Here is a 115,343-nt window from a genome sequence, read left to right on the forward strand (position 1 = left end):
GAGGCAATTACCTTGCGATACCACTCGAACGATCTTTTCTTGCTGCGCCGACGTGTGCCGTGTCCTTCGTCATCGAGGTCGACATAAATGAAACCGTAGCGCTTGCGCATCTGGCCCGTTGCGACCGAAACCAGATCGATCGGTCCCCAGCACGTGTAGCCCAGGAGGTCCACCCCGTCGATTTCGACGGCGTCCTTCATAGCCTGGATGTGCTCGCGCAGGTAATCGATACGGTATCCATCATCCACAAAGCCGTTCTGATCCGGCTCATCCGGGGCTCCGAGACCGTTCTCCACGATAAAGAGCGGCTTTTCGTACCGGTCGTATATGTCGTTCATGGTGATGCGCAGCCCTGCGGGATCGATGAATCTGCCCCATGGCTCCATCTTGAGGTAAGGGTTGGGGGCACTCTTGAGTAGATTGGAGTCGAACTGCCCCTCGGTGTTTGCCTGCGCCACGCGCGTCGAGTAGTAAGAGAAGCCCACGAAGTCCACCGGATTCTGCGCAAGGACCTCCTCATCGCCCTCCGCCCAAGGAATCGCGAACCCTTGACGCTCATACTCCGTGAGCATGTAGCACGGATAGTGGCCGCGCACCTGCACGTCGGTGAACATGTAGTGCTTGCGATTCTCGTCCTGAGCCGTTTTAACGTCGGCAGGGTTGCAGGTAGCAGGATAGAAAATACCCGCATTGAGCATGCAGCCGATTTGCGCACCAGGGATGATCTCATGGCAGGCGCGCACCGCGCAAGCACTCGCCACGAGCACGTGATGCACCGCGTTATGAACGGAGACGTAGCGGTCCTCCCCCTCATCAAACACGATGCCTGCCGCCATGAAGCACGCAGAGGTCATGATGTTGATCTCGTTGAACGTGAGCCAAGAGCGCACTTGATTGCGGTAACGTGCGAACACAGTGCGAGCGAAGCGCTCAAACATGCCCACGAGAGCGCGGTTGCGCCAACCGCCGTATGCCGTAACAAGATGCATGGGCACGTCATAGTGGTTGAGCGTCACCACCGGCTCGATGCCCTGTTCGAGGCAGGTGCGAAACACATCCTCATAGAACGCGAGGCCCTGCTCGTTGGGTTCGGAGTCATCCCCGTTGGGGAATATACGGCTCCATGCGATGGAGAGGCGCAGAGCCTTGAAGCCCATCTCGCCGAAGAGCGCGATGTCCTCGCGGTAATGATGATAGAAATCGATGGCCTGTTGGGCCGGGTAGTAATGGTCGGACAGCGGCTCGAGCGGAACGTCGTCACCCCTGATGACGGCGAGACGGTCCCGCCCGTACGGCAGAAGATCCGCGTTGGCGAGCCCCCGCCCGCCCTCGTCCCAGGCACCCTCACACTGGTTGGCGGAAAGCGCGCCGCCCCAGAGGAAATCAGAACGCAATGGCATGGGAGTCCTCCTTATCTTGCTTTTAGTGCGAACGGGCACCACCATGCAGCGGTGCCCGTCCGGGTTCATGGGGCCCCAGTTCCGAGAAGAGACTCGTTGCGCTAAGGCACCCTTCTAGATGCAGCGCTTAAGCCTCAAGGGCCTCCTCGGCTTCCTTCTCGCCCGATTCGCGATTGTCGAAGCCAAAGACCATGCAGAGGGCGAATGTCACCGCAAAGCCAATCGCGCAGCTGATGGCGCCCGGAATGATGTCCTGGCTGAACTTGATGACGTTCATCCACGGGAAGCCGACTCCCGAGAAGACGAAGATGCGCGCGTTGAGCAGACCGCATGCAAGGCCGCCGGCCGCGCCGCCGATCATCGACCAAGCGAGCGCCTTCTTATCGCGCAAGAGGATGCCGTAAATGATGGGCTCGGATACGCGGCCGAGCGCATAGGTAGCGAAGGTAGTCCAACCGAGCTGACGGTTAGCCTTGCCCTTTGCACGGATGCCGTAGGCGAGCGCGACCGCAAGCGTCACGTAAACAACCACCGTCGTACCCGGAGTGCACACGGCGTCATAGCCCACCTCAAGCCAGCCGGGCATCATAGCGGTGAGAATCGGCACATGCATGCCGGTAGCGATCACGAGGTTCCACGTCGCACCGACCACCAGACCGCACAGCGGACCGGCGTTCGCGCCGAGCCAGATGATGATATCGGCGATGATGCCCATAATGAAGGAGACGGCGGGGCCGAAGACGCAGAGTGCAAGCGGCAGCATGATGAGCATGGTCCCCACTGGAATCACGAGGATGCGCAGCATGTCAGGGCAATGCTTCTTGATAAGCCCCTCTACGTAGGACTGAATCCACACGATGAGGATGATGGGAAGCACCGACTGTGTGTAATTCACCAGCGTCATGGGGATGCCGTAGACGTCGAACGGAGCGCCCTCCTCGACGATAGCGAGCATGCTCGGATGAATCATAATAGCAGCCGTCATGAGCGCGAGCACAGGACTCGTCTGGAACTTCTTGGCCGCCGCATAGGCACCGAAGATCGGCAGGAAGTAATATGCCGCGTCTCCCACCAAGGTGAAGAGCCGGTACATGCTGCCCTCCGCGGCTAGAAGGCCCGCGCCTTCCGGACCAAGCAAAATGGTGAACATGCGGAAGATACCCGCGATGCAGAACACGGGCAGAATGGGAGCGATAGAGCCGCTCACCGCATCGAGAATCAGATTGCCGATGCGCTTCGGAGCGAACCGCTCCTTCCAGGGAAGCCTCTCTGCTGCGTCCAGATCTTCATCAATCGCCGTCTGGACTTCAAAGCCGCCTTCCCTGCATACCGCGTCGTAGACCTTGTCGACGGTCGGCCCGATTACGAGCTGCACCTGGCCGCCAGCGTGCACCACGCTAATCACTTCGGGAATCGCATTGAGCTTGGCGTCATCTGCAAGCCCCTCGTCCTTAAGAACGAGGCGCAGACGCGTCATGCAATGCGTCGCGCTTGAAACATTCGCCTTGCCGCCCACCTCTTCGATGATTCTTTGGGCGAGTTTTTGATAGTTAGTCATCATTCCTCCTTTTACGCCACGAATCGTCGTGGCACGAGATGGTTCTCGTACTTTCGGAGGTCATGCCCTGCCCTAACACAGGTTACAATCCTTCTGGCCTGGGTTGTCAGCGTCCGGCTGTGCCGGATTCCGCCTTCGTACAGATACGGTTGACATGGAGCATGAAGTAAAGCTTCTCCTCGTCGGTGAGCTCCGTATGCCATTCCCGCTTCATATAGGTACAGATGTGGTCGATGCATTGCGCAAGCTCGGGAAACTCCTCGCGCGAATTCGCATAAAGCGGCAAATTGGCGCTGCTGAGGCTATCGTTACCCTTGATACGCTTGAACAGATACTGCACGTGTGTCGCAAACCGTGAGAACTCAAAAGACTCCCGATCGATGATGGTACGGAAATCGTACTCGACGATATCAGTGACATCGTTGAGCAGGCGCTCAAACGATTGGGCGCGATCGCTTGCCACAGTAACCTCTGCCCCAGTCTTTGCATTGACCAAATTCATGGCGATGCTTGCCACCTCTTCGCGCGGCAGCTCGACGCCCAACTCCTGCCGCACGCGCGCGGTAATGTAGCGGCCGATTTTGTATTCCAGCGGATAAAGCTGCTGCACATCATAGGTAAGGGGCATATCAAAACGAATGCCCTTCCTCTGCCGCGCAATCGCAAAGGCGATATGGTCGGCCATGATGAGCACGGCGTTGGGACTGAGTTCGTAAGGCAGCTCGTTCTCTACAATATCCATGATCTTTGCCGTAAACAGCACCACATCGGCAGGAAGATCCTGCATGATACGCTGCCCCTCGGCATCGATGCTATAGAACGTGCGCTCGATATGGTCCATCGCGAGCTCCCGGGGGAAGTCACCACCGAAGCCGACACCCTTGCCGAGCGCCACGACCTCGCGACCGCGACTATCTCGACAAATCACGGCGTTATTGTTGAGCTTTCTGATCGCCAGCATATCGATGCACCTCCTCTCTTGATGATAGGGCACTCATTCGGAGCTGAACAAAAAGGGCATGACCTCGGCAGAAAGCAGCACCCTACTTGCCTACGGTCATGCCCTAAAGTGACACCCGAATATATGTGCAATTGAATAACGAACGGAATCCGGATGGCCATGCTCCCCAAAGGGATAACAACCCATCACATGTATTTATAGGCCCACCCGAGATGAACGTCAAGTGTAAATTTGCGTAATCCGCACCCTTGATTGGCAACTTCATCCGCGTAATCCGCACCCCCGACTGATTCTGAGTTGCGGTGAAATAGTTCCTGATGGAGCCAGCTGGGCCGTAAAACAGGAACTATTTCACCGCAAGTTATGGGGAGACTGGGCGTGCGGACGGCCCTGGTGAGCTAGAGGTTGTAGGTGATCACCTGGGACTCGGCGGGGTTGGAGGGATCGGACTGCTCCACGCGGACGAACTTGACCGTCACCGTCTTAAAGCCCGCCTTGTGCAGAACATCCGAATAGACGCGCGCCTGCAGGGCGTGCTTCTCGAACAGCTGGTCGGGTGTCTCATCCGGCGTGCCACCCGTCTTGTAGTCGATGGCCAGTGCGCGTGACGGATCGGCCGGGTCGGTCGCCAGTGCATCGATGGCGCCCTCGGCATATGCACCGTAGCGGGCAATGTCCTTGTCCTCGCAGCCCAGCGAAAAGAACGGCACCTCGGCGCGAACGCACGGCCAGGCAAGCAGCTCGGCACGGACCGCCGACTTGAGCCAGCGGTCCAGGGCAACGTCGAAGCGCTCGCGCTGCTCCGGCGTCAGGCGCCACAGACGCGCCAGCGCATCGGCACGCGCGGCGGGCAGCTCATCGGCACCCATCTCGATCAGCCACTGGCAGGCGGCATGGAACGCCGAGCCCAGCGCCATGGGGTTGCCGGCGGGCTCGACAGCAGCCACGTCCGCATCCGTCATCTCGGAACCATCCGACTCCGCATCATCGCCGGCCTCGTCCATGGGCACGTGTGCCTCGGCGGCACGGTCCTCGGACTCGGCATGCAGCGCCGCGGCAATTGACGAGTAGCTGTACGAATCGCGCGCCGGATACGGGCAGGTGCCCATGCGCACGCCCACCGCCTGGGGATACACGAGCTCAAACGCATCGGGCTCGGGGTCGGCAGGACCGGGAACGGCGGCGCGGGCATCCGCACCGGCACCCTCCGGCTCCGCATCGCCGCGGACAAGCCTGCCTTCGGCATCAAGCGAAGCATTGGCCTCAAACGACTGCTCGCCAAAAGCAAAGTCAGCCAGCGAGATGAGCTCGTAGTCGCCCGGCTGGGAGTTGTCGAACACCAAACGGTCGGCATCGAGCTGCGGCATGTCCAGGCCGTCCGTCGGCAGAATACGACGCAGCACGTCGTAGGTCAGATCGGTCTCGACATCGAAGGTCGGCGCGCACAGCTTGCCGCGGCTCACGCCGGCATCCATCGCCAGAATGACCAGCTCGCGCGCTCGCGTCATGGCGACATAAAGCAGACGAGCCCGCTCCTCGAGCGAAAGCTGCAGGTCGTCGTTGCGCAAGTGAGCAAATGCCTCGGCGGGAGAACCCGTCGCGCAGACATCCTCCATGAGCTCTGGCGGCAGCCACAGCGACGTGCCCTTGCCCTTAAACGCGCGCTCAAACTGCTTTTTGACGTCATCGCCCTTTACGAACGTGCCGTCCGCGAGTTTAACGCCGTCGAAGCGTGCAGGCAGTGCCACGACCTGCGCTCCGCCCTCGACGCGACCCATCTGTGCCGCACCGGACGATTTGCGCACGCCAAAGCACTCCGCAACCGCCACGACCGGATACTCCAGGCCCTTGGACGCATGCACGGTCATGATTCGTACCGCGCCGTCACCCTCCTCGTTGAGCGCGCCCGGGGCTTCCTTGCCCGCCAGGAAGCGGTCAAAGGCCAGCGCAATGGAGCGCGGCGAGTTACCGAACTCGGCCTCGGCCTCAACCACAGCATCGAGCGCCTTGAGCACGTTGGCGGCAATGGCCTTGCCCTCGGGACCACGCTGTGCCAGACGCACAAACCAGCCCGAAGCGTTGACCACGTCGCGCGCGATCGCCGCGAACGAATCGCGGCCCACACGACGAAGCGCATAGCATAGCACCTCGCGGGCGCGCGTCACGAGCGGCAGGCTCTGCAAGCCCGGCACATCGGAATCGCTCATGATGCCCGCGTCGATGTTGCGGCGCGAGGTCTCCCCCGTCTGGTCGTCCAGCTTGGTCGCCAGCGCCAGGAACTCCTGGGCGCCGAGCGCAAACATCGGCGAGGCCAGCAGCGGCATAAGGCCCTGCGCCGTATCGGCCGGATTGGCGAGCGCGCAGACTAGGGCGCGCACCGTCTGCACCTCGGCTGCCTGGGCAAAGACCGAGCCACCCGCGATCACGCAGTCGAGTCCTTGGTCGCGGAAAGCCTGGGCATAGACGTCGGCGTTGGTCATGCGGCCCAGCAGCAGCACCATGCCGCCCTGGGGCTGACCGGCATCGGCAAGCGCGCGGAACCGCTCTGCGATCGCGCGGGCCTTGGCCTGTGTGCGCTCCTGCGTACTGCCGCCGGCAACAAAGAGGGCCTGACGACGCGAGGCGTCTGCCACCAGCGTGTCCTTGCGGCCGTCGCTCGCCTCAAGATCCAAAAAGCCCTGCATCAGGCCGCCGTCGTCGCCGTCGAAGACGCGAGCCACATAGCGTAGCACCTCGTCGTGGCTGCGGAAGTTGCGCACGAGCTTAACGAGCTCGCCAGCAGGGGCGTCGGCCGCGGCAGTCGCCTCGGGCGCGGCAGACGAGCCCACCTTGCGCTCCTGGCGACGGAACACCTCGACCTCCGCCCCGCGGAAGCGGTAGATCGACTGCTGTGCATCGCCTACGGTACACAACGCGCGCTCCCCCGCACCCGTCAGGTAACGGATCAGGTCGACCTGCATCTGATCGGTATCCTGGAACTCATCGATCATGACCATCTTAAAGCGACCCTCGTATGCCGCTCGGATGGCCGGGTAATCGCGCAGGGCCTCGTAGGCCATGCGCAGCAGATCGTTGTTGTCGAGGGCAGACTGGCCGGCCTTGAGCGCGCGGTACTCAGCCTCTACAGCACGGGCAAGCCCCACCAGCGCCTCGAGCGCGGGACCGCCGCAGGCCAGCACGATATTGATAAACGCATCGGCGGCCTCTGCCTTGAGTAGCTCCACCTGCTCCTTAGGGAATGCCTTGCTCGCGCGCGGCATGGTGCACGACATCATGAGTCGCGCCGCATCGGCCATGGTCTTGCCGCTCGCCTCGAACGCGTCGATGGCATCGAGCGCCGTCTGCGCTTTTTCGGTCGCGGCCTTGCTTGCGCCCAACGCCGATCGATAGGCATCGGCAAGGGCCGAGGTGTCGGCCTGGCCGCGCGCCACGCGCACGTCGTCCATACCGCCCGGCAGCTGGCTCGAGAGCTCCAGCAGGTCGCGCACCAGACCCTTGATGGTCGTGCCGGCGCCAAAGGGACCGCCCTCGCCCGCCATGGGATACCAGGCGTAGAGGGCCTTGAGCGATGCCGCGAGCTCGGGGGCGGCATCGGGCGCCGTCGCGCGGGCCAGCACATGCTCAACAGCCTGGTCCATAAGCTCGTCGGTATCGGTGAGCACCGTGAACTCGGGATCGATACCCAGCTCCAACGCGTGTGCGCGCAGGATACGCGAGCACATGCCGTGAATGGTCGAAATCCACGCATCGTCGACGGTCAGGGCTTCCTCGTCCATACCCTCGTCGATGAGCGCGCGGCGCACGCGGTCACGGATCTCGGCCGCGGCATCTTTGGTAAAGGTAATGGCGAGCACCTGGTCCAGATGCTCGACAAACGGACCGGATTCGGGCGAGAGCGCATAGACAATGCGGCGCGTGAGGGTAAAGGTCTTGCCCGAGCCGGCACCCGCCGAGACAAACAGCGGGCGGTCGAGCGTTTTGACGACTTGCAGCTGTTGCGGCATCAAAGTCGAAAGATCCATGGTCTACACGTCCCTCCTTACAAACGTTCCTTCGTGGTTATACGAGCAGCGCGCATGCGCGGCCTGCGCCGATGTCGGATCGACAGCGGCGACGTCGCCCGCCTCGAGCTCGCGCAGGCGCTCGGCAATGCCGGTCTCCACGCGGTCGAGCAGCGCATCGAAGTCCATGTTGCCGCCCTCGCCGGGAAAGCCCTTCTTAAGGCCCGGGATGCGACCGTCGCCGCGCTCTTCCTCGAGCAGCTCGGCACTTGCGGCGCCGCGCAGCGCGGGCTTGCCGCCCTTGGTGGAAAAGTAGAGCGCTGCGCGGGTATCTAGGCCCAGCGCCCGACGCACGGCCTGCGCGTAGATGAGTGTCTGGGTATGGGGCGGCAGCCAGCGCGGGTCGTCGATGGGAGCCTCGCCCGACTCCTCGTCGCGCACCGTGGGGTCGGCGAGCTTAAACTCCTCGACACCCGAACGATGCTTGTAGTCGATTACCACGGCGCGATTCTCGGCATCCACATCCACGCGGTCGATGCGCCCGCCGAGCGGCCAACCGGCATACTCGACCTGGAGCTCGTTGAACGCAAACTCCAGATAGCGCGGCGCGAAGGGCGCGAGCGCCTCGGACTCGTAGGCGAGCACGCCTTCCAACTGCGGCAGAATCTCGGCCACCTGACGCTCCTCCACCGGGGAGAGCGGCACCAGCGGGCCCTCGGTACCGCGCTTGCCGGCGTGCTCGGCCAGGGTCTCGGCAAAGACCTCGTGCAGCAGCTCCTTCGCGCGCGGCAGATTCATGGGCGTCACGCGCTCCATGCCCTCCTGCGGAAGACGCGCATGCAAGTGCTCCAGCACGTCATGGACAAAGTTGCCCTTCTCCATGTTGCCAAAGCCCGCATCGATGGACTGGGGCTTGACGCGATACGACACGAACCAGCACAGCGGGCAGGTGGAATAGGCCTCGATCTGCGAGGCGGACGTCAGACGCGGCACGAGCGGCGCGTCCTCGTCCTCGCCGTCACGACGGCGCAGGACCAAATACGGCACGGCCTCGGCACTCAGATGCTGAGGGGCTTCACAGGTCACGCGCTCGCGCTTGAGACCTTCGCCTGCCGCGGGATCGAAGTCCCTTACGATATCGCCCTCACCCACGCACTTCGCCTTGTCGGCGTCAGCGGCCTTAGCGTCGTCAGCGGCCTTGGCATCGTCAGCGGTCTTGTCGGCGTCAGCGGCCTTGTCGGCGTCAGCGGCCTTAGCAGCGTCAGCGGCCTCGGCGTGCGCCCGCAGCTCGGTCCACACGGCGGCTGGATAGCACTCGCGTGCCTGGCGATCGTGCGTCACGCGGGCAAGCGCAACCGGACCGCGTGCCGTCTGCATCGCGTGGCCAAAGCGCACGCGCAGCAAAGCCGCGGGCTCAAGCGTCACGCCCTCGCGACCAAGGCTCGCCGTCAGCGTGGCCAGCGGCCCCTCCTCGTGTGAGAGCGGATAGCTGTCCAGATCGACATCGGCAAACAGCACGGCATCGTAGCTGCCGGGGCGCAGGGCCGCCGCATCGGCAAGCGAAGTAAAGCGAACCTGGGCACGTGGCGCACGGTCAACCTCGTAGGTCTCGTAATCGTAGGCGGTGCTACGCTTGTCCACCTTGGTGCGAATGCCATCGAGCACGGGCACGGTCGCGGCCTGCGACACGTCGAGCGCGCGAGCATCGTTCATAAGGATGTCGATCGCGTGGCGCAGCAGGGCCACCTCCGCCTGGCGACGGGCCTGACCGTCGAGACCACCAAGCGCGCGATCGGGCAGTGCCTCGGCAACGGCAAGCATGGCCTTGAGCGCCGCCACGGGCTTGTCGCGCCACAGCGCCTGGAACACGTCCGAGACCACGCACGGCACGTTCTTAAACCAGTTCTCGTCGCTCGCCGCTTTACGCGCGCCCCTCACCTGGCCCTGCACGCTCTGCAGCAGGCTCTTGACGCCCGCAGTGGTCTTGCTGCGCGACAGTCGCATGTTCTTATCGAAGGTTCGCGCGCTGGCGGCATCGGCGCCTGAAAGCGGACTGTAGATCCAGTCAGTAAGCTCCGGGGCGGGCCACCACTCGGTCTTGGAGGCGGTGCCCTCGTCGGCGGCCTTCATGCGCTCGATCAGATTGGCGAGCGCCGTGAACTGCCTGCCCGCAATGGATTGGGAAAACGCCGTGAACTCGGCCGTCTCGGCAGCAACGTGGCGCGCCGCCAAACGAGCGGCAAGCTCGCCGAACAGCTGGGGTGCCCGGGCGGACACCACGAGTACGCGCACGGGATCGACGGGTGCGGAGGCGGCATCGTTGACCTTGGACTCCTTGCGCGCTTTCACCATCTTATCGATGACGTCCGCATAGACACGGGCACGGGCATGGGGCCCGGCGACTTCCACAAAGGCAGGACGTACGACGGACTTTGGAGCAATCGCGGGAGCGCCGGCATCCTCGTCCAGCGGTGCAACCTCAAACAGCACGCCGCGGGCATCAAAGGCGGCAGCCAGGTCCTCGCGCATCGCCGCTTGCTCGCAAGCGAGCAGCACGACAACCTCTCCCCCGTTGCTTGCCACGGCAGACAGCAACTCGAGCAGGCCGTGCGTAAACGACGTGATACCGCGCACGCATACGGCGCGGGTGCACGCCGGCAGGTTGTCGGCCAAAGCGCCGGCCATAATGTCAGCCGCCTCGCAGGGCTCGACCATATCTCGACGGTCCAAACCGCGCGCATAGGCGCACAAAAGTTCAAACACGCGAGCCTCGGCGTCGCTTCTGGGCTTGGGCTTGCAAACGTTGTCGCAGCAACGCTCGGCACCTGTCCCTGCCACACCCGGCAGCACATCGCGAGCCATACGCGCGAGCATACGCACCGTGCCCTGGCTGCGCGAAAGCGGCTGCAGGTCGGCGTCGTCGAGACGCGCTACCATGTCCGAAAACAGCATCTGGCGCTGCAGGTTGTCGACGAAACCGCGCCCGTCGCCCAAAAGCTCCCAAAGCGAGCGAAGCCACGACGAAGGGGTCTTGTAATCGATACCCAGTGAAACCCCAACTTCCGCCGCATCATGACGGCACAGATCGAGCTCGGCAAACGTAGGCGCCAGCAAAACGGCACGCCCGTGGCGGGCAACCAGGTCGGCGAGCAGCGCCGCCTCGGCATCGCTCAAATCCGCGCCGGCGTTGGTGGTATAGATTCGAACAGGCATGGTCCTCCACTCAAACCGTTCGCAATAATCAGTGCTTCCATCCTACCCGCCCGCGCGGACACATTTGCCCCACGCCAACAGATTTCCTCCGTCCCCAAGGGATCAAAAAACCGCCCCCGAAGGGACGGTTCTGCGCAATTCGTTTTTGTCGCTGGCCTACTCGCCATCCTCCAGCTTGATGAGGATCTTGCGATAGCCGCCGTACTCGCCGTTGAGTGCCTTGGACACGCGGCTCACCGTAGTGGACGAAGCGCCGGTGCGGGCCTGAACCTCAACATAAGGCTCGCCCTCATCCAGATAACGCGCAACCTGCAGACGTTGCGAAAGATCGCAGATCTCGCGCGGCGTGCAGATATCGGTCAAAAACGCCTGGATATCCTTCTCGTCATCCAAAAGACTAAATGCGTGGACCAGCTGCTTGACATCAGGCTTGTCAAACATGTTCTCGATATTCATCGATCACCGCCAAACCCGCCATAAGGCATCGAAGTTGATACTGACATCGGGCATCGTTCGCCCGTTCTATGCAATAGGGCAACGCCTGTGGCTTTTGCCCGTAGCAGTGTAGCACACCACCAAACTAAAGCGACAAGACTCTCTGCCAGCGGCGCGTTTTTCAGGACGAACGCCGTTTTGAAACCGAATGCGCACGTAAGCTCCACGAATATCTGAGACAATGGGCGGCCGAACAAGGCGGCACACCCGAGCGGCCGTCCAAGCCGCCGCAGCAAACCGCTTCACGCGACACCGACGCACCCTGCGCAAGAAAGGATTCACACCATGCGCTTTATGCTTAACTGGCTCTTTACCTCGATCGCCATCGCGATTGCCACGTTCCTCGTCCCCGGCATCCAGCCCTTCGGTTTTGCCGAGGCCTGGGTCTGTTTCGCCTTCGTGGGACTGTTCCTGAACATCGTCGATTCGCTCGTCAAGCCGTTTCTGACGGTTATCTCGCTGCCGCTCACGATCATTACGCTGGGTATTTTTCAGCTCGTAGTCAACAGCTTTATGCTCGAGCTGGCCAGCTATCTGTCGGTCAATCTGCTGGGCGCGGGTATCTCCATCGCCAGCTTTGGATCGGCCTTTATGGGCAGCATCCTGGTGTCCATCATGCGCAGCATCCTCGACAGCATCGCCGAGGGCTAAAACGGCCATTCCGGCCGCGCCCGTCTCAACAGCCCAAAACGAAGGCCGCCCATCACAAAAATGGGCGGCCTTCTTATTTGCCAAGTCTCAAAGGGCGAGAGAATCTGCCATTTCCACCCCGTCCCCAAATGGCAGGTGTGGGTTAGATGACGTAATCGTAGCCTTCGTTGGGAGCGACAAGTTGATCGAGCGTCACGCCATCGAGGTAGTCGTTGATGAGCTTGTCCAGGTTCTTCCACACATCGAGTGTGGGACACTCATCCGAACGCGAACAGCCCTTGCAGTCGCCGTCCAGGCATGCGACCGGTGCCAGACTACCCTCGGTCAGGCGCAGAATCTCGCCCACCGTGTACTGCTCGGGCGGGCGCGTGAGCACATAGCCGCCGCCCTTGCCGCGCATGCCCGAGAGCATATTGGCGCGCACGAGCGTAGCCAGAATATTCTCGAGGTACTTCTCCGAAATACCCTGACGCGCCGCAATCTCTTTAAGCGGGATACGGCCTGTCGCCTGGTGCTCGGCCAGGTCGACCATAACGCGCAGGGCGTACCTGCCCTTAGTAGAAACCAACATATATAGTGCTGCCTTTCGGTCTTTTAGTCCGTTGAAATTCTAGCCGAAAAATTGACTTTGAAAATACCCGTTCCGGTCAAGATGGTTAATCAACTTGCAATAATCTCCTATTTCCTATTGCATTACTAGGCTTTAGTGTCTACTATGCTTCCCAACAGCTAAACGAACAACCTATAAGGTTTGTGGGTTTCGCTGCTAGAAACACCGTAAAACCACACGGTATCCAGTCATTTGAACACTTTGGAGGTTCACCATGAGCAATGTTTACACGTCCATCGATCAGCTTATCGGCCACACCCCGCTTCTGGAGCTCACCCACTTTGAGGCCGACGAGGACCTCAGGGCCCGCGTGCTCGTCAAACTGGAATACTTCAACCCCGCCGGGTCCGTTAAAGACCGCGTCGCCAAGAACATGATTGACGAGGCCGAGAAGGCCGGCAAGCTCGTGCGTGGCGGCGACTACACCATCATCGAGCCCACGAGCGGCAACACCGGCGTCGGCATCGCCTCGGTGGCGGCGGCCCGCGGCTACAAGGTGATCATCACCATGCCCGAGACCATGTCCGTCGAGCGCCGCAAGCTGATGCAGGCATACGGTGCGCAGCTCGTGCTCACCGACGGCTCCAAGGGCATGAAGGGCGCTATCGCCAAGGCGGAGGAGCTGCAGAAGGAGACTCCCAACAGCATCATCGCCGGCCAGTTTGTGAACCCCGCGAACCCGGCCATTCACAAGGCCACGACTGGCCCCGAGATCTGGGACGACACCGACGGCAAGGTCGACATCTTCGTCGCCGGCGTTGGCACCGGCGGCACCGTGACCGGCGTGGGCGAGTTCCTCAAGGAGCAGAACCCCGAGATTAAGGTCGTCGCCGTCGAGCCCGCCACCTCCCCGGTGCTCTCCAAGGGCCAGGCAGGCCCGCACAAGATCCAGGGTATCGGCGCCGGCTTTGTGCCCGACGTCCTCGACACCCAGGTCTACGACGAGATCATCCCCGTCGAGAACGAGGACGCCTTTGCCACCGGCCGCGCCGTGGGCCACAAGGAGGGCGTGCTCGTGGGCATTTCGTCCGGTGCCGCCGTGTGGGCCGCACTGCAGCTGGCCAAGCGCCCCGAGAACGAGGGCAAGACCATCGTGGCGCTGCTCGCCGACACCGGCGAGCGCTACCTGTCCACGGCGCTCTTCCAGGACTAAGGGCCCGTCACTTGTCGATAGGCCCAAGGCACGCCGTTCTTCCCTCTCTTCTGGCAGCCTGAGCCCATCTCGTTAGGGTGTCCCACACGACGCCCGAACTTGCTACAATGTCTGCGGCGCGGAACCAGCCTCCCGCGCCGCTTTTCTTTTTTGGCCACATGCCACCAAGGAGAACCTCCCCATGCACAATAAGCGCGTGCTCGTCGCCATGAGCGGCGGCGTCGATTCCAGCGTGACCGCGTATCTGCTCAAAAGTCAGGGTTACGAATGTGTCGGTGCCACCATGCGCCTCACCTGCCCCGCACCCGATCCCGTCACGGGCATGAGTAAGGTCGACCGCGACATCGCCGACGCGAAGGCCGTCGCCGAGCGCCTAGGCATTCCGCACCATGCGCTCGACCTGCAGCAGACCTTCGACCACAGCGTTATCGAGCTCTTTGTGAACGCCTACCAGGAAGGGCTGACGCCCAATCCGTGCATTATCTGCAACCGCCACATTAAGTTTGGCGCGCTGCTCGATGCGGCGCTGGACATGGGCTGCGACTACATCGCAACGGGACATTACGCCAAAACAAGCCAGGCGGCAGACGGCACCTGGCAGCTACATCGCGGCGAAGATCCCAAAAAGGACCAGAGTTACTTTTTGTATTCGCTCACGCAAGAGCGTCTGGCACGCACGATCTTTCCGCTGGCAGGCTTGGACAAAGAGCGCGACGTTCGCCGCATTGCCGCCGAGCAGGGCTTTATCAACGCCCAGAAAGCCGAGAGCGAGGATATCTGCTTTATCGCGGACGGCGACTACGCGGGCTATATCGAGCGCCGCTGCGGACATGCCGCCGAGCCGGGCGATATTGTATGGCGTGACGGCAGCGTGGTCGGACGTCACAGCGGCGCACTGCGCTATACCATCGGCCAGCGCAAGGGCCTGGGCGTCGCGATGGCGCACCCCGTGTACGTAACGGGCGTCGATGCCGCCAACAACATTGTGCATCTGGGCGAGGCCGAGGACCTGACGGCCACAGCGCTCACGGCCAACGACTGGATCTGGAGCGCCCCTGCCGACCGCATGGAGGCAGAGCTGGACGCCGACGGCATTCGCGTGGGCGCCAAATACCGCTACCGTCAAAAGGACCAGGCAGCGACCCTTGCACGTGGCGAAGACGGGCAAATGCTGCTAACTTTTGACGAGCCGCAGCGAGCCATCGCCCCCGGCCAGGCAGTCGTTGCCTACCGCGGCGACGTCGTCTTGGGCGGCGGCACCGTCACGGCAGCCATCAGGTAGCCCCATCCCCTTCATAAGTTGCGGTGAAATAGGGACTGTTTAAGCGTTTAAAACCGCCAAACAGTCCCTATTTCACCGCAACTTAGAGAGGACGGCCTCGGTCGGTACTGCTGTGTCAGCCGAGGCCGCTGCATCGTTAGCGCTGCACGTAGGCGCGGACGAGCTCGTAGGTGTTAAGCACGCCGTCCATGTGGCTGCGCTCGTAGTTGTGGCTCGCGTACACGCCGGGGCCGATCAGGCCATGGCGAATGTCGTAGCCGGCCGAGAGCGTGGCCTCGACGTCGGAGCCGTAGTGCGGGTACACATCGATGGCGTAATCGAGCTCCAGCTCGCGCGCGATGTTGGACAGCGTGGTTACCAAGTCGTAGTTGTACGGACCACCCGAATCCTTGGCGCAAATCGACACCATGCGCTCGGTGCAGCCCAGGTCGTCGCCCACGCAGCCCATGTCCACGCTGATCATCTCGCGCGTGTCGGCCGGCACGAAAGCGCCGCCGTGGCCGACCTCCTCGTACACAGTAAAGAGCAGGGACACCTTGCGCGAGAGCGTCACCTCGCCAGCGGCGACGGCACGCGCCAAGCCCAGCAAAATGGAGGCCGACAGCTTGTCGTCCAAGAAGCGACTCTTGATGTAGCCGCTCTCCGTCACCGTGGTACGCGGATCCATAGCGATGATGTCGCCCGTCTGAATGCCCAGCTCAAGCACGTCATCCTTGCTGTCGACATTCTCGTCGAGCAGGATTTCCATGTTCTTCTCGATGGTCTTGACCGGCTCGTCGGCCACGTGCGCCGAAGGCTCGGTGTTGAGAACCACACCCGTGTACACATTGCCGTCACGCGTGTAGACGGTGCAGTTCTCGCCATCGGCCGTAGACCACTGGTGCCCACCAAGCGTCGTGGGACGCAGGCGGCCATTGTCCTTAATGGAGCGTACCATGGCGCCCAGGGTGTCGACATGGCTCGCCAAAACAAGCGGCTCGCCCTCGCCGCCAAGCTCAACCAGCACGTTGCCCTTATTGGAACGCTCAGGGCCAAAGCCCATATCACGCAGGGTCTCCTTTAGATAATCAGTCGCCGCACGGGTATAGCCCGTAGGCGAAGCAATAGAAGTCAGCGTCTTAAGCTGTCCCGCGATATAGGAGAGCGTCTCCTCTAGAGAAGCATCGATATTGGAACCCATATGCATCCTTCCAAATAAAACTAAGACCGAATCCCGATTTTAACCGTTCTACACGTGCAATGCCCTAGAAGCCGAGCCACCTCCAGACGTCCTCGCGCCGATTTTGCGCACGCGCACGGTTTAAAATCCGAATCTTGCATAAAGCTTTTCGATTTCTGCATAAAAATGAGGCATCTTCTTGCTTCGTCTCAGGGTACCCCACTTTGGACCGTGCAAAAAACGGAGTATTCAGCACCGTGGGCCCCAACGGCCCCATCACAAACGACAAAACGATGCGGTTACAGCAGTATTGCGGGTCGTCGCAAAGCAGAAACTCAGTAACAACCCCCTCCACTCATCGATAGCCCACCCACAATGGCTGTCGATGGGCGTCTGCGGGCCACTACGGGCCATTCAAAACGTTATGCATTTTTAAGAGCTTGCTGAATACTCCCAAAAATGCACGCTGGGAAGTGCGCCACCTATCCGCAGCGGGCGGTATGCCTTGGCTTTACCCATCTCGGGGCATCGACACGGCACAAAAAGCCCCGCCGCGCGTAGCGCGGCGGGGCCAGCGGCAAGTCAAAAGACTATATGCCTACGGGCGAAGGACCACCAAACGAGACTAGGCAGCCGGGCAGATCTTCTTGAAGAGCTCGATGACATCGTCGAGCGTCGCCTCGCGCGGGTTACCCGGGAAGCAGGCGTCGGCCATAGCGTCCTTGGCCAGAACCTCGATCTCGTCAGCCTTCATGGCCTCGCAGACGTGCGGGATGTTCACGTCGGCAGAGAGCTGCTTGACGGCGGCGATGGCGGCATCGGCGGCCTCGTCGGTGCTCATGCCCGTGGTGTCAACGCCCATGGCGACGGCGACCTTGGCCAGGCGCTCGGTGCAAACCGGCTTGTTGAACTCCATGGCGATCGGCAGCAGCATGGCGCAGGCGACACCGTGCGGGGTATCGTAGTGAGCGGACAGGGTGTGAGCCATGGCGTGGTCGATGCCCAGGCCGACATTGGAGAAGCCCATGCCGGCGACATACTGGCCAAGAGCCATGCCCTCGCGGCCAGAGCCGGGCTGGCCGGACTTGGCCTCGGCAACGGAGTCGCGCAGGTTCTCGCTGATCAGCTTAATAGCCTCAAAGTGGAACATGTCGGAGAGCTCCCAAGCGCCCTTGGTGGTGTAGCCCTCGATGGCGTGGGTCAGAGCGTCCATGCCAGTGGAAGCGGTCAGGCCGGCGGGCATGGAAGCCATCATGTCGGGGTCGACGACGGCGACCTCGGGGGCGTCGTTAGTGTCGACGCACACGAACTTGCGGACCTTCTCGGGGTCGGTGATGACGTAGTTGATGGTCACCTCGGCAGCGGTACCGGCGGTCGTCGGCACAGCGATGGTGAACACGGCGTGGTTCTTAGTGGGAGCAACGCCCTCGAGGCTGCGGACATCGGCGAACTCAGGGTTGTTGATGATGATGCCGATAGCCTTGGCGGTGTCCATGGAGGAGCCACCACCAATGGTCACGATAGCGTCAGCCTCGGCGGCCTTGAAGGCCTCGACGCCGTCCTTGACGTTCTGGATGGTGGGGTTGGGCTTAATCTCGGAGTAGAGGCTCCAAGCGATGCCGGCGGCGTCGAGCTCGTCGGTCACCTTAGCGGTAACGCCAAACTTGACCAGATCGGGGTCGGAGCAGACGAAGATCTTCTTGTAGCCACGACGCTGGAGCTCGCCGGGGATCTCCTTGATGGCGCCGGAACCATGGTAAGAAATGGTGTTGAGAACGAAACGATTAGCCATTGATAGCCTCCTATCGTGCGCGGGGCACCCGTTACGCCCCGCACTATAAGTCCCATCCTAACGCTTTTGAAACAAAAAACACGTGAGAACGTCAAATAGTTTAAAGCGCTTCAACATACTAACGGGGCCTTAGCCCTTCCCTCCCGACAGCAGCGAAGGCTAGATTATAGGAGCAATCGCCCAAAGAATACGACCAACTCAGTCTATAAATTGTTTCTGTTTTAGCAATATATGTTTGACAATACGTTTATAAAAGGATACTTTATAGTAAATAAAATGCATGCAGCAAATAGCGTCATTCATTTTGTTAGAAATTGCCCATGCGGTTATTGCAGCTGCATGTACCGCAACGTACAGCGCAATTCTCCGCACGAAGTAGAAGACGGTTCCAATTCGATCGAGGCGATGACGCGTGATGGCTACTGGTCCTAAATCGAGCAAGACGGCTACAAACGAATATCGAATCTCAATTGAAGGTAATCCTTATCCGCATACTCTGGCTCTCATCAACCCAGCGGGAGACAACCTCAACATCAAAAGACATGGGTTCACGGGTCCACTAGGACAGCTATCGAGTCTTAAATATACCGTTTATGACGATGCGAATGAAAAACTCTTCACTGTCGTCGACGGTGGCTTTAGCAACATGCCCAGGGTTGCGCTCATCATCGAACACAAGGAAGTTGCGGTGTTCGATTATGGTCTAAACAGACTTGAGATGAAGTGCGTAACGAACATACCGAATTACGCAATAAAAGGTAACTTCCTATTTGGAGATTACGATATATTCAGCCAACAGGAAGTGAAGCTATCTTCAGTTATCGTCCTTCAATGTGATAAACAATCGTGCTTTAGCATACAGGTTTTGGATAAAGCCGAATTAGCCGCCGCAATTGGAATACCTACAGCCATTGCCCTTCTTAGGGCTCGGATTGAAGAGCATCTCGAATAAATCGCAAAAAGCAGTTCGTAACAACATTCAGGAGCTAGATAGTTTTTCTGGCTCCTGAATGTTGTTACGAACATGCACCTTAGCGCTTAAGACTCGTGGTCTGCCAGTCAGCTACGATGCGGGCCCATTTCCTGTGCAAGTCGCGTTCGCGATCGATAAACATGATGGCAAACGCGATAAACAGCAGCATGCTCGCCACCGCAATGGCGTGCAGCCCCATGCGCTCGATGCACCAGTTGCCCAGCACGGCGCCAAACACAAAGGTGAAGATCACGCCAAAGTACAGCAGGCCGTTTTCCAAAAAGCCGCGCTTGTGGGTGATGATGTAATCGTCCACGTTTTGCAGTGCGTTGCGCAAGTTGCCGATGCACATGGTCGTGGCGATGCCGTGACCGTGGATCTTGCGGAAGCTCTCGACCTGCATGCCGCAGGCAAACGAAGTGAAGCAGTTGGCGAGCAGGTTGAAATCGCCACCGGGAATAAAACTCACGCCCAGCAAGATGACGGCTTCAAAGAACACCGTCACCTGGCGCCAGTGAATCACACTGCCAAACCGCTCGTGAACCAGGTCGGCAAGCATAATGCCCACGGCAAACGACACCACGGGGAAGAAATAGCGTCCCGCCAGCGCCCAGTTGCCCTCCGAGATGCTTACACCCACGAGCAGGATGTTGCCCGTCTGAGCGTTTGCGAAAACATGGTCGCGCCCTATGTACGAATAGACGTCCATAAAGCCACCGGCGAGCGCCAAGATGATGCCCAGCTCAATAGACTCCGATATCTGTTTGGCACGCTGCATCGTCGTGCATCCTCCTTGTTGACGACCCTCTCGTGCGTTGGCGGAAACATAGCCGCCGTTCATACTGTAACCCATTGACAACATGGCGCGCCCACGAGACGGGTCTCCCAATGCGCAGATACACAGTCTGGAAACAAACCGTGAGCGCGGCGCCACACCCGATGCCCGACGCCTCGTGTACTCCACCAGTCTTTTTAGCCCCGTCCCAAAAAGACTGGTTACAATTACGTGCAGCATACAAACACCGGGAGGGATCGTGGCAAAAAAGCCTCAGCACGCTCAGAATAACCAGCGCAGTCAGCAGGGCAAACAGGGCCAGCAGCAAAAGCGCAGCGGCAAGGCCCAGGGCGGCCACGCCGCTCATACCCCGGCAGCGCCCGCCCGTCCCTGGCGCCCGGGCCGCGATAAGTTCCTCCCCGTCAGCCGCGCCGATATGGACGCGCGCGGTTGGGACCAGTGTGACTTCGTCTACATCTGCGGCGACGCCTACGTGGACCACCCCAGCTTTGGTATGGCCATCATCAGCCGCGTACTCGACGCGCACGGCTACAAAGTGGGCATCATCTGTCAGCCCGACTGGACCGACCCCGCCAGCATCACGGTGCTCGGCGAGCCTCGCCTGGGCTTTCTCGTCAGTGCCGGTAACATGGACTCCATGGTCAACCACTATTCGGTGACCAAGCACCGCCGCCACACCGACGCCTATACCCCCGGTGGCGAGGAGGGGCACCGCCCCAATCGTGCCGTCACGGTCTACGGCAACCTCATCCGCCAGACGTTCAAGGACGCTCCCATCATCATCGGCGGCATCGAGGCAAGCCTGCGCCGCCTGGCCCACTACGACTACTGGCAGGACAAGCTCAAGCGCTCGGTACTGCTCGACTCGGGCGCCGACATCCTCATCTACGGCATGGGCGAGCACGCGATCGTCGAGATCGCTGACGCGCTCGACGCCGGACTGCCCGTCGATCAGATCACCTATATCAACGGCACCGTCTACCGCACCAGCTCGCTCGACGAGGTCTATGACTACGACCTGCTTCCCAGCTGGGACGACCTTGCCGCCGACAAGCTCAACTACGCGCGCAGCTTTAACGTGCAGCAGCAGAATATGGACCCCATCACCGGACATCGCCTGGTAGAGCCCTACCCCAACAGCGTCTATGTGGTACAGAACCCGCCGTCGGCAACACTCACCACCGATGAGATGGACGAGATGGCCGAGCTCCCCTACGCACGCGATTGGCATCCCGACTACGACGCGGCGGGCGGCGTGCCGGCCTTTGCCGAGATCAAGTTTTCCATTAGCTCCAACCGCGGCTGTTTTGGCGAGTGCTCGTTTTGCGCCCTCACCTTCCACCAGGGCCGCGTGCTGCAGATGCGCAGCCACGACTCGATCATGCGCGAGGCCGAGCTGCTCACACACGATCCCGAGTTTAAGGGCTACATCAACGACGTGGGCGGACCGACGGCAAACTTTAGCCGTCCCGCCTGCGACAAGCAGCTCAAGCACGGCGTATGCAAGAACAAGCGCTGCCTGTGGCCAAGCGTGTGCAAGAACATGGTGGTCGACGAGAGCGGCTACACGCAGCTGCTGCGCGACCTGCGCCAGCTGCCGGGCGTCAAGAAGGTCTTTGTCCGCAGCGGCATCCGCTTTGACTACACCATGGCCGATGCCTCGGACGAGTTTTTGCGCGAGCTTTTGGAGCACCATGTCTCGGGCCAGCTGCGCGTAGCGCCCGAGCACGTGAGCGATGCAGTGCTGTCCGTGATGGGCAAGCCGAGCCGCGCCGTCTACGATGCGTTCTGCCGTAAGTTTGAACGTCTGAACCGCGAATACGGACTCAAGCAGTACGTGGTGCCATATCTGATCTCGAGCCACCCGGGCTCAACCATGAAGGAAGCTGTGGACCTTGCCGAGGCCGTGCGCGACATGGGCTACATGCCCGAGCAGGTGCAGGACTTCTACCCCACCCCGTCCACCATGTCGACCTGCATGTACTACACCGGCGTGGACCCGCGCACCATGGAGCCGATCTATGTAGCGCGCGACCCGCACGAGAAGGCCATGCAGCGCGCGCTCATCCAGTACCGCAAGCCCGAGAACTACAAGCTCGTGCGCGAGGCACTGGAAAAGGCTGGCCGTCGCGATCTGATCGGCTACACCAAGCATTGCCTGATTCGCCCCGTGCCGCCGCGCCCGGGCGAGACGTCTGCTGGCGGTGGGCATGGCACCGGCAAGAAGGGCGGCAAGCCGCACGGTGACGCCGCCGGCAAGGGACCCAAGGGCAGCAAGGGTCACGGCGGCATGTCGCGCGCGCAGAACACCGCAGGCCGCAACCGCGCAGCTCAGGGGCGTCAGGGTGCCAACGGAGGCGGTCGCCGCAACTAGCGAAATGGTGCTCTCGCTGCGTCCATCCCACACGCTTGGCGCAGCGAGCGCATTGCCTCCACCAGGATCACGCCGGCGATTGCGACCGTGATTATCACGTCGAACGGCGTGTTCACAAACCAGAGCAACGTCATGAGATACGAGCCGGCATTAAAGGCAAAGTGCAACAGGATCGTGTAGCGGAGCTTTCCGGTCGTCACGAGCACCCAGCCAAAAATGAGGCCGGCAGCGCCCGCATAGCAGCCCTGTACCCAATTCATGTGCATAAAGCCGAAGATTGCCGCCTGCAGTACGATTGCCGCGGCGATACCCCACGTGCTCGGGGCCGCCCAAGGCACCATGGCGCCGTCCTGCGCACCCGCACGACGCCGGCGCTTCCAGAGCGGACGGCACTGCGGGTTAAATGCTCGGAGCGAAAACTCAAAAATGATGCCGCGCACCAGCAACTCCTCGCAAAACGGAGCGCCGAGCACCGTGGTCAGGACGGCCAGGTAGCTCGTGTCGCCCATGCCTGTTTCCTCGACAAGTTCACTGTAGTCGGCCGCGACCTCGGGCAACAGCGACAGCACGGCGTCGGTCACGTAGCCAACGACCACCTGCAGGGCAAGGCCGATCACGATAACGCAGGCGATGCGCCTCCATGCTTTGCCTGCTCCCCCGCCAAGCGGGCGCTCGCCCTGCCAGCGCGTCATAAACGAGCGCGGCCACAGATAACGCCACCACAGCAGCGCCATCAAAAACGACGCCATCTGCGCGGCAGCCTGAAGCAATTGAATATCGAGGTCGTCAATCGAAAAGCCCATGAAAACCGATGCGACGCCCAGAGCGGAGAACAAAACCACGCTCAGAGCGATATCGGCAGCGACGACGCCAAAACAGGCAAGCGCCCAAACCAGCGCATTGAGCATGCCAACCTCCTCCCGACGGGTAGTCATATAAGAACGTCCCCAACGACTAGTCATTGGGGACGTTCTTCAACGACCAGCCGTTGGGGACAGTCTTTGCCAAAGGCCCCGTTGGGCGAGATGTCGAACGGGAAGGTGCCGCAGCGATTGAACGCGGCGATAAACATGCGGATGGCGTTGGACGGCGTGGTGCCCACGAGCTGGGTTGCCGCCGCGAAGGCCGCCTTTTCCTCGGGCAAGACCTTCGCGACAACCGGGGTCATGTGTTCTGCCATGGCGCTTCCTTTTTGAAACGACGGTGGTGCGGATAGATGCGGGCCACGCGGCTGGGCGACGGGCTGTGAAGGCAACCCGATTGGCCCGCATCCGGAGTTTGTTTCTGCGGCGTTGGTATTACTTGGTATTCCTAAGTATTACCCCGCAGATAGAATACCACACCCGACCCCATGGGGACGGAGAAAAACGGATCATTTTGTTGCTAAGTTAGTATTTAGAGCGTGATGATGTCCGAGATATTGAGGGCCCGAGCGTCAGCGGCATCGTGTGTGGCGAGTAGGAGCATGCGACCGTCGAGCAGATCGAGCACGACCTCGGCCGTCGCATCGCGCGCGACGACATCCAGGCCGGTAAAGGGCTCGTCCAGAATCACCGCGCCGCCCGGGCACAGCAGTGCTCGGGCAATCTCGACGCGACGACGCTGCCCACCCGAGAGCTCGGCCACGCGAGCATGCAAATCGACCCCCGGCACCAACAGGCGCAGCAGGGCCGCGGCACCCGAGGCGTCCACGCGCGCGTCGGCGCACACCAGCACGTTTTCCAAAGCCGAAACGTCCTCAACCAAGCGCGCGTCCTGAAACACCATGGAGCACGGCGCGCACTCCCCCGCAGCCAGCGCAAGCAACGTCGACTTGCCCACACCCGAGGTGCCCATCACGCAGGCGCGCCCACCGGCGGGCACGCAGAGTGTCAGTCCGTCGAGCGCCGGAGCCCAGGGCGCCCGCTCGCCCACGGCGAGCGCAAGCTCCGCCGCAGCGCCGCCCCCGGCAGCCCCCGCACGCCCGCGAGCGCCGCGTCCATGCGCCCGCACGGCCACGCGCCACGCCACGGGTCCCGAAACCCGCAGCAGCCACACCAGCACGCGCTCACACGCCCACGAGGCGGCAACGACCAGCACGGTCCACGCCAGCAGATCAGCCGTCTCAATCAAAAGCTTCGCCTGATAGATGCGCTCACCCACGGTGCCCACCGCCATGCCGATGAGCTCGGCTGCCACGCCGGCCTTCCAGCTCATGCCGATCACCGACTGCGCGCACGAAAGCACAAACGGTAGAACTTCGCGCCAGGTATGGGCGCAAAACAGGCGCCAGCCCCGTACGCCATGCAGGCGAAACATCTGCTCCAGCGGTTTGTTCACTTGCGCCAAGCCCTCGGCCAGCGAGAAATACACGCCCGGCAGCGCCATCAAAAAAACAGCGGCGATGCTCACGCGCGCCGATCCCAGCCAAATGAGCAGCAGGACTACCACGCAGGCGACCGGTGTCGCCTTTACAAACGACAGCGCCGGAGCCACCAGGCGCGCAAACGCCCGCGACCGTGACGAAATCCCGGCAAGCACGCCACCACACACCGCGGCAAGCGCCAGCCCGCCCAGTATCCGCGCGCCCGAGCCCGCCAAAATCGCCCAGGTACCGCCATCGCACACCAGGCGCAGCAGCGCCAAGGCAACCGCGCCCGGCCCCGGTAAAATCAACGGCTGCGCCACCAGCGCCGCCGCAAAGATCCACACGGCAAGCCAAAAGGCGGCGACGGCACCTACTGCCGCCACCGCCTTCGCACGCTCAGTCATTTGTCGAGCAAACGCACGCACGAGCTACTCCATGTAGTAGAAATCGTCAGCCGGAAGCTTACCGCCCACGGCGCTCGCGTCCGCATCGGCCAGCACCTGTAGGTACCCACCGAGCGCCGCCTTCATATCTTTCCCCGTCTGGCACACGAGCATGCACCCGGGAATCGCCTTTTCGGCAATCGTGGCGTTATCGACGATACCCGCATCGACCACGGCCTGCGCCCAGTCTGACGGCGCCGCATTGACAGCCTTCACGCTCGCCTCGTGGCAGCTCAGGAATTCCGCCACGGCCTCGGGATGTTCCTCGGCAAACGCGCGGCGCACCACGGTCACACCCGTCAGCAAGCGCGAGCCCGTGTCTCCTGCCAGCTCGTCCCACACATCGGTCAGGCTCACCGGTGCCGACAGCTTGCCCTCGCTCTTGGCGATAGCAGCGGTCTTGAACGGCTCCGGCAGCACGCCCACGGCAGACGGATCGGCAAGCAACGCCGACAGCACCTCGGTGGGCTCGCTCTTAAACTCGAGCGTCACCTGGCCGGTCAGGCCCGCGCGCTCCAGCAGGTAGTTCATGACGTACTCCGGCGTCGTGCCCTTGCCCGTCATGTAGGCGGTGCGACCCGCCAGGTCGCCAAACGAGGCCACACTCGCATCGCCCGTCACAACGTTCAGCACGCCCAGCGTGTTGATGTCGATGACCTGCACCGCGCCCTCGGTCTTGTTGTAGAGCGCGCTCGCCACGTTGGCTGGCACCAGGGCAATGTCGATATCGCCCTGAATGACCTTGGGCACGATCTCGTCGGCGGCGGTGTTGATCGCAAAGTCGAACTCGTTGTCCGTCTCGCCGTTTGCGGCCTGGTCCATAAACTGCACCAGGCCAATCGAGGTCGGCCCCTTGAGCGAGGCGACATGCACCTCGACCGACTCTGCAGCAGCACCGGCGCCGTCCGTGGCAGCCGAGCCCGCGGCGGACCCGGCACCGGCAGCCCCGCCGCCACAGCCCGCGAGCGCAAGCGACAACGCGCCCGCGGCAAGCGCTGAGGCAAACCCTCGGCGCGACATCTCAACATTACATGCGCGCATCGTTAGCACGTCCCCTCATTAGGCATCGACCAGGCGTGGTGGTCAGTGTGCAGCAGCTCCTCGGCCAGCGGCGAGAGCGGCTCACCTAAGAACTCGCGGTAGCACGCTTGGACATCGGGATTCTCGTGCGAGAAGCGAATGTCCGCAGCGGCATCCAGGCCCCACAGCACCTGGCCGCGCTCGGCTGCCAGCTCGCAGCCGTCGTGGATGGGCTGACCGCCGCCACCGACGCAGCCGCCCGGGCACGCCATGACCTCAACGAAGTCATAGCTCACACGGCCGTCGCGAATCGCATCGAGCAGGCGGGCGGCGTTGCCCAGCCCGTGCGCCACGGCGACGCGAACCTTGGTGCCATCGATATCGGCAACGGCTTCCTTCCAGCCGTCGAGTCCACGCACGTCGGTAAAGAAATCCGCATCGGGGTTCTTGCCCGTCACCAGGTAATAGGCCGAGCGCACGGCAGCCTCCATCACGCCTCCCGTGGCGCCAAAGATCACGCCCGCGCCCGTGCCGAAGCCCAGCGGCGTATCGAGCGGCTCCTCGACCAGCGTGTCAACGCTCACGTGGCTCGCGCGGATCATGCGCACCATCTCGCGCACCGTCAGCGCAACGTCCACATCGGGCACGCCGCCCTCGCCCACCATGCTCGGCAGCGCACACTCGGCCTTCTTGGCCGTGCACGGCATCACGGACACCACGAACAGGCGCTCGGGCTCCACGCCCAACACCTTGGCGTAGTACGTCTTGGCAATGGCGCCGAACATCTGCTGCGGCGACTTGGACGTGGACAGGCTGTCGACAAACTCCGGATAGCGCGCCTTCACAAAGCGCACCCAGCCCGGGCAGCAGCTCGTGAACATGGGCCAGCCGCGGCTGTCGCCCTCGCCCTTGGCGGCCTTACCCAGGCGCTCGAGCAACTCGGAGCCCTCCTCCATAATGGTGAGGTCGGCCGAGAAATCGGTATCGAACACGTACTCAAAGCCCACGCGGCGCAGCGCGCACGCCAGGCGCTCGACGGTGGCCTCCTCGCGCGGGATGCCGAGCTCCTCGCCCCAAGCGCTACGCACAGCCGGCGCGATCTGCACCAGCACGATCTTGTCGGGATCGGCGAGAGCGTCGAACACGGTCTCGGTGTCGTCACGCTCGCGCAGCGCGCCCGTCGGGCAATGCGTGATGCACTGGCCGCATGCGACGCAATCGGTCTTGCCAATCGGCGCGCGCCCGCGGGCACCCACGGCGGTGTGCGTGGCGCGATTGGTCAGGTCCCAAATCCCCAGCCCCTGCACGTTTTCGCACACCTTGATGCAACGCATGCACTTGATGCACTTGTCGTTGTCGCGAATGATGGGAAAATCGAAGTCCCAGCCCTCGCGCGCCAAGTGCTTTTGATACGGCAGGTAGAAAATGCCCAGGTCGTTGGCGATGGTCTGCAGGTTGCAGTTACCGCTGCGCACGCAGCTCGCGCACTGCGCATCGTGCTGCGACAGCAGCAGCTGCACGTTGGTGCGACGAGCCTCGCGAGCCTTGGGGCTGTTGGTGTGGACCACCATGCCGTCGAGCACGTAGTTGTTGCAGGCGGCAACCAGCTGGTCGCAGCCCTCGACCTCGACCACGCACACGCGGCAGCCGCCGATCTCGTTTAGATCGCGCAGATAGCACAGGGTGGGAATCTGGATGCCGACGGACTTGGCTGCATCCAGGATCGTGGTGTGCTCGGACACCACGACCTCGCAATTATCGATCGTGAGCTTGACCATGTTATGCGCTCCGTTTTCGGTGTTGTCGCTGACGGTGGGGTTGTTGAGCTCTACCATTCCAGGTTCCTCCCTCCGCGGAACGCACCAAAGCCAAAGTGGTCGCAGCGCAGGCAGCGGCTCGCCTCCTGGCGCGCCTCCTGCTCGGTAAGACCTTGCTCGACCAGATTCCAATCGTGAATACGCTCGCCGGCCTCGCGCTCGCCCAGCTCGCAGCGACCGCACTCGTGCTTGCCCTTAAACTGGACGGTCGGCAGCTCGACCTCGAGTTTAATCTTGTGATCAAAGCCCAGGTAGCGGTCAATGTTTGCCGAGGCCACACGGCCAGCGTTGATGGCGCGGATGACGGTGGCGGGGCCGGTCTGGCAGTCGCCGCCGCTAAAGAGGCCGTCGAAGTTGGGCACGGCGCCGTCCGAGTCGGTGACGACGCAGCCCCACTTGCAGGCAATGCCCATCTCCTCAAACGGCTTGGAATCGATGTCCTGGCCAATGGCCACAAACACGCGCTCGCAGGGGATGACACGCTCGGGCGTAGCGGCGGCACGCGGGGCCGGGCGACCACGGCGGGGCTCGCCGATAATCTGCGGTTGTACGCGCAGGCCGCACACGCGACCGTCCTCGCCGGTCTCGATGGCGAGCGGGGCCGTCAGCTCCAGCACCTCGCAGCCCTCGGCCTGGGCGCCGGCGATCTCGGCGTCCTGGGCCGTCATGTCGCAGATGCGGCGGCGGTAGACGATGCTTACCTTTTCGGCGCCGCAGCGCACGGCAGAGCGGGCAACGTCCATGGCAACATTGCCGCCACCGATGACGCACACGCGCTGGCCGCTCAGATCGGGCAGCTCGTCGTCACCGATGGCGCGCAGCATCTTGACGGCCGACTCCACGCCGGGCGCCTCTTCGCCCGGAAGGCCGAGCTTCTTGTCGTTGTGGGCACCGATGGCCAGGTAGACGGCATCGTACTCGTCACGCAGACGGGCGAGCTCCTCGCCGCGCACAGAGTGGTCGAGCTCCACGTCGATGCCGGCGCTCAAGATCCAGTCGATCTCGGCCTGCAGGCGCTCACGCGGCAGACGATAACTGGGGATACCGTAGCGTAGCATGCCACCCAGGTGGTGACGCTGCTCAAAAATCGTCACCTTATGGCCCATCACGGCCAGATAATAGGCGCAGGAGAGACCAGCCGGGCCGCCGCCGACCACAGCGACACGCTTGCCGGTATTGTCCACGACATGCGGCTTGTGGTCGTTGAGGTCACTATGCTCGACGGCAAAACGCTTGAGGACGAGGATGTTCATGGGGTCGTCGACCATACCACGGCGGCAGTGCATCTCGCAGGGATGCTCGCACACCAAGCCGCAGACGAGCGGCAGCGGGTTGTTTTTGCGGATGACTTTGACGGCGTCGGCATAACGGCCGGCCTCGACCAGCGAGATGTACCCGGGAATGTCGACGTGCGCCGGGCAGCCCGATACGCACGGAACGCGCGCCTCACGGTCAAAGCCGCAGGAGTGCTCGCGAATGTGGTGTTCAAAATCGTCGCGGAAGCCGCGAATGGCGGTGAGCGCCATGGCACCAGCCTCGTAGCCGATGGCGCAATCGCTCGAAAGATAGATGGTGCGGGCCGTACGCTCGATGAGGTTGAGCGTGGAATCGTCGGCGCGTCCTTCGAGCACGTCGGCGAGCAGGTCGCTCAGCGCGCTCAGGCCCACACGGCAAGGTGTGCACTTGCCGCAGCTCTGGGTGGAGCACAGGTTGACGAGCGCTGCCGTAAACTCAACGGGACACGGGGCGAGCGAACTCACCGCCAGACGACGTCCGAGCGCATCGTGCAGATCGTCCATGACGGCCTGAGCGTGGCTGCGTTCCATTACGTGCAGTCGTGCCATAAAGATCCCCTCTCACATGGCAGCCCGGAGGCGAGGCCGGGCGAAATTGCTACACGCACAACACTGACCTAAAAAGTTGTTAGGTCTCCACGCAGTTCGGCAGGCGGCATGAAATGTCACCCTCAGCGGTGAAATAGAACATTACCGCAGATAAATGCCATATTTGATAAAACGCGTTACCAAATGACAATGCCCCGTCCACGCAATCACGTGGACGGGGCATTGCTCTAGGTATGCGGCCAGCGACCCTGTTGCCTTTACTTAAGCTCGGGCCAGAAGTCCTTGTTGGCCTCGATCATGTCGTCGAGAACCTCCTTGGCGACCTTCATCGACGGCACGGTCTTGTTGAGTGTGAAGGCCTTGAGCGCCTTCTCGTACGAACCCTCGATCGTAGCCTCGACCACGAGCTTCTCGGAGTTCAACTGCTGCATCATAAGACCTTGCTGGAACAGAGGAATGTTGTCGCGGCTGATGACCTCGGGGCCGTTCTTGCCAATGTAGGCAGGCAGCTCGACCATAGCGTCGTAGGGCATGTTGGGGATAGCGCCCTTGTTCTCGCAAATGACCAGGAAGCGCTGCTTGGTGTCGTTCTTCAGAGCGATAGCCAGGTCGGCAATCCAGTCGCCGTGGCTGCCCGCATAGAACGTGCTCTCGTCGATCTCGCCCGTCTTCTCGTAGTGATCGATACCATCAAAGAGGTTCTTCTCACGCGTCTCCTCAACCTCGTTAGCACGGGTGCGCTCGGGGTTGGAATGCTCGACGAACTCCTTCTGCTGCAGGTAGTAGTTCAGGTACGTGTTGGGCAGGTACTCCGGGAAGCACTCCATGATCTCGTACTCGCCCTTCCAGACGTAGTACCAGCTGCCCTTGGTGTGGCGGTTCTGCTCGGGGTGCTCGTCAGTGGCCTCCTCGGGCTTCTTGGACATCAGCGAGCCCATGCCCTTGAGGTACGAATCGGGCAGCAGAATCTCGTGCTCCTTGATGTACTCGCGCAGCTGCGGGAGCACCTCCTCGCCCTTGTGGCGGATCGAGGTGAACCAACCAAAGTGGTTGAGACCAAAGTAATCGTACTCGACATCCTTCTTGTCGATATCGAGCGCGGCGCAAACCACGTCGATAATCGCGATCGGCATGTCGCAGATGTTGATGATGCGAGCGTTGGGGCGCAGGACGCGGCAGCCCTCGGAGACGATGGCGGCAGGGTTGGAGTAGTTAAGAATCCAGTAGTCCTTCTTGGCATACTTCTCAACGTCGTCAATCAGCTCGACCATGGGGAAGATGGTGCGCATGCCGTAGGCAAGGCCGCCGCAACCGCAGGTCTCCTGGCCCACGCAGCCGTGACGCAGCGGAATCTTCTCGTCCTGCTCGCGCATGGCATAGCCGCCCACGCGCATCTGGGCAAACACGAAGCTCGCGTCCGTAAAGGCAGTCTCCTTGTCAGTGGTCACCGTGAGCTTGATGTCCAGGCCAAGGTCCTCGTGCAAAATCCAGTCCACGAGCACGCCGATCTTGCGCTGGCGCTCCTCGTTGATGTCGTACAGACGAATCTCGTCAACGTCGAGCTCGTCCTTGCGCAGAGCGATGGACTTGACGATGCCGGGGGTAAAGGTGGATCCGCCACCACACAGAGTAATGATCATTGTTTACTGCTCCTTCTCAATTGCGTTTTCGACCTTGTCGCGCATCTCGGCGACCTTCATGCCAAAGATGATCTGGATATTATTGCCGTTGCGGTTGATGCCGCTGTTGGGCACGTGGTTGATGAGGTCCTCATTGATGAGGTCCGGGTTCTTAACGTTCACGCGGAGACGCGTAAAGCAGTTCTCGAGCTCCTCGATGTTGTCCTTGCCACCAAGACCTGCGACCAGGTCGGCAATACCTGCATCGACGCCCTCTGCGGGGGCCGCGGCAACAGCGCCCTGCTTCACCGCGACAGACGCGGCGGCCTCGCCCTCGGCAACGGACTCGGCGAGCTCGGACTCCTCCTCGCGGCCAGGCGTGTGGAGGTTGAGCTTCTTAATCAGGAAGGTGAAGAGGAAGAAGTACAGAGCGGCGTTGACGACTCCGAGCACGAGCATCATCGGCCAGTTGGTCTTATCGACACCAAGGACCAGGTTGGAAACCACGATGTTGATGATGCCGCCTGCAGTCGAAGCGGGCACGGAGAGGACCTTGAGCAGGACCAGGAAGATACCGGAAAGAACCGAGTGAACAACAAAGAGCACGGGAGCGGCAAAGACAAAGAGGAAGTCCATGGGCTCGGTGACACAGGAGAGCACGGCGGTGATGATCAGCGGGATGATAACGGCCTTGGTCTTATCCTTGTTCCCCTTGTAAGCGGTGAAGATAAAGGCGAGACCGATACCGATGTAGGGCCACAGGTTGTTGAAGGTGTAGCTGTTGAAGTAGGTGCTATCGGAGAAGGGCTGGCCCGTCATTGCCATCTCGGCGACACGGATGGGATAGGCGCCGGCGATAACCTGATCGCCAAGCGTCAGGGTGCCGCCCACATCGGAGAACTGGAACGGGGTGTAGATGAGGTGGTGCAGACCGGTGGGAACGAGCAGCTTGTTGAGCATGCCGTAAATAAAGAGGCCGATGTTGCCGGATTCCTTAATAATGCCGGCGACGGAGGAGATGGCACCCTGAACCGGAGGCCAAACGATGCAGAAGCCCGCGCCCATGATCCAGGAGATGATGATCATGATCAGGAACGGGAAGCGAACGCCCGAGAACATCGAAAGGGCAATGGGGAACTGCTTGTTCGAGTACTTGTTGAACACGGCACCGGTGATGCAACCAAGAATGATGCCGCCAAACACGCCGGTGTCGAGCACCTGAATGCCCATAACGGTGCTCTGGCCGGTTCCGGTAAGGCCGAGCATGCCGCTCGCATCGGCAAGAGAGCCGGTGGCGTTGAGCACGATGTTGTTAGCCTGCAGGAACAGGAAGAACGACATCAGGGCGATCAGCGAAGCATGGCCCTTGTTCTTCTTTGCCATGGCGCCGGCGATGCCCACGCAGAACAGAATCGAGAGGTTGTTGATGATAAACATCAGCGACTGATAGACAACGGCGCCCACAAGCTGGAACGGACCGGAGCCCAGTACGGGGACCAAAGCGCAGATGGTCTTGTTGGTCAGAATGATGCCCACGATGAGCAGGATGCCGGCAACCGAGAGATACATCATCGGCTGGACGATCGACTTCGCGAACACCTCCAACGGCGCTTTGAAATTGAACTTCTTTTTTGCGGTCATAGCGGTACTCCCCTTCCTTTTCCGCAAATTAAGACAGATGTGCCCTGGACAAGGCCGTGAGCCCTGCCTTATATCAATCGATGTGTGGGCACGTTATGCCTAGAGACCGGGTTCTCCAAGCAGGTTAACAATGTGATATGCGAGATAACTCTTCTCGGCATCGGTAACGACAACGTTATAGGTAGACGACAAGTGGGCGGCTATGGCGTCCGCGCACGAGAACGCGCACGGATACTTAGTTTCATCGATTCGGAACAGTGCATCGTCATTGATCTGCCCGGCCGCGGGGTCAAGCGCCCGCTGTGCGAAAAACTGCAGGTGGCGGACGAAACGCTCATAGGGCAGCGAGGTGTCATCGAGGGTCGTGGCATAGCGCTCGGAAACAATCGCGAGCACGTCGCGAACAAGCTGGACCGAGATGATGAGACGGTCGGAGCGTTGCGGCATGGTGGCGTTGACGATATGCAGCGTAATAAAACCCTGCTCTTCTTCGCTCATCTGGATGCCCATATACTCCTTGACAATCTGCAGCGCACGGCCCGCAAGCGCGTACTCCTTGCGATAGAACTGCTGGATCTCGAGCAGCAACGGGTTCTCGCAGGGAACGCCCTTGCGCTCACGCTCCAAAGCAAGGCTGATATGGTCTGCGAGAGCGATGAGGATCTTGTCGTTGATATCGACATTGAGCTCTCGACGAAGCATCTGAACGATGTCCTCGGAAATCACGAGGTTGACGGTGGGGATGGACTCCAAAAGATGTGCCAAGCGGTCAATCGTACGCGAATCCTGAGAAGTGCCCTCCTGCAGCGCATAGGTCTTTTCGACCGATGCTTCATCGATAGCGTCGCCGGCATGACGGCCAAAGCAGAGGCCTCGACCGATGACAATGAGCTCGGAGCCATCGTCCGAAGTGACCATTGCGACGTTATTGTTGAAAACTCGCTTGATAACCACGGTACCCACCAAAAGAATTTACTCGGAAAGCCAGACGACAGGCTCTTTAACAGCAACAGGGCCGGAAGCGTGCTCACGAAGAGTCGAGTTCTCCGAACGCTCGCACACGATAACGAAGACCGTGGGATCGAAGCCGGCGGCGCGGACCGCGTCAAAATCGACCTCAACGAGGGGCTGGCCCGCGTCGACATGGTCACCCTGAGCAACAAGCGCATGGAAGCCCTTGCCCTCAAGTTTAACAGTGTCGATTCCGATATGCAGCATCACCTGAGCAGAGCTGTCGTCGGACATGATGCCCAGCGCGTGCTCAGTCGGAAACAGCGCCGCGACGGTGCCGGAAACAGGAGCGCACACCGTTCCCTCTTGGGGAACCACGGCAACGCCATCGCCCACGGCACGGCTGCTAAAAGCGGGGTCATTGGTATTTTCTAGATGAACAAGCTCGCCGGAAACGGGAGCGAGGATTTCGAACTCGGAAGCTGCAGTCTTCTGCTCATCCGAACCGCCCATCAGGCGAGAAAAGAAACCCATGGTGGCATGTCCCTTCATAAATATAGCCCAACCAAAATCAAGCGAATGCATCCATAGAGACACACCCGTTCAAAGACTTTGGTTAGGCCCACGTCCGAGGGACTCGGTAACCTTCCGCATTTCTTTTTACGGGAGTTATTGTAGACAAGCCCAAAGCCAGAACAATCATTATGACCGGTGAGCGGTATTTTTTCTTCGATAAACGGTATTTAGGCGGCACTTAGGGACGTTCCTTTCCCGCCGGCACCCAGGGACACTCCTCACTCTGGTGCGTTGTGGACAGGTTTGTTTGCACCAATCATGAGTTGCGGTGAAATAGGGACTGAAAAGCCGCTCAAAAGGCCAAAACAGTCCGTATTCCACCGCAACTTCATGACGTTGGTGCAGATTAACCTGACCTCTTTGCACCAAAAAGGGCCCCGAGCATAGTCTGCTCGGGGCCCAAACTCATCTCGCCTTATCGCGCGACGCGTATGTTACTTGCGCTTGCCGCCGCCGTCGCCGGGGCGACGGGAGCTGCCACCGTGCTTGCCGCCACGGCTGTTGCCATAGCTGCCACGGTTATCGCGACCGCCGGCACGGCCGCCACGGGAACCGGCCTGGTTGCCGCCGCGACCACCACGGTAGCCGCCGCGACGCTCCTCGCGGGTGTCGTCGTAGTTGCGCCAGTCATCGCGACGATCGCGGCTGGCACGCGGGTCGCGACGATCGCGCGACTCATTCGAACGACCGGCGCCGCTGCGGCCACCGTTGCCACGAGCGCCCTCGCGACGCTCACCACCGCGGCCGCCCTCGCGGCCTCCGCGCTCGTCAAAGCGCTTGCCGCCGCGGGACTCGCCGCCGCGGGTACCACGCTCGTCACGCGAACCACGGCCTTCGCCGCCGCGACGCCCATCACGGCCACCGCGCTCGTCATCACGACCGGAACGACGGCGGTCGCCCGCACCGCGCTTGCCACCGCGCGAACCGCGGCCCTCGTCCTCGCGCTCGACACGACGACGGCCACCGCGATCCTCATCCTCTCGACGGCGGCGATGCGCCTCGCCCTGGAACTGCTTGGCACGACGCTCGGCACGGTTACCGCGCGCAGGCTGCTCAGCGGCACCAGCACCAGCGCGCTCCTCGGCAGCCACCTCGCGGGCCACGCTCTCCACAGCCTCGTCCACGCAAGCCTGAACGCCCTCGCGCACGCGGGTCTTGCCGCCACGCTTGGGACGACTCGGGCGCTCGCCGTCGCTGCGGCGCTCGTCGCGACCGCGGTTGGAACGACCGGCCACATCGCCGTAATCGTCGCCGTTGCGCTTGCCGTCGCGACGCGCCTGCTCAAGCTTCTTCTTGCTCTTGGACTTGCCACGCTTGGTCTTCTTCTTCACCTTAAAGGCCGCAGGGTCGCGCTCGGGATCAACCGCGGGCGGATTGGGACCCACATTCAGACCGCCGGCCTCGTAGATGTCGGCGGTCTTGTCCATGAGCTTCTCGATCTCGTAGAACTCGTCCACGTCCTGCTCGGTCACAAACGTAATGGCCCAGCCCAGCTCGCCGGCGCGGCCCGTACGGCCAATACGGTGGATGTAGTCGGTCGGCTCGGCCGGCACGTCAAAGTTCACGACGTAGCGCACATCGCTAATGTCGATGCCGCGGGCGAGCACGTCGGTTGCCACCAACACGTCGACGGTACCGTCGCGGAAGGCCGAAAGGGCACGCTCGCGCTGGGCCTGGCTGCGGTTGCCGTGAATCGCGGCGGCCTTAATGCCCTTGCGCTCCAGACGACGGCAGCAGCTGTCGGCGCGGTGCTTGGTGCGCATAAAGACGATAGTGCGCTCCGGGCCCTCCTTTTTGAGGAACTCGGGCAGCAGGTTGTTCTTTGCCTCGATGGACACCGGGAACACAAACTGGTCGACGGTATCGGCGGTCGACGTGGCCGGCGCGATCTCCACGCGGGCCGGGTCGCTCACCAGATCGGTGATCTCACCCACGGCCTCCTCGTCGAGGGTCGCCGAGAACAGCAGCGTCTGGCGCTCGGCCGGCGTCTCGCGCACAATGCGGCGGACGGCGGGCAAAAAGCCCATGTCAAGCATGCGGTCGGCCTCGTCGAGCACCAGCACCTTGACCTCGTCCAGGTGGCAGGCGCCCTGCTCGATCAGGTCGACCAAACGACCCGGCGTGGCGACCAGGATGTCACAGCCATACTTGAGGGCCGCAGTCTGCGGCTTGTAGCTCACGCCGCCCACGACGGTAACGGCGACATGGCCGGTGACGTCGGCAATCTTGCTCGCAACCTCGTCGATCTGCTGGGCAAGCTCGCGCGTGGGGGTGATGACGAGCATCACGGGACCGCGACCGTTGCCCTCGGGCTTTTTAGCACCGCGACGACGGTTGCGACCGCCGCGCTCACGCACGGGCTTGGGCGGAGCGATGTGCTCCAGATTGTTCATGGTCGGCAGCAAAAAGGCGGCCGTCTTGCCGGTGCCGGTCTGGGCGGCGGCAAGCAGGTCGCGACCCTCGAGCACCACGGGGATGGAGCCGGCCTGAACGGGCGTGGGCGCCGTGTAGCCCAGATTCTCGATAGCACGAAGCATCTCGTCGGAAAGTCCCAGCTCGTCAAAGGCGGGCAGGCTCTCGGTAGCGGACTCGACGGCCTGGGCAGCATTGGCCTCATCGGCGGCATCGAAGGCAGCCTGGGTCATGGCCTCGCGGGTCTCGTCCAGAATCTCGGCGTCCGTGACGTCAGATACAGAATTACGCATATGTTGTTGTTCCTTATCTGCACGCGTTATGGGCACGGCATGCAGCCGCGCGGGGCGTGCTTGGTAGTGCGCTAATACATACAAAACAGGTGCGCACAGAGAGGACGTTGCTCAGCACGCTGGCGATCGCTTTGGCAGCCCTATCACGCGCCGTCCAGACGCAGCGGCCCTAAGCGATGGAGCAGATTCGCCGCCGGTTAGTATACCCGCGCTTCGCATGCCCCCACGTAAACCACAGATGACGGGGCGGGTCTGGGCCGATTGTCTCAATCTGTAACAGTTACGAGACAAAACCGGGTCTACACGTTACAGATTGAGACGAACTCAAACATCGCAAAACATAATCTCGATCTGTAACAGTTAGAGGTCATTTTCCCCGCTAGATGTTACAGATCGAGATGTTTGACATGAGCTGCCAACGATTGAGCAGCCACCCGCATCTGTAGCGAAATGTCATACATTCTCATCTCCACTGGACACCCCCAGGGGGTATGGGTGTATAGTATCGGCAGGTTAACAATTCAAACACTACGCCACAGAAAGGAGAAGCCATGGCTCAAGATAAGTTCGATGTGGGCGGCATGACATGCGCCGCCTGTCAGGCGCACGTGGACCGTGCCGTGAGCAAGCTCGACGGCGTCCAAAGCGTCGCGGTCAACCTACTCGCCGGTTCCATGATGGTCGACTACGACCCCGCGCAGGTCTCCCCCGACGATATCTGCACCGCTGTCGACCGCGCAGGCTACTCGGCCTCGCCCGTCGATGCGGGCACCGGTGCCGCCGGCTCAAACGGCAGCACGCAAGCCAGATCCGGCGCCACCCATATGGAATCGCCCACCAAAAAGCTAGAGGCCACTGCCTCCGCCATGCGCACCCGTCTCATCATCTCAATCATCTTTCTCATTCCGCTGTTCTACATAGGCATGGGACACATGCTCGGCTGGCCGCTGCCCAGCATCTTCACCGACCACATCCACAGCATGACGCTCGCCCTCACCGAGCTTGTCCTGCTCATCCCCATCGTCTACGTCAACGACGCATACTTTATCAACGGCTTCAAATCACTCGTGCACGGCGCGCCCACCATGGACGCTCTCATCGCCGTCGGCGCCACCGCCTCCATCGCTTGGTCGCTCTATGCCATGTTTATCATGGCCGACCAGCTGGCCACAGGTCAGGTGCACGAGGCCATGATGACGGGCATGGACAACCTGTATTTTGAGAGTGCGGGCACGATCCTGTCGCTCGTCACCGTGGGCAAATACCTTGAGACGCGCAGCAAGTCCAAAACCGGCGGCGCCATCGAGGCGCTGATCGACCTGGCGCCCAAGACCGCGACCGTCGTTGCCGACGACGGTACCGAAACCACCGTCGACGTCGACAGCATCCTTCCCGGCCAGGTCCTGCGCGTGCGCCCCGGCGAGTCCATCCCCGTCGATGGCGTGGTGCTCGAGGGCAGCTCGGCCGTGGACGAGAGTGCGCTCACCGGCGAGTCCATCCCCGTGGAAAAGGTCGCCGGCAACACCGTCAACGCCGCCACGGTCAACCGCACCGGATCGTTTACCTTCCGTGCCACGCGCGTGGGCGCCGACACGTCGCTCGCCAAAATCATCCAGCTCGTCGAGGACGCCAACGCCACCAAGGCGCCCATCGCCCGCATGGCCGATAAGGTCGCCGGCGTGTTTGTGCCCGTGGTGTTCGTGATTTCGGCCGTGACCTTTGCGGCGTGGATGGCACTGACCGGCAGCATCAACGAGGCGCTCACCTCCGCCGTGGCCGTGCTGGTGATCAGCTGTCCGTGCGCACTGGGTCTGGCCACGCCCGTCGCCATTATGGTGGGCACCGGCAAGGGCGCCGAGATGGGCATTCTGTTTAAGAGCGCCGAGGCGCTGGAGAATCTGCGCAGCGTGGGCACCGTGGTGCTCGATAAGACGGGCACGGTCACCCGCGGCAAGCCGGCCGTGACCGACATTGTGGTGGCCACGCGCGTTGACGGCTCGCCCGCCATGAGCGAAAAGGCGCTGCTCAAGCTGGCCGCCGCGTTGGAGCGCTCGAGCGAGCACCCGCTGGCCGAGGCGATTATGGCCGAGTGCGAGTCGCGCGGAATCGTCGCGCGCATGGTCGAGGACTTTGCCGCCGTGCCTGGACGAGGCGTTACGGCGCGCGAGGGACAAAACGCCATTGCAGCCGGCAACGTACGCCTGATGGACGAGTTGGGCGTTACCGTGCCCGCGGGTCTTGCCGAGCAATTTGCCGCCGAGGGCAAAACACCGCTGTTCTTTGCCAAGAACGGCGAGCTTATCGGCACCATCGCCGTGGCTGACGAGGTCAAAGAGACGAGCGCCGGGGCCATCGCCGCGCTGCGCAAGCTCGGCGTCGACGTGCGCATGCTCACCGGCGACAACCGCGTGACGGCCGAGGCCATCGCCCGCCGCGTGGGGCTGAGCAGCGAACAGGTCATCGCCGACGTCCTCCCCGCCGACAAGGAACGCCACGTGCGCGAGCTGCAGGATGCGGGCGGCAAGGTCGCCATGGTGGGCGACGGCATCAACGACTCCCCCGCCCTGGCGCGCGCCGACGTGGGCCTTGCGATCGGCACCGGCGCCGACATCGCCAAAGAAGGGGCAGATGTGGTGCTCATGCGCAGCGACCTCATGGATGCTGCGCGCGCCATCGAGCTGTCACGTGCCACAATCCGCAACATCAAGCAGGACCTGTTCTGGGCGCTGTTCTACAACGGCATCGGCATTCCGCTGGCGGCGGGCGTGTTCTTCCCCCTCACCGGTTGGCAGCTCTCGCCGATGTTCGGCGCCGCGGCCATGAGCCTATCGAGTGTCTGCGTCGTAAGCAATGCGCTGCGCCTGAAATCCTTTAAGCCTAAAGTGGCAAAATAGGCTCACCATTAAGTCCATTTAGAACGGGTTTTCCAGGTGCCCGAGATTGACCTGAAAGAGGAGCGACGCGTACTTTGGTACGCGAGCGACGGCTTGAAGGTCAAGGTCGGGTGCTTGGGAAAGCCGACACAACAGAGAGGAATACCAATGCGTTACACGATTAAGACTTCGGGCCTTATGTGCGGTCACTGCGACGCTACTGTCGAGACGGCACTGCTCAACGTGGCCGGCGTGACCGACGCCGACGCCGATCACGAGACCCAGACCGTCCAGGTGGAGTGCGCCGACACCGTGACCGCCGAGCAGCTCGCCGCCGCCGTCGAGGGCGCCGGCGAGAAGTTCCACGCCCTGTCCGTAACCGCCGCGTAACGACCCACGCGTACCCCGACCAGAAACGAGGACCCGCCATGATGGCAGACCATAAATCGGTGACCCGCATGCTCAAGACGGCACGCGGTCAGATCGACGGCATCCTGCGGATGGTCGAGGAGGACCGCTACTGCGTCGATATTTCCACGCAGCTCATGGCCACACAGGCGCTCATTGCGCGCATCAACGCCGACGTGCTCAAGGCGCATATCGAGGGCTGCGTGACTTCGGCAATCGAATCGGGCGACGAAGACCTCAAAGCCGCCAAGCTCGCCGAGATCGAACGCGTCGTCGACAAGCTCTCCAAGTAATTGGGGCATTGGGGACAGACTTCTTTGCACCATCTTGGTGTATCGGGGACGGGTATGTTTTGCACCACCTTGGTGTAGATTAACCTGTCCCCCTTGCTCTAAATCGGGTATAAAGGCGTGCAGCATATCGAACGAAAGGCAATTTGCATGAATGACTTTATGAAGGGTCGCAATGGTGCTGACGAGCTCACCATCGTGATGGGCTTTGCTGGAATCGTCATCGCGATGATCGGTTCGATGGCTCGTATCCAGTGGCTCAGCTGGATCGCCATCGCCGTGATCGTGCTCGGCGTGCTGCGTGGCCTGTCCAAGAATATCGACGCACGTCGCAAGGAGAACGCGGCCTTTGTCGCCGCGACCGCGAACGTCCCCGGCTTGGGCAAATTCGTCGCCAGTTTGGGCGGCGGCGCTGCGGCGTCCAACGCCTCGCGCGCAGCCGGAACGAGCAAGGAAGACTTTGAGCGCGCCAAACGCACGGCCAAGAAGATGTGGAAGGGCCGTAAGACCACGGCATACCTCAAGTGCCCCAACTGTGGCCAGATGCTCTCCGTCCCCAAGGGCAAAGGCAAGATCCGCGTCACCTGCCCCAAGTGCCACGCCAAGATGGAAACCCGCTCCTAGCGCCCGCACACGGGACAAATTAATCAGGTTTGTTTGTCCCAAATCTTAAGTATTTGTTCGATAAAAAAGCCGAGGCCTCGTGTTGAGACCTCGGCTTTTTGTATGCGGCAACGGAGCTGTCCCTTTGACTCGTCTACGCCACACCGTCGCGGGCAAGCTCCTCGGCCAACGCCTCGGCAGGCATGGCCATAATCGCGTCGAGCTCGGCGTCCACCTCGGGAATACGCTTCACCTTGAGTTTGCGCACCAGATCACCACGGCACATCACGTACGTCGGCTCACGCAGTGCGCACAGATCATCGAGCGGGTTCTTGCGCGTTACCAAGATATCGGCAGCCTTGCCGCACTCGATCGTACCGGTCTCGCCGCCCAGCCCCAGCAGCTCGGCATTGACCTGCGTGGCCGTATGCAGCGCAAAGGCATTACTCACGCCCACGTACTTGGCAAAATAGGCTACCTCGCGCCACATGTCGTACTGCGTCACGAACGGACAGCTTGAGTCCGTGCCCAGGCCCACCTTAACGCCAGCTTCCAGTGCGGCGCGAGCGCTCTCGATAATACCCGAGCACACGATATCGCCGTTCTTCTTTTGCGTATCGGTCGAATGGGTCTTCTCCGGGTCGAGCAGCACAAACGGCAGCGCCGGGCTGATTGTGCAGGTAACGCTCGGTGCACGCCCCTCAAGCTGCGTCCCAGCGGCGCCGCGGTACAGATCCAAGATTTCGGGAGTCATCGGGGCACCGTGCTCGATCGTATCGACGCCGGCCTCAAGCGCGGCCTTCACGCCTTCGGTGCTCTCGACATGGGCCATAACCGACAGGCCCACCTCGTGCGCCGCCTTGCACGCCGCTGCGGCAACCTCCACCGGCATACGCAGCACGCCCGGCTCGCCCACCTCGGTCGCATCGAACACACCGCCCGTTACGAACAGCTTAATGACGTCGGCACCGCGCGCGTACAGGTCGCGCACCTGCTCGACTGCCTCGACGGGGCTATTTGCCACCTGAGCAAACAGCCCCGCGCCATGGCCGCCCGGCACCGTGACGCCCGTTCCCGGTGCTACCAGGCGCGGACCCTGATACTTGCCGGCATCGATAGCATCGCGCACAGCAAGATCGGCAAACAGAGGATCGCCCGCGCCGCGCACCGTGGTCACGCCGCTTGCCAGCTGCTGCTGGGCACTGCCCTTGAGGATGCGGCGGACGATGGCACGGCCCACGGGATTATCGAGCTTCTTCATCAGCGCGCCCGCATCGCCGGCCGAGACAGGCTTGCCCGAGCCGCACAGGTGCACGTGCATATTGATGAGGCCCGGCATGAGATACGCACCGCCCAGGTCGATGATCTCGGCACCCGCTGGAGCTTGGGCCACGGCGCTCGGTCCCATCCAGGTGATGATGCCACGCTCGACGACCACGGCCATATCGGGCTGCGGCTCCATATGCTCCGAGCCATCCAGAACGGTCGCATTGATAAACAACGTGGGACGATCGGCAGTCGTCATATCGAGCTCCTCCCCCTCAGAAAACTTGAACATTTGTCCATTATTATCCAGCGTGGCAGGATTGCTGCGGACATATCGGTTAACGGAGGGAAGAGAGGATGTGGGAGACGGAATACGTTGCAGTCCCACCCCAGCGACACCAGGGAAATGTCTCGATCTGTAACAGGTAGACCGTCTTTAACCTTCCAAATGTTACAGATCAAGATCTTTCGGCACCGCGTCCAACCTTTGTCTCAATCTGTAACAGTTTGGTCGAATTTTGGCCGTTAGATGTTACAGATCGAGATATTCTCCAGCCCTGTCGTCAAACGTCTAAATCTGTAACAGGTAGACAGGTTTTCGGCCTCTAGACGTTACAGATTGAGATCTTTTAGCGGCAGCCAACCTTCTGTCTCGATCTGTAACAGTTGCGAGGCCAAACGGCCCCTTGTTGTTACAGATTGAGACGAACTCGTCCGGAACAACCACATCCGCGTTAGTCGTACCCCTCAGCGCCCATACCACTGCCGCTTCCATTGCTCAGCAAAATCGGCCCGCTGTGGAATACCCGCCAGCCTCATTTTCTCGACCAGCTTCACCGGATCTTTGAGTTCGTTAAACGTGAACCGAAGCACCTTGTGCCCGAGCATTGTCAGATGAGATTCCCGCTGACGCTCTGCCACGAACGGGTCGACCGACTCCCGACCCTCGCCGTTCTGCAAGGTATACTTCCCCTTTCCGTCGAGCTCGCCGATGACACATGTCCCGTCCTCGAGCCTCCAGAAATAATCGACCCGAAACACCTGGCTCGAATTGAGCGGATCGCGAAACTCCACCTGCAACTCCGGAACCGGAAAGCCGTATGCAATAAAGAATGCTCGGAACCGAGACTCGCCACCATTTTCGGACAGGCCATCTGCATGCGACGCAATCACCTGAGCTCTGCGATACCCGCGCCTGCCCTCGCAATCGGCGCGGAGGCGCTCGCACAAATCCCCACGTGATACACCTTTCGCCCGCAGTGCAGAATCGGCAATCGCCAACCCGTAGGAGAACGGCGCACGCAGCAAGCAATCCTCCACCGTGCGCCAAAACGACGTTACCCGCACGCCATCAACGCGCTCGAGCGCGCCCGCCATCTGTGGACGCAACAACCTGCACCCGCTGCTCAACGTCACTGAACAGCCCGTCTTAACAAGAAAACGCGGCCCGAGTAGATCATTCGGCACCTCCAGACCCCACAAAAGCGCCGCGTCATAGCCCCAAAACGCCCAATCGGGATGAAACTCTGCAAGCCCTTTGATAGTACGCAGTGCTCGCTCCGCCGGTGTCAACGCATCCCAATCATGTTGAAAACAGAACAGGTACGGCTCGGGCTCCGCGATATCATCGGTTCCAACATGGCGCCGCAGCCACATGAGCTCGGTATTGTCATGCGTTGCGAGCAGCGCACCTTGCTCGGTCGCCTCCGTGAGCCGCGCGAGCATCCTATTCCGCGCCAACGTGTTGCGAGTCGTATGCTTGTGCTTGAAAACGGTATTAGACACTTCCATCACCACCACATCGGACAAATGAACCATCGTCACCGTTGCCTCCGCCGACAAATGTCTTGATCTGTAACAGTAAACCGTTCTTCAGGCCCCTAAACGTTACAGATTTAGACAAACCAGCGGTGCCCAAGCGTTCGTCTCGATCTGTAACAGATAGGCTGGTTTTTTGTCCCCAAACGTTACAGATCGAGACAAAAAGGCAAAAGGCAAGGCAGGCGACAACCACCCATCCCCTACTCCCACTCCTGCTCGTAGATGTTGAGCGACTTTACGTACCGCCCCTGGACGCCCATGATGTCGCGGACCAGACGCAAGAAGAAGCTGATGCACGAGGTGTCAAAGCCGTCCTGCAGGTCCTCCGGATGCACCGCACCCGGCCCATCGACCGCCGTATCGCTCAGCCGCGCGATGTCATACAGGTAGAGCTGTCCCGCCGTAAGCCAGACATCATCGACGCAGGCGAGGCGCACCGCAATCGCGCCGTCACTCCAGTGCTCCTTCTGCACGATATGCGGATCGTAGACATCAAAGCGATGATCGGTGCGCGTGTCCTTCAGCACGACCATGCCGGACGCAGGATCCTTGTCCAAAATGCCAAAGCGCGAGAAATACTGCGTGTCGCGTACCTGCTCGAGCCGCTTGAGCGAGGCAGGCGAAAGCGATGCCGGCGGCTCGTCAACATATAGCTCGAGCAGCGTTTTGCCATGGCGATAGGGGCGCTCAAACAGCAGCCAATCGGTAAACGCCATGTTGTAGGCCATGATTTCGTTTTGCGAAGGCTCGGTGCAATAGCTGAGCCACGGGTCGACAATGATCTCGAACTGTTCGCGCGCCGGCTCCAGGAATTGAAACTTCCGCAGCATCCAAAAGTGAGCCATGTCGGCAATATCGTTGCCGACGGCTTCAGCCAGCTCTGCTCGGTCAAAAGCGTGGTCAGTCATGGCATCCTCCTCAAACTGATGGACCTCAATTTGAGCTTACAAGGAGGGTGGGCAGCCACGACCAGCGCGGGCAAAATAGGCCTCCGGCTGCAAACCAGATGCTGACCAAACACTTGACGAAAAGCTTGACCGAAAATGCGCGCCGCAACAAAACCGCAGGTAAACATCGACGGCCAACCCGCCCTTTTGAGCCAGATGCCCGCAGCCACCACTTAAACAACAGGTGACCACAGCCCAAGAAGTCGACAAATGAACGCCCGTACGTCGACAAACGAGCAAACTGCTCGCAAATCCGCAAGGAGTGTCCCCGAATGCCGACAGAAAAGGAACGTCCCTAACTGCCGGCACTTAGGGACGTTCCTTTTGTGCCGGCAGTTGGGGACAGCCCTTGCCGATTCGATTGTTGAATATCTCCGTGACTACTTTACAGCTCCAGCGCATCGGCGACTTCAGCAGCGCAGGCCAGGGCGTCGGCCATAGCGTTCACCACGAGCGAGCTGCCGTTGCGAGCGTCGCCGGCAACATACACCGGCGCGGCATCCGCGGCGACGCCGTCGACACGCGCCGCAAGATGCGAGCCCTCGGCAGCCATCACCGGCAGCGGACGGCCAGCGGCGGCAACAGGCACGCCGGCAGCGTCGAACACGCTGTGCTCCGGGCCCGTAAAGCCGCAGGCAATGAGCACCAGCTGGGCCGGCACCTCGTGCTCAGAGCCCGCGATGCACTCGGGCTTTCCCGCCGACCAGTCCAGATCGACCACGCGCAGGCCCGCAGCCGCACCCTTCTTGTCCAGCAGCACCTCGAGGGTATCCACGCCCCAGGCACGCATCTCGCCACCCATCGCAGCGATAACCTCTTGCTGGCCGTAGTCGGTCTTCTTAACGTTGGGCCACTGCGGCCAGGGGTTGCTCGCCGCGCGCTTATCGGTCGCAGCCGGCAAGAACTCAAACTGGCGCACGCTGCGCGCGCCCTGACGCACGGCGGTACCCACGCAGTCGTTGCCGGTATCGCCACCGCCAATGACCGCAACGTCCAGGCCGCGTGCATCGATGGCAGGCTCGCCGCCATCGAGCACCGAGACGGTCGAAGCCGTCAGGTAGTCCACCGCGTACACCACGCCGGGCGCGTCAATATTCTCAGCAGCCAGTCCACGCGGAGCACGGGCGCCGGCAGCCACCACGACGGCGTCAAAGTCGTCGAGCCTGGCGGTAACCTTGGGATCGCTCACGTCGGCACTCAGCTCGAACACAATGCCCAGCTCGCGCATGAGCGCCACGCGACGCTCGACCACGGACTTCTCGAGCTTCATGTTGGGAATGCCGTACATGAGCAGGCCGCCGGGGCGGTCGTCGCGCTCAAACACCGTCACGCGGGCGCCGCGACGCGCAAGCTCCCATGCAGCCACCAGACCAGCAGGACCGGAACCCACCACGGCAACCGTGGGTGCGCCCTCCCCCGCCGGCTCAAAGCGGCGCGGGCCACCGTTTGCCCACTCATGGTCGCTGATCGCACGCTCGTTGTCATGGATCGTCGTGGGCTGGCCGTCGACCGAACCCAGGTTGCACGCGGCCTCGCACAGTGCCGGGCACACGCGGCTCGTGAACTCGGGCATGGGCGAGGTGAGCGACAGGCGCTCGGCAGCCTCATCCCAGCGGCCGCGGTACACCAGCTCGTTCCACTCGGGAATCAAGTTGTGCAGCGGGCAGCCGCTCGGGCGCGCCTTGCCAAAGCTCGCGCCCATCTGGCAAAACGCCACGCCGCACATCATGCAGCGGCTCGCCTGGGCGCGACGTGCGTCGTCATCGAGCTCCACATACAGGGGATCAAAATCATGACTGCGCTCCTCCACGGGGCGAAGCTCGTGGGTCACGCGATCGATATCAAGAAAAGCACCGGGCTTACCCATGGCACTTACGCCTCCTTCTTGGTCGAAGCAACAGAGCTGGCGGCGGCGGGCACAGCACCAGCGACACCACCCGCCACATCGAAGCGAGCGACATCCGCGGCGCTCGCGCGACCGGTCACAATGTCAAACGCCAGCTCCTCGGCCTGCGCATGCGTCTTGCCGACGGCCTCGGCGGCGGCGACAATCGCCAGCACGCGCTCATACTCGGTCGGAATGACCTTCACAAAGTGCTTACTCATCGTCTCAAAGCTGTAGAGCAGCTTAATGCCGCGTGGACTCTGTGTCGCGTCCACGTGCTCCTGGATGAGCTCGCGAATCTGCGCCAGCTCGACGGCCGTCGGGGCCTTAAGCTCGACGCTCTCGTGGTTCACGCGGGCGTCGAGCGTGCCGTATTGGTCAAAGACATAGGCCACGCCACCCGTCATACCGGCGGCGAAGTTCTGCCCGACCTCACCCAGGATGAGCGCCAGACCGCCCGTCATGTACTCGCAGCCATGGTTGCCGCAGCCCTCGACCACCACGGTGGCACCGGAGTTGCGTACGCCAAAGCGCTGGCCCGCCAGACCGTTAATGAAGCCGCGGCCGCTCGTAGCGCCAAAGAACGCAACGTTGCCCACAATGATGTTCTCGTCGAACTTGTAGGTCGCATGCGGGTTGGGGCGCACAGACACCTCGCCGCCCGAAAGGCCCTTGCCAAAGTAGTCGTTGGCGTCACCGCACACGTTGAGCGTAATGCCGCGCGGCAGGAAGGCGCCAAAGCTCTGACCGGCCGAACCATCGCAATCGATGGTGATGGAGCCGGCGGGCAGGCCCTCGGGATGAGCCTTGGTCACCGCGTTGCCCAGGATGGTGCCCACGCAGCGGTTGACGTTGGCGATATCGGCGCGGAAACGAATCGGACGCAGGTGCGCACGGGCATCGGCCGTATAGGGCACGAACAACGTGGAGTCGAGCGTCTTGTCGAGCTCGCTGTCGGCAGCCATCTGCGGCAGGAAGTGACGACCGTCGGCACCCGGGATATGGGCACCAAACTCGCAGGTCGCGCTCGCCAGCACGGGCGACAGATCGAGCAGGTTGGCCTTGCGGTTGCCCGGGACCTCGATCTGGCGCAAGCACTCGGGGTGGCCGACCATCTCGTCGACGGTGCGGAAACCCAGGCTCGCCATAACCTCGCGCAGCTGCTCGGCCACAAAGAGCATAAAGTGCTCAACGTGCTCGGGCTTACCGCGGAAGCCGTGACGCAGGCGGCAGTTTTGCGTGGCGATGCCGGCCGGGCAGGTATCCTGCTGACAGTCACGCTGCATGAGGCAACCCATGGAGATGAGCGGCATGGTCGCAAAGCCAAACTCCTCGGCGCCCAGCAAGCAGGCGACGGCGACATCGGTGCCGTCCATGAGCTTGCCGTCGGCCTCGAGCACCACGCGCGAGCGCAGGCCGTTTTGCAGCAGCGTCTGTTGAGCCTCGGCAAGACCGAGCTCCAGCGGCAGACCGGCGTGCCAGATAGAGTCGCGCGCAGCGGCACCCGAGCCGCCGTTGTGGCCGCTGATCAAGATCTTGTCGGCAGCACCCTTGGCCACGCCGGTGGCGATGGTGCCGACGCCCGCCTCACTGACCAGCTTGACCGACACGCGCGCGCCGGGGTTGGCGTTCTTAAGGTCAAAGATCAGCTCTGCCAGGTCCTCGATGGAGTAGATGTCGTGGTGCGGCGGAGGCGAGATCAGGCCGATGCCGGGAGTGGACTGACGGACCTCGGCAATCCAAGGGTAGACCTTCTTGCCGGGCAGGTGGCCGCCCTCGCCGGGCTTGGCGCCCTGGGCCATCTTAATCTGAATCTCAAAGGCGCTGCACAGATAGCGGCTCGTCACGCCAAAGCGCGCACTTGCCACCTGCTTGATCGCGGAGTTCTTGGAGTCGCCGTTGGCCAGCGGGGTCTCGCGACGCGGGTCCTCGCCGCCCTCGCCTGAGTTGGAACGGCCATGCAGACGGTTCATAGCGATAGCCATGCACTCGTGCGCCTCTTTGCTGATGGAGCCGTACGACATGGCGCCGGTGTTAAAGCGGCGGACGATGTTGAGCGCGGGCTCGACCTCGTCGAGTGCCACCGGGGTGCGGCCGCTGGCATCAAAGTCGAGCAAGTCGCGCAGGCGCACGGCACGGCCGGTACGGTGCAGACGGGCGCTGTACTCCTTAAAGGTGTCGTAGCTGTCCTCACGGCAGGCGGTCTGCAGCAGGTAGACGGTCTGGGGGTCGATGAGGTGTTCCTCGCCGCCGAGCGGGCGCCACTTGGTCAGACCCAGCGTAGGCAGCTGATCGGGAGCCGGGCTCTTAAGGATGGCGAGCGCGGCGTCGTAGCGCTCGTTTTGCTCGCGCTCAACGTCCTCGACACCCATACCACCCACACGGCTCACCGTGCCGGCGAAGTACGCGTTGACGAACTCCGGCGTAAAGCCCACGGCCTCGAAGATCTGCGCCGAATGGTAGCTCTGCACTGTGGAGATGCCCATCTTGGACATGATGGAGACGATGCCGGCGGTCGCAGCCTTGTTGTAGTTGGCGATGCCCTGCTCGGCCGTCACGTCCAGGTCGCCGCGTGCCGCCAGATCGCGGATGCACGCATGTGCGTTGTACGGATAGATGCCGCTCGCGGAGTAGCCCACCAGCGCCGCAAAGTCGTGCGGGGACACGGCGTCGCCACACTCCACCACGATGTCGGCAAAAGTACGCACGCCGGCGCGGATCAGGTGGTTGTGCACGCATCCCACGGCGAGCAGTGACGGCACAGGGACCTCGCCCGCCGCAGCACGGTCGCTCAGCACCACGATGTTCACGCCATCGCGGACCGCAGCCTCGACGTCCTCGGCAAGCTGCTTGAGCCCAGCCTGCAGCGCGCCCTCGCCGGCATCGCGGCGGTAGACGGCACGGAAGCGGCGGGTCTTAAAGCCCACGCGGTCGATGGCGCAGATGCGGTCAAACTCCTCCTCGCTCAGCAGCGGACGCTCCAGGCGCACCAGCTGGCAGGCCGTACGGGAATCCTCAAGCAGGTTGCCGTGGTTGCCCAGGTAGAGCGTGGTCGAAGTTACCATATGCTCACGCAGGGCATCGATCGGAGGATTCGTGACCTGAGCGAACAGCTGATAGAAGTAGTCAAAGAACGAGCGCGTCTTCTTGGACAGGCAGGCCAGCGGTGCGTCGATGCCCATCGAGGCGAGTGGGGCCTTGCCCTGCTGGGCCATAGGACGCACGACCTCGTCGACGTCATCCCAGTGGTAGCCGAGCTTGGCCATACGCACGGCGGCGGGCACCTCGGCGTCCTCGGCGGGCGCGGGCGCGGCGGACTCATCGAGCGCGTCGACGGCCAGCGTCTCCTCGGCAATCCAGTCGTGGTAGGGCTTCTCCTTGGCATAGCGGGCGCGCAGCTCGTCGTTGTAGATGACGCGGCCGCGGGCAAAATCGACCTCGAGCATCTGGCCCGGTCCCAGGCAGCCGCTCGTCAGGATGTTCTCGGGGCGCACCTCGATGGTGCCCACTTCGCTTGCCAGCATAAAGCGGCCATCGCGCGTCACGTAGTAGCGGGCGGGGCGCAAGCCGTTGCGGTCGAGGGCGGCGCCCAGCGTGCGACCGTCGGTAAAGGCGATGGCCGCCGGGCCGTCCCAGGGCTCCATGAGCATGGACTGGTAGGCGTCGTAGGCGCGGCGCTCCTCGCTCAGACTGTCGTTGTGGTCCCACGGCTCAGGTAGCAGCATGGACGCAGCGCGCGTAAGCGGGCGACCGTTCATAACCAAAAACTCAAGCACGTTGTCCAAAATCGCCGAGTCGGAACCCTCGCGGTTGATGATGGGCATCACGCGCTCAAGATCGTGCTGCAGCACGGGGCTGTACAGGTTGGGCTCGCGGGCGCGAATCCAGTTGACGTTGCCCTTGAGGGTGTTGATCTCGCCGTTGTGGATGATAAAACGGTTGGGGTGCGCACGCTCCCAGCTGGGCGTGGTGTTGGTGGAGTAGCGCGAGTGGACGAGCGCAACGGCCGTCTTGACAGCGGCGTCGTTGAGATCGATGAAGAAGCGGCGCATCTGCGTGGCGACGAGCATGCCCTTGTACACGATAGTGCGCGAGCTCATGGAGCAGACGTAGAAGATCTTGTCGCGCAGGGCAAACTCGGCGTCGGCCTTCTTCTCGATAGTGCGACGGCACACGTACAGGCGGCGCTCGAAGGCGTCACCCGCCGGCGTATCGTCGGGGCGGCCCAGAAAGGCTTGCAGAATGGTGGGCATGCAGGCGCGTGCCGTCTCGCCCAGGTCGTGCGGGTCGACGGGCACCTCGCGCCAAAAGAGCAGCGGCACGCCGGCCTCGGCGCAGCCCTCCTCAAACACGCGACGGGCATCCTCTACGCCCTTGTCGTCCTGCGGAAAGAACAGCATGGCCACGCCATAGTCGCCCTCTGCCGGCAGAATCTGGCCGCACTTTTGAGCCTCTTTGCGAAAAAAGTGATGCGGAACCTGGAACAGGATACCGGCACCGTCGCCGGTGTTCTTCTCGAGTCCCGTGCCGCCGCGGTGCTCCAAGTTGACCAGAATGGACAGCGCGTCGTCCAGAATCTGGTGATGGCGCTCACCGTTGATATCGGCAAGTGCGCCGATGCCACATGCATCGTGGTCGAATTCGGGGCGATAAAGGCCCTGCTGTTGAGCGGAATCTGCCTGCATCGCGATCCTCCCCTAGAAATATGACAGTCAGTTGAATAGGCATACTAGGAGCATCGCCGGTCCGCTGTGTTTCCCACCCGTTTCGAAACAATCGCGTAACGCACGCGGGACATCTACGTCTTGCCATCAAACGCGTACATCAGCCTCCAAACATGTCAAAAAACGACATCTTTGGAGGCTGACGTACACCTTTTGGAGCAGAACAGCATGTCCCCAATGCACCAACCAATCCCCGCTGGACCAATATTTTGTTAGTCTTGGTTAACTTTTTAGCCTAAAACGGGTATCCTTTGCGGCGTCAAGCAAACGGCACGCAGGAGCGCACCATGATCAACCATCTCAAACATCATTTTGGCTCCCGACGCACCGGTGGTCACGGAGGCCTAGACATTGCGCGGCATATCGGCCCCGGGCTGCTCGTGACCGTCGGCTTTATCGACCCGGGCAACTGGGCCTCCAATATGGCCGCGGGCTCGCAGTTTGGCTACGCGCTGCTGTGGATCGTCACGCTGTCCACGATTATGCTCATTGTGCTGCAGCACAACGCTGCGCACCTGGGTATCGCCACGGGCGCCTGCCTTGCCGAGGCCACGACACGTTACCTCCCCCGCTTCGTTGGACGCACGGTACTCGCCAGTGCCTATCTCGCGACTGTCGCCACCGCCATGGCCGAAGTCCTGGGTGGCGCGATTGCCCTTCAAATGCTCTTTGGGCTGCCCGTGCGCGCGGGCTGCGTCATCGTGGCGGCAGTATCGATGGCGATGCTCATGATGAACTCCTACAAGCATGCCGAACGCTGGATCATCGCCTTCGTAGGCGTGGTAGGACTCTCGTTTTTGGCCGAGCTTGCACTAGTCAAGGTCGACTGGCCGCAAGCCGCCGCAAGCTGGATCACGCCTAGTATGCCCACTGGCTCTGCCGCGATTATCGTGAGCGTTCTGGGTGCGGTCGTTATGCCACACAACCTTTTTCTGCACTCCGAGGTCATCCAATCCATGCACTTCGAAGGCCAAGGCGAGCAGGTTATCGAAGAACGTCTGCGCTACGAGCTCTTCGACACGCTCTTTTCGATGGGCGTGGGCTGGGCAATCAACTCGGCCATGGTCATCCTTGCCGCAACGACCTTCTTTGCGCACGGCATGGTCGTAGACGACCTCGCCGTCGCAGCGGCCACACTCTCCCCCATTCTGGGCCCGGCGAGCTCGACCATCTTTGCGGTAGCGCTGCTGTTCGCGGGACTATCGAGCAGCGTGACAGCGGGCATGGCGGCGGGAACCATCACTGCGGGCATGTTCGACGAGGAATACGACATCCACGACCGACATTCCTCGATCGGGGTGGCGGCCTGTTTCGTCGGCGCAGTGACGGCGTGCCTGGTCGTCCCAAATCCTTTTGAAGGTCTCATCTGGAGTCAGGCGCTGCTGTCGCTTCAGCTGCCGATTACGGTCTTTGTGCTCATACGGCTCACCAGCTCACGCCGCGTCATGGGCAAATATGCCAATTCGCGCCCGCTCAACGCGCTGCTCGTAGGGATCGGTGCCATCGTGACGATTCTCGATGTCGTGTTGTTGACAGGGATGTAATGGGGCGGGGCACCTACTCAGGCAAACGTCTCGATCTGTAACATCTAGACCCGCTTTCGATGTCTAGATGTTACAGATTGAGATCTTCTGCCGGACGGTTTTGGTTTGTCTCGATATGTAACAAGTGGGCCCAATTTCCACCGTTAGATGTTACAGATTGAGACAAAAGGTCGGCCGGACTCACAACAGACAGGATCGGCCAACAGCAACCGTGATCCCTTGGGGGCGGAGGAAAAGGGCCCCGGCCGAGAATTCGACCGAGGCCCTTGGACAGAGCTATGTTCGGCTTTCGCCGTGTGTCTGCGAGCTACTCCTCGACGAGCTCAAACTGATCGGGACCGACGCCGCACACCGGGCACACATAATCCTCGGGCAGCTCGGGCGTATCGACCTCAACCTCGTAACCGCAAACGACGCACACGAACTTATACGTCTTCTTCTCCTCAGCCATGATGTTCTCCTCTCAAACGCGACTGGTGATGTACTTCATTTATCAGTATAGATTCTCAATAATATAATGCAAGTATTTTTAAAACATTTCTAGCCTTGATACGAGGACGCCTTCGGAGGCGTCTTGCCCTTCAGGACCTTATGGTAGTAATCGTAGGTGAGCGGCGTCTCGTCACTCAAGCGCTCGGCATCCTCGACCTCGCCGATAAACAGTAGATGCGTGCCAACATCCACAGTGTCGATCAAATGGCAGCTAAACAGGGCCGCCGCGTGCTCGGGCACATAGGGCATGCCCAGAGCCGTCTCGCGGGTCTCGTATTTGGCAAACTTGTCATAATCGCTGCTGGTGCGGAACCCAAAGTTACCGATGTAGAGCATATCGGCGGTCTGATCGATCACGGTCAGCGCGAACGCTTTGGCCGAAGCGATGACGCCCGAGGTGACGTTGTCCTTGTTCACGGCAACCGAAATGCGCGGCGGCATGGACGTCACCTGCACCGCAGTGTTGATGACGCAGCCGGCACGCAGCCCGTCTGCCGCGGCGCTCACCACGTACAGACCGCTCGGCATGGTAAAGAACGCAGTTTTGTCCATAACGATCACTCCCCTAGCTCGGGTTGGAACCTCATGGATGTATGTACCCACAAAAAAGGCAGCGCCCATAACGGACGCCGCCTTTGAAACATATGTGTCAGAACAGTAAGAAAGATGAGACGCCCGCAGTTGCGGTGAAATAGGGACTGAATAGCCCCCTCAAACAGGCAAACCAGTCCGTATTCCACCGCAACTTATGAAGGACGGTCAGCGGTTGCGTTCCTTGAGGGCGCGGTCGATCTCGCGTTGGACATCACGCTTGGCCATGTCCTCGCGCTTGTCGTAGAGCTTCTTGCCGCGACCCAGGCCCAGCAGCAGTTTTACGCGACCGTCGGTATTAAAGTAGAGCTCCAACGGAACCAGCGCATAACCACGGTTGCGAAGTTTGCCGTCAAGAAAGTCAATCTCCTTGCGGTGCAGCAGCAGACGGCGCCGACGGTCGGGATCGCGATTCCACACGCCACCATGGCTATAAGGGTGGATATGCAGGCCGACGAGCCAGCACTCACCGCCACGAATCAATGCAAAGGTATCGGTGATCTGGCAGGCGCGCTCGCGAATCGACTTGACCTCGGTGCCGCTCAGCTCAATACCGCACTCAAACGTCTCATCGATAAAGTACTCGTGATGTGCCGAGCGATTCTTGGAAATGAGCTTGCGCTCGCGCTTACTGGGCATCGCCGACCTCCTTGGCGCCATCGGCGTTTGAGCCCGCAGCCTCGCGCTTTGCCTTGCGCTCGGCATTGAGCTCGGCATCGCTCTCGCGCACCAGCTTGATAATCGCCGCGCATGCCTCCTCGCCCACCAGGTCGCGGGCACGGACCGTCAGACGCGTAGCCTCCTGCTTGTCGCCGTCGCTTGCAGCATCGGTCGCGCACATGATCAGGCAGATGGCGATCTCGGCCGAAGGCGAGGTCGGCACGCCCTGCAGGGCGAGCTCACCCATCACATGGTCGTCACTCTCGTCCGCGGCATCCGGATAGGTGGTATGGATCTTGTTGAGCAGGCGCGTCGTATGCGCATCGTTGGGCGCCAGGCGCAGCGCCAGACGCGCGCAGCCCACGGCAGCCGAAATGTTCTCGGTCTCGGGCTCCAAGAAGTACTGACCCAAATTGGTGTAGGCGCGTGCGGCGCACTTACCGTCGCTCGCGCGCTCCAGCACCGAGAACGAGAGCGATGCCCACTCCTGCTTGTCCTCGAGCGCGCGGAACAGCTCGGCCAAGTCCAAGCGATAGTTGCAGTTCATGGGATCCCAACGCACGGCCTGCATCAGGGCATTCCGAGCACTCACATAATCCTGCTGGCGAATGTAGGCAAACGCCATGTCGGAGTACAGGCGGTCAAAGGGAACCTCGACCTGCACCAGCTCGCGCGGATCCTTCTCCACGCGGCGATAGGCCAGGCGCTCAAACTTGCTGTCGAAGCTAAAGTACTGGCGCTTCTCCTCCGTCTTGCACTCGGCGTCGATATACTCCTCGGCGAGCTCCACCAGACGCTCCAACAGCGGCGTCGCCGTAGCCAGGTCGCCCTGCGCCAGATAGTTCTCGGCATACGTGATGTCTTCCAAGCTGATAGGCAGGTCCATGACAACTCCTCGGTCCGGGCGGCAGACTCAACGCGCGCCTTAAATATCGGTCAATACACAAAACCCGGGTCTCTTACGAGGCCCGGGCGTTCAATTTTGGTAGCCCGTACCAGATTCGAACTGGTGATCTCCGCCTTGAGAGGGCGGCGTCCTAAACCGCTAGACGAACGGGCCATATGTAGCAAATGCAATGGCTGGGATGGAGGGAGTCGAACCCCCATTGACGGAACCAGAATCCGCTGTCCTGCCATTAGACGACATCCCAATGACTGCATCGCTGCGCTCGGCTGTGCCTTTGCGCAAGAAAGAAATATACGGGAAGTACCGCCGTGACGCAAGCCCCAATTTTGACTTTTTTAAAATTCAGCCAAATTGGCCTAATTTAGTCCAACCCGTGAAGGACCTGTGAAGCCGACCGCTGCACACGAAGGGCAAAACGCCGCGAGCGGTAGCCGTCAACCGTTGGCAGATTCTACCGTGAAAACGATAGCACCAGGCAACACAATCGGAGTATCAATGATCGCGTAGATATCGAGGCGCCATGGACGAAGAGCTTGATTACCTATGGGAGACCCTGGGCCTCGAGATCACTGCTGACCTTTGGCCCGAACGGGACAAAATCCATCCCACACTGCGCCCCGCCATCACGGTGATGCAGGCAAACTACCGCCGTGCATCCTTTTTGATCATGCGGATGTCATGGCACGCGGGACTCCCCGACCTTAAGCGAATCCAGGCAAGCCTCGTCGAGCTGTCCGGCATGCCGACCGTCATATCCGAGGCGCGCCTGGAGCAGCGCCAGCGCGAGCGACTGCAACAGCAGCGGATTCCCTTTATCTGCCCCGGCATTCAGGCATACCTGCCCTTTATGGACGAGGAGTACTGGAGCGGCAAGCCCAACAAGCACGTAAAGGTCTACGATCCGCACGAATGGGCACAGCTGAAGGACTGACTGGGGCAGGCCCGCACTCGAAATGGGACGTACTTTCCGCAGCCGCTACAGCAACGCCTCGGCCCAAGCCGATTCCCTAAAGCCGGGAATCACAAAGTCGTCGCCCACCAGCAGCGGACGCTTGACCAGCATGCCGTCGGTCGCCAGCAGCTCGTAGCACTCCCGATCCGTCATGCCCGCATCCAGACGCGCCTTCAGGCCCAGCTCTCGATATTTCATGCCCGACGAATTAAAGAAGCGCCGCACCGGCAGCCCCGAACGAGCAATCCAGGTCGCTAGCTCATCAGCCGTGGGATTGTCCAAAACGATATCGCGGTCGATATACTCTACCCCGTGTTCGTCCAGCCACGCCTTGGCCTTTTTGCAGGTCGAGCACTTGGGATATTCAACAAACAGTACGGTCATGGGATTTCCTTTCTTAGAGAAAACGGGTGTCTGGAAAACTGCACATCGACGGCCACTCGCGATTGCAGCCGTTATTGTAGTCAATGTCGAAGCGCAGGCAGTCGCGATGTCTCGTCTTAAGGCTAGCGCCTCGCATGGGCGCCGATCGGCCGATTCGCATGGCGCACCAACGCCGCCGCCAGCAATACCAACAGCATGGCGGTGACATAGCCCGCAGCATCGAATCCTAGATCGATAACGTCGAAATGCCTGCCGGGAACAAAGATCTTATGTACCTGATCGCCAACGGAGCAGGCGGCGCAAAAGAGCAATACGGGCACGCAACGGGAGCATACGCTCCACGGACGCCTGGAAAAGCAAACCACGACCACCGAGGCGAACAATCCGACGAAGAAAAACTCTACGGTATGGGCAACGCGACGGACGTTCGTGCCCACCCACATGCGAATGGAAGCAAGTCGGCCAGACCGGACATTCGAGGCAGCCGAATCGGCGCCCCCGGTCATTCCGTTCTCCGTCTGGGCTTCACCCGTGGCATCGACAGCCTGAACGCCCGTAGCCTGACCCTCTACCACACGCGCGGTGGACTCGCTCAGCAACGACGTCTCCACCGCATTTTGCTCCGTCAGCACCCAGATGCCCGCCAGCGTTACAACGAACAGAACGATCGCGGTCCATCCGATTATTTGTTTTACGCGCGACAAGGGCCAACCTCCTTTTTTGAATATCAGCGAGTGTAGCCCCAAATGACATCGTCACCGTATCAAAATTTGAATCGCAACAGGAAGCGACAAAGCGACGCAAACCTCTACCCCGCCTCGCGCATCCAGCGATCGAACGTCCCCACGCACACGCCCAGGCACTTTGCTGCCTGGCTGCGGGTTATATCGCCCGCCTCATAGCTATCGCGCACCAGCTCAAACTGAGGAGGGCACGGCTTGCGAGGTCGACCGAAACGGACCCCTCGCGCCCGCGCAGCTGCAATTCCCTCCGCCTGGCGCCGATGGATATTCTCGCGCTCCACCTGCGCCACGTAGCTCAGCAGTTGCAGCACAATATCGGCAATCAGGGTGTTGGTCACATCCGGCGTGCCGCTGGCCCTGACGCGCGTGTCAAGCAATGGCATGTCCAACACCACAATGGCAACCCCGAGCTCCTTGGTAATGCGTCGCCATTCCTCAAGAATCTCGGAGTAATTACGGCCAAGTCGGTCGATAGAAAGCACCACCAGCACGTCCCCGTCTCCCAGGATGTGCAGCAGCTCGCGATACCGCGGGCGATCGAAGTCCTTGCCGCTCGCATGGTCAGCATAAATATTCGCCGAGCCCACGCCATAGGCGCCCAGCGCATCCAGCTGCCGATTTAGATTCTGATCGCGCGAACTCACCCGCGCATAACCATACACCGTCGCCATCTCATCCCCGCTTTCTTGTAAACCTGCCAAAAAGGGACAGGTTTATTTTGGTAGGTTTTACCTCTCGAATAGCAGGTAAGCGGGCGGCCGAGCAGACGGCAAGGTAGCCATGATCCAAATGCGGAGGGCGGCCCCGAAAGACCGCCCTCCGCTCTCCCGCCATGAGTCGAGATTTGGCTAATGGATAAGCTTAAAGTCCAAGTGCCCACGCGTGGTATTGACGCGCGAGACCTCGATGATCACGCGCTGCCCCAGCTCGTAGCGAGTCCCCGTGTCGGCACCCGTGAGCGTGAGCGCGTCCTCATCAAACTCAAACCACTCGTTGCCCAGACTCTTGATCGAAACCAAACCCTCAACCTGTGTCAGATCAAGGCGCACAAAGAGGCCCATGCTGCTGACCCACGAAATCGTTCCGGCGTAGCGCTCACCCAGGCGATCCTCGTAATACTGGGCGATCTTGATCTTTTGCGTCGCATGGCTGGCGGCGTCGGCCGCACGCTCGGCATCGCTGCACGCGCGGCAGATTTGCGGCAGGATGCGCGGCAGGGACTCGCGACCCTTACCGATCAGCCGCGGCGTACGCACCAAGGCGTCCTTGCCGCCCAGCTGCTCGTATGCCAGCTGCAGTTTGAGTACGCGATGCACCACCAGGTCGGGATAGCGGCGAATGGGACTCGTAAAGTGGCAATAGCACGGCGCGGCAAGTGCAAAGTGGCCCTCGTTGCGCGGCTTGTACAGTGCGCGCTGCATACTGCGCAGTAGCAACGTGTTGACGAGCGGCGCGTTGGCCGTACCGGCTGCGGCATCAACCGCCGCCTGCAGCTCGTCGGGGCTTCCCAGAGCAATGCCTGCCGCGCGACGGTCATCGATGATACCCAGCTGTGCCAGCGCCACGGCGGCACCGTGCAGGCTGTCGGGACTGGGGTCGTCGTGCACGCGATAGCAGGCCTCGATATCGCGGTCGGCCAGCCACTCCGCCACGCACTCGTTGGCCAGCAGCATGGCTTCCTCAATCAGCGACGTGGCGCACGAGCGCTCACGGGCCACGATCTGCACGGGCACACCGTCCTCGTCCAACAGCGCACGGATCTCGGCCGTATCAAAGTCGACCGAACCGCGTGCGCGACGAATACGACGGCGAAGCTCGGCGAGCTCGTTGGCAGCTACGAGGAAATCCCCCAAGTCGACGTTATAGCCGCGGGCGGTTTTCTCGCACGCAAGCCCGCGCCCGAGCGCTTCCTCGCGCGAGGATTCAACCGCAGCAACATCCTCGGCGGCGCCCTCCAGCACCGAATACTCCACCGCACCGGCACGTACCAGCAGCGCCTCGGCGCCGTCGTAGTCCATGCGCACGCGCGAGCGGATCACGCTGGGATAGGGATCGTAATGACGCACGCGACCCTGCGCATCGAGCTCAATGTCGACGGTAAACGCCAAGCGGTCCTCGTCGGGACGCAGCGAGCACAAATCGTTCGACAGGCGCTCGGGCAACATGGGCAGCACGCGATCGGCAAGATACACCGACGTCGTGCGATGGCGAGCTTCCAGATCGATATATCCGTCCCAGGCGACATAGTGCGAAACGTCGGCAATATGGACACCCAGCTTGTAGCCACCCTCGGGCGTGCGCTCCAGCGAAATGGCGTCGTCAAAGTCGCGCGCGTCGACCGGGTCAATCGTAATAACAAAGCGGTCGCGCAGGTCGCGGCGGAGCGGGTCCTTGAGCGCCGAGGTCACATCGAGCGAAAGTGCCTCGGCCTCGGCTAGCGCGGCCTCGGGATACGTATCGGTATAGCCATAGCGCGCCATCACATACTGAACGCCCAAATCGGGCGCATCATCGCCGCCAATACGGCGCTCGATCGTCACGGTGCCCGATTCCAGACGCGTCGGATATGTCAGAATGCGCGCGACGACCGCATCGCCCGGATGAACACCCAAGCGCTCCGCCGAGGTGTCCTCCGGCAGAATAAAGAAATCGGCCTTAAGGCGAGAATCAAGCGGCTCGATCACCCCGAGCGGGCCGGCGGTCTGGTATGTGCCCACCACACTAATGGCCGCACGCTCGACGACGCCCTCGATTACGGCGCGTCGCTCGCCATGCGGGCTGTTCTTAATGCTCACGGCAACGGTATCGCCGTCCATAATCTCGCGCTTGCCGCGGCCCATGACCTTGTAGTCGCCGTTTTCGGTTACAACGTAGGCGCTATGCTCATGGAGCTGCACACGTCCGGTCAGACTCGGGCGACGCTCGCTGCGCACCGGCCCGCGCTTATTGCGAGCTCCACGCTTATGCTTGTTATTGCGCCCCATGGCGCCTCCTTACTATCGATGGCCGTTTACACCCCAAGAGTCTACCCAAATGATCCCTAGGGGACGGCAGGATTGCGGGTCACATAGATAGACCAGCGTCACGATGATGCGCAATCCTGCCGTCCCCTAGGGATCAAAAAACGGGCCGCCCCCAAAAGAGACGACCCGTTGAAGGAACGAATTCCAAGCACGCCTACACGCGCAGATAGCGGCGCATGGCGATGGCGGAACCAAAGAGACCGATAATGACGCCGACCAAAATCAACGCGGCGTAGGTCACCAGGTAGTACTGCATCGGCAGCGCAAACGACATCCAGCCGATGCTCTCCTGCAGACGCGGAACCATCAGGTTACGCAGCAGCTCCAGCACGCCGATGGAAAGCAGCGAGCCCAAAATGGCCTGCAGCACACCCTCGGTAATGAACGGCCCGCGAATGAAGCCGTTGCTTGCGCCCACCAGACGCATGATCGCGATCTCACGACGACGCGCCGTAATGGACAGGCGAATCGTGTTGTTAATGAAAATGAACGCGATAAAGGTCAGCAGACCGACGAGCACTACAGCGGCGATACGGATGTAGTTCGTCACCTGGAACAGGCGGCTCACTTCCTCCTGGCCGTACAGAACGCTCGCGTTAACGTCGCCGTCGTCCGCGATCTTCTGAAAATCGGCGTTCTTCTTGAGCTTCTGGGCCGTGCTCTCGACCATGGACGGATCGTCCATCTCGATGGCATACGAAGCCGGCAGCGGGTTCTGACCGTCGAGCGCGCTCATGGTAGCGTCGGCGTTACCCGACATCTTGCTCGTGTACTCGGCCAGTGCGTCGTCCTTGTCCTTGTACGTCACGGACTTGACGTTGCTCCACGTCTTGAGCTCGGCCTCGAAGGCCTGAACATCTGCCTGGTCGGCGTCATCGCTAATAAAGGCGTTGATGACGACCTGATCCTCGACGGTGCCGATCACGGAGTTCAGCATCGCGGAACCCATAATGAACAGGCCGATGATAAACAGCGAAAGGAAAATCGTGATGACGGCGCCGAGCGAGGTGGTCCAGTTACGGAAGAAGTGGCTGATTGCCTCTTTGAGCGAGTAGCCCACGTTAGTTGGTGCCATAGTTGCCGTAACCTCCCCTCTCCTGGTCGCGGATTACGTGGCCGCCCTCGAGGGCGATCACGCGACGGTGCATGCTATCGACCATCTCGCGGTCGTGCGTAGCGACGATCACGGTAGTACCGGTGCGGTTAATGCGCTCGAGCAGCTTCATGATGCCCAGCGAAATCGCCGGATCGAGGTTGCCCGTGGGCTCGTCGCAAATCAGCAGCGGCGGGCGGTTGACCATAGCGCGGGCAACGGCCACGCGCTGCTGCTCGCCACCGGAAAGCTGATCGGGCAGCGAGTCCATCTGATCGGCCAGACCGACCAGACGCAGCACCTCGGGCACCTGGCTGCGAATGACGCCCTTGGGCTTGCCGATGCACTGCAGGGCAAACGCCACGTTTTCGTAGGCGGTCTTTTGCGGCAGGAGCTTAAAGTCCTGGAACACGGCGCCAATCTGACGACGCAGGAACGGAACCTTGCGGTTCTTGATCTTCATGAGATCCTGGCCGGCGACCAAAATGCGACCGCTTGTGGGCTTGACGTCGCGGTTGAGCGTCGACAGCAGCGTGGTCTTACCCGAGCCGGAGTGACCGACCAAAAAGACGAACTCGCCCGGATAGATTTCGATGTTGATGTCGTCGAGTGCGGGCTTGTTGGGCTGCGCCGGATAGATCTTGGTGACGTGCTCCATAAGGATGACGGGCTCGACACCGGCCTGCTTGGCCATCTTTTTGCGGCTGGCCTGCGGGTCGACGGGCGCAAACACCGACGTGAAGTCGGGGTTGTTGAGCGCGTTGTCGAGGCTTGCGACCTCGGCGGCTTGATCGCGCTCGACCACGGGAGCCGCAGGCTGCGTGGGGTCGGGAATGCCGGCAAAAAGACCGGACTGCGCGGGCTGCGGCGCGGGAGCCGCAGGGGCCATAGGATCGGGGATGCCGGCCATGGTAGGCTGCGGCGTGGCGGCGCTCATCTGAGGCTGAGCCACGCGGGCGGTCACCGTCTGAACGGGCTCAAAGCCAGCCGTGCCGGAAAGCGCAACATCGTTGTTGGGGTTGTAGGCAAAGGGATCTGCCGCCGGCTGTGCCTGATCTGCCGGCTGTGCGGGGATCGGGCTAAACAGCTGATCCTCTGAATCCGGAGTGGCGAAACGACTGCCCGCGACGCTCGGCTGCGTCTTGGGGGCTTCATCGCCCGCACCGGAGGTACGGAAGTGGTTACCCACTGGTGCTCCTTATCGTCGTGCGTTTAAACTACATGAGCGCTTTGTATTTTAGCAGGATTGCCTTTGCTGCACATAAGAAGCATGGCGGGCTTTGGGATCTGTCCGGCCGCGCACAGGGTTACCTCCCAAATCGTCCTCGGACATGTCGGAGCCCCCACTGCGCGCTTCGCGCTGCGGGGGCTCCTCCGTCCTGCGGAAAGATTTGGGAGGTAACCCTGTGCGCGGCCTGCGGCTACCAAGGAGTCGATGCGTTCGTCTTGAATGCAGCAAAACCATGCATGAGTCTGGCTGAATTGCACTTTGTTGTGCTGGGCCCTTACCCCAATAGAAACCCCGCTTGATACGGCCTCTATAGAAGTTGCGGTGAAATAGGGACTGTTTTAACAGTTAAAAGCCCTAATCAGTCCCTATTTCACCGCAACTTATATTGGGGCTCATTGTTGCGCAACTTTGGTTAGGGATATCGCTTTACAGTTGAGTTAGATAGATGGATGGTTCTAGGCTTGCTGGAGGTTGGTATGGTTTGTCCCTATTGTGGTGCTGAGCTTGCTGATGGTGCTCGGTTTTGTGTGGGATGCGGGGCTGCGCTTAACGGGACACAGGCTATGCCCGTAGCCAACCCTTCGGTTGCGCCGGCACCTGTGGGTTCGCCCGCCCCCAGCAAGAAGCCCAAGAAAGGCGTCGTGATCGCTATCGTCTGCGCGGCGGTAATCGTTGTTGGCGGGGGCGGTGGGCTGGCGTATCACCTGTATCAGCAGCATGCCCAGGAGCAGGAGCAGTATGAGTCGGCGCATTCCAAGCATGCGCTCGTGGTGAGTGTAAAGGCTGAAGGGTGGGATACCGATAACGGCGCTTCGCGTGTGCTGGTGCGCGTAAAGGGCAAGACGGTCGACGGAAAGAAGGTCGACAAGGTCGAATATGTCGCTTCCGACGGCTCGGGCATCAAGCTTATCCAGGGCAAGTACACGCTCAAGGCGGCAGGCTCCCCCATCGCTGCCGATGGCACCATCTACCAGGTGCCTTGCACAAAGGCCGAGCTTACGATCGACGATGTCTTTGCCAAGGGCGAAAAGATTGACCTGGGCGAGCTCGCCGAGCAGGATTCGGTTTTGGACTTCACCCCCATCGACGCCGCCGAGGTAACCGACGACGAGATCAACGACGCCGTGACGCTCGCCATGGCATATAAGGGCAAGGACGCGCCCAACGTCGACGCGCTGCAACACGCCGCAACGAATCGCCGCGACACCGCCGTCGCCGCCAAGAAAGCCGCCGAAGAGGAAGCGGCGCGCCAGGCCGAGGAACAGCGCAAAGCCGCCGCACGCCACATCGAGGCCCAAACCTTCAGTGTCGACCTGCCCGAGTACTGGGACGGCAGGGTCACGGCAAAGGTCAACGGGGATTCGATAGGGCTGTACTCGACCGCCTATCCCGACAAATACATCGGCAGTCTTACCGGATACGACCATGAGGTATGGGGTGGCGGCGATATCGGCGGCGGGTGTGTAAAGGACATCAACCTCGGCGGCGGCCGCTATGTAGAAATATGGATTACGCGCTGGTCCTACGACGCCGCGGTGGCTCATCTTTCCAAATTCTCATCGAGCTCGACCGGCTGCTCTGATGATGCCGCCCGCGAGACCCTCGATTTACAGTCCTTGGGAGCCGTCTCATTCGATACCATCGTCTCCGAAATGAAAGCCGCAAACGCGCCGGAATCCAAAACGCTCTTCAAGGCAGATGATATCTTTGCCGGCGCCCTCGCCCCGACCGTAAAACCTCTCTAGCTTCTTCCCCGCTTTCCCTTAAACAAAAAGCCGGGGCGCCTCCACATGGAAGGCACCCCGGCTTATTTTTTGCCCAATACGGGAACGACACTCAAATTAAGGCCAACGCAAAACGTCTTAGGCCAAGAACTCCTTGGTGGTCGCCACGATGTTGGCGGCGTCCAGGCCGTACTTGTGCAGGAGCTCGGCACCCGGGCCGGACTCGCCGAAGGTGTCGTTGACGCCAATCTTCTTGAGCGGCGTCGGGCACTGCTCACACAGAACGTCGGCAACGGCGCTGCCCAGGCCACCGATCACGGAGTGCTCCTCGACGGTCACGACGTGACCGGTCTTGGTGGCGCTCTTGACGATCAGGTCGGCGTCGATGGGCTTGATGGTATGCATGTTGATGACCTCGGCATCGATGCCCTCGGCAGCGAGCTGCTCGGCGGCCTCGAGGGCCTCGCCGACCATTAGGCCGCAGGCGATGATGGTGACGTCGGTGCCCTCGCGCATGACGATGCCCTTGCCTACCTCGAACTTGTAGGTCTCGGGGTCGTTGATGACCGGCGAGGCCAGACGGGCAAAGCGCATGTACACGGGGCCGTCGCACTCGTAGGCGGCGCGCGTCACGGCACGAGCCTCCACGTCGTCGGCGGGAACGATAACGGTCATGCCGGGGATGACGCGCATGAGGGCGATATCCTCGCAGCACTGGTGCGTGGCGCCGTCCTCGCCCACCGAGATACCGGCGTGCGTGGCACCGATCTTAACGTTAAGGTGCGGATAGCCGATGGAGTTGCGGACCTGCTCAAAGGCGCGGCCAGCGGCAAACATGGCAAAGGTGCTCGCAAAGGCAACGCGGCCGGTGGTCGCGATACCGGCGGCAACACCCATCAGGTTGCTCTCGGCAATGCCCACATCGAAGAAGCGGTCGGGGCAGGCTGCCTTAAACTTGCCGGTCTGCGTGGCGGCGGCCAGGTCGGCGTCGAGGACCACAAAGTCATCGTGCTCGTTGGCGAGCTCGACGAGGGCCTCGCCGTAGCTTACGCGCGTGGCGATTTTCTTGACGTCTGCCATCCTAGAGCTCCTCTCCGGCGGCCGTGAGCTCTGCCATGGCCTGCTCAAACTGTTCATCGTTGGGGGCCTTGCCGTGCCAACCCACCTGGTTCTCCATAAAGGAAACGCCCTTGCCCTTGGTGGTCTCGGCGATGATGGCGGTCGGCTGACCCTTGGTGGCGCGGGCCTCGGCAAAGGCGGCGCGGATCTGATCGAAATCGTTGCCGTCGGCAAGCTCCACCACGTGGAACTTGAAGGCGCGGAACTTGTCGGCGAGCGGCATGGGGTCGTTGACCTCCTCGACGGGGCCGTCGATCTGCAGGCCGTTGTGGTCGACGATCACGCAGAGGTTGTCAAGCTGCTGGTTGCCGGCAAACATGGCGGCCTCCCAAACCTGGCCCTCCTCGCTCTCGCCGTCGCCCAGCAGGGCGTAGGTGCGATAATCGTCGCCCCAGTGCTTGGCGGCAACGGCCATGCCCACGGCGGCGGAGATGCCCTGGCCGAGCGAACCGGTGGACATATCGACGCCCGGGGTGTCGTTCATGTTGGGGTGACCTTGCAGGTGGCTGCCGATGTGGCGCAGCGTCTCGAGATCCTCCTTGGGGAAGAACCCGCGCTCGGCGAGCACGGCGTACAGACCAGGCGCGCAGTGGCCCTTGGAAAGCACGAAGCGATCGCGGTCGGCCTTGCGGGGGTCGGCCGGGTCGACGTTCATTTCCTCAAAGTACAGATAGGTCATGATGTCGGCAGCGCCGAGCGAACCGCCCGGATGGCCGGACTTGGCAGCGTGCACACCGGTGACGATGCCCTTCCTTACCTCGTTGGCAACCTTTTTGAGCTCTTCGTCGCTCATTGTGCCTTCCTTTCATCCTCTTTAGACAAGATGCGCACGGCACAGAAGGTCGTCCCAACCCAGCCGCGATGCACGTACGTCATTCATTATGCTGGAAACTGGAAGCTTTACCAGACTTTTTATCATTATTTGAGCAATTGAGCAGGCAGAATCGCTGATGAAACGGTTTACCAATGTGAACGTCTTTTGGATGGAACGCAGTCGACCCTACGCGTTAATGTCCTTGAATCCCTCGCCGAAGGTTTCCGTAACGTCGGCCACGGTCACGATAGCATGCGGGTCGCGCTCACGCACAATGGTCTTGAGCGTGTTGAGCTCGCGACGACTCACGATTACCATGATCACCGGCTTCTCGGCACCCGAGTACATGCCGGTCGCCTTAAACTTGGTGCAGCCGCGACCCAGGCCATACATGATGTCGGCCGCAATATCGGGAAACTTGTCCGAGATGATGAGTACCATACGGCGCCTGTTGCCGCCGTCGACCACGGCATCGATCACGTAGCCGCTAATGACCATCGAGAGGCCCGCATACAGCGCGTTTTCGACCGAGAAGACCGGGGCCGACAGCGCACACACGGCAACATCGATCGCCATGACGGTCGAGCCAACCGGCAGCGATGTGTTGCGCGAGATAATCTGACCGATGGTGTCAGAACCACCAGTGTTAGCACCGGCGCGCAACACCATGCCATAGCCGATGCCCGTGATGATGCCGCCCCACATAGCGGGCAGCATCAGGTCGGCATGTGCCAGCGGCGCCACAAACGGAGCGAACAGGTCAGTGAAAAAGCCCAGCAGCACAAAGCCCGTCGCCGTCTGGACCACGTAGAACATGCCACCCTCGCGCATAACGACCAGCAGCAGCAAGGCATTCATCACGATGGTTTGAATACCGACAGGCAGCGAGATGCCATGCGAGGCGCCGACCGCCTGGATAATCGTGGCGAGACCCGTAACGCCGCCGGCAGCAAGACCGTTCGGAATCAAAAACAGGTCCGTCGCGATAGCTGCCAGGGCGCAGCCAAACATGATCTTAGGCAAGTCATGAAAGAAGTTCAGCGAAAGAATGCGCTTGATGTCCAGACGATATGCCATGCTGCCTCCCTCAAAAAAGCACACCCAAACGAGTGCGCTTTGAACTTCTTGCTGCATTCGATTCTACCGATTCATCGAGCAAATACCACCCCTGCGAAGTGTTTGCATCGATCCGGAGCCAACCATGTGCCTAGGCGTCCGAGCCTTCCGCATCGGCGTTGCCGGTAGCCCAACGGTGATAGCCAATTACAAACGGATCCAGATCGCCATCGTCAAGAACGGCCTCGACGTTGCTGGTCTCCACGCCCGTACGCAGGTCCTTGACCATCTGATACGGGTAGAGCACGTAGCTGCGAATCTGGTTACCAAAACCGATCGTGGTCTTAGGTCCACGAATCTCGTCGAGCGCCTCGGCGCGCTTCTCGAGCTCGATCTCGTACAGACGGGCCTTGAGAATCTGCATGCACGCGGCCTTGTTTTGAATCTGGCTGCGCTCGTTTTGGCAAGTGACAACGATGCCGCTGGGAAAATGCGTCACGCGTACGGCGGAGTCGGTGGTGTTGACGCCCTGTCCGCCCGGGCCGCTCGCGTGATACACGTCCACGCGGATATCGTCGGGACTGATCTCGATGTCGATATCGTCAGGCAGCACGGGGATGACCTCAACGCCGGCAAACGTGGTCTGGCGGCGCTTCTTGTCGTCGGTGGGGCTAATGCGCACCAGACGGTGGACGCCGGCCTCGGCGCGCAGCATGCCAAACGCGTCCTTACCCTCGACGGTAAAGGTCGCACGGTCGATGCCGATGACCTCGGCTGCGGGGCAGTCGTTAATGGTGACCTTCCAGCCGCGACGCTGGCAGTACTTCATGTACATCTTAAAGAGCATGAAGGTCCAGTCCTGCGCCTCCAGGCCGCCCTGTCCGGGCTTGATGGTCACAATCGCGTCGCCGTGATCGAACTCACCGGTAAACCAGCTCGAAAGCTCGAGCTCGTCGATAGCGCGGGCCAGGCGTTCTGCCGTAGCGGCAGCCTCCTCGCGCAATGCGGCGGCATCAGGGTCGTCGCCCATCTCCTCGGCAAGCTCCAGCGCCGCGCGGGCGTCAGATAGCTCGCCGCGCGCGGTATCCACGGCAGCGATATCTTCCTTGGTGCGAGCGATCTCCTCCATGGTGGCGCGAGCGGCGTCGGCGTCATCCCAAAAGCCGGGGGCCACGCTTTTGGCCTCGAGCTCGGTCACGCGCGTGCGCTTCTCGTCCAAATGAAGATACGACTCGACCTCGCCGAGCCGGTCCGCAAACGCGTCCAGCTCGGCGGGCGTTACCTCTAAAGCCTCGGCCATTAACGATTCCTGCCGTGGCAGTACTTGAACTTCTTGCCGCTGCCGCAGGGGCAAAGGTCATTGCGGCCAACGTTGACGTACGGATCGTCGCTCTCGTCCTTGCGGTAGGTGGTCACCTTGCCACCGTTGTTGACGGCAGCCGGGCCTCCCTGGACGGCCGTACGGGCCTGCACCTGTGCCTGCTTGCGCAGCACCGAGTTGCCGTTATCGCCATCGACATCGGCGGGGCCGGAGAAGCGCGCGCCCTCGAGCGCGGGGTCCTCCTTGTGCTCCACGGCGTGCGGGGCGGCCTTGATCTCGATGCGCAGGACGGTGCGCAGGTAATCCTCATACATGGTGTCGACGAGCATCTGGAAGGCACCATAAGCCTCGGTCTTGTACTCGACCAGCGGGTCGCGCTGACCAAAGCCGCGCAGTCCGATACCAGTCTTGAGGTAGTCCATCTCCTGCAGGTAGTTCATCCAGCGGGTATCGATGACGCGCAGCATGACCTGGGTGTTGAGCTCGCGCATGAGGTCCTCACCCAGGCGCTCGGCCTTCATGTTGTAGCACTTCTCGACGTAGGCCAGGACATCGGCAGCCAGGGCCTCGTAATCCTCGTCGGGGAACTTCGGCGTATCGATATGCCCGGTGAGCTCCACGACCCACTTGCGCAGGCCCTCGAGATCGCGCTCGCCATCGTGGCTGTCCTTGGTGCAGAACTCCTGCACGCAGCGGTACACGGTGTCGTGCATGACCTCGGTGATGTGGTCGGTCAGATCCTTGCCGTCCAGAATCTTGTTGCGCTCGGCGTAGATGACCTGGCGCTGTTTGTTCATGACGTCATCGTACTCGAGGACGCTCTTGCGCATGGAGAAGTTGATGCTCTCGACCTTGTGCTGGGCGCTCTCGACGGCCTTGGAGATGATCTTGTGCTGGATGGGCATGTCGTCGCCCATGTCGGCCGTGACCATCATCTTGGAGACGCGATCCATCTTGTCGCCGCCGAACAGGCGCATGAGGTCGTCCTCGAGCGACAGGTAGAACTGAGTCTCGCCCGGATCGCCCTGACGACCGGAGCGGCCGCGCAGCTGGTTGTCGATACGACGGGACTCATGGCGCTCGGTGCCGATGACGGTCAGGCCGCCGGCGGCAAGCACGCGCTCGCGCTCGGCCTTGCAGGTCTCCTTGGCCTCGGCGTTAAACTGATCGAGCTGCTCGGGTGTCACGTCCTCCATGGTCAGGCCCTCGTACTCAAGGCGCTCGCGCACCAGCTCGTCGGGGTTGCCGCCCAGCAGGATGTCGGTACCACGACCGGCCATGTTAGTAGCGATGGTCACGGCGCCGTAGCGTCCGGCCTGGGCAACGATATGAGCCTCGCGCTCGTGATGCTTAGCGTTGAGGACCTCGTGCGCGATGCCGCGCTTGGTAAGGGCGGCCGACAGTTTCTCGGAGCTTTCGATGGAGACGGTGCCCACCAGGACCGGCTGGCCCTTGGCGTGACGTCGCTCGACGTCGTCGGCAACGGCGTTGTATTTGGCCTGGATGGTGCGGTACACCAGGTCCTCGTGGTCAACCCGCTGCACGGGCTTGTTGGAGGGGATGACCTCGACGGGCAGCTTGTAGATCTCGCGGAACTCGGCATCCTCGGTGAGTGCCGTACCGGTCATGCCGGAGAGCTTGTCATACAGACGGAAGTAGTTCTGCAAGGTGATGGTGGCCAGCGTCTGGTTCTCCTCGCGCACGAGCACGCCCTCTTTGGCCTCGATGGCCTGATGCAGGCCCTCGGAGTAGCGGCGGCCTTCCATGATGCGGCCAGTGAACTCGTCGACGATCTTGACCTCGCCGTTAGTGACCACGTACTGCTTGTCGCGATGGAACATGTACTGGGCCTTCAGCGCCTGCTGCAGGTGGTTGACCAGCTGGCCCGAAAGGTCGGCATAGATGTCCTCGATACCCAGGCGGCGCTCGATCTTCTTAAGGCCGCGCTCGGTGGCGGCAATGGTGTGCTTGGCCTCGTCCATGACGTAGTCGCCCGTGGGCTCTACGTCCTCGGTGGCGGTGAGCATGTCGTGCGAGACGTCCTCGCCGCGCTCAAGGCCGCGCACGGCACGCGCGAAGTCCTTGTAGGTGCTGGCGGACTTGGTGCCGGCACCCGAGATGATGAGCGGGGTACGTGCCTCGTCGATCAGGATGGAGTCGACCTCGTCGACGATGGCGTAATGGTGGCCGCGCTGCACGCGCTGCTCGGGGCGAGTGACCATGTTGTCGCGCAGGTAATCGAAACCGAACTCGGAGTTGGTGCCGTAGGTGACGTCTGCCTGGTAGGCCGGACGCTTGAGCTCGAGCGGCATGTTGTTCTGGAGCAGACCGACGGTCATTCCCAGGTACTTGTAGATGCGGCCCATCCACTCGGAGTCGCGCTTGGCCAGGTAATCGTTGACGGTAACGACATGCACGCCCTTGCCGGCGATAGCATTGAGGTAGCCGGCCAAGGTGGAGACAAGGGTCTTGCCTTCGCCAGTCTTCATCTCGGCGATATGCCCCTCGTGCAGTGCCATGGCGCCAATGAGCTGCACGTCAAAGTGACGCATGCCCGTGATGCGCTTGGAAGCCTCACGCACGGTGGCAAAAGCCTCGGGGAGCATGTCGTCGAGCGACTCGCCGTTGGCGTAACGCTCACGGAACTTATCGGTCTGGGCGCGGAGCTCTTCCTCGGTCATCTTCTCAAACTGGGGCTCAAGACCGTTGATCTTGTCGACAATCTTGTAGTAGCGCTTCAGGTCCTTATCGGATCCAAAGGACAGCAGCTTTGACATGAATCCCATGTGGTTTTCCTTTTTGGCCATCGCCCATGCCATGCAGCCTTGGGCGAGTTAAACACAGATAATTGTACTTTAGCCAAACAGGGCGCACCCTATGCGGTCGACCTCGACCGCCACGTAATAACTACGACCAACCTGCCAAAAAGGGACTGGTTAATTTTGGTAGCTTTTATCTGGGAAAACGCCGCCTCTCTGCCATTTGGTGCAAACCAACCTGTCCCCTTCGCACCAATCTGGTGCAATGGGGACAGGTTGGTTTGCACCACCAAAAGAAAAGGGCCGCGCACCCAAATGGATACGCGGCCCTTTAGCCATGAATGCGAGTGTTTGCTCGGCGAGCTATTTACTCAGCAGCCTCGGTGGTCTCGACCTCGGCAGCGGCCTCCTCGACGGGAGCCTCTGCGGGAGCTTCGGCGGCCTGCTTGGCAGCCTCCTCGGCAAACTTAGCGGCACGCTTGGCCTTCTCGGCAGCCTTAGCCTCAGCGGCGGCCTTGCGAGCGGCCTCGGCCTCAGCAGCCTTGGCAGCCTTGGCAGCCTTGGCCTCCTCGGCCTTCTTGAGCTGGGCGGCAGCGGCGCCACCGAACTTGTCGGCGAAGCGCTGGACGCGTCCACCGGTGTCGACGAACTTCTGCTGGCCGGTGTAGAACGGGTGGCACTCGTTGCAAAGCTCAACCTTCATCTCGGACACGGTAGCGTGCGTCTTGAAGGTGTTGCCGCAGGAGCACGTCACCGTGCACTCGACATACTGGGGATGGATACCCTGCTTCATGGTAGGACTCCTTATTGGTCAGGCGCTGGTTACCGATCAGCGCATAAGGCGTCTTGGTTTCCGACCAAGACAACAAACTCGGCTATGGTACCACGGCGCCGCGTGTCCCACAAAAGGTTCACGGTCTTTTCGGAACGACACGAATCTGACCCATCGAAACACATCTCCACCGTTCCTTCAACTGGGAAAATGCCGTCCCCGGGGCCTGAGAAGGGCCCCGGGGACGTTCGACTGACTGCGGGAACGGCCTTTCCGCTCAATGTGTTCGGCTGAGATCGGAAATCAACCCAACACGAGCCGGACACGCGCCAGACGGCTCTTCCCCGTACGGCCTTCCCCCTTACGCTCATGTTGCAGGCATGTAACGCCGCAGCGAGCGCGCCTTTTTTGCGCCAGACAGGTACAATGATGAACACTGTACCGTAGCGGAGCGCCCCGCGCGCGCCGCAATCACGCGAAAGGGTTTCCCATGGCCGAGATCTCGTCCTCCCGTATCGTCATCACCGTCCTTGGCAAGAACCGCCCCGGCATCGTCGCCGGCGTCACCCGTGTCCTAGGCGAGGCCAACGTCGACATCCGCGACATCACGCAGTCCATTATCGAGGACATCTTCACCATGACCATGCTGGCCGATACCGCCGAGTCCAAGCTCGACTTCGCCGAGCTGCAGAAGGCGCTGGCCGAGGCCGGCGAGCTTTCGGGCGTCAACGTGTCCATCCAGCGCGAGGACGTCTTCAACTTTATGTACCGCCTGTAGCGAGCAAGCCGCTGGGGATAGCCTGACGCGCGCATGCCCATGCAAGTCACCCCGATGCGGCCCGGAGAGGAGCGCGCATGGCCTACGACGCCAAGAAAATCTATTACCGCTTCGATGACCACTTGAGCCGCCTGGTTCTGGATTACGAAGCAAGCCGCCAGATTTCGCCTGAGAGCGAAAGCCTCTACCACGGCCTGCCGACCGACCCTTATGACGAGGGCCTGTTTGTTGAGCACAATGTCAAGCGCGGCCTGCGCAATGCCGACGGCTCGGGCGTGGTCGCGGGCCTCACTCGCATCTCGGATGTGCACGGCTACAACAAGGTCGACGGAAAGGTCGTGCCCGATCAGGGCAAGCTCACGCTTCGCGGCTACAGCATCGAGGATCTGGTCAACAATGCCCAGGCCGAGAATCGCTATGGCTACGAAGAGGTCGCCTACCTGCTCATCACGGGCTCGCTGCCCAACAAGGAAGAGCTCGACGGCTTTTGCGAGCGCCTGGGCGCCTTTAGACATCTGAGCGACGAGTACGTCAAAGAGTTCCCTATGACCACGGTGTCGTCGAGCATCATGAATGTGCTTCAGCGCGCCGTGTTGTTGCTCTACGCCTTCGACGCCGAACCCGACGCCATTACGCCCGAGCACGAAATCGACGTCGCCATTTCCATGCTCTCCCGTCTCCCCCGCATCGCCGCCTTCGCGCATATGGCCTCGGTCGCCAAGCGCCGCGGCTCCGAGGTTCATGTGCCGCACCCCACGCCCGGCCTTTCCACCGCCGAGACCATCCTGCAGGTGTTGCGCGGCGGCATGGCATTCAACCGTGACGAAGCCATGCTGCTCGACGTGATGCTCATGCTGCATGCCGAGCACGGCGGCGGCAACAACTCCACGTTTGCCTGCCGTGTGCTGTCCTCCTCGGCCACCGACCCGTATTCCGCCTACGCCGCGGCCATCGGCTCGCTCAAGGGCCCGCGCCACGGCGGCGCCAACGCCAAGGTCGTGTCCATGCACGAGGACATCCGTGCGCATGTCTCCAATTGGGAGGACGAGGACGAGGTCGCAGCCTACCTGGGCAAGATCCTCGACAAGCAGGCCTTCGACGGCACGGGTCTCATCTACGGTATGGGCCACGCCGTCTACACGCTGAGCGACCCGCGTGCCGAGGTGTGCCGCCGTTACGCACGCACGCTTGCCGCCAAGAAGGACCTGGGCGATGAGTTCGCGCTCATCGAGCGCATCGAGCGCCTGGCACCGCAGGTGATGCGCGAGCACGGCATGACCAAGCCCATCTGCGCCAACATCGACCTGTACACGGGCTTTATCTACAAGATGCTCGGCGTGCCCGAGACGCTCTTTACACCGCTGTTCGCCGTCGCCCGCATGGCCGGCTGGTCGGCGCACCGCATGGAAGAGCTCTTCTGCGCGCACCGCATCATCCGCCCGGCATACCGTCCGGTGATCGAGCCGCTGGAGTACAAGCCGCTCGCCGACCGCTAGGACGCGGACCGTTATAGAACCCGAGCGTGGCCAGGGCATCACCGCCCTCGGCCACGCTTTTTATGCCAGTAGAAAGGGCTGCATCGAATGATTGTGTTTTCCGATATGGATGGAACGCTGCTGACGAGCGATAAGCAGATGAGCGACGCCACCTGGACGATGCTCGACGAGCTTGCGCGCCGCGGTGTTGAGTTTGTGCCCTGCACGGGGCGCCCGCTGTCGGGCATCTTTGAGCCCATCCTCGCCCACCCCGCCGTACACTACGCGGTCTGCGCCAACGGTGCCAGCGTCTGGCAGCTCGACGACGGTACGCCCACCGATGCCTCACGTGCTACGCGCATTTTGAGCCGACCGCTCGACCGCGCCATCGCCCACCGCGTCCATAGCATTGCCGCCGGCCACGATGTGACCTTCGATATCTTCGCGGACGGGCAGTGCTTCCTCCCCCGCTCGCTCTACGAGCGCCTGGACGAATTCTGCGGCGGCGACCCCCACATCGCAGCTTCGCTCAAGCGCACGCGAACGCCGATCGACATGGATATCGACAGCAAGATCGACGGAGTCGAGACACTCGAACGCATCGCCATGTACTGGCACGACCCAGCCGATCGCGACGCCATCGCGGCAGCGCTCGACACGCTCGAAGGCATCGAGGTCACGCGTTCGTACGCCATGAATATCGAGGTCATGGGCGAGGGAGCCACCAAGGGAACGGCCCTCACGTGGCTATGTGAGCACCTGGGCGAGCGTCTCGCCGACGCCTGGTCGTTCGGCGACAACATCAACGACATCCCCATGCTGCAGGCAGCGGGCCACGGCATGGCCATGATCAACGCCGAGCCCGAGGACCGCGAGGCCGCCGACGCCATCACCGAATACGACAACGACCACGACGGCGTCGCCCGCACCATCATGGCCGCCCTCGCCTAGCAGCAGCAACCCGGCAGAAAAGGAACGTCCCCAGCTGTCGGATTAAGCGAGGCCCTCTAGCACGTGACGAAGCTCCTGTTGAACAGCGTGGTCGCGGTTGCAGCCTACGACGCGATCGGCAACCGCTTTGAGCGCGGGGCGCGCGTTTTCCATCGCGCAGCCCGTGCCGACAAAGCGAATAATCTCGTAGTCGTTCATCGAGTCGCCAAACGCCATGATCTCGTCGCGTCCAATGCCGTAATGCTCCGCAAGCTGTGCGATGCCCGAGGCCTTCGACACACCGGGCTGCATGGCATCGATCCACGCGTTGCCCGAAGGCGCGAAAGAGAACAGGTCGCCCAGCTCGCGCTGCAACACGTAGGCGTTGTCCATCACGTTGCCGTCATCGCAGATAATCGATGCCTTGATGATATTCACATGCGGATCGGGCAGTCCCCAAATGCGTTCGGCGTTGGGCAGATCTTTGTCGATCTCGCGGACAAATTTGTCCTCGTCGTCGAGCAAAAAGGACTTGGTGCGATCAAAGAGCGCCAGATGCATGTTAGGAAACATCTTGACCGTGCGCGCGAGCTTGCGGACGGCGAGATGAGAATATACCTCGCGATCGACCTCAACCCCTTCTGCATAGACCTGCGCACCATTCGCCGCGACAAAGTCCATCTTGTCGCGAACGGGCGCAAAGAACTCGCATAGGCGGTCGTAACGGCGGCCCGAGGACGCAGCAAAGTGCACGCCATGCTCGCGCAGGGCCTCAATCAGCTCATATGTCTCGGGCGGTACCTGGCTATTCTCATCAAGCAACGTGCCGTCCATATCGGATGCAATCAGTTTAAACATAGAAAAGCTCCCTTCGGGCTTGATGGAATCGGACGTATATCCAAAATCACCGTACCCAAAAGGAGCTCAGATAAGACTCTGCGGGCGTAAACGTTACAAGGACCTAGCAAATAGCTCACGCGCGCCGGATGTCCCACGGCCGCAGCGTCAGGCGACACGCCACCCCGACGGCTAGTCGTTTAAGAACGTCCCCGATGACTAGTCGGCGTAGGTGAAGGTCGTGACGTCGAACATGCCCTCGGGACGGATGCGAAGCGTCGGGATGACCGGCAGGGGCAGGAAGATGATGCCCATGATGGGGTCGAGCGGCGGCTCAATACCCATGGCGCGCGCCTTGACCATAAAGTCGTCGTGCTGCGCCGCCACGTCCTCGGCCGCGCCCTCGCTCATCAGGCCACCGAGCGCCAGCGGGATGCGCGCTACGACCTCGCCATCGCGTACCAGCACGTGACCGCCCTGGCCAACAGCCTCGACGGCAGCCATCATATCGGCCGCGTTGTCGCCCACCACGCACACGTTGTGCGAATCGTGGCCGATCGTCGAGGCGATGGCACCGCCCGTGATGGTAAAGCCGCGCACCCAGCCGCGACCGATGTGCTTGCCAACAAGACCCAGGCCCGCAGGGCCATCACCGTCGGCACCCTCGGCCTGCAGTGACACGCCGCGGCCGTGGCGCTCGATCAGCATAATGCGGCGCAGGCCCTCGACACTCTCGGGGCGAGCCATACCCGTGATGGCCTTACCCGGCACCACGTCAATCACGGCCTCGCCCGGCTTAAAGGCGTAGTCGAATACATCGAGCGAAAGCTTCGGCAGCTTAACAGAGGCGCGCAGCTCATCGGCAAGGGCCGCAACCTCGGCCATCTCGGGTGCGATCTCGCCCACAAAGGTGCCGTCCTGCGCCACCAGAGCACCGGCGGCATATACGCGATGCGGAGCCGTGGCAAACGTCAGGTCATCGAGCACCAGCAGGTCGGCACGCTTGCCCGGGGCGATCGCACCGCGAAGCTCGTGTGGGTCGCGGCAACCGTGGTCCAGGCCAAACGCCTCGGCCGTGGAAAGGGATGCCATAGAGATGGCGACCACCGGGTCAATACCGGCCTCGATAGCCACGCGACAGGCGTTGTCGATCATACCGGTCGAAAGCGCGTCGGAGGGAGCACGGTCGTCGGTCGCAAAGCAGCAACGGCGGGCGCGCGCAGGATTCTCCAGCAGCATCGGCGACAGGTTGGCCAGGTCATGGCTGCACGTACCCTCGCGCAGCATCACATACATGCCGCGGGATAGCTTGTCGAGCGCCTCCTCGGGAATCGTCGACTCATGGTCAGCGACAATGCCCGCTGCGGCATAGGCGTTGAGATCCTTGCCGGCAACGAGCGGGGCGTGACCGTCGACCTGCTTGGACGGCGTCTGGTTGGCAGCGTCGATACGAGCACAGGTCTCGGGATCGGCCATAAAGACGCCCGGCAGGTTCATCATCTCGCCCAGGCCAAAGACATCGCCCGGATGTTCGGCAAAAAACGCCTGCATATCGGCGGCGGTGATGACGGCGCCGGCCTGCTCGTCGGGCAGCGCGGGCACGCACGAGGGCATCATGTACTTGATGGAAATGGGCGCGCGGCGACCGTCCTCGATCATAAAGCGCAGGCCGTCGAGCCCCGCTACGTTGGCGATCTCGTGGCTGTCGGCAATGGCGGTGGTGGTACCGCGCGTCGCCGCCATGCGCGCATACTCGGCAGGGCGGATGTTCGAGGACTCAATGTGCAGATGTCCGTCGATAAAACCGGGGGCGAGATAGCGACCCTGGCAGTCGATAACCTCGGCAGCCTCATAGGTACCGGCGGCATCGTCGCGACCGTTGTAGAGCACGCCGACGATTACGCCGTCCTTGACGGCAACGCTGCCACGCGCCACGCGCTGACCGTACACGTCGACAATCTGCGCATTGGTAAACAGCGTGTCGACGGGTACGCGACCCTCGGCGGCCTCGATCACAGACCTCATGACCTCAACGGACATACATACTCCTTTAACCGTAGAAAACAGCTGCGGAGCGGACGAGCCTTCACCGCAGCAAGCCAATAGCCATTGTATGCCCAAACGATGGGCCAACAATACGCCCCTCCGCTTAACGGCACACGCCGCTTGGCGCGATGGGGACAGGTTGCTTTGCACCAATGACAAGGAGTGTCCCAAAGTGCCGGCACAAAAGGAACGTCCCCAAGTGCCAAAAAGGCCGCAGTCGGAATCGTTCCGGCTGCGGCCTTGTTGCACTTGTGAGGTCAACTTGCTCGTTAGACCAACTTGAAGCCCTTGCGCTTGCCTACGGAGAGGGTGTCGCCCAGCTTGAGGGCGCTCGGGTCGATGTTGTAGCTCTTGGGAGCCACGGCCTCGCCGTTGATCTTGACGCCGCCGCCGTCAATGTCGCGACGGGCCTGGCCGGCGCTCGCCGAAAGGCCCAGGTCCTTAAGCAGGCCTGCGAGGTAGATCTGGCCCTCGTCGTTGACGGTCAGCTCGACATGCTTCTCGGGGAAGTCGGCAAGCTGGCCCTCCTTGAACACGCGGTCGAACTCGGCCTGGGCCTCGTCGCCGGCACCGGCTCCGTGATAGGTGTCGCACAGGTCGCGGCCCAGCGCGCGCTTGAGCTCATAGGGATCGGCGGAACCGTCGGCCAGGGCAGCGTCAATCTTGTCGACCTCGGCCGGGGTGAGCGAGCTGGCCAGACGATAGTACTTGCCGATCATCTCGTCCGGGATGGACATGGTCTTGCCGAACATGTCCTTGGGAGCATCGGTCAGGCCGATGTAGTTGCCGTAGGACTTGGACATCTTGCGCACGCCATCGGTGCCCTCGAGCAGCGGCATGGTAAGCGCGATCTGCGGCTCCATGCCCATCTTCTCCATAAGCTCGCGGCCGGCGAGCAGGTTGAAGAGCTGGTCGGTGCCGCCCATTTCCACGTCAGCCTTGATCTGAACGGAGTCGAAGGCCTGCATCACGGGGTACAGGAACTCGTGCAGGGCGATCGGCGTCTGGGACTGGTAGCGCTTGGTAAAGTCATCGCGCTCGAGGATGCGGGCGACGGTGAACTTGGAGCACACCTGCAGCAGGCCGGCCAGATCCATCGACAGGATCCAGTCGCCGTTGTGCACGATGGTGGTCTTCTCGGGATCAAGGATCTTCATGGCCTGGCTCACGTAGGTCTCGGCGTTGGCCTCGATCTGCTCCTGCGAAAGCTGCGGGCGGGTGGAGTTCTTGCCCGAAGGATCGCCGATCAATGCGGTGCCGTTACCGATGATGAGGGTGACCTTGTGGCCCAGGTCCTGGAACTGACGCATCTTGCGCAGGGGCACGGCATGGCCCAGGTGCAGGTCGGGGCTGGTGGGATCGACGCCGAGCTTGATGTTGAGGGGCTCGCCCTTCTCAAGCTTCTTGCGAAGGTCGGCCTCGGGGACAATCTGCGCTGCGCCCGAGGTGATGATACGCATTTGCTCGTCGACAGACAGCATTGGGTATCCTCCTTTTGCTATAGCACCCTCACCGGATACGGCGGTGCTCGAAGTTCATAAACCCACTAATAATAACCAAAACGGCGCGGCCGAACACCTACGACAGGAAAATCCTCGTCCTGCCGCACGCGTCGATAACGACCGGCAAACGCGTGCCGTCACGTTCGACCAAAAAGCGCGCCTGCTGACGGCGCGAGCAGTCACGGCAACGGACCTGCCCCGTCGCATCCGTGGCGCAGGCGCCCTCGGCAGTCAGCAAGCAGTGCTCGCACACCATGAGCTCGGGACGATCGGCGTCGACAGGCCCCAAGACACCGGGGCAAGCGGCAAGCTCGGCAACACGCTCCGCGTCATCGGCGACAAGCTCGGCAGGCAAATACACATGGCCCGCGCCGAGCCCGCGTAGCCAGGCAAGCGTAACCCGGTTCGCGCAAAACACCGGTGCTGCAACGTCAAACGCCACACCCAGCTCACGCGCCATCGCCACCTGTCCCAGATTACGGCAGACGACGCGCCCGGCACGCCGCATAAGCGAGCGGGTACGCGAGGCATCGGCTGCGCGACAGGCCTCGTCGAGCACCACGATCGCATCGGACAGATCGCGCTCGCCACACGGGTCGGCATCCATCAGCTGCCAGGCAAAGACCATGCGAGCGGAAGCCCCCTTTTCCGTCGGCTCCGCCAACACCGCCTCGGGCACGTCGCCAACAGCCACGGCGCCCTCAAAGGGCAGTATCTCAACGGCTCGTGCAACGGGTACGACCGCGTCCGCCTCGACCCGCATGTGCTCCAGCGCCGTCGCCGTCTGCTCCAACACGCCGGCGCTGCGAATCAGGTACACCTCGCAGCCCGCATCGACCTTGCGCTTGCAGTGCACGACAACGCGCTCCCCCGCTGCGGCATCCACCGGGCAGGGCACCTGGGGCCAGCGCTTGGGCACATCGGGGCGTGCATCGGCACCCGGATAGAACCGGATCTCGAGTGTGTCACCCGCGGCCACGGCGGCATCGAGCTCGACGGTCACCTCTTCGTGACCCACCGTCACCAAGTGGCCCACGCGTACGCCCTGGTTAATCGCACGCTCAAAGCTCATGAGCTCAGCACCCGATCGCCCCCGCAGATACGCATCGGTAAACCCGCGGTTGAACGACCTGCCCAGCTCGCGCTCGAGCGCCGACACGGCAGCGGCATCCCACGCGCCATCGCGCAGCATATCGAGTGCACGACGCCACACCCGCACCACGTTGAACACGTAGTCGGGATTTTTCATGCGTCCCTCGATCTTGAGCGACGCCACCCCGGCCCCAACAAGCTCAGGCAGGTGCGCAATGCCCAGATAGTCGCGCGGGCACAGCAGACGATCGCCCTCCACGGAAACGACGCTCTCTCCCGCCTCGTCCACCAGGTCGTACGCCAAGCGACACGGCTGCGTACAGTCGCCGCGCATCGCCGATCGTCCACGCCGCAGGGCCGAAAACTCGCAGGCACCCGAATATCCAATGCAAATCGCGCCGTGGCAGAATACCTCGATAGGCACGCCGGTAGCACACAGGGCGGCGATCTCGTCGACCGCCAGCTCGCGCGCGGTCGTCACACGCTCGACGCCCAGCTCGTCGGCAGCCAGGCGCACGGCGCCTTCGCTATGGACGCCCGCCTGCGTGGACAGGTGAATCTCGACCGCGGGAATCGCCGCGCGCAACGCGCAGGCCAGACCGGCATCCGCCACGATCAAGGCATCGGCACCCAACTCATGCGCGTGCGCCCCCAGCGCCACCGCGTCGGCCAACTCGTCATCGAACACAAACACGTTGAGCGTCACGTATACACGCACGCCGTGCGCATGCGCCACGACGCAGCCGCGCAAAAACTCGTCGTCGGTAAAGCCGTGTGCGCTCACGCGGGCGTTAAACCCGCCCAGGCCCGCATAGACGGCATCGGCGCCCGCCGCGATGGCAGCGAGCATCTGATCGAGCCCGCCCGCAGGCGCCAACAGCTCGGGCAGCGCCATCCCAGCAGCCCCCGGCTTCCTCCCATATTGTCCACTCGACCCCATCGCCCGAATCGCCATCGGCAAACTCCTTACCAACAAGGTATGCATTCACTCTGAAAAATGCCGTCATCCAGCATACACGAGGCCTCGTGCGCCTCGTTTGGTTTATCGTGTAATAACTTATGTCCATCCTGCCCCAGCGGCGCACCCGCCGCCCGGCACGACATACCTGGAGGTCAATATATGGGTCCTCGCCAACGACAGGGACGCAGTCGTTCCAAGACGCATGCCCTGCCCATGATCCTGCTCTCGTTCTTGGGCTTTTTGCTCATCGCGGGCGTAGCGTTTGGCATCGGCATGATCGGCAACGTCAATCGTTGGCTGTCCGATCTGCCCGACTATACCGACGCCAACGCCTATCTGGTGAGTGAACCCACCGAAATCGTCGACTGCAACGGCAACAAGATCGCGAGCTTCTACACGCAAAACCGCAAGTCCATTACCAAGGACCAGGTCTCCCCGTACGTGCTGCAGGGCACCGTCGACGTCGAGGACGAGCGCTTCTACGAGCATGGCGGCATCGACCTGTGGGGCATCGCGCGTGCCGCCGTGGCAACCGTCTCCGGTGGCCACGAGGGCGCATCGACCATCACCCAGCAGCTGGTACGCAACACCATCCTGCAGGAGGAGCAGTTCGATTCGACCATCGAGCGTAAGGTGCGCGAGGCCTATATCGCCATCAAGATGGAGGAGATGTACTCCAAGGACGAGATCCTTATGATGTACCTCAATACCATCTATTACGGCCACGGTGCCTACGGCATCGAGGCCGCCGCCGAGACCTACCTGTCCAAGAGCGCCGCCGACCTCACCCTGAGCGAGGCCGCGCTGCTCATTGGCCTTCCCAACTCACCTTCGCAGTACGACCCCACGGTCAATCCCGATCTGGCACTGTCTCGCCGCAACAAGGTTCTCGACAACATGCTGCGCCTGGGCCACATCACCCAGGAGGAGCACGACGCCGCGCAGGCAGAGCCCATCACCCTCAACGTAACCGAGATTTCGGGCAGCGGCGTCGACGTGTATTCGCAGCCCTACTTTGTCGCCTATGTTAAGCAGCTGCTGGAGCAGGAATTCTCCACCGACGTGCTGTTTAAGGGCGGCCTAACCGTCAAGACCACCATCGACCCCACGATGCAGCAGACTGCCGAGGAGGCCGTGCGCGCCCAGCTCGACACGCTTTCGCTCGACGGCCTGGACATGGGCATGGTCGTCGTCGACCCCAAGACCGGCTACATCAAGTGCATGGTGGGCGGCTACGACTATAACGCCGACGAGAACCACGTGAACCACGCCACGGCCAAGCGTCCCGTGGGCTCCACGTTTAAGGCCTTTACGCTGGCCACTGCCATCCAAAACGGCATGAACCCCAACGTCACCCTCAACTGCAACTCGCCGCTCAAGGCCAAGGGCACCACGACCGAGGTGCAAAACTACGCCAACCAAAGCTACGGCACCATCACGCTCAAGCAGGCGACGGCATACTCCTCCAATACCGGCTATATCCAGGTTGCAGAGGCTATCGGCAATAACAAGATCATGTCGCTCGTCAAAAAGCTCGGCATCGATCCTTCTAAGGACAATATCGAGGACGTTCCCGTCATGACGCTCGGCACCGGCTCCATCTCGCCGCTCGAGATGGCTGCGGCCTATGCCACGTTTGCCAACGGCGGTTACTATCGCCAGCCGATCGCCATCACCGAGATTGATTCGCGAACTGGCTCGGTACTGTACCAGCACACCGATAACCCCTCGCAGGTGCTCTCCACCGGCGAGGCCGCGGCAGTGACCGATGTCCTGACCGGCGTCATGCAGGGCAGCGGTACGGGTGCCGCCGGCGCTCTGAGCGTGAACCAGCCCTATGCCGGCAAGACGGGTACCACCGACAACACCACCAACCTGTGGTTCTGCGGCTATACCCCGCAGCTGGCATGCGCCCTGTGGACCGGCTACTCCGCAGGTGAGATTCCCATCCAAAAGTACGGCACGGACCTGCTGGGCGACAGCACCAACCTGCCCGTCTTTAAGAAGTTCATGAACACCGTCCTTGCCGGCACCGACCGCGAGGAGTTCCCGACGGGCACTGCCCCCACGTATAAGAACAACAACGTCTGGAAGTTCTACGGCACCAACAACGCCAAGAAGGAAGAGTCCAAGGACGAGAACGAAGAGGACGAGAAAGAGACCACCACGACCACGACGACGACCACCACGACCACCGAGACCACGGGCGGCAGCACCACGGGTGGCACCGGCTCGACCGGCGGCTCGACCGGCGGCTCGACCGGCGGCTCGACCGGCGGCTCGACCGGCGGCGACGGTAGCGGTGGCGAAGGCGGCGGCGAGGGCGGTTCCCCCACTCCAACGCCTACGCCCACGCCCGATCCCTCTACAGGTCAGTAGGCACCCAGCCATAGCCAATCAAAGGCGCCCGAGCAGATCAAATGCTGCTCGGGCGCCTTTTTGTCACGAGAAACCTCGCATGCGCCTCAACACGATGCGACAATAAAGAAGGGCGCCGACCATCGTCGACGCCCCATCAAAGTCGCTATATGCGCTCGTACGGCGCTGTCCTCACGCGCCGCCTCGTCTACTTACGAGAGTTGCTCAGCTTGTTGATGAGGGCCTCCAGGCGCTCGCCGTCCTCGGCGGTCTGGGCGATAACCAAGATGGTGTCGTTACCGGCGAGCGAACCGAGCACGTCGGGCAGCTCAGCGGCATCGACCGCAGCGGCAATGCCCGAAGCGGTACCGGGCTGAGCCTTGATCATAACCAAGTTGTCGGTGCGCAGAACGCCCGTTACCAGTTCGGAAACCATACGCTGCAGATGCAAGTCCTCGGCCAGGACATAGATACCCTCGGGGAGCTTGCGCAGCCCCATATCGGCAATGTCGCGCGAAACGGTCGCCTGCGTGCAATCAAACCCCATGGCACGAAGCTCGTCCACCAGCACGCGCTGCGTGCGAACATCCTTGTTGCGCACGATATCTCTGATGGCATCCTGGCGCCCATTGCGTTTTTTAGCCATACTAAACCTCACTCCATAGATGGCGGAGACAATCAATCAGTAATTGAATAGTTTAGCGCTATTTGAGGGTATTTGTGAATAAGAACGCATTTCGAAACAATTCCATGCAAGATTGTTTCGAAAATAGCCGTCTTAAGCAGTTTTGACGCCCGTCCGGTTAAAAAAAGCGGCCAGATGCGTATACATCACGCAACGCGTAGGTTTGGCACTGGCAATCGGTCCAAACAACAAGCCGAGTCCACGATGGTTATCCTTGAGTGCCGCAGCCATCTGACGAGTTCGAGATGCCTCGAGCATATCACGCATACGAGCGGAACGCTCAATTGAAGAAACCCCATGCGGGCTCAAGCACAAATTTTCGATGCAGGCGACCAGCCCGGCGAAGTAAAACATATGGCTCGCCACCTTTAGCTGCGCGTCACCGTTCGCCTCTGCCAGCGAATCAATAAGCTCGTCGAGCGCCCGGGCGTCATCGGTCAGCTTGGCAAACAATGTGGGGTCAAAAGCATCTGTAAGTCGTGGCGCCACCGCATGGAAACAGGCGCCACCGCACCCGGATATGCGTTGTGCCTGCGAAAGGGCGCATGTCATAAACCCAATCGAGCGAAACGCACGGTCGCGCGACAAACACGTCTCGAACAGCGAGCGGCTGTACATCACACCGGGAGTCTGGGCAATCAGGCCGCCGGAAATCATTTGAGACAGACCGGCCGCCAATGAAGCACGGTCATCGATCGCAAGAGAGGTGGCATCCAGTACACGCGAATGGCGCTCACGATGAGCATCGTAGCGGTCGAGCGATGCCGTGGGAATCACCATGTCTGCCGCAGCATCGCACGCAACGTCGACCATCTTGGAAAGGGACTGTGGGGCAAACCACTCGTCGGCGTTCATGGCAACAATCTGCAATCCACGCGAGGCGGCAAAACCGGCCTTGAGACATGCTCCGCGCGCCGAATCCTCGACGTCAATCAAATCGATGTGAATATCTCTGCCGGCGGCAACCTCGAGCGAATGGCGCACACCTGGTGCAACATCGCGGCATACGATGACAATCTGCAAATCATAGAGGTCTTGGTTCTGGACGCTCTCGAGCGCACGCATCGCATAGCTGGGCGAACCCTCAACAATAAGGATCACCGAAAGTCGCGGATGCGAACCACGTCGAACCAAGTTTTCCATCCTCTCGATAGCGCCAAATCAAACTGTCGTTCATGGTACACCCGAGCTATAAAAGCAACGAGCCGCCTAACATGTTGCACGCCAAGAACAGATGTTGCACACGCGCAGCTCACACATAGTATGTGTCAGGTACGGACGCGCCGAGCACTCCCCTAGTCGAGTACGACAAGCTCGTCGGGGCCGTAATCCACACCCATAAACGTAAGGCCGCAGGCAGGCGCCGTGGGACCCGCGGCGGTACGGTCGCAGGCATCAATGACCTCGCGCATCCACTCGGGATCGCGACGATGCATGCCAATCTCCACGAGCGTTCCTACAATGGTACGCACCATCGAGTGCAAAAACGCATTGCCCTCGATGGTGAAGGTCAGGATATCCTCGCCAAAAGCGACCTCGTGGCCAAACTCGGCACGCATCACGCAGCGATGCGTGGGCTTGCCCACGGCAGATGCCACCTTGCAAAAGCTCTTAAAGTCCTGCTCGCCCAAAAGCGCAGGGCAGGCGGCCGCCATCGCATCGACGTCGAGGGGATAGCGATGCCACCACACAGCGCCGCGCGAGAGCACGGGGCGCGCATCGCGATCGGCAATACGGTACGTATACGTACGGGACCGCGCGTCAAAGCGAGCAGAAAAGCCTTTACGGGCCCTGTAGACCTCGTTTATGGCGATATCTTTGGACAACAGGGCATCCATAGCCCTCAGCCACCTACGGCGCGTCAGAGCAAGCTCAGCGTCCGTTACGGGCACGCTAATGTACTGAGCCACCGCATGCACGCCGGCATCGGTACGCCCCGCACACGTCAGATCGATCGGGCGGCGCAGCAGCGTCTCGATAGCGCGGCGCAACTCGCCCGCAACGGTCGCCTGGCCCGGTTGCTCGGCAAATCCGCTATACGATGAGCCGTCATAGGCAACACGGAATACGAGCGTAGCATCGAGCTCTGGGTTCGAATTGAAATCAGACGGCGCGGTCATGGACGCTCCCAACAAACAATCAACGGTATTGCGACAAAAAAAGAGGGGTACGCGAACGTACCCCTCGAATATAGCCTATGCAGACGGATTGTCTACTCAGCGGTCTCCTCAGCAGGAGCCTCCTCGACGGCCTCGACCTTCTTGGGAGCAGCGGCCTTCTTGGGGGCCGGAGCAGCCTTCTTGGCCTTAGGCGTGCAAGGCTCGGTGACGAGCTCCATGATAACGATGGGAGCGTTGTCGCCCTTGCGGTTACCGAGCTTCATGATGCGGGTGTAACCGCCGTTGCGGTCCTGCCACATGCCCTGAGCAGCCTTGTCGAAGATCTCGGCAACGAGCTGCTTATCGCCGAGCTTGGCGATGGCCAGACGACGAGAGTGCAGGTCGCCCTTCTTGGCCCAGGTGATGATCGGATCGACGACCGAACGCAGCGCCTTAGCGCGGGTCTCGGTGGTCTTGATGCGGTCGTTCTCGAAGAGGGCCTTAGCAAGGCTCTTCTTCATGGCCTTGGTGTGGCTCGCATCGGTGCCGAGCTTCAGGCCCTTCTTAACGTTGTGACGCATGGTCTAGTTTCTCCTCAAATATGCGAAGCATTAAGCCTTCAGGCTCAGGCCCATGGACTCTAGCTTGTCCTTCACTTCCTCGATCGACTTAACACCGAAGTTACGAATGTTGAGCAGATCGTTCTCCGAGAACTCAACGAGCTGACGGACCGAGTGAATGCTGGCGCGCTTAAGGCAGTTGTAGGAACGGACGGAAAGGTCCAGATCCTCGATCTGCTTGTCCAGCTCGGCGTTGTCGTTGGTGACCTCGGGAGCGAAGATCGAAGCCTCCTCCTCGACCTCGGGGGTCTCGGCAAGGTTCATAAAGGCAGCCATATGCTGGTTGATGATATTGGCAGCCTGGACCACGGCGTCGCGCGGAGCGATGGAGCCGTTGGTCTCGATCTCGAGGACAAGGCGGTCGTAGTCGGTGTGCTGACCGACACGGCAAGCCTCAACGAGCTTGGCGCAACGGGACACCGGCGAGTACAGCGAGTCGACGTGGATCACACCGATGGGATCGTTGTCGCGCTTGTTAGCCTCGCCAGAGACATAGCCGCGGCCATAGCCGATGCGCATGCTCATGGTGAGATGGCCACCCTCGGTGAGCGTAGCGATGTGCTGCTCGGGGTTGACCAGCTCAAACTCGGACGGAATAAAGAAGTCCGCACCGGTGACCTCGCAGGGGCCGTCAACAGAAATAGTGGCGGTCGCCTCGCCGGTCGTGCCGAGAGCCCTGAAGACAAGACCCTTGACATTCAGGACGATGTCGGTGACATCCTCGACCATGTTAGGGATGGTCATGAACTCGTGCTGCGCGCCATCGATCTGAATAGCCTCGACGGCGGCACCCTCGAGCGAGGACAGAAGAACGCGACGAAGGGAGTTACCCAGCGTATCGCCGTAGCCACGCTCGAGCGGCTCAACGGAGACACGAGCAGACGTCTCGTTAATCTCTTCGACCTGAACCTGAGGCCTAATGAATTCTGACATGTATTACCTCCAGCCTCAGCAGCCCGGATGGACTACTTAGAGTAGAGCTCGACGATGAGCTGCTCGTTGATATCACCGCTGATCTGCTCACGCGTCGGCAGAGCGAGCACGTTACCAGACAGCTTCTCGATATCGACCTCGAGCCAGCCAGGGACCTCGAAACGCTCGGAGGAAATCAGGGCCTCCTTGATGGGGAGGAGGTCACGGAACTTCTCGCCGACAGCGACGACGTCGCCGGCCTTGACGCGGTAGGACGGGATGTCCACGCGCTTGCCGTTCACGGTGAAGTGACCGTGACGGACGGACTGACGAGCCTCTTTGCGGGTGCGGGCGAAGCCAAGACGGAAGACGACGTTGTCGAGGCGAGACTCAAGGATGATCATGAGGTTCTCACCGGTAACGCCGTTCATCTTACGGGCCTTGTTGAAGTAGCCGTGGAACTGCTTCTCCAGAACGCCATAGATGAACTTGACCTTCTGCTTCTCGCGCAGCTGCATGCCGTACTCAGATTCCTTGCGACGGCGCTTGGGCTGACGGATAGATTCCTTCTTGCTGCTGTAACCGAGCTCAGCGGGATCGATCCCGAGCTGACGGCAGCGCTTAAGAACAGGAGTCCTGTCGATTGCCATATTGATACGATCCTTTCAGTTACACGCGGCGACGCTTCTTGGGGCGGCAGCCGTTGTGCGGGATGGGGGTCTTGTCCTGGATGCTCGAGACCTCGAGGCCAGCAGCCTGGAGGGAGCGGATGGCGGTCTCACGACCGGAGCCGGGGCCCTTGACGAAGACGGAAACCTTCTTCATACCGTGCTCCATGGCCTGCTTGGCAGCAGCCTCGGCAGCCATCTGGGCAGCGAACGGCGTGGACTTACGGGAGCCCTTGAAGCCCACCTGGCCAGCCGACTTCCAGGAAATGACGTTGCCCTGGGGATCGGTGATCGAAACGATCGTGTTGTTGAACGTAGAACGAATGTGAGCCTGGCCCACGGAAATGTTCTTACGGTCCGCGCGCTTCAGACGGGCAGCGCGAACGTTCTTCTTAGCAGTAGCCATCTATCTAGCGCTCCTTATTTCTTCTTCTTAGCACCGATCTGACGCTTCGGGCCCTTACGGGTACGAGCGTTAGTGTGGGTGCGCTGGCCGCGGACCGGGAGGCCCTTGCGGTGACGAAGGCCGCGGTTGCAGCCGATGTCCATAAGGCGCTTGACGTTCTGGTTGCGCTCACGGCGGAGGTCGCCCTCAACCATGATCTGGTTCTTGTCGATATAATCGCGGATGGCGTTAACCTCATCCTCGGTGAGGTCCTTAACGCGCGTATCCACGTTAACGTTGCACTCGACGCAAATCTTCGTCGCAGTGGTGCGGCCGATGCCGTAAATGTAGGTCAGACCGATCTCAACGCGCTTCTCACGCGGGAGGTCGACACCATTAATACGGGCCAACGTAGTCTCCTCTCTTAACCCTGACGCTGCTTATGACGGGGGTTCTCGCAAATGACGAGGACCTTGCCATGGCGCCTAATGATTTTGCACTTATCGCACATCTTCTTGACCGAAGGACGTACCTTCATCGTTCTTCCTTTCGGTAGCGCTCAAACTACTTCCCTACTATCTACTCGCCCAGCCGCAGGCGTTTAAAACTATGGCTGGTCTTCACACACAATCCGACCGTAGGTTGAGCTAAGCCTGCAGTCGGAAAAGGAGTGCGTGTATGCGTGCCGCTATTTATAGCGATAGGTGATGCGGCCGCGGGTCAGGTCGTACGGGGAAAGCTCCACGACAACCCTGTCACCGGGGAGAATACGGATGTAATTCATTCGGATCTTGCCAGAAATGTTGCACAGAACCGAATGACCGTTCTCGAGCTCAACCTTAAACATGGCGTTGGGCAGCGGTTCCTTTACCGTACCCTCGAGCTCAATTGCGTCTTCCTTCTTCACAAGCAATCATCTTTCTCTAGAAAACGACAGCGATTGAGTATTCTACAATACGCGTGCACGTATCGTAATATCTTCGTAATGGCTCCACAACTAAGTGAAACTTGTTACTTTGAAATGTAAATGCCGACGAATTTGAACGCGGCCTCTACATCTCGCCTCCTTGCAAGGAGCACCAAGCGCCTTGCGCGTCGGTAGTAAGAATCACCGGGCCGTCATCGGTAATGGCGACGGTGTTCTCGTAGTGCGCGGCGGGCAGGTGGTCGTTGGTCGTGACGATCCAACCATCGGAGCCCGTGCTCACATGATTGGATCCCATCGTGACCATCGGCTCGATGGCAATGACCATACCGGCCTGGAGACGAACGCCCCTCCCCTTCTTTCCGTAGTTCGGAACGTTGGGGTCCTCGTGCATCACATGGCCAATACCGTGCCCCACATAATCGCGAAGCACGCCATAGCCGTGAGACTCGGCGAGGGACTGGACGGCATAACCAATGTCCCCAATATGGTTACCGGGAACAGCCTGCTCGATGGCAGCCTTAAGGCAATCGCGCGTAACCTCGCACAGGGCCTTGGCCTCGGGCGTGGGGGTACCGACGAAGAACGTCCAAGCGTTATCGCCGACCCACCCGTCGACAACGGCACCCGTATCGATGGAGATGATATCGCCATCGCGCAGGATCATGTCGGGATTGGGAATACCGTGCACCACGGCATCGTTAATCGATGCACAGATGGTACCGGGGAACCCGCCGTAACCCTTAAAGGCCGGGGTGCCACCATGCATGCGGATAATCTGCTCCGCAAGCTGATCAAGCTCAAAAGTCGAAACGCCGGGACGCACCATGGCTCCAACGTGGCGGAGCGCCATCTTAGATAGCGCTCCTGCCTTCTTCATCTGCTCGATTTGCGTTGCAGACTTAATCTTGATCATAGACCAAGAGCCTCTTTGACATCCCCGTACACGGTCTCGCGAGCCTGGTCACCGTTGACCGACTTGAGCAGACCCTGGCCACGATAGTAGTCGACGAGCGGGCTCGTGGACTTCTCGTAGACGTCGAGACGGTTCTTGATGGTCTCGGGCTTGTCGTCGTCGCGCTGATACATCTCGCCGGCGCACTTGGGGCAGGTGGCATCGGCAGCAGTGCCGGTGTAACCGCAGGCGCGGCAGGTGCGACGCGAAGACAGACGGTCGATGATGACCTCGGGGGCCACGTCGACCAGAAGGGCGCAGTCGATCTCGCGACCCAGAGCGGAGAGCTCGGAATCGAGCGTCACAGCCTGGGCGGTGTTGCGCGGGAAGCCGTCGAGGATGAAGCCCTGCTGGGCGTCATCGGCAGCAAGGCGCTCCTTGACAAGGTCGATCACGAGCTGGTCGGGAACGAGCTCGCCAGCGTCCATGTACTTCTTAGCCTGAATACCAAGCTCGGTGCCACCCTTGACGGCAGCACGCAGCAGGTCGCCCGTGGAAATGTGAGCGACGCCGAACTCGGCGACGAGCTCCTGTGCGACGGTGCCCTTGCCGGCACCCGGAGCTCCGAGCAATACGAGGTTCATGAGCAATCCTCCTCTAGCCTATTTAAAGAATCCATCGTAATCATACATCTTGATCTGGCCTTCGAGCTTATCGACCGTGTCGAGCACGACGCCGACCATGATGAGGATGGACGTGCCGCCAAATGCCTGGATCAGCTGGTTACCCGTGAAGGAGAAAATGATCGAAGGCACGATGGCGATGAGCGCCAAGAAGACAGCGCTGGGAAGCGTGATCTTGTTGAGCGCGTTCTTGATGTAGGCCGCGGTAGCCCTACCCGGACGGACGCCCGGAATAAAGCCGCCCTGCTTCTTAAGGTTGTCGGCCGTGTCATCGGGGTTGAACACCATGGAGGTGTAGAAGTAAGCGAAGAACACGATGAGGACAACGTTAAGCACCCAGTTGAGCCAACCGGTCGAAAGCGCAGAGGCAACTGCCTGAATCCAGCCGATGCCGGGGAAGAACACGGCAATCTGAGCCGGGAAGTACAGCAGCGCCGAAGCGAAGATGATCGGCACGACACCCGCGGTGTTGACCTTGATGGGCAGGTACGTGGTCTGGCCACCCATCATGCGACGGCCCACGACGCGTTTAGCGTAGGAGACCGGAATGCGGCGCTGGCCGCGCTCAAGGAAAACAATCAGCGGGATAACCAGCAGGATGATGGCGCAGATGATCACCATGGTGATGATGCCACCGGCATTGCCCTCGGTGCTGGAGAAGATCGCCTGCGGCAGACCGGCCATGATGTTCGCAAAGATGATCAGCGACATGCCATTGCCGATACCGCGCTGGGTGATGAGCTCACCAATCCACATGATCAGCATGGCGCCCGCGGTGAGCGTACCAACAATCATGATGTCAAAGATGATCTCGGGTGCACCAGCACCATTGAAGCTGATGTTAAAGCCCTTAAAGAGGAAGAGATAACCCACGGAGTTGAGGATTGCCAGGGCCAAGGTAAGGTAACGCGAATACTGCGTGATCTTGGTCTGACCGACCTCGCCCTCGCGGGCAAGCTCATGCAGGGAAGGCACGACGGCCTGGAGCATCTGGAGGATAATCGAGCTCGTGATGTAGGGCATGATGCCCAGGGAGAACACCGAAACATAGCTCAACGCGCCACCAGAGAAAAGATTCAGGAGGGCCATAGCGCCTGCGGCGACCGAACTAGTGTCGGTCGACAAAAGGCCCAGCATCCCCTGGTAGGGAATGCCGGGCACAGGAACGTGCGCACCAATGCGGTACACGACGAGCATAGCTATGGTAAAAAGAATCTTTTCGCGCAGTTCTTTGATGCGGAAAGCATTCTTAAGACCATTTAGCACGGCAGCTCGACCTTTCCGCCGGCGGCCTCGATCTTGGCCTGCGCAGAAGCGCTGACCTTATCGACCTTGACCGTGAACTTCTTGGTGAGCTCACCATTACCGAGCACCTTGACGGGCTCGAACTCGCTCTTGGTGATGCGAGCGGCCTTAAGAGCGGCACCGTCGATTACAGCGCCATCCTCAAACTTACGCTCGAGACGCTCGACGTTAACAGCGGTGTACTCGATACGACGGGGGTTGCGGAAGCCCGGAAGCTTGGGCAGGCGCATAGCCAGCGGAGTCTGGCCACCCTCGAAGCCGGCACCCTTGGTGCCGCCAGAGCGGGAACCCTGGCCCTTCTGACCGCGGCCAGAAGTGGTGCCGTGACCCGAAGAATTGCCACGGCCGACGCGCTTGCGGTTCTTGGTGGAACCGGGCGCGGGAGTAAGATCGTGAAGCTGCATTTGCTACTCCTCTACAATCTCGACAAGGTGCTTGACCTTGAAGATCATGCCGCGGACGGACTCGTTGTCAGCAATCTCGCGAACCTCGCGGATCCTGTGGAGACCGAGGGCACGGACAGTACGGACCTGGTCCTGCTTGCAACCATTGGTGCTGCGGACCTGCTTGATCTTGATGGTGTCAGCCATGCTTAGTTCTCCTTACCGACGAACATCTCGGAGACCGTCAGGCCACGGCGAGCCGCGACGTCCTCAGGGCTGGAGAGCTCCTTGAGGCCCTCGACGGCAGCCTTGATGATGTTGAGGCCGTTGTCGGTACCGAGGGACTTGGACAGGACGTTCTTGATGCCAGCAAGCTCAAAGAGAGGACGCACAGCGCCGCCGGCGATAACGCCGGTACCCTCGACAGCGGGCTTGATGATGATGCGACCGGCACCAAAGTGGCCGAGGACCTCGTGCGGGATGGTGCCCTGATCGGTCACCGGCACGTGGAACATGTTCTTCTTGGCATCGAGAGACGCCTTGGAGATGGCCATGGGCACCTCAGCGGACTTGCCCATGCCAACGCCGACGTTACCCTTGCCGTCGCCAACGACGACGAGAGCGACGAGGCTCATGCGACGACCACCCTTGACGGTCTTCGACACGCGGTTGATGTAAACGACGCGCTCCTCGAACTCGGAGGCCTCGCGCTGCTGCTTCTGATTACGAGCCATGTGCTACATACCTCCTAGAACTCGAGACCGGCGGCACGAGCACCGTCGGCGAGGGCCTTGACGCGGCCATGGTAGATACGGCCACCACGATCGAAGGCGACCTTGGTGATGCCGGCCTCGATGGCGCGCTTGCCAACGAGCTGACCGACCTTCTCCGCAGCCTCCTTGTTCGAGGTGTGAGTGCCCTTGAACTCGGCCTCGAGGGTCGAGGCAGAGACGAGCGTCAGGCTGGAGCCCTTGCTGTCGTCGATGATCTGGGCATAGATGTTGGCGTTAGTACGGGTCACGCGAAGACGCGGACGCTCGGCGGTACCCGAGACCTTGCCGCGAACACGACGCTGACGACGCTTGAGGCCTTCCAGCTTCGCCTTATGCTTGTTCATACGTAAACTCCTAAAAAGGTTGATCTTGCCAGCACCTGACGGGGTGCTGGTCTTATGCGAGTGAGTCGGTTACGACTACTTGGCGGCCTTACCCAGCTTGCGGCGGATGTGCTCGCCAACATAGTGGATACCCTTGCCCTTGTAAGGCTCGGGAGGACGATGGCCGCGGATCTCAGCGGCGATCTGACCGACCTGCTGCTTGTTGATACCCTTGACGTTCACGTGGGTGTTGTCGGGAACCTCGAAGGTGATGCCCTCGGGAGCCTCGACGATCACGGGGTGCGAGAAGCCCAGGGAGAACTCGAGGTTCTTGCCCTTCTGCTGCACGCGGTAACCGACGCCGGCGAGCTCGAGCTTCTTCTCGAAGCCCTCGGAAACGCCAACAACCATGTTGTGGATGAGGGCGCGGGTGAGGCCGTGGCGGGCACGGGTCTCACGCTCGTCGTCGGGACGGGAAACGGTGAGGACGTTGTCCTCGACGTTGATAGCGAGCTTCTCAAAGACATCGAGCTCGAGCTGGCCCTTGGGGCCCTTGACGACAACGTTGTTGCCGTTGACTGCCACTTCGACTCCGGCGGGAATCTGGACAGGCTTATTACCGATACGAGACACGGTGATCTCCTTTCCTTCTACCTACCGAGCGAATTACCAGACGTAAGCGATGATCTCGCCGCCGACGTTGTGCTTGCGAGCATCGCGGTCGGTCATGACGCCATGGCTGGTGGAAATAATGGCGGTACCAAGGCCACCGCGGACGCGGGGCATGTCGGCAACGCCGGTGTACTTACGCAGGCCCGGCTTGGAAATGCGGCGGATGCCGTTGATGACCTTAGCCTTCTTGGGACCATACTTAAGCGTAATGTGCAGAGTCTTCTGGGGAACGGTGTCCTCGACATCGTAGCCCTCGATGTAGCCCTCCTCGTGCAGAACACGAGCGATCTCGACGAGCTTCTTGCTGCTCGGCATGGAGACCGTGGCCTTGTTCACAGAGTTAGCGTTACGGATGCGCGTAAGCATATCTGCGATCGGGTCTGTAAGGTTCATACAGATTCTCCTTCGTTCTTGATGAACACGTGCTCTTGGTTCTTCGCCGCCCTTAACGGCAAAGCCTAACTAGCGCGTTTTCCCTGTTCCAAACGGATGCTTGAAACGCTGGTAGTGACTTACCAGCTGGCCTTCTTAACGCCGGGAAGCTCGCCCTTGAGTGCAAGCTCGCGGAAGCAGACACGGCACAGGCCGAACTTGCGGTACACAGAGTGCGGACGGCCGCAGCGCTGGCAGCGCGTGTACTCACGAGTAGAGAACTTCTGCTTGCGATTGCACTTGACGATCATCGATGTCTTAGCCACTTATATCCTCCTCACATAGAGTATTGTTCGCCCCAAGCGCCGCCCCCTTGTGGGAACGGCGCTTATAGGGCAGGTGAACCTATTTCTTGAACGGGAAACCGAAGGCGTCCAGAAGGGCCTTGGCCTCCTCATCGGTGTTGGCGGTGGTCACGAAAGTGATGTCCATACCACGCTGGTGATCGACGGAGTCGAAGTCAATCTCGGGGAAGATGAGCTGCTCGGTGACGCCCATGGAGAAGTTACCACGGCCGTCGAAGCTCTTGGCGGAGATGCCGCGGAAGTCGCGGATACGGGGGATCGCGACGGAGGTCAGACGATCGAAGAACTCCCACATACGGTCGCCACGCAGGGTAACCTTGCAGCCGATCGGCATACCAGCGCGCAGGCGGAAGGTAGCGATGGACTTGCGGGCACGGGTGATCATCGGCTGCTGGCCGGTGATGGCGCGCAGGTCGCGCACGGCACCGTCGATGGCCTTGGAATCGGTAGCGGCCTCGCCGACACCCATGTTCACGACGATCTTCTCAAACTTGGGGATCATCATGACGTTCTCGTACTGGAACTTGTCCTGAAGCTGCTGCTTGACCTCGTTGTTGTACTTGGTCTTCAGACGCGGCACATACTTCTCTTCTGCCATTGTTCACTCCTTCTTGGGGTTTTAAGCACGGGGCGTGGCCACGATGGGTTGTCCTCGTGCCTCCTGGCTGCATCCGCGCCGCTCATGGCATTTTGCGGTTTGGACTCGACGCAGCAGGAGCCGACAAAACAATCGGTACTATACGCGCATTGGGTGCATATTTCCAGAAAAACCTCGTCTGCCTGCACAACTCCACAACTCCCCCGCACAAATTGATCCCTAGAGGACGGAGGAAAATGGCAGTTGCGGTGAAATAGAGACTGTTTGATGGCTTAACAAGCTTAAACAGTCCGTATTTCACCGCAACTCATATATGAGGCGTTATTTTTGGCGTGGGAGGACCAGGTTGAGGATCACAGCAACGAGCGCGGCGACGGCGATGGAGGATCCGCCAAAGACGGTGCCGACCCAGGCGGGGAATCCAGCGCCGGCAAGCGCGCCGGCCGTGCGCTCAATGCCCGTGCCAAAGGCGATGGAGAGACCCATGAGCGTGGTATCGCGCTGAGGCAGGCCGTGGCGGGCAAACATGACCACACCGTTCATGCCGATGGTCGCGAACACGCCGATCGTGGCGCCGCCGATTACCGGCTGCGGAATGGACGTGAGCACTGCCGCGCACTTGGGCAGCAAGCCCGCGATGAGCAAGATGGCGGCGGCAAGCGTAAAGACCATGCGGTTGACGACCTTGTTCTCGGCGATAATGCCCACATTCTGGCCAAAGGTTGCCGTGGGGACGCCGCCCAAAAAGCCCGACAGCATACCGACCAGGCCGTTGGCGATCAGACCGCCCGAGATCTGGCTATCGGTCGCAGGGGTATCGAGCGCGGCGGACGACACGGCGGCAAACTCGCCCATAACCTGCACGGCGTTGACAATGGCGACAACGCCCACAACGGCGCACGCGGCAGGGTCAAACACCAGACGATGGGCACCCAGGGTCGGCGGAGCAAACCAGCTGGCGGTCGCGATAGCCGAGAAATCGACCATGCCCAGCACCGTCGCCAAAACAAAGCCCGCGCAGATACCGGCCAGGATGCTGCCCAGCCTAAGCGCGCCCTTGCCGTAGTTACCGACCATAAAGGTGACGACAAACGTCACGAGCGCGACGGCCCAGTTGGTGACACTGCCAAAATCGGCAGCGCCCTCCCCGCCCGCCATGGAGGCAACTGCCACTGGGCATAACGACAGGCCAATGACAAAGATGACGGTGCCGAGCACCGGGGCCGGAAACAGAAAACTCACGCGCCTGAACAGCAGGCCGAAGAGCACGACGAGTGCGCCGCCGATTACCTGGGCGCCCAGCACGGCCTCAAAGCCGAGCTCAAGACCGACCGCCTTGAGCGCCGGCACGAAGGTGAAGCTCGCGCCCATCACGATGGGCAGGCCCGAACCGACGACACCTTTTATGGGGAACTGTTGAAGGAAAATGTCGAGCGCCGAGAGGACGAGCGACGCCTGGATGACAGCGGCTTCCTCTTGAGGGGTAAAGCCACAGACCGACGCGATAATGATGGCGGGCGTGACGATACCCGCGAATGCCGCCAGCACATGCTGCAGCGCATGGGGTAATACCTGCACAAACGAAACTTTTCCCGTACGCTCGAACAGGGCATCCCCTGCTGCCGACTCTGCCATTTGCGCCTCCCATACCCTAAGCAGCGGCCCCATGCCGCTCAACGGTCGGACATTATAGGGCATATGACACAGGTAGCATTTTGACCCGCAATCCTGCATCCCCCGGGGTCAAACAGCAGTTGCGGTGAAATAGTTCCTGACTGACCGCCCGTCAGGCTTATTTAGGAACTATTTCACCGCAACTCATATATGGGGATGCGATTAGCGCTTGCGGGGAACGAGTTTGGTGCGGCGCAGGTGGATCATCTCGGCGGCAATGGAGATAGCGATCTCCTCGGGGTCCTCCGCCTCGATGGCGACTCCGATCGGCAGGTGCAGCTCGTCAATTTGCTCCTGCGTAAAGCCCTCCTGCTCCAAGCGGGCGCGCACAAATGCCGTCTTGCGGCGCGAACCCAAGCAGCCCAGATAGGCGGGTTTGGCGCGCATGGCCTGAATCACCACGTCGATATCGGACTTGTGACCCGCCGTGGCGACGACCACCAGGTCGCGCGGGCCGATGGGACACAGCTCGCTCAGGTTCTTGTAATCGACCAGGCGACGATCGTAGACACCGGGCACCCATTCGGGCATCAGCGTGCCGGGGCGGTCATCGCACGCCACAACGGCAAAGCCCGCCGCCGTGAGTACGCGCGCCGTCGCGGCGCCCACGTGTCCACAGCCAAAGATGTAGGTCAGGCCCTCGGGGCAGAGCGTCTCGATGTGCGCCGGGGGAATCTCGGAGGCAGCGTTGGTGTAGGTGACCTTACTCCCCTCCTCCACCAGCGAAAGCTCGGGGCAGCCGGCAATGGTATGGCGCGACGTCTCGCCATGGTACTCGACCACATCGCCCTCGAGCGCGTTTGCGATAAACGGTTCAAAGTCGATGACGAAGTCGCCGATGCGTCGATACGCCAAGACGTCGGCAATCGACTGGAACAACGGCGCCTGCGATACATCCAGGTGCAGATAGCACAGGCAGATGGCTCCGCCGCAGATCATGCCGGTATCGGAGTTCTCGCCGCCCATGGTGTAGCGGACCAGACGCGATTGCCCTGCGGCCAACAGCTCGCGCGCCTCGTTCAGCGCAAAGAGCTCGATCTTGCCGCCGCCGATGGTACCTGCTTGGCTGCCATCGGCAAAGACGGCCATCCAGGCGCCCACGCCGCGCGGCGATGACCCTGCCGTGCCGGCAACTACCACCAGCTCGCACGTCTTACCAGCCTTCAGAGCGCCAAGCGCAGCATTCACCACATCGAGCTTTTCCATTGCAATTTCCTATCCCTGGAATACACCGGTGAGCATGGCGAGCGCCTCGAGCACGCCGCCGCCGACCGACGTCGCCTTGTCCGAAATATAGTTGATATAGCTGGCATCGCCGCGCGGATCGACATCGGCGCATTTAAAGCCCTCAGTCACCTGCACGCCGTTCGCCAAAAGCCCGCGCAGACAGCCATCGATCTGCGTGCACATGGGCGTATCGCCCGCATAGCCAATCACGTCTCCGGCGCTCACGATGTCGCCGATTGCGCGGTCGGACCGAAACACACCGGCAGCGGGGCTGTGGATAACACGCTCCTTGCCATAGCCGGCGATAATGCCCGGCACGCCCGTGTTGGGCTGGGGCGAACCTTGGGTAATGACACGGCCGAGAAAATGCCCGCGCATAGTCTCGACTACGGCATCGCAATCAACCGGCGCGGTAAAGCCCGGCCCCACCGCGATGACAGCAGGAGCCATGTCGCGCGTGGTACCCAGATTGCGCTTGGCCAGAATCGCGTCTACCACGGCAGCAGGTTTCAGTTCGTCGAGCATCTTGGCCTGGGGGTCTACCACGACGGCGACGTCTCCGGCCTCGGTAATTGCAAGCGCATCTGCCGGCGTCTGCGCCAAGCGAGCGCGAATGCCCTCGACCTGGACCTCGCCCAGGCGAATGGCCTCGCAAAAACTGATTGTGCGACGGATGCACGTGGGAACCGCGATATCGGCCATGACAACCGACACGCCGGCGCGCACCAAGCGAGCGGCGACGCCCGTGGCGATATCGCCGGCGCCGCGAACATAAACGAGCATTCCCGGGGCACCTCCCTGTGCTACGGTTTGAACAGAGCAAAAGCGGTTCGACCGCTACTCTGATGATTATTTATTATCACAGTATTATACGGCGGTGAACAGATGGAAACGGTTAGCGGCAATCTTGCCTCGGCGCTCAGGATCGAGCCGGGCATTACCGCGATTATCGGCAGTGGTGGCAAGTCGACATTGCTCAAGACGATGGGTCTCGAGCTCATGCGCGCTGGCGGCCGCGTGCTCCTCTGCACCACCACGCATATGTTTCCCGTCGCCGGCGTGCCATGGGACGGGTCGAGCCGTCGCCTGGACGCCGCGCCTTGGAAGCCGGGCGCCTTACACACCCCAGGCTGCACCTGCGAGGCCTGCGCGGGCCTTGCGCGCGGAAGCATCTGCCAGGCAGGCGTCTTGGACCCGGAGACAGGCAAGCTCTCCGCCCCCGCCGAGCCGCTCGGCGAGCTGGCACAGCGCTTTGACTATGTGTTGGCCGAGGCAGATGGCAGCAAGCGACTCCCGCTCAAGGCGCATGCCGCCTGGGAGCCGGTAATTCCCGCCGCCACGGCAAACGTTGTCTGGGTCGTCGGCGCCTCGGGGCTGGGCAAGCCCGTCGCCGAGGTTGTCCACCGCCCCGAGATCTTCTGCGAGCACTGCGGCTGCGAGCCCACCGACACTGCCACCCCAGGGCGCGTCGCCCAGGTGCTCAATGCCGAGATGCAGGCGCTGGGACTCTGCACCGCACGCGTCATGCTCAACCAAGTCGACACGCTCAGCGACCCCACGATGGCCGACCGCTTCGAGACAGATCTCGACCGCCCCATCGTCGCCACCAGCCTCCAGGGGTAGCTAATTTGGGACGGGGCTCTTTTAGCTACCCTGGCGGCACCCTTGCTACTAGCGGGGGACGTAGCGGCCGGGCTGGGCTCCGGTGGGCTCGCCGTCGCGCGCGGCCAGCACGCCGTTCACAAACACGGCTTTGGCGCGACCATGCGCCTCAAAGCCCTCGAGCGGCGTGTAGTCCACAGCCTGATGCTGCGTCGCCGCGCGAATGGTCCAGCGCGCCTTGGGATCCCACACGCACACGTCGGCATCGGCACCCTCGGCAAGACAGCCCTTGCGCGGATACATGCCAAAGACGCGCGCCGGGTTCTCGCTCATCAAGCGGCACAGATCCTCGGGGCCCAGCTGTCCCTCAAAGCTCGTAGCGATCGCGACGGGACGATGCTCCACACCGGGTCCGCCGTTGGGAATCGCGCGGAAGTCGTCGCGCCCGCGGTCCTTTTGCCCGTGCAGGTTAAAGCTGCAGTGGTCGGTCGCGATCGTATCGATCTCGCCGGCCACAAGCGCCTCGCGCAGTGCCGCACGGTCGCCCGCATGGCGCAGCGGCGGGCTCATCACATACTTGGCACCCGCAAAGCCGTCCTCGCCCTGCTCCAAGTAGCAAGTATCGTCGAGCATCAGATACTGAGGGCAGGTCTCGACATAGATATTCTTCTGCCCGCGCGCCTTGGCGGCACGGATGGCCTCGAGCCCCAGCTTGGTCGAAAGGTGCACCACGTTGACCGGTGCGTCGCCGGCCAGGTGCGCCAGATACAGCAGACGGCTCACGGCCTCGGCCTCGCACACATCCGGACGGCTGAGCGCATGGCCCTCGGGGCCATGAATCCCCTGCTCAAACACGCGCTTCTGCAGCTCATTCACCAGCGTACCGTTCTCGCAATGCACGCACAGGATACCGCCAATATGCTTGAGCTCCTCCAGCACCTCGAGCGTCTCGGCATCGTCCAAGCGCAGGTGGTCGTAGGCAAAGTAGGTCTTAAACGACGATACGCCCGCCTCGCGCATGGCCGAAAGGTCGGCGCGGTTGCGCTCGTTCCACTCGGCGAGTGCCATATGAAAGGCGTAGTTTGCCGTGCAGGTGCCGTCGGCGCGGCGATGCCACTCGGCAAGGGCATCGGGCATGGTCACGCCACGATCGGCCGTCGCGTAGTCCACAATGGTCGTCGTACCGCCGCAGGCAGCCGCGCGCGTGCCGGTCTCAAAGCTATCGGCTGTCCAATCCATGCCGGTCCAGCACTGCATGTGCGTGTGGCCGTCGATAAAGCCGGGAAACACCCAGCAGCCCGTGGCATCCTCGACGGTATCGCTCTCGGCCGGCTCGATCGCCGCGGCGATCCGCACGATCTTATCGCCATCCATGGCAAGATCGGCGCGGCGAAGCCCCTGGGGCGTCACGAGCGCGCCGTTTTTGATGATGATCATAATTGCTCCTTATTGATTGATGCAGTTGGCCACGCGATCAAAGTACGAGCAGGCGGCGATATGCTCCGTTATGCATCGCTGTCCCTTGGCGGTATCGACGTCCCACAGCTCGTAGGCACGCGCCTCGGCCAGCACCACGTCGGTACGGTCCTTGAGGATCGAACCGCCGCCGTCCTTGCCCTCAAGACACATAAGCGCAGCGAACAGTTCCGCCGGGAAGAGCACCGGGCTCGAAGGCTCACCGTTGCACGCAAGACGCACCGGATGCTTGCGGCCACGCTCATCAAACGCGCGAACCATGGCCTCAAAAGAATCCGAACTCACGAGCGGCTGGTCGCCCGGCAAAAAGAGACAACCTTTCCAGTTGCGGCTCGCCCCCCACGAAAGGCCCGCACGGACGCTTTCGCTGCGCAGCTCGCCATCGTGCAACACGCACGGGCAATGCTTGTCCTTGCAAATTTGGACGACCTCGGGCCAACGCGTCGAAACCACGACGTCAAAGCCCCGGGGAACCGAATCGATGGTCCGGGCAATCAGCGGCTCGCCATAGATATCAGCAAGCATCTTGTTAGAGCCAAACCGCTTACCCTCGCCCGAAGCCATAATGACGCAACCAAGTTTCATGGCGATACCTCCCCTGAAACCATCGTACCCATAACTCGCGTCGCGGGGCATCTACATCGAAAGCGTTTATCCCGCACGCCCACGATGCAAAAAAAGGGGGCACCCCGCCGGTTGGCAGAGTGCCCCCTTTGCATGGCTTACCTCAGCCCAGCTTTAGGCCTGGAACCAACGGGCGGTGTTGCGCTCGTCGAGGGCCTTGAGGGTAGCGGCGGGATCGGCAACCTTCTGCAGGAACATCATGGCAGCGATGGCGTACGGCTTGTAGCTGGCCTCCTTGTACATGCCCACGCGGTGCATGTCGAAGACGTCGGCATTAACCTCGCCGTGCTCGCAGGAGACACCGGAGATGTCGGCGGGCAGCGGGTGCATGAAGATGGTGTCCTGGCCGTTGGCAGTCTTCTCCATGAGCTCGGTCGTGGAGCACCAATCCTGATGAGTGGCGTTCTGGGCGAGCAGCTCCTTCTCGAGCGCAGCGATGCCGGCGTCGTCGCCCTCGGCGTACAGGTTGGTGCGCTTCTCCATGGCGGCAAACGGAGCCCAGCTCTTGGGGATCACGATGTCGGCGCCCTCGAAAGCCTCGGCCATGGTGTTGACCTGCTTAAAGGTGGTGCCGGACTCGGCGGCATAGCCCTTGGCGCGCTCGACGACCTCGGGCATGAGGTCGTAGCCCTCGGGGTGAGCCAGGGTGACGTCCATGCCAAAGCGGGGCAGCAGGCTGATCAGCGACTGCGGGCAGGACAGCGGCTTGCCGTAAGAGGGCGAATAGGCCCAGGTGACGGCAACCTTCTTGCCCTTGAGGTTCTCGAGACCGCCAAACTCGTTGATGAGGTAGAGCATGTCGGCAGAGGACTGCGTGGGGTGGTCGGAGTCGGACTGCAGGGAGATGAGCGTGGGACGGTGGTCCAGAACGCCATCCTCGTAGGCCTGCTGGACAGACTCGGAGACCTCGGCCATGTAGGCGTCGCCCTTGCCGATGTACATGTCGTCGCGGATGCCGATGACGTCGGCCATGAAGGAGATCATGGTAGCGGTCTCGCGGACGGTCTCGCCGTGAGCGATCTGGGACTTCTTCTCGTCCAGGTCCTGCAGCTCAAGGCCGAGCAGATTGGCTGCCTTAGAGAAGGAGAAGCGCGTGCGAGTGGAGTTGTCGCGGAACAGCGAGACGGCCAGACCCGAGTCGAAGATCTTGGACGAAACGTTGTTCTCGCGCAGCTCGCGCAGGGCGTCGGCGACGATGTAGAGCGCCTTGAGCTCATCGGTGGTCTTATCCCAGGTGTGCAGGAAGTCGCTGCCGTACATGCCCTTAAAATCGAGGCCGTTCAGCTGCTCGACGAGCTCGGTAAACTTGGCGTCCATGTAAATATCCTTTCCAAAGATGAAACGATCGCAATGAATAGATGTGCTCCAGCATGCGCGTGTGGCTAGAACATGCAGAACACCATGACGAGGACCCGCCACCGTCGAGGAAGCATGGGAGATAACGACCGCGGGCCCCAAGTCAACAGGGGGTGCCGGGGACACGAGCGGCCCCCGGCTCAACAAGATCAAGGAATGGGACTAGTCAATCTTGTTGTTGGTCAGACCGGCGCGGAACACGGTGGCGTCGCCATCGGCCTGGCTCGGATCGTAGAGGTTCAGGGCAGCCACATACATGGCGGCAGCGGTGACCAGGTCGTCCTTGTAGGTGACCTCGTTGGGAGCGTGAGCCTGAGACTCGGCACCCGGGCCAAAGCCGACGCAGGGGATGCCATAGCGGCCCTGGATGGAAACGCAGTTCGTGGAGAAGGTCCACTTGTCGCACAGCGGACGACCGGTGCGCTTGTCCATGCTGGGCTCGCAGCCGATGCGCTCGTCACCGAACATGGCCTTGTGGGCGTCGACGAGGGCCTTGACGTGCGGAGCGGTCTCCTTGTTGATCCACGTGGGGAAGTAAGCCTCGGTCTCGTAGACCTCGCCGGTCCAGGACGGACGGTCGTACATGTACATGGAGACTTTCACGTCGTCGCCGTACTTCTTGGCGGCCGGCAGGTTGCGGATCTCGTCCAGGCAGGACTCCCAGGTCTCACCGGCGGTCATACGACGGTCGATGGAGATGGCGCAGGAGTCGGCCACGGCGCAGCGGCTGGGGCTGGTGTAGAAGATCTGGCTGACGGTGCAGGTACCGCGGCCCAGGAAGCGGGCGTCCTCGAAGTGCTCGGGGTTGTACTTGGGGTCGAGCATCTTGACGAGGCCCTTGATGTCGGTCGACTCGTCGCAGCCGTTGTTGTTGAGGGCGCGGACGTCGGCGATGATGTCGGCCATCTTGTAGATGGCGTTGTCGCCGCGGTCGGGAGCGGAGCCGTGGCAGGAGGTGCCGTGAACGTCGACGCGGATCTCCATGCGGCCGCGGTGACCGCGATAGATGCCGCCGTCGGTGGGCTCGGTGGAAATGACGAACTCGGGCTTAATGCCGTCCTTGTTGTAAATGTACTGCCAGCACATGCCGTCGCAGTCCTCTTCCTGGACGGTGCCGACGACCATGATCTTGTAGCCCTCGGGGATGAGGCCCATGTCCTTCATCATCTTGGCAGCATAGGTAGCAGAAGCCATGCCACCCTCCTGGTCGGAGCCACCGCGGCCGTAGATGATCTCGTCGGTCTCGTAGCCCTCATAGGGATCGGCATCCCAGTTCTCGATGTTGCCGATGCCGACGGTGTCGATGTGAGAGTCGATGGCGATGATCTTGTCGCCCTCGCCCATAAAGCCCATGACGTTGCCCAGGCCGTCGACCTTGACCTCATCATAGCCAAGGCTCTCCATCTCGGCCTTGATGCAGGCAACAACCTCACCCTCCTCGCAGGACTCAGAGGGATGGGAGATCATAGCGCGCAGGAAGCGAGTCATATCAGCACGATGGGACTCCGCAGCAGCCTTGATAGCGTCGTAATCGAGTTCTTTAGCCATTGTTCATAACCTTTCAAACGAAGGAATCTACCTGTGAGGTGGCGGAGCGATACCTATTTACTCCGCCCCAACGATTAGCAAGTGGGATATTCGCCTTCCCAAACAATTCGACGATACTGGTCGGGGTCCGTATCGCCCTCGGTGGAGAAGCAGAGCACGGAGCTCGTCTTGTCCAGGCCGATGAGCTCCTTGAGCTCGGCGTACTCGGGATCGAGCATGAGGGTCTCGACCAGGCCGGTGGTCACAGCGCCGGACTCGCCGGAGATGACGCGCGGGTCGCCCTTCTCGGGAGCGCCCAGGGTGCGCATGCCGCGAGCGGTGACCCAGTCGGGGCAGGACACGAAGGCGGTGGTGTGGTTGCGCAGGATATCCCAGCCCAGGATGTTGGGCTCGCCGCAGCACAGGCCGGCCATGATGGAGGGCATGTCACCGTCCACGATGCGTGGATCGCCGTCGCCGGCGGCAGCGCCCTTGTACAGGCAGGCGGCAGGTGCGCACTCAACCACGACGAAGGTGGGAGGGTTATCGGGATACAGGTTGGTAAAGTAGCCCACCACGGCGCCGGCGAGCGAACCCACGCCAGCCTGGACAAACACGTGCGTCGGGCGGTTGATGGCCATCTCGCGCAACTGCTCGGCAGCCTCGGAAGCCATGGTGCCGTAGCCCTCCATGATCCAGGACGGGATCTTCTCGTAGCCCTCCCAGGCGGTGTCCTGAACGATGACGCCGCGCTCGCAGGCGTCGGCCTCGGCGGCGGCCATGCGCACGCACTCGTCGTAGTTGACCTCTTCGATGGTCACCGTGGCGCCCTCGGCGGCGATGTTATCGAAGCGAGGCTTGGTGGAACCCTTGGGCATGTGCACGACGGCCTTCTGGCCCAGCTTGTTGGCAGCCCATGCCACGCCGCGGCCATGGTTGCCGTCGGTGGCGGTAAAGAAGGTGGCCTGGCCAAAGTCCTTGGCAAGCTGATCGGAGGTCAGGTAGTCGAAGGTGCAGTCGGCAACGTCCTTGCCGGTCTCGTCGGCAATGTAGTTGGCCATGGCAAACGAACCGCCCAGAACCTTAAAGGCGTTGAGGCCAAAGCGATAGCTCTCGTCCTTAACGCACAGGTTGGACAGACCCAAGCGCGCAGCCTGACCGTCCAGGCGGGCAAGCGGGGTGACGGTATATTGAGGGAACGACTGGTGGAAGGCGCGGGCCTTCTTCACGTGGTCGAGGCTCATGATTCCCAAGTGCTTGTCATCGCTCTTGGGCATCGTGTTGCCCGCCCACTGGATCTTATCGGCCATACGGTGAACTCCTTAAGTCCTCTCTTGCCGGCCCCCGCATACGCGTTTCAGCCCGATCCCATTCACACGGCTGAACTTTTATGTGGATGCCAAACAAAAAGTTTGTTAGTAATGTTCTATCACACTTTTTGATTGGCATACCTAACGAATTGTTTGTTGCCGTAATCGGTACTATTTCGCCGCCGAACGGTCATGAATTGCCTAGTTGATGGATTTGTTTGCGGTCATGTGTGGTTTATGGCACAGTGAGCCCAAACTAATTTTTAGGAAGGTACCCATGACCCCCGCACAGATTGAGTTTTACAAGCGCCTCGCACACGGTCTGACGCTCCAATTTGGCCCCAACTGCGAAGTCGTCGTCCACGACCTGGAGACCGAGGACGTGGACCACTCCATCGTAGTGATCGAAAACGGCCACGTCAGCGGGCGCAAACTGGGTGACGGCCCCAGCCATATCGTGTTTGAGTCCATGCACGAGGGCGCCACCGATGTACACGACCGCGAACCGTACCTCACTAAAACCACCGACGGTAAGCTGCTCAAATCGTCGACGATCTTTATCCGCAACGACGAGGGCAAGCCCGTCGGCATTCTGGGCATCAACTTTGACATTACGCTCATGAAGGCTTTTGAGCGTTCGCTCGACGCCTTTACCGGCACCGGCGGCACGGGTTACACCGAGCCCGAGCCCATTACCAAAAACATCGGCGACCTGCTCGAAGATCTGCTGCGCGAGTGCGAGCAATACGTGGGCAAGCCCGCAGCCCTTATGACCAAAGACGAGCGCATTCGCGCCATTGGCTACCTCGACCGTCGCGGCGCCTTCCTCATTTCCAAGTCGAGCGAGCGTGCCTGCGAGTTCTTTGGCATCTCTAAGTACAGCTTCTATAGCTACCTCAACGAGGCAAAGGCTGCCGCCGGCGATAAGTAGGCACTCGCCTGGATTGCCCCTCCCCTTTTGGGCGCGAGTTCTGGAAAGCACGAATCCAAGACCGAGCCGCTTGGAAAGTTCCATATAATCGATGTCATTAGTATTTCGAAAGGGTGGAACAGAATGGCGTTGAGCAAGGCATCATGCACCGGTCGCGGATTGATTCCGGCAATTGGTGGACATGTGCACCGCATGTTCGATGAGGGTGAAGACGACCTGTTTTCGCTGAGCCTTGACGACGTGATGGATGATCGCCCGTGGACCGCCGACGAACTCATGGGCGGCGGGGCTCGCCCGTCAAGCCCCAATCCCGCACTTGCGCCTAAGCCCGCATCCGCGCCGACTCCTGCGCAGTCGCCTGTTTCGACGCCCGAGGTTAAGGCCGCACCCACTTCGGCGCCCACGCCCGCTCCCCGCCCCGCAAGCGACCCGTCCGAGACGGCGGCATTTCTCGCCGCAGCGACGCAGGGCAAATCGGCCGACAGCACCGTTATGTACAACGCCCAGCAGTTGCCCGTTCCTGCGGCACGCAAGCCTCCGGTCACAAGGCTCGATGAGCCCGTTGCCCGTCAGGTTGCCTACGATTCCTGGGCTGCAACCGATCTTGATGAGACCTCTACCGGCATGCCGGCGCTCGACGTTCCAGTTAACCCGCTTTTTGCCGTCAACACGAGCGCCGCGGACTATGAGGGCGGTGCGGCATATTCCGATTATTCCGATGACTATGCTGGCACCGGTCGCATCGAGACCGAGGATTATGGCACCGCATCGAGCGATTATCTCAACGATCCGTACACTGCCACACCTGCACCAGAATATGACCCGGAGGCCGCGTCCGCACCGGCGTATACCAAAAGCACGGGCGAAGAGCGCTTCGCCGATTATTACGCCGAGGAAAAGGCGCTGCGTTTCTCGGAATTTCCGCTGGCAGTCAAGGTTGCCTTTATCGCCATTATCATCGCCCTGCTCGGCGTCATTGCGTTTGAGGGATTCCAGCTGTTCCGCGGCCCCACCCAAGCGGAGTCGGAGACCCAGCAAAAAGAGGACGATAACGAGTATCTGGACATCAACACCCTCAAGGGCGACCCCAACAGCTAGGTTTGAACATAGGCTATGCCGCACCCCTGTTTACGTGCAGTTTTACACTTTTCCGTGATTTCCACGCGCCCATTTCGACACTTTTCCGTAATTTGGGCGGCTCGAATTTGACACTTTTCCGTACTTTCATACGGCTGATTTCGACACTTTTCCGGATGTTGGCCGAATAATTGCCGCGTAATCAAGCGCCGTCTGCACATCATTTCGCAGGCGGCGCTTGATTTCTGTCCGCGTGCGTTGATAGACTCCATCTTGCCCGCAAGGAGCGGGCGCGTTTTATCCAGAGTCGGGGTAGAGAGTTGGCTCCACGATCCCGACGCCAACCGGCCAAAAGGCACGGTGGCCCTGCCAACATCGATGAAAGGAGTCCATATGGACAATTTCTCCGTGCGCAGCGAGCGCAATTTCCACAACCTGGCAGCCAAGCCAAAACGAATGCATCTTCTGGACAAGCCGAGCGGCTATGCCTCGGCCATGGTCAAGAACAGTCTCTCCTATCAGATGCGCTTTACGGTGCAGGTGCTCGAGGAAGAGCTCTACACCGCCGGCAACCCACACGTACTGCAGATCAAGCTGCTCGGAAATGACTCGCGCGAGCCGTCGAGTTGGAAGCTGTTTGCAGACGGCACGTGCATCGCAAGCGGCTCGGGTGACTTTGCCCGCGAGTGCTTCTGCAAGGATGGCGAGGTGTTCCTGGACCTGTGCCGCGACGCCGTACGCGCGGCCGAGCTGCGTCAGTGGAGCCAGAGGGAGTATGAGCTGCTGAGTGTAGCGCGCGGGATTGCGGAGGTGTAGGTGGGCAGATAAGCCATCGGCAATTCCGAGATTGCAAGGGCCGAGAATTAGATTCCCGGCCCTTGTCTAGCACTGCCTTACGAGATCGAGCACCGCGGGGATATCGTCAGCGCTACGGAGTGCAACATAGGTCGGCATACCCGGCCCAAATCCGCCCTGTGTGCGCTTGTCCTGGCACATGGCCTCCGGGTCAATAAGCTCGTCCACACTCTTTGCCAAGCCAACGGCAATCCAGCCACCGTTGCTAGTCCTGCCTTCCAGCACGGCATGCAACTTTCGTTTGCCCGACCTGAAGCCTACATAGTACTTGGCTATATAGGACTCCCACGAAGGGTTGCCACTCAGAACGGACTCACGCACCTCATCGAAAAGCTTCTGGTTGAGTCCACCTTCGGCAAAGGTGGGGTGGTTCTCCTGCAGAGTCCAGACAGGAGCCTCGTCAGACTCCCCACGAGAAGGACGGTACTTGTCGACGACGTCTGCCGGGAGGTCGGGATACTTCCATATCTCGCACGCTTCTTTCGCCAGCTCGTCCGCGCGCTGCCCAATCTCTTCCTCACCCCATTTTTCATGCGAGACAATCGATTTGTTTAGGTAGAGCGGGCTGCACTTAAATCCGACGTCAGGCAGATTGAGCTTGTCCGAGAACGACCGGTTTGAGTACTCCTGGTTGTAGCCCGTCAGCGTAAGATTTCCCAAGTTGTTGCACAGCCTGTCGTGGACGTCTTCCCAGTTCTCACCAAGCGATTCCTTCCAGCCGTGCTCGTCATCGATCGTCTGGGGCATGATGTGCTCGATCTGGTAATCGTCGGCTGAGATGGACTCCTTCGGGTGGTGCCAGTTCTCCATGCGTTCCAGGTAATAGCGCTTTTTAGAGAAGCGGTTGTAGCAGTCACGCGTCTTAAACTCCTCGACAAAATGCTCGTCTGTCGGAAAGTATGCGGTCATACCGCTGCTGTGGATAAGGAGCATCGCCGTAACGTACTCCTCGATATCGTCCTGCTGCTCGAGATTGCGATACATGCCGGCAAAGAAATTATTTAGGCCCGTGGTAAGTCTGCCGCAAACCGCTCGCCTGAACAGAAACGACTCGATAGTCTCGCAGATACGTAAAAAAGCATTGCGGTTTAGTCCATTCCCCTCGTAAACCGAATAAAGCAACATTAAGAGGGGCCTTATCTGCTTCACGTCGAGGCTTACGATTCTGCCGAACACTCGGCGCAGTCCGTCGTCCTTCTCCTTACCAAGGAACAGACTGGCGTATCTATGTGCATACCCGCGCAGCTCCTTAAGCAGGCCCTCGGTGTCACCATCGTAGTCGTCGGCGAAATAGCGCTTAAACTCGTAGTAGGCCTCGTTCTCCTTCGGCATCCTATTGGGAACTTTAAGCCACAGCCAGTACCAGATAAATGCATTGAACTCTTCTTCGCCGCCTTTTCCGAACAAGCGCTCGAGCGGATGCCAGTAACCCTCGTAGAGCTTGGCCTGCTCGTCGTTGGGAAGCGACATAAGAACGTAGTTACGAATGAGGTCGATAGGCGTGAGCGGCTTACCCTTGGAGTTCATGGACTCAAATATGAGCTGGGCATTATCGACGCCAGCAGTGAGCTTAGTGTCGATGACCTGCACGCGGTTTAGCCCCGCCCAAAGCCTTGCAGGGTCGAATGATTTCCCGTGCATCTTTTCACGGAAGAACGCGTGGTTCTCGACAATGCGATCCGATTTTTCATCCGGCACGGGTGACCTAGACACGATGGAGAACAGCGTCTCTTTATCGTCCTGCGAGAGCACCAATTTGTAGCGCGCTAGACCGTTGTAGTCGTCATCGTTAAAGAGGTAGTTCTTCCGCAGCGCCGAAATCTTAAGATCGCCAAGGAAGCCAGCCTTGTCGGGATTACCCTCCAGATAGTCAGCCAAGGCAGCGATCATCAACGAAAACGTCGTCATGCGCTGCTGCCCGTCAATCAGAAGCACGCGCGAAATACTCGTGGCAGAGCTCTCGGACTCGGGGATATAAAGCATCGACCCCACGAAGTGCGATACGCCATCACGACCCGCTCGCATGACGTCATCCCATAGAACCTCGCACTCTTTTACGCTCCACGAATAAACTCGCTGGTACACGGGAATGACGAACTGCATCTTCGCCACGCCCATAAGGTCGAGCAGATTTGCCTCGGTTGCTTTCATTTGCGCAATCCCCCTTGTCTTGTTTACGCCGTTTGCAGTCAGTCCTCCACTGAGCGGAGGGCGCTAAAGACGAGAGCATCGAAGCGCTGAAGCAACCGGGATGCTCATATCACTAGATTTTACAACGTAGGCAAACGCTGACGCCGTCATGGTGACGCGCAATCGTTGCGCGCCACTCCCCAAAATCATCCGATGTCAAGAGACCGACACTTGTGTATGTCTTTTGACATTGCCACAGTCTTACGGGCTTCTTGCCTCATATGCCAAGAGCGAACTCCTGGATCGCCGCCTCTCCCGCCTAAAGGAGCTTGACAAGAACTGATCGAAGGGCAAATAAGACATCGAGTAAGTCGCCGTTGCGCTCATCGCGCCTCACAAAAAGACGGGCAAGCACGGCGTCATCTTGATCGATGGCGATACTGACAGGGAATTGTAGCCAGATCGCCCAGACCTATTCGCCGCCCGATGCTAACAAGCTGCTGAGCGACTCGCGCTCAGCAGCGGCGCCAACGCGCTTCTGCATCTTCTCGATCTGTTCAAGTGTTGAGGACAAATACTTGAAACCCTTCTTCAGTTGCTTAAGCAACCTGTCATCCCTGCGGTCCCTTTTTCCATTCTCCTTCTCGACATCTTCCTCAACACCAGCGATGCTGCGCTGCACGGCCTCGGCCGCTTTCCGCACCAAAATGGCCCCTTCATGCGGGCAGCGGTCGGTTGCCACATCAAGAAAAGCAAGGAGCCTCGAACATTCGACGAGCACGAACTGCGCGTAGTCCTCCCCCATCGATGCCGCCAAGGCAACGCCGCCGGAACCCAATAGACCAAGCGCGGCGCCGCCGCCCGTAATCAAAGCAGTGCCACCGGCCATGCCCATGCCGCCGGCGGCCAAGGCCCCACCGCCAGCTGCAGCAAGGCTCGCATTGACAAGCGCGGCCCCGTGAAGGCCGACAAACGAGCCTCCAAAGATACCGACAGCAATATCCGGAGCCAATGCCGCGGCCACTCCTCCTGTGCCCAGGGCCGCCGCCACGGCGATGGCGCCACCCACCAAGACCTTTGGCAATGTACCTGAAAGCTCGCGGAAGCGTGTCCCGCAACGTTTCTCGAGAGAACGTATGGCGTCCAAATCAACCGCGTCTTGTCTCCTGGGAAATTCGTGTTTAACCCAAGATCCACTCTCCTTCAAACCTTTGTATTCCTTCTTCTCTTCATCTCTCATCTGGGAATAAGGGCAAAACTCAACCAACTCCTGTGCAACAAGCAAGGCACGCACTTTACCGCCTCGCCGCCGCGAAACTGTCTCAAGGGCTCCGTACGCATCTTCCTCGCTCAAAAAGTAGCCGTCTGCATCAATGCCTAAGCCATCCGCAACCGAATCCTGCCACGCGCGGGCCCAACTCCTCTTTTGCCCTTTGCGCACTTCGTTCTTCTCGTTCCCGCAGTCGTAGTTGATGGCTGCAAGCTTCAGCGACAAGGCAATCCTCGTCGTTTCTCTATCTAGGCTATAA

At 61.1% G+C, this 115,343-nt stretch carries 96 protein-coding genes, 2 tRNA genes, 2 pseudogenes and 1 riboswitch (1 of these 101 only partly in view); of the genes and pseudogenes, 21 read left to right on the top strand and 79 right to left on the bottom strand.

Annotated elements, in window-relative coordinates:
- The 6 genes from DW180_RS00205 to DW180_RS00230 form a co-directional block, all read right to left on the bottom strand.
- Nucleotides 1-1,400: 6-phospho-beta-glucosidase (locus DW180_RS00205; RefSeq protein ID WP_199569839.1), on the bottom strand; the 1,400-nt coding region annotated here is incomplete at its 3' end.
- 127 nt (nucleotides 1,401-1,527) lie between these two features.
- Nucleotides 1,528-2,958 (bottom strand): PTS transporter subunit EIIC, encoded by a 1,431-nt coding sequence (locus DW180_RS00210; protein ID WP_117564498.1) that lies wholly within the window; start codon nucleotides 2,956-2,958, stop codon nucleotides 1,528-1,530.
- 106 nt (nucleotides 2,959-3,064) lie between these two features.
- Nucleotides 3,065-3,919, bottom strand: a complete 855-nt coding sequence (locus DW180_RS00215) for a PRD domain-containing protein (protein WP_117564499.1) — start codon at nucleotides 3,917-3,919, stop codon at nucleotides 3,065-3,067.
- 398 nt (nucleotides 3,920-4,317) lie between these two features.
- Nucleotides 4,318-7,941, bottom strand: a complete 3,624-nt coding sequence (locus DW180_RS00220) for a UvrD-helicase domain-containing protein (RefSeq protein WP_118236861.1) — start codon at nucleotides 7,939-7,941, stop codon at nucleotides 4,318-4,320.
- Nucleotides 7,942-7,944: 3 nt separating this feature from the next.
- Nucleotides 7,945-11,133 (bottom strand): PD-(D/E)XK nuclease family protein, encoded by a 3,189-nt coding sequence (locus DW180_RS00225; RefSeq protein ID WP_118236863.1) that lies wholly within the window; start codon nucleotides 11,131-11,133, stop codon nucleotides 7,945-7,947.
- A gap of 156 nt (nucleotides 11,134-11,289) precedes the next feature.
- Complete coding sequence (locus DW180_RS00230; protein WP_022094855.1) at nucleotides 11,290-11,589, bottom strand: YerC/YecD family TrpR-related protein; 300 nt, start codon at nucleotides 11,587-11,589, stop codon at nucleotides 11,290-11,292.
- A gap of 324 nt (nucleotides 11,590-11,913) precedes the next feature.
- Between DW180_RS00230 and DW180_RS00235 the strand changes: the two genes are divergently transcribed.
- Complete coding sequence (locus tag DW180_RS00235) at nucleotides 11,914-12,279, top strand: phage holin family protein (protein WP_055250947.1); 366 nt, start codon at nucleotides 11,914-11,916, stop codon at nucleotides 12,277-12,279.
- A 142-nt stretch (nucleotides 12,280-12,421) separates the two neighbouring features.
- Here DW180_RS00235 and DW180_RS00240 read toward each other — a convergent pair whose 3' ends face one another.
- On the bottom strand, nucleotides 12,422-12,850 hold the full coding sequence (locus tag DW180_RS00240) for an Rrf2 family transcriptional regulator (RefSeq protein WP_117564502.1): 429 nt from the start codon (nucleotides 12,848-12,850) through the stop codon (nucleotides 12,422-12,424).
- A gap of 253 nt (nucleotides 12,851-13,103) precedes the next feature.
- On the opposite strand from DW180_RS00240, the gene cysK reads away from it, so the two are divergent.
- Together cysK and mnmA are read left to right on the top strand one after the other, a co-directional pair.
- Complete coding sequence (cysK, locus tag DW180_RS00245; RefSeq protein ID WP_117758743.1) at nucleotides 13,104-14,042, top strand: cysteine synthase A; 939 nt, start codon at nucleotides 13,104-13,106, stop codon at nucleotides 14,040-14,042.
- Between the two features lie 178 nt (nucleotides 14,043-14,220).
- A pseudogene (mnmA, locus tag DW180_RS00250) lies at nucleotides 14,221-15,324 on the top strand (tRNA 2-thiouridine(34) synthase MnmA); the annotation flags it as partial.
- Between the two features lie 136 nt (nucleotides 15,325-15,460).
- Here mnmA and DW180_RS00255 read toward each other — a convergent pair.
- Nucleotides 15,461-16,504, bottom strand: a complete 1,044-nt coding sequence (locus DW180_RS00255) for a M42 family metallopeptidase (protein WP_118236865.1) — start codon at nucleotides 16,502-16,504, stop codon at nucleotides 15,461-15,463.
- 604 nt (nucleotides 16,505-17,108) lie between these two features.
- Nucleotides 17,109-18,275 carry a lactaldehyde reductase gene (fucO, locus tag DW180_RS00260; RefSeq protein WP_117759609.1) on the bottom strand — a complete coding sequence of 389 codons (1,167 nt, stop codon included), beginning with the start codon at nucleotides 18,273-18,275 and terminating at the stop codon, nucleotides 17,109-17,111.
- Between the two features lie 415 nt (nucleotides 18,276-18,690).
- Here fucO and DW180_RS00265 point away from each other — a divergent pair, with 415 nt between their 5' ends.
- A complete protein-coding gene (locus tag DW180_RS00265) occupies nucleotides 18,691-19,227 on the top strand; it encodes a hypothetical protein (RefSeq protein ID WP_117757906.1) in 537 nt (178 codons plus the stop codon).
- A gap of 79 nt (nucleotides 19,228-19,306) precedes the next feature.
- Here the strand turns inward: DW180_RS00265 and DW180_RS00270 are convergent, their stop codons facing one another.
- On the bottom strand, nucleotides 19,307-20,026 hold the full coding sequence (locus DW180_RS00270) for a YoaK family protein (RefSeq protein WP_118094498.1): 720 nt from the start codon (nucleotides 20,024-20,026) through the stop codon (nucleotides 19,307-19,309).
- 256 nt (nucleotides 20,027-20,282) lie between these two features.
- On the opposite strand from DW180_RS00270, the gene DW180_RS00275 reads away from it, so the two are divergent.
- The gene (locus tag DW180_RS00275; protein ID WP_233545117.1) at nucleotides 20,283-22,418 is read left to right on the top strand and encodes a YgiQ family radical SAM protein; all 2,136 of its coding nucleotides are present in this window, start codon (nucleotides 20,283-20,285) and stop codon (nucleotides 22,416-22,418) included.
- Here DW180_RS00275 and DW180_RS00280 read toward each other — a convergent pair.
- From DW180_RS00280 to DW180_RS00330, 11 genes are all read right to left on the bottom strand, one after another.
- Complete coding sequence (locus tag DW180_RS00280; RefSeq protein WP_158567698.1) at nucleotides 22,415-23,326, bottom strand: CPBP family intramembrane glutamic endopeptidase; 912 nt, start codon at nucleotides 23,324-23,326, stop codon at nucleotides 22,415-22,417. The two genes, DW180_RS00275 and DW180_RS00280, sit on opposite strands and share 4 nt — an antisense overlap.
- A 50-nt stretch (nucleotides 23,327-23,376) precedes the next feature.
- Nucleotides 23,377-23,598 (bottom strand): hypothetical protein, encoded by a 222-nt coding sequence (locus tag DW180_RS00285; protein WP_117778481.1) that lies wholly within the window; start codon nucleotides 23,596-23,598, stop codon nucleotides 23,377-23,379.
- A 215-nt stretch (nucleotides 23,599-23,813) separates the two neighbouring features.
- Nucleotides 23,814-25,169, bottom strand: coding sequence for an ATP-binding cassette domain-containing protein (locus DW180_RS00290; RefSeq protein WP_118236869.1), 1,356 nt, complete (start codon nucleotides 25,167-25,169; stop codon nucleotides 23,814-23,816).
- 24 nt (nucleotides 25,170-25,193) lie between these two features.
- Complete coding sequence (locus tag DW180_RS00295) at nucleotides 25,194-26,249, bottom strand: ABC transporter substrate-binding protein (RefSeq protein ID WP_118236871.1); 1,056 nt, start codon at nucleotides 26,247-26,249, stop codon at nucleotides 25,194-25,196.
- Nucleotides 26,250-26,251: 2 nt separating this feature from the next.
- Nucleotides 26,252-28,006, bottom strand: coding sequence for an NADH-dependent [FeFe] hydrogenase, group A6 (locus DW180_RS00300; protein WP_118237097.1), 1,755 nt, complete (start codon nucleotides 28,004-28,006; stop codon nucleotides 26,252-26,254).
- A gap of 50 nt (nucleotides 28,007-28,056) precedes the next feature.
- A complete protein-coding gene (locus tag DW180_RS00305) occupies nucleotides 28,057-29,889 on the bottom strand; it encodes an NAD(P)-binding protein (RefSeq protein ID WP_118236873.1) in 1,833 nt (610 codons plus the stop codon).
- A gap of 257 nt (nucleotides 29,890-30,146) precedes the next feature.
- On the bottom strand, nucleotides 30,147-31,529 hold the full coding sequence (locus DW180_RS00310) for a 6-phospho-alpha-glucosidase (protein WP_117634836.1): 1,383 nt from the start codon (nucleotides 31,527-31,529) through the stop codon (nucleotides 30,147-30,149).
- Nucleotides 31,530-31,532: 3 nt separating this feature from the next.
- Nucleotides 31,533-33,149 (bottom strand): PTS transporter subunit EIIC, encoded by a 1,617-nt coding sequence (locus DW180_RS00315; protein ID WP_118236875.1) that lies wholly within the window; start codon nucleotides 33,147-33,149, stop codon nucleotides 31,533-31,535.
- A gap of 99 nt (nucleotides 33,150-33,248) precedes the next feature.
- A complete protein-coding gene (locus DW180_RS00320; protein WP_118237099.1) occupies nucleotides 33,249-34,103 on the bottom strand; it encodes a PRD domain-containing protein in 855 nt (284 codons plus the stop codon).
- Between the two features lie 18 nt (nucleotides 34,104-34,121).
- Nucleotides 34,122-34,634 (bottom strand): PTS glucose transporter subunit IIA, encoded by a 513-nt coding sequence (locus DW180_RS00325; protein ID WP_158549076.1) that lies wholly within the window; start codon nucleotides 34,632-34,634, stop codon nucleotides 34,122-34,124.
- A 476-nt stretch (nucleotides 34,635-35,110) separates the two neighbouring features.
- The gene (locus tag DW180_RS00330; RefSeq protein ID WP_118236877.1) at nucleotides 35,111-37,381 is read right to left on the bottom strand and encodes a DEAD/DEAH box helicase; all 2,271 of its coding nucleotides are present in this window, start codon (nucleotides 37,379-37,381) and stop codon (nucleotides 35,111-35,113) included.
- 551 nt (nucleotides 37,382-37,932) lie between these two features.
- Here DW180_RS00330 and DW180_RS00335 point away from each other — a divergent pair.
- The 4 genes from DW180_RS00335 (at nucleotide 37,933) to DW180_RS00350 (ending at nucleotide 41,576) form a co-directional block, all read left to right on the top strand.
- Nucleotides 37,933-40,275: a cation-translocating P-type ATPase gene (locus DW180_RS00335; RefSeq protein ID WP_117759898.1), complete on the top strand. Its 2,343-nt coding sequence runs from the start codon at nucleotides 37,933-37,935 to the stop codon at nucleotides 40,273-40,275.
- Nucleotides 40,276-40,422: 147 nt separating this feature from the next.
- The gene (locus DW180_RS00340) at nucleotides 40,423-40,644 is read left to right on the top strand and encodes a heavy-metal-associated domain-containing protein (protein ID WP_006235338.1); all 222 of its coding nucleotides are present in this window, start codon (nucleotides 40,423-40,425) and stop codon (nucleotides 40,642-40,644) included.
- Nucleotides 40,645-40,682: 38 nt separating this feature from the next.
- Nucleotides 40,683-40,955, top strand: coding sequence for a metal-sensing transcriptional repressor (locus DW180_RS00345; protein ID WP_006235337.1), 273 nt, complete (start codon nucleotides 40,683-40,685; stop codon nucleotides 40,953-40,955).
- 147 nt (nucleotides 40,956-41,102) lie between these two features.
- A complete protein-coding gene (locus tag DW180_RS00350; protein ID WP_118236879.1) occupies nucleotides 41,103-41,576 on the top strand; it encodes a hypothetical protein in 474 nt (157 codons plus the stop codon).
- 133 nt (nucleotides 41,577-41,709) lie between these two features.
- Here the strand turns inward: DW180_RS00350 and DW180_RS00355 are convergent, their stop codons facing one another.
- From DW180_RS00355 to gltB, 5 genes are all read right to left on the bottom strand, one after another.
- Nucleotides 41,710-43,113: an amidohydrolase family protein gene (locus DW180_RS00355; protein WP_233545119.1), complete on the bottom strand. Its 1,404-nt coding sequence runs from the start codon at nucleotides 43,111-43,113 to the stop codon at nucleotides 41,710-41,712.
- A 455-nt stretch (nucleotides 43,114-43,568) separates the two neighbouring features.
- The gene (locus tag DW180_RS00360; protein ID WP_233545120.1) at nucleotides 43,569-44,645 is read right to left on the bottom strand and encodes a hypothetical protein; all 1,077 of its coding nucleotides are present in this window, start codon (nucleotides 44,643-44,645) and stop codon (nucleotides 43,569-43,571) included.
- A gap of 197 nt (nucleotides 44,646-44,842) precedes the next feature.
- The gene (locus DW180_RS00365; protein WP_117843055.1) at nucleotides 44,843-45,550 is read right to left on the bottom strand and encodes a hypothetical protein; all 708 of its coding nucleotides are present in this window, start codon (nucleotides 45,548-45,550) and stop codon (nucleotides 44,843-44,845) included.
- 424 nt (nucleotides 45,551-45,974) lie between these two features.
- Nucleotides 45,975-47,456, bottom strand: a complete 1,482-nt coding sequence (locus DW180_RS00370) for a glutamate synthase subunit beta (RefSeq protein ID WP_118236885.1) — start codon at nucleotides 47,454-47,456, stop codon at nucleotides 45,975-45,977.
- Nucleotides 47,457-47,461: 5 nt separating this feature from the next.
- Complete coding sequence (gene gltB / locus DW180_RS00375; RefSeq protein ID WP_118236887.1) at nucleotides 47,462-52,159, bottom strand: glutamate synthase large subunit; 4,698 nt, start codon at nucleotides 52,157-52,159, stop codon at nucleotides 47,462-47,464.
- A gap of 290 nt (nucleotides 52,160-52,449) precedes the next feature.
- Here gltB and DW180_RS00380 point away from each other — a divergent pair, with 290 nt between their 5' ends.
- Nucleotides 52,450-53,742, top strand: coding sequence for an Nramp family divalent metal transporter (locus tag DW180_RS00380; protein ID WP_233545121.1), 1,293 nt, complete (start codon nucleotides 52,450-52,452; stop codon nucleotides 53,740-53,742).
- 307 nt (nucleotides 53,743-54,049) lie between these two features.
- On the opposite strand, the gene DW180_RS00385 is transcribed toward DW180_RS00380, so the two are convergent.
- The 6 genes from DW180_RS00385 to DW180_RS00410 form a co-directional block, all read right to left on the bottom strand.
- Complete coding sequence (locus tag DW180_RS00385) at nucleotides 54,050-54,193, bottom strand: rubredoxin-like domain-containing protein (RefSeq protein WP_055251878.1); 144 nt, start codon at nucleotides 54,191-54,193, stop codon at nucleotides 54,050-54,052.
- Nucleotides 54,194-54,282: 89 nt separating this feature from the next.
- Nucleotides 54,283-54,786: a flavin reductase family protein gene (locus DW180_RS00390; RefSeq protein ID WP_055251877.1), complete on the bottom strand. Its 504-nt coding sequence runs from the start codon at nucleotides 54,784-54,786 to the stop codon at nucleotides 54,283-54,285.
- 207 nt (nucleotides 54,787-54,993) lie between these two features.
- On the bottom strand, nucleotides 54,994-55,464 hold the full coding sequence (smpB, locus tag DW180_RS00395; protein ID WP_006235325.1) for an SsrA-binding protein SmpB: 471 nt from the start codon (nucleotides 55,462-55,464) through the stop codon (nucleotides 54,994-54,996).
- A complete protein-coding gene (locus DW180_RS00400; RefSeq protein WP_118236891.1) occupies nucleotides 55,454-56,371 on the bottom strand; it encodes a hypothetical protein in 918 nt (305 codons plus the stop codon). The genes smpB and DW180_RS00400 overlap by 11 nt, the downstream gene beginning before the upstream one ends.
- 97 nt (nucleotides 56,372-56,468) lie before the next feature.
- Nucleotides 56,469-56,545: transfer RNA gene (locus DW180_RS00405), tRNA-Glu, on the bottom strand.
- Between the two features lie 17 nt (nucleotides 56,546-56,562).
- A tRNA-Gln gene (locus DW180_RS00410) sits at nucleotides 56,563-56,636 on the bottom strand.
- 276 nt (nucleotides 56,637-56,912) lie between these two features.
- Here DW180_RS00410 and DW180_RS00415 point away from each other — a divergent pair.
- Complete coding sequence (locus tag DW180_RS00415) at nucleotides 56,913-57,323, top strand: hypothetical protein (protein ID WP_118066577.1); 411 nt, start codon at nucleotides 56,913-56,915, stop codon at nucleotides 57,321-57,323.
- Nucleotides 57,324-57,368: 45 nt separating this feature from the next.
- Here the strand turns inward: DW180_RS00415 and DW180_RS00420 are convergent, their stop codons facing one another.
- The 6 genes from DW180_RS00420 to ftsE form a co-directional block, all read right to left on the bottom strand.
- Nucleotides 57,369-57,728 (bottom strand): arsenate reductase family protein, encoded by a 360-nt coding sequence (locus DW180_RS00420; protein WP_118066575.1) that lies wholly within the window; start codon nucleotides 57,726-57,728, stop codon nucleotides 57,369-57,371.
- 122 nt (nucleotides 57,729-57,850) lie between these two features.
- Nucleotides 57,851-58,432 carry a VanZ family protein gene (locus tag DW180_RS00425; protein ID WP_118066573.1) on the bottom strand — a complete coding sequence of 194 codons (582 nt, stop codon included), beginning with the start codon at nucleotides 58,430-58,432 and terminating at the stop codon, nucleotides 57,851-57,853.
- A 104-nt stretch (nucleotides 58,433-58,536) separates the two neighbouring features.
- Nucleotides 58,537-59,142 (bottom strand): recombinase family protein, encoded by a 606-nt coding sequence (locus tag DW180_RS00430; protein ID WP_118066571.1) that lies wholly within the window; start codon nucleotides 59,140-59,142, stop codon nucleotides 58,537-58,539.
- Nucleotides 59,143-59,319: 177 nt separating this feature from the next.
- Nucleotides 59,320-61,455 carry a ribonuclease R family protein gene (locus tag DW180_RS00435; protein WP_118236895.1) on the bottom strand — a complete coding sequence of 712 codons (2,136 nt, stop codon included), beginning with the start codon at nucleotides 61,453-61,455 and terminating at the stop codon, nucleotides 59,320-59,322.
- 193 nt (nucleotides 61,456-61,648) lie between these two features.
- Nucleotides 61,649-62,569 carry a permease-like cell division protein FtsX gene (ftsX, locus tag DW180_RS00440; RefSeq protein ID WP_117735980.1) on the bottom strand — a complete coding sequence of 307 codons (921 nt, stop codon included), beginning with the start codon at nucleotides 62,567-62,569 and terminating at the stop codon, nucleotides 61,649-61,651.
- Nucleotides 62,556-63,776: a cell division ATP-binding protein FtsE gene (ftsE, locus tag DW180_RS00445; protein WP_117735981.1), complete on the bottom strand. Its 1,221-nt coding sequence runs from the start codon at nucleotides 63,774-63,776 to the stop codon at nucleotides 62,556-62,558. The genes ftsX and ftsE overlap by 14 nt, the downstream gene beginning before the upstream one ends.
- A 518-nt stretch (nucleotides 63,777-64,294) precedes the next feature.
- On the opposite strand from ftsE, the pseudogene DW180_RS10625 reads away from it, so the two are divergent.
- Both DW180_RS10625 and DW180_RS00450 read left to right on the top strand, forming a co-directional pair.
- Nucleotides 64,295-64,360: pseudogene (locus tag DW180_RS10625) on the top strand (zinc-ribbon domain-containing protein); the annotation flags it as partial.
- 21 nt (nucleotides 64,361-64,381) lie between these two features.
- The gene (locus DW180_RS00450) at nucleotides 64,382-65,563 is read left to right on the top strand and encodes a hypothetical protein (RefSeq protein WP_233545123.1); all 1,182 of its coding nucleotides are present in this window, start codon (nucleotides 64,382-64,384) and stop codon (nucleotides 65,561-65,563) included.
- Between the two features lie 117 nt (nucleotides 65,564-65,680).
- Here the strand turns inward: DW180_RS00450 and DW180_RS00455 are convergent, their stop codons facing one another.
- The 6 genes from DW180_RS00455 to rpmE form a co-directional block, all read right to left on the bottom strand.
- On the bottom strand, nucleotides 65,681-66,622 hold the full coding sequence (locus tag DW180_RS00455) for a transketolase family protein (protein ID WP_089572234.1): 942 nt from the start codon (nucleotides 66,620-66,622) through the stop codon (nucleotides 65,681-65,683).
- A 1-nt stretch (nucleotide 66,623) separates the two neighbouring features.
- Nucleotides 66,624-67,454, bottom strand: coding sequence for a transketolase (locus DW180_RS00460; protein ID WP_099432020.1), 831 nt, complete (start codon nucleotides 67,452-67,454; stop codon nucleotides 66,624-66,626).
- A 207-nt stretch (nucleotides 67,455-67,661) separates the two neighbouring features.
- Nucleotides 67,662-68,552, bottom strand: a complete 891-nt coding sequence (locus DW180_RS00465; RefSeq protein WP_118236899.1) for a YitT family protein — start codon at nucleotides 68,550-68,552, stop codon at nucleotides 67,662-67,664.
- Nucleotides 68,553-68,682: 130 nt separating this feature from the next.
- Nucleotides 68,683-69,831: a peptide chain release factor 2 gene (prfB, locus tag DW180_RS00470; protein WP_118236900.1), complete on the bottom strand. Its 1,149-nt coding sequence runs from the start codon at nucleotides 69,829-69,831 to the stop codon at nucleotides 68,683-68,685.
- Nucleotides 69,831-72,638: a preprotein translocase subunit SecA gene (secA, locus tag DW180_RS00475; RefSeq protein WP_118236902.1), complete on the bottom strand. Its 2,808-nt coding sequence runs from the start codon at nucleotides 72,636-72,638 to the stop codon at nucleotides 69,831-69,833. Before secA ends, prfB begins: the two co-directional genes overlap by 1 nt.
- A 340-nt stretch (nucleotides 72,639-72,978) precedes the next feature.
- Nucleotides 72,979-73,404: a 50S ribosomal protein L31 gene (gene rpmE / locus DW180_RS00480; RefSeq protein WP_118236904.1), complete on the bottom strand. Its 426-nt coding sequence runs from the start codon at nucleotides 73,402-73,404 to the stop codon at nucleotides 72,979-72,981.
- Nucleotides 73,405-73,873: 469 nt separating this feature from the next.
- Here rpmE and DW180_RS00485 point away from each other — a divergent pair, with 469 nt between their 5' ends.
- The 3 genes from DW180_RS00485 to DW180_RS00495 all read left to right on the top strand — a co-directional run bounded on the left by DW180_RS00485 (nucleotide 73,874) and on the right by DW180_RS00495 (nucleotide 76,587).
- A complete protein-coding gene (locus DW180_RS00485; RefSeq protein ID WP_006235289.1) occupies nucleotides 73,874-74,161 on the top strand; it encodes an ACT domain-containing protein in 288 nt (95 codons plus the stop codon).
- Between the two features lie 77 nt (nucleotides 74,162-74,238).
- Nucleotides 74,239-75,657, top strand: coding sequence for a citrate synthase (locus DW180_RS00490; protein ID WP_118236906.1), 1,419 nt, complete (start codon nucleotides 74,239-74,241; stop codon nucleotides 75,655-75,657).
- Between the two features lie 87 nt (nucleotides 75,658-75,744).
- Nucleotides 75,745-76,587: a Cof-type HAD-IIB family hydrolase gene (locus DW180_RS00495; RefSeq protein WP_117735990.1), complete on the top strand. Its 843-nt coding sequence runs from the start codon at nucleotides 75,745-75,747 to the stop codon at nucleotides 76,585-76,587.
- 42 nt (nucleotides 76,588-76,629) lie between these two features.
- Here DW180_RS00495 and DW180_RS00500 read toward each other — a convergent pair whose 3' ends face one another.
- From DW180_RS00500 to DW180_RS00515, 4 genes are all read right to left on the bottom strand, one after another.
- Nucleotides 76,630-77,424, bottom strand: a complete 795-nt coding sequence (locus DW180_RS00500) for a Cof-type HAD-IIB family hydrolase (protein WP_117717067.1) — start codon at nucleotides 77,422-77,424, stop codon at nucleotides 76,630-76,632.
- A 198-nt stretch (nucleotides 77,425-77,622) separates the two neighbouring features.
- Entirely contained in the window at nucleotides 77,623-79,443 is a 1,821-nt protein-coding gene (locus DW180_RS00505) for an adenine deaminase (RefSeq protein ID WP_118236908.1), read from the bottom strand.
- A gap of 275 nt (nucleotides 79,444-79,718) precedes the next feature.
- Complete coding sequence (tyrS, locus tag DW180_RS00510) at nucleotides 79,719-80,930, bottom strand: tyrosine--tRNA ligase (protein WP_117638126.1); 1,212 nt, start codon at nucleotides 80,928-80,930, stop codon at nucleotides 79,719-79,721.
- A 97-nt stretch (nucleotides 80,931-81,027) separates the two neighbouring features.
- Entirely contained in the window at nucleotides 81,028-82,938 is a 1,911-nt protein-coding gene (locus DW180_RS00515; protein WP_233545124.1) for a peptidase U32 family protein, read from the bottom strand.
- Between the two features lie 225 nt (nucleotides 82,939-83,163).
- On the opposite strand from DW180_RS00515, the gene DW180_RS00520 reads away from it, so the two are divergent.
- Nucleotides 83,164-85,383 (top strand): transglycosylase domain-containing protein, encoded by a 2,220-nt coding sequence (locus DW180_RS00520; protein ID WP_118236912.1) that lies wholly within the window; start codon nucleotides 83,164-83,166, stop codon nucleotides 85,381-85,383.
- A gap of 187 nt (nucleotides 85,384-85,570) precedes the next feature.
- Here the strand turns inward: DW180_RS00520 and DW180_RS00525 are convergent, their stop codons facing one another.
- From DW180_RS00525 to yqeB, 24 genes are all read right to left on the bottom strand, one after another.
- Complete coding sequence (locus tag DW180_RS00525) at nucleotides 85,571-86,008, bottom strand: arginine repressor (RefSeq protein WP_006235280.1); 438 nt, start codon at nucleotides 86,006-86,008, stop codon at nucleotides 85,571-85,573.
- Between the two features lie 132 nt (nucleotides 86,009-86,140).
- Nucleotides 86,141-87,181: a glycosyltransferase gene (locus DW180_RS00530; protein ID WP_158570906.1), complete on the bottom strand. Its 1,041-nt coding sequence runs from the start codon at nucleotides 87,179-87,181 to the stop codon at nucleotides 86,141-86,143.
- A gap of 161 nt (nucleotides 87,182-87,342) precedes the next feature.
- Complete coding sequence (gene truA / locus DW180_RS00535; protein WP_118236916.1) at nucleotides 87,343-88,167, bottom strand: tRNA pseudouridine(38-40) synthase TruA; 825 nt, start codon at nucleotides 88,165-88,167, stop codon at nucleotides 87,343-87,345.
- Between the two features lie 92 nt (nucleotides 88,168-88,259).
- Nucleotides 88,260-88,727: a 50S ribosomal protein L17 gene (rplQ, locus tag DW180_RS00540; protein WP_006235277.1), complete on the bottom strand. Its 468-nt coding sequence runs from the start codon at nucleotides 88,725-88,727 to the stop codon at nucleotides 88,260-88,262.
- Between the two features lie 30 nt (nucleotides 88,728-88,757).
- Complete coding sequence (locus DW180_RS00545) at nucleotides 88,758-89,699, bottom strand: DNA-directed RNA polymerase subunit alpha (protein WP_118236918.1); 942 nt, start codon at nucleotides 89,697-89,699, stop codon at nucleotides 88,758-88,760.
- Nucleotides 89,700-89,731: 32 nt separating this feature from the next.
- Nucleotides 89,732-90,328, bottom strand: a complete 597-nt coding sequence (gene rpsD / locus DW180_RS00550) for a 30S ribosomal protein S4 (RefSeq protein WP_006235275.1) — start codon at nucleotides 90,326-90,328, stop codon at nucleotides 89,732-89,734.
- Between the two features lie 19 nt (nucleotides 90,329-90,347).
- A complete protein-coding gene (gene rpsK / locus DW180_RS00555; protein ID WP_006235274.1) occupies nucleotides 90,348-90,752 on the bottom strand; it encodes a 30S ribosomal protein S11 in 405 nt (134 codons plus the stop codon).
- 14 nt (nucleotides 90,753-90,766) lie between these two features.
- Nucleotides 90,767-91,141, bottom strand: a complete 375-nt coding sequence (gene rpsM, locus DW180_RS00560; RefSeq protein ID WP_022094275.1) for a 30S ribosomal protein S13 — start codon at nucleotides 91,139-91,141, stop codon at nucleotides 90,767-90,769.
- A 14-nt stretch (nucleotides 91,142-91,155) separates the two neighbouring features.
- Nucleotides 91,156-91,269, bottom strand: a complete 114-nt coding sequence (rpmJ, locus tag DW180_RS00565; RefSeq protein ID WP_006363204.1) for a 50S ribosomal protein L36 — start codon at nucleotides 91,267-91,269, stop codon at nucleotides 91,156-91,158.
- Nucleotides 91,270-91,419: 150 nt separating this feature from the next.
- The gene (infA, locus tag DW180_RS00570) at nucleotides 91,420-91,638 is read right to left on the bottom strand and encodes a translation initiation factor IF-1 (protein WP_035137443.1); all 219 of its coding nucleotides are present in this window, start codon (nucleotides 91,636-91,638) and stop codon (nucleotides 91,420-91,422) included.
- A gap of 145 nt (nucleotides 91,639-91,783) precedes the next feature.
- Nucleotides 91,784-92,572 carry a type I methionyl aminopeptidase gene (map, locus tag DW180_RS00575; protein ID WP_118236920.1) on the bottom strand — a complete coding sequence of 263 codons (789 nt, stop codon included), beginning with the start codon at nucleotides 92,570-92,572 and terminating at the stop codon, nucleotides 91,784-91,786.
- Complete coding sequence (locus tag DW180_RS00580) at nucleotides 92,569-93,195, bottom strand: adenylate kinase (RefSeq protein ID WP_118236922.1); 627 nt, start codon at nucleotides 93,193-93,195, stop codon at nucleotides 92,569-92,571. The genes map and DW180_RS00580 overlap by 4 nt, the downstream gene beginning before the upstream one ends.
- An 18-nt stretch (nucleotides 93,196-93,213) precedes the next feature.
- The gene (gene secY / locus DW180_RS00585) at nucleotides 93,214-94,500 is read right to left on the bottom strand and encodes a preprotein translocase subunit SecY (RefSeq protein ID WP_118236923.1); all 1,287 of its coding nucleotides are present in this window, start codon (nucleotides 94,498-94,500) and stop codon (nucleotides 93,214-93,216) included.
- On the bottom strand, nucleotides 94,494-94,943 hold the full coding sequence (gene rplO / locus DW180_RS00590) for a 50S ribosomal protein L15 (protein ID WP_006235267.1): 450 nt from the start codon (nucleotides 94,941-94,943) through the stop codon (nucleotides 94,494-94,496). Before rplO ends, secY begins: the two co-directional genes overlap by 7 nt.
- Nucleotides 94,944-94,946: 3 nt before the next feature.
- Nucleotides 94,947-95,129, bottom strand: coding sequence for a 50S ribosomal protein L30 (gene rpmD, locus DW180_RS00595; protein ID WP_006235266.1), 183 nt, complete (start codon nucleotides 95,127-95,129; stop codon nucleotides 94,947-94,949).
- Between the two features lie 2 nt (nucleotides 95,130-95,131).
- Nucleotides 95,132-95,656, bottom strand: coding sequence for a 30S ribosomal protein S5 (gene rpsE, locus DW180_RS00600; protein ID WP_022094279.1), 525 nt, complete (start codon nucleotides 95,654-95,656; stop codon nucleotides 95,132-95,134).
- Nucleotides 95,657-95,670: 14 nt separating this feature from the next.
- On the bottom strand, nucleotides 95,671-96,039 hold the full coding sequence (gene rplR, locus DW180_RS00605) for a 50S ribosomal protein L18 (RefSeq protein ID WP_055252235.1): 369 nt from the start codon (nucleotides 96,037-96,039) through the stop codon (nucleotides 95,671-95,673).
- 75 nt (nucleotides 96,040-96,114) lie between these two features.
- Complete coding sequence (gene rplF / locus DW180_RS00610) at nucleotides 96,115-96,651, bottom strand: 50S ribosomal protein L6 (RefSeq protein ID WP_006235263.1); 537 nt, start codon at nucleotides 96,649-96,651, stop codon at nucleotides 96,115-96,117.
- Nucleotides 96,652-96,684: 33 nt separating this feature from the next.
- Nucleotides 96,685-97,083 (bottom strand): 30S ribosomal protein S8, encoded by a 399-nt coding sequence (gene rpsH / locus DW180_RS00615; protein ID WP_006235262.1) that lies wholly within the window; start codon nucleotides 97,081-97,083, stop codon nucleotides 96,685-96,687.
- 119 nt (nucleotides 97,084-97,202) lie between these two features.
- Nucleotides 97,203-97,388 (bottom strand): type Z 30S ribosomal protein S14, encoded by a 186-nt coding sequence (locus DW180_RS00620; protein WP_022094280.1) that lies wholly within the window; start codon nucleotides 97,386-97,388, stop codon nucleotides 97,203-97,205.
- 79 nt (nucleotides 97,389-97,467) lie between these two features.
- Nucleotides 97,468-98,025 (bottom strand): 50S ribosomal protein L5, encoded by a 558-nt coding sequence (gene rplE / locus DW180_RS00625; protein ID WP_006235260.1) that lies wholly within the window; start codon nucleotides 98,023-98,025, stop codon nucleotides 97,468-97,470.
- Between the two features lie 321 nt (nucleotides 98,026-98,346).
- Nucleotides 98,347-99,660: a uracil-xanthine permease family protein gene (locus DW180_RS00630; RefSeq protein WP_158570907.1), complete on the bottom strand. Its 1,314-nt coding sequence runs from the start codon at nucleotides 99,658-99,660 to the stop codon at nucleotides 98,347-98,349.
- A 201-nt stretch (nucleotides 99,661-99,861) separates the two neighbouring features.
- Entirely contained in the window at nucleotides 99,862-100,905 is a 1,044-nt protein-coding gene (locus tag DW180_RS00635; RefSeq protein WP_118236926.1) for an XdhC family protein, read from the bottom strand.
- Nucleotides 100,906-100,914: 9 nt separating this feature from the next.
- A complete protein-coding gene (gene yqeB, locus DW180_RS00640; RefSeq protein ID WP_118236928.1) occupies nucleotides 100,915-101,709 on the bottom strand; it encodes a selenium-dependent molybdenum cofactor biosynthesis protein YqeB in 795 nt (264 codons plus the stop codon).
- Nucleotides 101,710-101,811: 102 nt separating this feature from the next.
- On the opposite strand from yqeB, the gene yqeC reads away from it, so the two are divergent.
- Nucleotides 101,812-102,549, top strand: coding sequence for a selenium cofactor biosynthesis protein YqeC (gene yqeC, locus DW180_RS00645; RefSeq protein ID WP_118236930.1), 738 nt, complete (start codon nucleotides 101,812-101,814; stop codon nucleotides 102,547-102,549).
- 48 nt (nucleotides 102,550-102,597) lie between these two features.
- Here the strand turns inward: yqeC and hydA are convergent, their stop codons facing one another.
- From hydA to dpaL, 5 genes are all read right to left on the bottom strand, one after another.
- A complete protein-coding gene (hydA, locus tag DW180_RS00650; RefSeq protein ID WP_118236932.1) occupies nucleotides 102,598-103,965 on the bottom strand; it encodes a dihydropyrimidinase in 1,368 nt (455 codons plus the stop codon).
- Nucleotides 103,966-103,974: 9 nt separating this feature from the next.
- The gene (locus DW180_RS00655; protein ID WP_158570908.1) at nucleotides 103,975-104,589 is read right to left on the bottom strand and encodes a nucleotidyltransferase family protein; all 615 of its coding nucleotides are present in this window, start codon (nucleotides 104,587-104,589) and stop codon (nucleotides 103,975-103,977) included.
- 153 nt (nucleotides 104,590-104,742) lie between these two features.
- Nucleotides 104,743-105,945 (bottom strand): knotted carbamoyltransferase YgeW, encoded by a 1,203-nt coding sequence (gene ygeW, locus DW180_RS00660; protein WP_055252229.1) that lies wholly within the window; start codon nucleotides 105,943-105,945, stop codon nucleotides 104,743-104,745.
- Nucleotides 105,946-106,146: 201 nt separating this feature from the next.
- Nucleotides 106,147-107,532 carry a YgeY family selenium metabolism-linked hydrolase gene (locus DW180_RS00665; RefSeq protein WP_118236936.1) on the bottom strand — a complete coding sequence of 462 codons (1,386 nt, stop codon included), beginning with the start codon at nucleotides 107,530-107,532 and terminating at the stop codon, nucleotides 106,147-106,149.
- A 74-nt stretch (nucleotides 107,533-107,606) separates the two neighbouring features.
- Entirely contained in the window at nucleotides 107,607-108,821 is a 1,215-nt protein-coding gene (gene dpaL / locus DW180_RS00670; RefSeq protein ID WP_089573553.1) for a diaminopropionate ammonia-lyase, read from the bottom strand.
- Nucleotides 108,822-109,098: 277 nt separating this feature from the next.
- Here dpaL and DW180_RS00675 point away from each other — a divergent pair, with 277 nt between their 5' ends.
- The 3 genes from DW180_RS00675 to DW180_RS00685 all read left to right on the top strand — a co-directional run bounded on the left by DW180_RS00675 (nucleotide 109,099) and on the right by DW180_RS00685 (nucleotide 111,645).
- Complete coding sequence (locus DW180_RS00675) at nucleotides 109,099-109,752, top strand: transcriptional regulator (RefSeq protein WP_233545125.1); 654 nt, start codon at nucleotides 109,099-109,101, stop codon at nucleotides 109,750-109,752.
- Nucleotides 109,753-109,875: 123 nt separating this feature from the next.
- Nucleotides 109,876-110,850, top strand: coding sequence for a hypothetical protein (locus DW180_RS00680; protein ID WP_118236940.1), 975 nt, complete (start codon nucleotides 109,876-109,878; stop codon nucleotides 110,848-110,850).
- Between the two features lie 273 nt (nucleotides 110,851-111,123).
- Nucleotides 111,124-111,214: riboswitch (SAM riboswitch) on the top strand.
- Between the two features lie 8 nt (nucleotides 111,215-111,222).
- Nucleotides 111,223-111,645, top strand: coding sequence for a hypothetical protein (locus tag DW180_RS00685; RefSeq protein ID WP_118236942.1), 423 nt, complete (start codon nucleotides 111,223-111,225; stop codon nucleotides 111,643-111,645).
- Nucleotides 111,646-111,711: 66 nt separating this feature from the next.
- Here DW180_RS00685 and DW180_RS00690 read toward each other — a convergent pair whose 3' ends face one another.
- Nucleotides 111,712-113,835, bottom strand: coding sequence for a DUF262 domain-containing protein (locus DW180_RS00690; RefSeq protein ID WP_118236944.1), 2,124 nt, complete (start codon nucleotides 113,833-113,835; stop codon nucleotides 111,712-111,714).
- 451 nt (nucleotides 113,836-114,286) lie between these two features.
- Nucleotides 114,287-115,343, bottom strand: partial view of a hypothetical protein gene (locus DW180_RS00695; protein ID WP_118236946.1) — the final stretch only. Its footprint extends 1,430 nt past the window's final position; only the last 1,057 of its 2,487 coding nucleotides appear in the window; the start codon falls outside the window, past its right edge; its stop codon occupies nucleotides 114,287-114,289.

The organism is Collinsella sp. AM16-21, from assembly GCF_003471905.1.
Lineage (GTDB): Bacteria > Actinomycetota > Coriobacteriia > Coriobacteriales > Coriobacteriaceae > Collinsella.

Bases quoted from the DNA above. Each gene is read 5' to 3' on its own strand.
- DW180_RS00485 (WP_006235289.1), top strand. From the start codon at position 73,874: ATGGCCGAGATCTCGTCCTCCCGTATCGTCATCACCGTCCTTGGCAAG.
- DW180_RS00430 (WP_118066571.1), bottom strand. From the start codon at position 59,142: ATGGCGACGGTGTATGGTTATGCGCGGGTGAGTTCGCGCGATCAGAAT.
- DW180_RS00680 (WP_118236940.1), top strand. From the start codon at position 109,876: ATGGCGTTGAGCAAGGCATCATGCACCGGTCGCGGATTGATTCCGGCA.
- DW180_RS00435 (WP_118236895.1), bottom strand. From the start codon at position 61,455: ATGGGGCGCAATAACAAGCATAAGCGTGGAGCTCGCAATAAGCGCGGG.
- DW180_RS00685 (WP_118236942.1), top strand. From the start codon at position 111,223: ATGGACAATTTCTCCGTGCGCAGCGAGCGCAATTTCCACAACCTGGCA.
- DW180_RS00305 (WP_118236873.1), bottom strand. From the start codon at position 29,889: ATGGCACGACTGCACGTAATGGAACGCAGCCACGCTCAGGCCGTCATG.
- DW180_RS00455 (WP_089572234.1), bottom strand. From the start codon at position 66,622: ATGGCAGACGTCAAGAAAATCGCCACGCGCGTAAGCTACGGCGAGGCC.
- DW180_RS00515 (WP_233545124.1), bottom strand. From the start codon at position 82,938: ATGGCGCTGCCCGAGCTGTTGGCGCCTGCGGGCGGGCTCGATCAGATG.
- fucO (WP_117759609.1), bottom strand. From the start codon at position 18,275: ATGGCTAATCGTTTCGTTCTCAACACCATTTCTTACCATGGTTCCGGC.
- DW180_RS00265 (WP_117757906.1), top strand. From the start codon at position 18,691: ATGGCTACTGGTCCTAAATCGAGCAAGACGGCTACAAACGAATATCGA.
- yqeC (WP_118236930.1), top strand. From the start codon at position 101,812: ATGGAAACGGTTAGCGGCAATCTTGCCTCGGCGCTCAGGATCGAGCCG.
- secA (WP_118236902.1), bottom strand. From the start codon at position 72,638: ATGGGATTCATGTCAAAGCTGCTGTCCTTTGGATCCGATAAGGACCTG.
- DW180_RS00665 (WP_118236936.1), bottom strand. From the start codon at position 107,532: ATGGCTAAAGAACTCGATTACGACGCTATCAAGGCTGCTGCGGAGTCC.
- DW180_RS00495 (WP_117735990.1), top strand. From the start codon at position 75,745: ATGATTGTGTTTTCCGATATGGATGGAACGCTGCTGACGAGCGATAAG.
- DW180_RS00390 (WP_055251877.1), bottom strand. From the start codon at position 54,786: ATGGACAAAACTGCGTTCTTTACCATGCCGAGCGGTCTGTACGTGGTG.
- DW180_RS00240 (WP_117564502.1), bottom strand. From the start codon at position 12,850: ATGTTGGTTTCTACTAAGGGCAGGTACGCCCTGCGCGTTATGGTCGAC.
- hydA (WP_118236932.1), bottom strand. From the start codon at position 103,965: ATGATCATCATCAAAAACGGCGCGCTCGTGACGCCCCAGGGGCTTCGC.
- DW180_RS00255 (WP_118236865.1), bottom strand. From the start codon at position 16,504: ATGGGTTCCAATATCGATGCTTCTCTAGAGGAGACGCTCTCCTATATC.
- ygeW (WP_055252229.1), bottom strand. From the start codon at position 105,945: ATGGACGCCAAGTTTACCGAGCTCGTCGAGCAGCTGAACGGCCTCGAT.
- DW180_RS00450 (WP_233545123.1), top strand. From the start codon at position 64,382: ATGCCCGTAGCCAACCCTTCGGTTGCGCCGGCACCTGTGGGTTCGCCC.
- DW180_RS00400 (WP_118236891.1), bottom strand. From the start codon at position 56,371: ATGGACCTGCCTATCAGCTTGGAAGACATCACGTATGCCGAGAACTAT.
- DW180_RS00295 (WP_118236871.1), bottom strand. From the start codon at position 26,249: ATGCGCGCATGTAATGTTGAGATGTCGCGCCGAGGGTTTGCCTCAGCG.
- DW180_RS00635 (WP_118236926.1), bottom strand. From the start codon at position 100,905: ATGGAAAAGCTCGATGTGGTGAATGCTGCGCTTGGCGCTCTGAAGGCT.
- DW180_RS00220 (WP_118236861.1), bottom strand. From the start codon at position 7,941: ATGGATCTTTCGACTTTGATGCCGCAACAGCTGCAAGTCGTCAAAACG.
- DW180_RS00340 (WP_006235338.1), top strand. From the start codon at position 40,423: ATGCGTTACACGATTAAGACTTCGGGCCTTATGTGCGGTCACTGCGAC.
- DW180_RS00290 (WP_118236869.1), bottom strand. From the start codon at position 25,169: ATGACTGAGCGTGCGAAGGCGGTGGCGGCAGTAGGTGCCGTCGCCGCC.
- DW180_RS00325 (WP_158549076.1), bottom strand. From the start codon at position 34,634: ATGGGTTTCTTTTCTCGCCTGATGGGCGGTTCGGATGAGCAGAAGACT.
- DW180_RS00385 (WP_055251878.1), bottom strand. From the start codon at position 54,193: ATGGCTGAGGAGAAGAAGACGTATAAGTTCGTGTGCGTCGTTTGCGGT.
- DW180_RS00545 (WP_118236918.1), bottom strand. From the start codon at position 89,699: ATGTCAGAATTCATTAGGCCTCAGGTTCAGGTCGAAGAGATTAACGAG.
- rpmD (WP_006235266.1), bottom strand. From the start codon at position 95,129: ATGGCTGACACCATCAAGATCAAGCAGGTCCGCAGCACCAATGGTTGC.
- DW180_RS00330 (WP_118236877.1), bottom strand. From the start codon at position 37,381: ATGCGTAATTCTGTATCTGACGTCACGGACGCCGAGATTCTGGACGAG.
- DW180_RS00210 (WP_117564498.1), bottom strand. From the start codon at position 2,958: ATGACTAACTATCAAAAACTCGCCCAAAGAATCATCGAAGAGGTGGGC.
- DW180_RS00465 (WP_118236899.1), bottom strand. From the start codon at position 68,552: ATGGCATATCGTCTGGACATCAAGCGCATTCTTTCGCTGAACTTCTTT.
- rpsH (WP_006235262.1), bottom strand. From the start codon at position 97,083: ATGAACCTTACAGACCCGATCGCAGATATGCTTACGCGCATCCGTAAC.
- DW180_RS00280 (WP_158567698.1), bottom strand. From the start codon at position 23,326: ATGCTCAATGCGCTGGTTTGGGCGCTTGCCTGTTTTGGCGTCGTCGCT.
- DW180_RS00490 (WP_118236906.1), top strand. From the start codon at position 74,239: ATGGCCTACGACGCCAAGAAAATCTATTACCGCTTCGATGACCACTTG.
- DW180_RS00215 (WP_117564499.1), bottom strand. From the start codon at position 3,919: ATGCTGGCGATCAGAAAGCTCAACAATAACGCCGTGATTTGTCGAGAT.
- rpsE (WP_022094279.1), bottom strand. From the start codon at position 95,656: ATGGCTCGTAATCAGAAGCAGCAGCGCGAGGCCTCCGAGTTCGAGGAG.
- rpsK (WP_006235274.1), bottom strand. From the start codon at position 90,752: ATGGCTACTGCTAAGAAGAACGTTCGCGCTGCCCGTCTGAAGCGCGCG.
- tyrS (WP_117638126.1), bottom strand. From the start codon at position 80,930: ATGCTGTCTGTCGACGAGCAAATGCGTATCATCACCTCGGGCGCAGCG.
- DW180_RS00690 (WP_118236944.1), bottom strand. From the start codon at position 113,835: ATGAAAGCAACCGAGGCAAATCTGCTCGACCTTATGGGCGTGGCGAAG.
- DW180_RS00525 (WP_006235280.1), bottom strand. From the start codon at position 86,008: ATGGCTAAAAAACGCAATGGGCGCCAGGATGCCATCAGAGATATCGTG.
- rplQ (WP_006235277.1), bottom strand. From the start codon at position 88,727: ATGCGTCACAACGTTAAGAAGGGCCTGAAGCTCGGCACCGATGCGAGC.
- truA (WP_118236916.1), bottom strand. From the start codon at position 88,167: ATGACCGCGCCGTCTGATTTCAATTCGAACCCAGAGCTCGATGCTACG.
- DW180_RS00270 (WP_118094498.1), bottom strand. From the start codon at position 20,026: ATGCAGCGTGCCAAACAGATATCGGAGTCTATTGAGCTGGGCATCATC.
- DW180_RS00630 (WP_158570907.1), bottom strand. From the start codon at position 99,660: ATGGCAGAGTCGGCAGCAGGGGATGCCCTGTTCGAGCGTACGGGAAAA.
- DW180_RS00460 (WP_099432020.1), bottom strand. From the start codon at position 67,454: ATGAGCGACGAAGAGCTCAAAAAGGTTGCCAACGAGGTAAGGAAGGGC.
- DW180_RS00350 (WP_118236879.1), top strand. From the start codon at position 41,103: ATGAATGACTTTATGAAGGGTCGCAATGGTGCTGACGAGCTCACCATC.
- DW180_RS00335 (WP_117759898.1), top strand. From the start codon at position 37,933: ATGGCTCAAGATAAGTTCGATGTGGGCGGCATGACATGCGCCGCCTGT.
- DW180_RS00365 (WP_117843055.1), bottom strand. From the start codon at position 45,550: ATGACTGACCACGCTTTTGACCGAGCAGAGCTGGCTGAAGCCGTCGGC.
- DW180_RS00310 (WP_117634836.1), bottom strand. From the start codon at position 31,529: ATGATCATTACTCTGTGTGGTGGCGGATCCACCTTTACCCCCGGCATC.
- DW180_RS00285 (WP_117778481.1), bottom strand. From the start codon at position 23,598: ATGGCAGAACACATGACCCCGGTTGTCGCGAAGGTCTTGCCCGAGGAA.
- rpsD (WP_006235275.1), bottom strand. From the start codon at position 90,328: ATGGCAATCGACAGGACTCCTGTTCTTAAGCGCTGCCGTCAGCTCGGG.
- DW180_RS00300 (WP_118237097.1), bottom strand. From the start codon at position 28,006: ATGGTCAAGCTCACGATCGATAATTGCGAGGTCGTGGTGTCCGAGCAC.
- smpB (WP_006235325.1), bottom strand. From the start codon at position 55,464: ATGCCCAGTAAGCGCGAGCGCAAGCTCATTTCCAAGAATCGCTCGGCA.
- rpmE (WP_118236904.1), bottom strand. From the start codon at position 73,404: ATGAAGCAGGGTATCCATCCCCAGTATGTCGAGTGCACGGTGACGTGC.
- yqeB (WP_118236928.1), bottom strand. From the start codon at position 101,709: ATGCTCGTTTATGTTCGCGGCGCCGGCGATATCGCCACGGGCGTCGCC.
- DW180_RS00225 (WP_118236863.1), bottom strand. From the start codon at position 11,133: ATGCCTGTTCGAATCTATACCACCAACGCCGGCGCGGATTTGAGCGAT.
- DW180_RS00230 (WP_022094855.1), bottom strand. From the start codon at position 11,589: ATGAATATCGAGAACATGTTTGACAAGCCTGATGTCAAGCAGCTGGTC.
- rplR (WP_055252235.1), bottom strand. From the start codon at position 96,039: ATGAACAAGCATAAGGCGAAGCTGGAAGGCCTCAAGCGTCGTCAGCGT.
- rpmJ (WP_006363204.1), bottom strand. From the start codon at position 91,269: ATGAAGGTACGTCCTTCGGTCAAGAAGATGTGCGATAAGTGCAAAATC.
- rplO (WP_006235267.1), bottom strand. From the start codon at position 94,943: ATGCAGCTTCACGATCTTACTCCCGCGCCCGGTTCCACCAAGAACCGC.
- rplE (WP_006235260.1), bottom strand. From the start codon at position 98,025: ATGGCAGAAGAGAAGTATGTGCCGCGTCTGAAGACCAAGTACAACAAC.
- DW180_RS00370 (WP_118236885.1), bottom strand. From the start codon at position 47,456: ATGGGTAAGCCCGGTGCTTTTCTTGATATCGATCGCGTGACCCACGAG.
- DW180_RS00675 (WP_233545125.1), top strand. From the start codon at position 109,099: ATGACCCCCGCACAGATTGAGTTTTACAAGCGCCTCGCACACGGTCTG.
- DW180_RS00500 (WP_117717067.1), bottom strand. From the start codon at position 77,424: ATGTTTAAACTGATTGCATCCGATATGGACGGCACGTTGCTTGATGAG.
- gltB (WP_118236887.1), bottom strand. From the start codon at position 52,159: ATGCAGGCAGATTCCGCTCAACAGCAGGGCCTTTATCGCCCCGAATTC.
- DW180_RS00235 (WP_055250947.1), top strand. From the start codon at position 11,914: ATGCGCTTTATGCTTAACTGGCTCTTTACCTCGATCGCCATCGCGATT.
- DW180_RS00355 (WP_233545119.1), bottom strand. From the start codon at position 43,113: ATGTTCAAGTTTTCTGAGGGGGAGGAGCTCGATATGACGACTGCCGAT.
- DW180_RS00505 (WP_118236908.1), bottom strand. From the start codon at position 79,443: ATGTCCGTTGAGGTCATGAGGTCTGTGATCGAGGCCGCCGAGGGTCGC.
- DW180_RS00520 (WP_118236912.1), top strand. From the start codon at position 83,164: ATGGGTCCTCGCCAACGACAGGGACGCAGTCGTTCCAAGACGCATGCC.
- dpaL (WP_089573553.1), bottom strand. From the start codon at position 108,821: ATGGCCGATAAGATCCAGTGGGCGGGCAACACGATGCCCAAGAGCGAT.
- ftsX (WP_117735980.1), bottom strand. From the start codon at position 62,569: ATGGCACCAACTAACGTGGGCTACTCGCTCAAAGAGGCAATCAGCCAC.
- DW180_RS00655 (WP_158570908.1), bottom strand. From the start codon at position 104,589: ATGAAACTTGGTTGCGTCATTATGGCTTCGGGCGAGGGTAAGCGGTTT.
- DW180_RS00580 (WP_118236922.1), bottom strand. From the start codon at position 93,195: ATGAACCTCGTATTGCTCGGAGCTCCGGGTGCCGGCAAGGGCACCGTC.
- DW180_RS00345 (WP_006235337.1), top strand. From the start codon at position 40,683: ATGATGGCAGACCATAAATCGGTGACCCGCATGCTCAAGACGGCACGC.
- DW180_RS00420 (WP_118066575.1), bottom strand. From the start codon at position 57,728: ATGACCGTACTGTTTGTTGAATATCCCAAGTGCTCGACCTGCAAAAAG.
- cysK (WP_117758743.1), top strand. From the start codon at position 13,104: ATGAGCAATGTTTACACGTCCATCGATCAGCTTATCGGCCACACCCCG.
- DW180_RS00315 (WP_118236875.1), bottom strand. From the start codon at position 33,149: ATGACCGCAAAAAAGAAGTTCAATTTCAAAGCGCCGTTGGAGGTGTTC.
- prfB (WP_118236900.1), bottom strand. From the start codon at position 69,831: ATGGCCGAGGCTTTAGAGGTAACGCCCGCCGAGCTGGACGCGTTTGCG.
- map (WP_118236920.1), bottom strand. From the start codon at position 92,572: ATGATCAAGATTAAGTCTGCAACGCAAATCGAGCAGATGAAGAAGGCA.
- DW180_RS00415 (WP_118066577.1), top strand. From the start codon at position 56,913: ATGGACGAAGAGCTTGATTACCTATGGGAGACCCTGGGCCTCGAGATC.